Source organism: Achromobacter sp. FW305-C-30-7, assembly GCF_058783105.1.
In genome coordinates this window covers 526,924-640,804 of record NZ_JBYSYI010000004.1, presented here as the reverse complement: position 1 = coordinate 640,804, position 113,881 = coordinate 526,924, and the positions used below count along the sequence as shown (strand labels likewise).

Annotated in this window: 102 protein-coding genes (2 of these 102 running past the window's edge); 30 read left to right on the top strand and 72 right to left on the bottom strand. The window is 66.3% G+C overall.

From position 1 onward, the window contains the following. The 8 genes from AC3WOB_RS16810 to flgB form a co-directional block, all read right to left on the bottom strand. Positions 1–900, bottom strand: partial view of a flagellar basal body P-ring protein FlgI gene (locus tag AC3WOB_RS16810; protein ID WP_424238444.1) — the 5' portion only. The gene continues 237 nt to the left of window position 1, outside the view; the window shows 900 of its 1,137 coding nt (coding positions 1–900); it begins with the start codon at positions 898–900; its stop codon lies beyond the left edge, outside the window. Between the two features lie 2 nt (positions 901–902). Beyond that, positions 903–1,592 carry a flagellar basal body L-ring protein FlgH gene (locus AC3WOB_RS16805; protein ID WP_041653448.1) on the bottom strand — a complete coding sequence of 230 codons (690 nt, stop codon included), beginning with the start codon at positions 1,590–1,592 and terminating at the stop codon, positions 903–905. After that, on the bottom strand, positions 1,592–2,377 hold the full coding sequence (gene flgG / locus AC3WOB_RS16800) for a flagellar basal-body rod protein FlgG (RefSeq protein WP_013393393.1): 786 nt from the start codon (positions 2,375–2,377) through the stop codon (positions 1,592–1,594). Before flgG ends, AC3WOB_RS16805 begins: the two co-directional genes overlap by 1 nt. Before the next feature lie 65 nt (positions 2,378–2,442). After that, a complete protein-coding gene (locus AC3WOB_RS16795; RefSeq protein ID WP_013393392.1) occupies positions 2,443–3,207 on the bottom strand; it encodes a flagellar basal body rod protein FlgF in 765 nt (254 codons plus the stop codon). Positions 3,208–3,244: 37 nt separating this feature from the next. Next, positions 3,245–4,744 carry a flagellar hook-basal body complex protein gene (locus AC3WOB_RS16790; protein WP_492275660.1) on the bottom strand — a complete coding sequence of 500 codons (1,500 nt, stop codon included), beginning with the start codon at positions 4,742–4,744 and terminating at the stop codon, positions 3,245–3,247. Between the two features lie 70 nt (positions 4,745–4,814). After that, a complete protein-coding gene (locus tag AC3WOB_RS16785; RefSeq protein WP_013393390.1) occupies positions 4,815–5,513 on the bottom strand; it encodes a flagellar hook capping FlgD N-terminal domain-containing protein in 699 nt (232 codons plus the stop codon). A gap of 20 nt (positions 5,514–5,533) precedes the next feature. Next, on the bottom strand, positions 5,534–5,953 hold the full coding sequence (gene flgC / locus AC3WOB_RS16780; RefSeq protein ID WP_013393389.1) for a flagellar basal body rod protein FlgC: 420 nt from the start codon (positions 5,951–5,953) through the stop codon (positions 5,534–5,536). 22 nt (positions 5,954–5,975) lie between these two features. Next, a complete protein-coding gene (gene flgB / locus AC3WOB_RS16775; RefSeq protein WP_013393388.1) occupies positions 5,976–6,383 on the bottom strand; it encodes a flagellar basal body rod protein FlgB in 408 nt (135 codons plus the stop codon). Between the two features lie 177 nt (positions 6,384–6,560). Between flgB and flgA the strand changes: the two genes are divergently transcribed. The 3 genes from flgA to AC3WOB_RS16760 all read left to right on the top strand — a co-directional run bounded on the left by flgA (position 6,561) and on the right by AC3WOB_RS16760 (position 8,208). Beyond that, positions 6,561–7,274 (top strand): flagellar basal body P-ring formation chaperone FlgA, encoded by a 714-nt coding sequence (gene flgA, locus AC3WOB_RS16770; protein ID WP_013393387.1) that lies wholly within the window; start codon positions 6,561–6,563, stop codon positions 7,272–7,274. A gap of 129 nt (positions 7,275–7,403) precedes the next feature. Then, positions 7,404–7,697, top strand: coding sequence for a flagellar biosynthesis anti-sigma factor FlgM (gene flgM / locus AC3WOB_RS16765; RefSeq protein WP_013393386.1), 294 nt, complete (start codon positions 7,404–7,406; stop codon positions 7,695–7,697). 31 nt (positions 7,698–7,728) lie between these two features. Next, the gene (locus AC3WOB_RS16760) at positions 7,729–8,208 is read left to right on the top strand and encodes a flagella synthesis protein FlgN (RefSeq protein WP_041655503.1); all 480 of its coding nucleotides are present in this window, start codon (positions 7,729–7,731) and stop codon (positions 8,206–8,208) included. Positions 8,209–8,337: 129 nt separating this feature from the next. Here the strand turns inward: AC3WOB_RS16760 and flhF are convergent, their stop codons facing one another. From flhF to flhD, 16 genes are all read right to left on the bottom strand, one after another. After that, positions 8,338–11,070 carry a flagellar biosynthesis GTPase FlhF gene (flhF, locus tag AC3WOB_RS16755; RefSeq protein ID WP_492275659.1) on the bottom strand — a complete coding sequence of 911 codons (2,733 nt, stop codon included), beginning with the start codon at positions 11,068–11,070 and terminating at the stop codon, positions 8,338–8,340. Then, the gene (gene flhA / locus AC3WOB_RS16750) at positions 11,067–13,187 is read right to left on the bottom strand and encodes a flagellar biosynthesis protein FlhA (protein WP_013393383.1); all 2,121 of its coding nucleotides are present in this window, start codon (positions 13,185–13,187) and stop codon (positions 11,067–11,069) included. Before flhA ends, flhF begins: the two co-directional genes overlap by 4 nt. 3 nt (positions 13,188–13,190) lie before the next feature. Then, on the bottom strand, positions 13,191–14,345 hold the full coding sequence (gene flhB / locus AC3WOB_RS16745) for a flagellar biosynthesis protein FlhB (protein ID WP_492275658.1): 1,155 nt from the start codon (positions 14,343–14,345) through the stop codon (positions 13,191–13,193). A 186-nt stretch (positions 14,346–14,531) separates the two neighbouring features. Further along, positions 14,532–16,079, bottom strand: coding sequence for a methyl-accepting chemotaxis protein (locus AC3WOB_RS16740; RefSeq protein WP_492275657.1), 1,548 nt, complete (start codon positions 16,077–16,079; stop codon positions 14,532–14,534). A 220-nt stretch (positions 16,080–16,299) separates the two neighbouring features. Beyond that, positions 16,300–16,932: a protein phosphatase CheZ gene (cheZ, locus tag AC3WOB_RS16735; protein ID WP_013393380.1), complete on the bottom strand. Its 633-nt coding sequence runs from the start codon at positions 16,930–16,932 to the stop codon at positions 16,300–16,302. Between the two features lie 8 nt (positions 16,933–16,940). After that, on the bottom strand, positions 16,941–17,330 hold the full coding sequence (gene cheY, locus AC3WOB_RS16730; protein ID WP_013393379.1) for a chemotaxis response regulator CheY: 390 nt from the start codon (positions 17,328–17,330) through the stop codon (positions 16,941–16,943). Between the two features lie 50 nt (positions 17,331–17,380). Continuing rightward, the gene (locus AC3WOB_RS16725) at positions 17,381–18,439 is read right to left on the bottom strand and encodes a protein-glutamate methylesterase/protein-glutamine glutaminase (protein WP_013393378.1); all 1,059 of its coding nucleotides are present in this window, start codon (positions 18,437–18,439) and stop codon (positions 17,381–17,383) included. A 20-nt stretch (positions 18,440–18,459) separates the two neighbouring features. After that, complete coding sequence (locus tag AC3WOB_RS16720) at positions 18,460–19,317, bottom strand: CheR family methyltransferase (protein WP_492275656.1); 858 nt, start codon at positions 19,315–19,317, stop codon at positions 18,460–18,462. 8 nt (positions 19,318–19,325) lie between these two features. Next, positions 19,326–21,029, bottom strand: a complete 1,704-nt coding sequence (locus AC3WOB_RS16715; protein WP_013393376.1) for a methyl-accepting chemotaxis protein — start codon at positions 21,027–21,029, stop codon at positions 19,326–19,328. Between the two features lie 91 nt (positions 21,030–21,120). After that, the gene (gene cheW, locus AC3WOB_RS16710; protein WP_013393375.1) at positions 21,121–21,621 is read right to left on the bottom strand and encodes a chemotaxis protein CheW; all 501 of its coding nucleotides are present in this window, start codon (positions 21,619–21,621) and stop codon (positions 21,121–21,123) included. Positions 21,622–21,637: 16 nt separating this feature from the next. Then, positions 21,638–23,746, bottom strand: a complete 2,109-nt coding sequence (cheA, locus tag AC3WOB_RS16705) for a chemotaxis protein CheA (RefSeq protein ID WP_492275655.1) — start codon at positions 23,744–23,746, stop codon at positions 21,638–21,640. Between the two features lie 29 nt (positions 23,747–23,775). Then, positions 23,776–24,156 (bottom strand): response regulator, encoded by a 381-nt coding sequence (locus AC3WOB_RS16700; RefSeq protein WP_013393373.1) that lies wholly within the window; start codon positions 24,154–24,156, stop codon positions 23,776–23,778. Between the two features lie 2 nt (positions 24,157–24,158). Then, positions 24,159–25,151 (bottom strand): flagellar motor protein MotB, encoded by a 993-nt coding sequence (gene motB, locus AC3WOB_RS16695; protein WP_013393372.1) that lies wholly within the window; start codon positions 25,149–25,151, stop codon positions 24,159–24,161. An 11-nt stretch (positions 25,152–25,162) separates the two neighbouring features. After that, positions 25,163–26,038, bottom strand: a complete 876-nt coding sequence (motA, locus tag AC3WOB_RS16690; protein ID WP_013393371.1) for a flagellar motor stator protein MotA — start codon at positions 26,036–26,038, stop codon at positions 25,163–25,165. A gap of 118 nt (positions 26,039–26,156) precedes the next feature. Continuing rightward, positions 26,157–26,738 (bottom strand): flagellar transcriptional regulator FlhC, encoded by a 582-nt coding sequence (flhC, locus tag AC3WOB_RS16685; RefSeq protein ID WP_013393370.1) that lies wholly within the window; start codon positions 26,736–26,738, stop codon positions 26,157–26,159. Positions 26,739–26,770: 32 nt separating this feature from the next. Continuing rightward, a complete protein-coding gene (gene flhD, locus AC3WOB_RS16680) occupies positions 26,771–27,094 on the bottom strand; it encodes a flagellar transcriptional regulator FlhD (RefSeq protein ID WP_013393369.1) in 324 nt (107 codons plus the stop codon). 427 nt (positions 27,095–27,521) lie between these two features. Between flhD and AC3WOB_RS16675 the strand changes: the two genes are divergently transcribed. Next, complete coding sequence (locus tag AC3WOB_RS16675; protein WP_041655500.1) at positions 27,522–28,277, top strand: RNA polymerase sigma factor FliA; 756 nt, start codon at positions 27,522–27,524, stop codon at positions 28,275–28,277. A 415-nt stretch (positions 28,278–28,692) separates the two neighbouring features. After that, on the top strand, positions 28,693–29,886 hold the full coding sequence (locus AC3WOB_RS16670; RefSeq protein ID WP_492275654.1) for a FliC/FljB family flagellin: 1,194 nt from the start codon (positions 28,693–28,695) through the stop codon (positions 29,884–29,886). Positions 29,887–30,108: 222 nt separating this feature from the next. On the opposite strand, the gene AC3WOB_RS16665 is transcribed toward AC3WOB_RS16670, so the two are convergent. Genes AC3WOB_RS16665 through AC3WOB_RS16630 form a run of 8 tightly spaced genes read right to left on the bottom strand, consistent with a single transcriptional unit; the run spans position 30,109 to position 40,271 of the window. Continuing rightward, positions 30,109–31,656 carry an alpha/beta fold hydrolase gene (locus AC3WOB_RS16665; RefSeq protein ID WP_492275675.1) on the bottom strand — a complete coding sequence of 516 codons (1,548 nt, stop codon included), beginning with the start codon at positions 31,654–31,656 and terminating at the stop codon, positions 30,109–30,111. 18 nt (positions 31,657–31,674) lie between these two features. Continuing rightward, entirely contained in the window at positions 31,675–32,175 is a 501-nt protein-coding gene (locus tag AC3WOB_RS16660) for an acyltransferase (RefSeq protein WP_492275653.1), read from the bottom strand. Next, positions 32,172–33,080 carry an NAD-dependent epimerase/dehydratase family protein gene (locus AC3WOB_RS16655; RefSeq protein WP_492275652.1) on the bottom strand — a complete coding sequence of 303 codons (909 nt, stop codon included), beginning with the start codon at positions 33,078–33,080 and terminating at the stop codon, positions 32,172–32,174. The genes AC3WOB_RS16660 and AC3WOB_RS16655 overlap by 4 nt, the downstream gene beginning before the upstream one ends. Next, the gene (locus AC3WOB_RS16650) at positions 33,077–33,646 is read right to left on the bottom strand and encodes a dTDP-4-dehydrorhamnose 3,5-epimerase family protein (protein ID WP_492275651.1); all 570 of its coding nucleotides are present in this window, start codon (positions 33,644–33,646) and stop codon (positions 33,077–33,079) included. The genes AC3WOB_RS16655 and AC3WOB_RS16650 overlap by 4 nt, the downstream gene beginning before the upstream one ends. 1 nt (position 33,647) lies before the next feature. Next, entirely contained in the window at positions 33,648–34,964 is a 1,317-nt protein-coding gene (gene rfbH / locus AC3WOB_RS16645; protein ID WP_492275650.1) for a lipopolysaccharide biosynthesis protein RfbH, read from the bottom strand. 47 nt (positions 34,965–35,011) lie between these two features. Then, a complete protein-coding gene (gene rfbG, locus AC3WOB_RS16640) occupies positions 35,012–36,073 on the bottom strand; it encodes a CDP-glucose 4,6-dehydratase (RefSeq protein ID WP_492275649.1) in 1,062 nt (353 codons plus the stop codon). Next, on the bottom strand, positions 36,070–36,840 hold the full coding sequence (gene rfbF, locus AC3WOB_RS16635) for a glucose-1-phosphate cytidylyltransferase (RefSeq protein ID WP_492275648.1): 771 nt from the start codon (positions 36,838–36,840) through the stop codon (positions 36,070–36,072). Before rfbF ends, rfbG begins: the two co-directional genes overlap by 4 nt. Continuing rightward, positions 36,837–40,271 (bottom strand): O-linked N-acetylglucosamine transferase family protein, encoded by a 3,435-nt coding sequence (locus tag AC3WOB_RS16630; protein WP_492275647.1) that lies wholly within the window; start codon positions 40,269–40,271, stop codon positions 36,837–36,839. The genes rfbF and AC3WOB_RS16630 overlap by 4 nt, the downstream gene beginning before the upstream one ends. A gap of 286 nt (positions 40,272–40,557) precedes the next feature. Between AC3WOB_RS16630 and AC3WOB_RS16625 the strand changes: the two genes are divergently transcribed. The 4 genes from AC3WOB_RS16625 to AC3WOB_RS16610 all read left to right on the top strand — a co-directional run bounded on the left by AC3WOB_RS16625 (position 40,558) and on the right by AC3WOB_RS16610 (position 42,704). Next, positions 40,558–41,412 (top strand): hypothetical protein, encoded by an 855-nt coding sequence (locus tag AC3WOB_RS16625; RefSeq protein ID WP_492275646.1) that lies wholly within the window; start codon positions 40,558–40,560, stop codon positions 41,410–41,412. A gap of 320 nt (positions 41,413–41,732) precedes the next feature. Then, positions 41,733–42,092: a type II toxin-antitoxin system RelE/ParE family toxin gene (locus AC3WOB_RS16620; RefSeq protein ID WP_492275645.1), complete on the top strand. Its 360-nt coding sequence runs from the start codon at positions 41,733–41,735 to the stop codon at positions 42,090–42,092. Further along, positions 42,089–42,409 carry a helix-turn-helix domain-containing protein gene (locus AC3WOB_RS16615; protein WP_492275644.1) on the top strand — a complete coding sequence of 107 codons (321 nt, stop codon included), beginning with the start codon at positions 42,089–42,091 and terminating at the stop codon, positions 42,407–42,409. The genes AC3WOB_RS16620 and AC3WOB_RS16615 overlap by 4 nt, the downstream gene beginning before the upstream one ends. A gap of 100 nt (positions 42,410–42,509) precedes the next feature. Further along, positions 42,510–42,704: a YjfB family protein gene (locus AC3WOB_RS16610; protein ID WP_492275643.1), complete on the top strand. Its 195-nt coding sequence runs from the start codon at positions 42,510–42,512 to the stop codon at positions 42,702–42,704. Positions 42,705–42,797: 93 nt separating this feature from the next. On the opposite strand, the gene lpdA is transcribed toward AC3WOB_RS16610, so the two are convergent. The 3 genes from lpdA to aceE are packed head-to-tail and all read right to left on the bottom strand — an operon-like array spanning position 42,798 to position 48,995. Beyond that, on the bottom strand, positions 42,798–44,585 hold the full coding sequence (lpdA, locus tag AC3WOB_RS16605) for a dihydrolipoyl dehydrogenase (RefSeq protein ID WP_492275642.1): 1,788 nt from the start codon (positions 44,583–44,585) through the stop codon (positions 42,798–42,800). 12 nt (positions 44,586–44,597) lie between these two features. Next, the gene (aceF, locus tag AC3WOB_RS16600; protein WP_492275641.1) at positions 44,598–46,274 is read right to left on the bottom strand and encodes a dihydrolipoyllysine-residue acetyltransferase; all 1,677 of its coding nucleotides are present in this window, start codon (positions 46,272–46,274) and stop codon (positions 44,598–44,600) included. 12 nt (positions 46,275–46,286) lie between these two features. Further along, positions 46,287–48,995: a pyruvate dehydrogenase (acetyl-transferring), homodimeric type gene (gene aceE, locus AC3WOB_RS16595; RefSeq protein WP_207472510.1), complete on the bottom strand. Its 2,709-nt coding sequence runs from the start codon at positions 48,993–48,995 to the stop codon at positions 46,287–46,289. 350 nt (positions 48,996–49,345) lie between these two features. Between aceE and AC3WOB_RS16590 the strand changes: the two genes are divergently transcribed. The 4 genes from AC3WOB_RS16590 (at position 49,346) to AC3WOB_RS16575 (ending at position 54,810) form a co-directional block, all read left to right on the top strand. After that, positions 49,346–51,100, top strand: a complete 1,755-nt coding sequence (locus AC3WOB_RS16590) for a PAS domain-containing sensor histidine kinase (protein ID WP_013393358.1) — start codon at positions 49,346–49,348, stop codon at positions 51,098–51,100. Next, entirely contained in the window at positions 51,097–51,723 is a 627-nt protein-coding gene (locus AC3WOB_RS16585; protein ID WP_013393357.1) for a response regulator transcription factor, read from the top strand. Before AC3WOB_RS16590 ends, AC3WOB_RS16585 begins: the two co-directional genes overlap by 4 nt. Beyond that, the gene (gene folD / locus AC3WOB_RS16580) at positions 51,720–52,571 is read left to right on the top strand and encodes a bifunctional methylenetetrahydrofolate dehydrogenase/methenyltetrahydrofolate cyclohydrolase FolD (protein WP_492275640.1); all 852 of its coding nucleotides are present in this window, start codon (positions 51,720–51,722) and stop codon (positions 52,569–52,571) included. The genes AC3WOB_RS16585 and folD overlap by 4 nt, the downstream gene beginning before the upstream one ends. A 172-nt stretch (positions 52,572–52,743) precedes the next feature. Then, a complete protein-coding gene (locus AC3WOB_RS16575) occupies positions 52,744–54,810 on the top strand; it encodes a M3 family metallopeptidase (RefSeq protein WP_492275639.1) in 2,067 nt (688 codons plus the stop codon). 55 nt (positions 54,811–54,865) lie between these two features. Here AC3WOB_RS16575 and AC3WOB_RS16570 read toward each other — a convergent pair whose 3' ends face one another. Then, entirely contained in the window at positions 54,866–55,621 is a 756-nt protein-coding gene (locus tag AC3WOB_RS16570; RefSeq protein WP_492275638.1) for a class I SAM-dependent methyltransferase, read from the bottom strand. A 247-nt stretch (positions 55,622–55,868) separates the two neighbouring features. Between AC3WOB_RS16570 and AC3WOB_RS16565 the strand changes: the two genes are divergently transcribed. After that, entirely contained in the window at positions 55,869–56,483 is a 615-nt protein-coding gene (locus tag AC3WOB_RS16565; RefSeq protein ID WP_492275637.1) for an SCO family protein, read from the top strand. A 131-nt stretch (positions 56,484–56,614) separates the two neighbouring features. Continuing rightward, positions 56,615–56,866, top strand: coding sequence for a GlsB/YeaQ/YmgE family stress response membrane protein (locus AC3WOB_RS16560; protein WP_013393352.1), 252 nt, complete (start codon positions 56,615–56,617; stop codon positions 56,864–56,866). A gap of 65 nt (positions 56,867–56,931) precedes the next feature. Here the strand turns inward: AC3WOB_RS16560 and adeC are convergent, their stop codons facing one another. The 3 genes from adeC to AC3WOB_RS16545 are packed head-to-tail and all read right to left on the bottom strand — an operon-like array spanning position 56,932 to position 62,778. Further along, on the bottom strand, positions 56,932–58,401 hold the full coding sequence (gene adeC / locus AC3WOB_RS16555; protein WP_492275636.1) for an AdeC/AdeK/OprM family multidrug efflux complex outer membrane factor: 1,470 nt from the start codon (positions 58,399–58,401) through the stop codon (positions 56,932–56,934). Next, positions 58,398–61,580, bottom strand: a complete 3,183-nt coding sequence (locus AC3WOB_RS16550) for an efflux RND transporter permease subunit (RefSeq protein ID WP_492275635.1) — start codon at positions 61,578–61,580, stop codon at positions 58,398–58,400. Before AC3WOB_RS16550 ends, adeC begins: the two co-directional genes overlap by 4 nt. 13 nt (positions 61,581–61,593) lie before the next feature. After that, complete coding sequence (locus AC3WOB_RS16545; protein WP_492275674.1) at positions 61,594–62,778, bottom strand: efflux RND transporter periplasmic adaptor subunit; 1,185 nt, start codon at positions 62,776–62,778, stop codon at positions 61,594–61,596. A 272-nt stretch (positions 62,779–63,050) separates the two neighbouring features. Between AC3WOB_RS16545 and AC3WOB_RS16540 the strand changes: the two genes are divergently transcribed. After that, on the top strand, positions 63,051–63,956 hold the full coding sequence (locus tag AC3WOB_RS16540; protein WP_492275673.1) for a LysR family transcriptional regulator: 906 nt from the start codon (positions 63,051–63,053) through the stop codon (positions 63,954–63,956). An 84-nt stretch (positions 63,957–64,040) separates the two neighbouring features. Here AC3WOB_RS16540 and AC3WOB_RS16535 read toward each other — a convergent pair whose 3' ends face one another. The 9 genes from AC3WOB_RS16535 to AC3WOB_RS16495 form a co-directional block, all read right to left on the bottom strand. Next, positions 64,041–64,772, bottom strand: coding sequence for a pseudouridine synthase (locus tag AC3WOB_RS16535; protein ID WP_013393347.1), 732 nt, complete (start codon positions 64,770–64,772; stop codon positions 64,041–64,043). Positions 64,773–64,809: 37 nt separating this feature from the next. Further along, positions 64,810–66,309 carry a M81 family metallopeptidase gene (locus AC3WOB_RS16530; RefSeq protein ID WP_492275634.1) on the bottom strand — a complete coding sequence of 500 codons (1,500 nt, stop codon included), beginning with the start codon at positions 66,307–66,309 and terminating at the stop codon, positions 64,810–64,812. A 33-nt stretch (positions 66,310–66,342) separates the two neighbouring features. Further along, positions 66,343–66,978: an ANTAR domain-containing response regulator gene (locus tag AC3WOB_RS16525; protein ID WP_013393345.1), complete on the bottom strand. Its 636-nt coding sequence runs from the start codon at positions 66,976–66,978 to the stop codon at positions 66,343–66,345. A 2-nt stretch (positions 66,979–66,980) separates the two neighbouring features. Continuing rightward, the gene (locus AC3WOB_RS16520; RefSeq protein ID WP_013393344.1) at positions 66,981–68,144 is read right to left on the bottom strand and encodes a transporter substrate-binding domain-containing protein; all 1,164 of its coding nucleotides are present in this window, start codon (positions 68,142–68,144) and stop codon (positions 66,981–66,983) included. Positions 68,145–68,205: 61 nt separating this feature from the next. Continuing rightward, on the bottom strand, positions 68,206–68,922 hold the full coding sequence (locus tag AC3WOB_RS16515; RefSeq protein WP_492275633.1) for an ABC transporter ATP-binding protein: 717 nt from the start codon (positions 68,920–68,922) through the stop codon (positions 68,206–68,208). Then, positions 68,919–70,739: an ABC transporter permease subunit gene (locus tag AC3WOB_RS16510; RefSeq protein WP_492275632.1), complete on the bottom strand. Its 1,821-nt coding sequence runs from the start codon at positions 70,737–70,739 to the stop codon at positions 68,919–68,921. The genes AC3WOB_RS16515 and AC3WOB_RS16510 overlap by 4 nt, the downstream gene beginning before the upstream one ends. Then, a complete protein-coding gene (locus tag AC3WOB_RS16505) occupies positions 70,732–71,565 on the bottom strand; it encodes a branched-chain amino acid ABC transporter permease (protein WP_492275631.1) in 834 nt (277 codons plus the stop codon). The genes AC3WOB_RS16510 and AC3WOB_RS16505 overlap by 8 nt, the downstream gene beginning before the upstream one ends. Positions 71,566–71,618: 53 nt before the next feature. Next, the gene (locus tag AC3WOB_RS16500) at positions 71,619–72,785 is read right to left on the bottom strand and encodes a substrate-binding protein (protein ID WP_013393340.1); all 1,167 of its coding nucleotides are present in this window, start codon (positions 72,783–72,785) and stop codon (positions 71,619–71,621) included. Between the two features lie 40 nt (positions 72,786–72,825). Beyond that, positions 72,826–73,716: a nitrilase family protein gene (locus AC3WOB_RS16495; protein WP_013393339.1), complete on the bottom strand. Its 891-nt coding sequence runs from the start codon at positions 73,714–73,716 to the stop codon at positions 72,826–72,828. A gap of 289 nt (positions 73,717–74,005) precedes the next feature. On the opposite strand from AC3WOB_RS16495, the gene AC3WOB_RS16490 reads away from it, so the two are divergent. Next, entirely contained in the window at positions 74,006–74,626 is a 621-nt protein-coding gene (locus AC3WOB_RS16490; protein WP_013393338.1) for a chorismate--pyruvate lyase family protein, read from the top strand. 10 nt (positions 74,627–74,636) lie between these two features. On the opposite strand, the gene AC3WOB_RS16485 is transcribed toward AC3WOB_RS16490, so the two are convergent. The 14 genes from AC3WOB_RS16485 to AC3WOB_RS16420 form a co-directional block, all read right to left on the bottom strand. Beyond that, positions 74,637–75,497 (bottom strand): isocitrate lyase/PEP mutase family protein, encoded by an 861-nt coding sequence (locus AC3WOB_RS16485; protein ID WP_013393337.1) that lies wholly within the window; start codon positions 75,495–75,497, stop codon positions 74,637–74,639. A gap of 8 nt (positions 75,498–75,505) precedes the next feature. After that, on the bottom strand, positions 75,506–76,903 hold the full coding sequence (locus AC3WOB_RS16480) for an FAD-dependent oxidoreductase (protein ID WP_013393336.1): 1,398 nt from the start codon (positions 76,901–76,903) through the stop codon (positions 75,506–75,508). Beyond that, positions 76,900–77,508: a cysteine hydrolase family protein gene (locus AC3WOB_RS16475; RefSeq protein ID WP_492275630.1), complete on the bottom strand. Its 609-nt coding sequence runs from the start codon at positions 77,506–77,508 to the stop codon at positions 76,900–76,902. Before AC3WOB_RS16475 ends, AC3WOB_RS16480 begins: the two co-directional genes overlap by 4 nt. Before the next feature lie 9 nt (positions 77,509–77,517). Continuing rightward, a complete protein-coding gene (locus tag AC3WOB_RS16470; RefSeq protein WP_492275629.1) occupies positions 77,518–79,566 on the bottom strand; it encodes a hydantoinase/oxoprolinase family protein in 2,049 nt (682 codons plus the stop codon). Beyond that, positions 79,563–81,233 carry a hydantoinase B/oxoprolinase family protein gene (locus AC3WOB_RS16465; RefSeq protein ID WP_492275628.1) on the bottom strand — a complete coding sequence of 557 codons (1,671 nt, stop codon included), beginning with the start codon at positions 81,231–81,233 and terminating at the stop codon, positions 79,563–79,565. Before AC3WOB_RS16465 ends, AC3WOB_RS16470 begins: the two co-directional genes overlap by 4 nt. Positions 81,234–81,243: 10 nt before the next feature. Beyond that, positions 81,244–81,744 (bottom strand): LeuD/DmdB family oxidoreductase small subunit, encoded by a 501-nt coding sequence (locus tag AC3WOB_RS16460; RefSeq protein ID WP_013393332.1) that lies wholly within the window; start codon positions 81,742–81,744, stop codon positions 81,244–81,246. After that, complete coding sequence (locus AC3WOB_RS16455) at positions 81,741–83,009, bottom strand: 3-isopropylmalate dehydratase large subunit (RefSeq protein ID WP_492275627.1); 1,269 nt, start codon at positions 83,007–83,009, stop codon at positions 81,741–81,743. Before AC3WOB_RS16455 ends, AC3WOB_RS16460 begins: the two co-directional genes overlap by 4 nt. A 2-nt stretch (positions 83,010–83,011) precedes the next feature. Further along, on the bottom strand, positions 83,012–83,722 hold the full coding sequence (locus AC3WOB_RS16450; protein ID WP_492275626.1) for an ABC transporter ATP-binding protein: 711 nt from the start codon (positions 83,720–83,722) through the stop codon (positions 83,012–83,014). Then, a complete protein-coding gene (locus AC3WOB_RS16445) occupies positions 83,719–84,474 on the bottom strand; it encodes an ABC transporter ATP-binding protein (RefSeq protein ID WP_492275625.1) in 756 nt (251 codons plus the stop codon). Before AC3WOB_RS16445 ends, AC3WOB_RS16450 begins: the two co-directional genes overlap by 4 nt. Then, positions 84,467–85,438, bottom strand: coding sequence for a branched-chain amino acid ABC transporter permease (locus AC3WOB_RS16440; protein ID WP_207466563.1), 972 nt, complete (start codon positions 85,436–85,438; stop codon positions 84,467–84,469). The genes AC3WOB_RS16445 and AC3WOB_RS16440 overlap by 8 nt, the downstream gene beginning before the upstream one ends. A 2-nt stretch (positions 85,439–85,440) precedes the next feature. After that, the gene (locus AC3WOB_RS16435; RefSeq protein WP_013393327.1) at positions 85,441–86,313 is read right to left on the bottom strand and encodes a branched-chain amino acid ABC transporter permease; all 873 of its coding nucleotides are present in this window, start codon (positions 86,311–86,313) and stop codon (positions 85,441–85,443) included. Positions 86,314–86,315: 2 nt separating this feature from the next. Then, positions 86,316–87,521, bottom strand: coding sequence for an ABC transporter substrate-binding protein (locus tag AC3WOB_RS16430; protein WP_013393326.1), 1,206 nt, complete (start codon positions 87,519–87,521; stop codon positions 86,316–86,318). Between the two features lie 17 nt (positions 87,522–87,538). Further along, positions 87,539–88,336 (bottom strand): GntR family transcriptional regulator, encoded by a 798-nt coding sequence (locus tag AC3WOB_RS16425; protein WP_207466564.1) that lies wholly within the window; start codon positions 88,334–88,336, stop codon positions 87,539–87,541. 62 nt (positions 88,337–88,398) lie between these two features. Further along, on the bottom strand, positions 88,399–90,111 hold the full coding sequence (locus AC3WOB_RS16420) for a GGDEF domain-containing protein (RefSeq protein ID WP_492275624.1): 1,713 nt from the start codon (positions 90,109–90,111) through the stop codon (positions 88,399–88,401). A 117-nt stretch (positions 90,112–90,228) separates the two neighbouring features. On the opposite strand from AC3WOB_RS16420, the gene AC3WOB_RS16415 reads away from it, so the two are divergent. After that, a complete protein-coding gene (locus AC3WOB_RS16415; RefSeq protein WP_492275623.1) occupies positions 90,229–90,870 on the top strand; it encodes a hypothetical protein in 642 nt (213 codons plus the stop codon). After that, the gene (locus AC3WOB_RS16410) at positions 90,863–91,969 is read left to right on the top strand and encodes a hypothetical protein (RefSeq protein WP_492275622.1); all 1,107 of its coding nucleotides are present in this window, start codon (positions 90,863–90,865) and stop codon (positions 91,967–91,969) included. The genes AC3WOB_RS16415 and AC3WOB_RS16410 overlap by 8 nt, the downstream gene beginning before the upstream one ends. Before the next feature lie 13 nt (positions 91,970–91,982). On the opposite strand, the gene AC3WOB_RS16405 is transcribed toward AC3WOB_RS16410, so the two are convergent. Continuing rightward, positions 91,983–92,519, bottom strand: coding sequence for a YaeQ family protein (locus AC3WOB_RS16405; RefSeq protein WP_013393321.1), 537 nt, complete (start codon positions 92,517–92,519; stop codon positions 91,983–91,985). Positions 92,520–92,670: 151 nt separating this feature from the next. Here AC3WOB_RS16405 and AC3WOB_RS16400 point away from each other — a divergent pair, with 151 nt between their 5' ends. Then, positions 92,671–93,348: a LysE family translocator gene (locus AC3WOB_RS16400; protein ID WP_013393320.1), complete on the top strand. Its 678-nt coding sequence runs from the start codon at positions 92,671–92,673 to the stop codon at positions 93,346–93,348. 78 nt (positions 93,349–93,426) lie between these two features. Here the strand turns inward: AC3WOB_RS16400 and AC3WOB_RS16395 are convergent, their stop codons facing one another. The 5 genes from AC3WOB_RS16395 to ggt all read right to left on the bottom strand — a co-directional run bounded on the left by AC3WOB_RS16395 (position 93,427) and on the right by ggt (position 100,440). Next, positions 93,427–95,286 carry a dipeptide ABC transporter ATP-binding protein gene (locus AC3WOB_RS16395; protein ID WP_041653435.1) on the bottom strand — a complete coding sequence of 620 codons (1,860 nt, stop codon included), beginning with the start codon at positions 95,284–95,286 and terminating at the stop codon, positions 93,427–93,429. Positions 95,287–95,303: 17 nt separating this feature from the next. After that, positions 95,304–96,182, bottom strand: a complete 879-nt coding sequence (locus tag AC3WOB_RS16390) for an ABC transporter permease (RefSeq protein WP_013393318.1) — start codon at positions 96,180–96,182, stop codon at positions 95,304–95,306. Continuing rightward, complete coding sequence (locus AC3WOB_RS16385; protein ID WP_013393317.1) at positions 96,179–97,123, bottom strand: ABC transporter permease; 945 nt, start codon at positions 97,121–97,123, stop codon at positions 96,179–96,181. The genes AC3WOB_RS16390 and AC3WOB_RS16385 overlap by 4 nt, the downstream gene beginning before the upstream one ends. A gap of 140 nt (positions 97,124–97,263) precedes the next feature. After that, positions 97,264–98,775 (bottom strand): ABC transporter substrate-binding protein, encoded by a 1,512-nt coding sequence (locus tag AC3WOB_RS16380; protein WP_013393316.1) that lies wholly within the window; start codon positions 98,773–98,775, stop codon positions 97,264–97,266. Positions 98,776–98,811: 36 nt separating this feature from the next. Beyond that, a complete protein-coding gene (ggt, locus tag AC3WOB_RS16375; RefSeq protein ID WP_492275621.1) occupies positions 98,812–100,440 on the bottom strand; it encodes a gamma-glutamyltransferase in 1,629 nt (542 codons plus the stop codon). A gap of 93 nt (positions 100,441–100,533) precedes the next feature. On the opposite strand from ggt, the gene AC3WOB_RS16370 reads away from it, so the two are divergent. Beyond that, positions 100,534–101,436, top strand: a complete 903-nt coding sequence (locus AC3WOB_RS16370) for a LysR family transcriptional regulator (protein ID WP_013393314.1) — start codon at positions 100,534–100,536, stop codon at positions 101,434–101,436. A 3-nt stretch (positions 101,437–101,439) separates the two neighbouring features. On the opposite strand, the gene AC3WOB_RS16365 is transcribed toward AC3WOB_RS16370, so the two are convergent. From AC3WOB_RS16365 to AC3WOB_RS16350, 4 genes are all read right to left on the bottom strand, one after another. Beyond that, positions 101,440–103,611 carry a phosphocholine-specific phospholipase C gene (locus tag AC3WOB_RS16365; protein WP_492275620.1) on the bottom strand — a complete coding sequence of 724 codons (2,172 nt, stop codon included), beginning with the start codon at positions 103,609–103,611 and terminating at the stop codon, positions 101,440–101,442. A 35-nt stretch (positions 103,612–103,646) separates the two neighbouring features. Next, positions 103,647–103,829, bottom strand: coding sequence for a hypothetical protein (locus tag AC3WOB_RS16360; RefSeq protein WP_013393312.1), 183 nt, complete (start codon positions 103,827–103,829; stop codon positions 103,647–103,649). Between the two features lie 19 nt (positions 103,830–103,848). Beyond that, positions 103,849–105,855 carry an alkaline phosphatase family protein gene (locus AC3WOB_RS16355; protein WP_088140038.1) on the bottom strand — a complete coding sequence of 669 codons (2,007 nt, stop codon included), beginning with the start codon at positions 105,853–105,855 and terminating at the stop codon, positions 103,849–103,851. A gap of 186 nt (positions 105,856–106,041) precedes the next feature. Further along, positions 106,042–107,988 carry a PhoX family protein gene (locus AC3WOB_RS16350; RefSeq protein ID WP_207466579.1) on the bottom strand — a complete coding sequence of 649 codons (1,947 nt, stop codon included), beginning with the start codon at positions 107,986–107,988 and terminating at the stop codon, positions 106,042–106,044. A 199-nt stretch (positions 107,989–108,187) separates the two neighbouring features. Here AC3WOB_RS16350 and AC3WOB_RS16345 point away from each other — a divergent pair, with 199 nt between their 5' ends. From AC3WOB_RS16345 to gspN, 9 genes are all read left to right on the top strand, one after another. Then, a complete protein-coding gene (locus AC3WOB_RS16345; RefSeq protein ID WP_207466581.1) occupies positions 108,188–108,622 on the top strand; it encodes a general secretion pathway protein GspC in 435 nt (144 codons plus the stop codon). A 133-nt stretch (positions 108,623–108,755) separates the two neighbouring features. Then, the gene (gene gspG / locus AC3WOB_RS16340) at positions 108,756–109,184 is read left to right on the top strand and encodes a type II secretion system major pseudopilin GspG (RefSeq protein ID WP_013393308.1); all 429 of its coding nucleotides are present in this window, start codon (positions 108,756–108,758) and stop codon (positions 109,182–109,184) included. After that, positions 109,156–109,644: a type II secretion system minor pseudopilin GspH gene (gspH, locus tag AC3WOB_RS16335; RefSeq protein WP_492275619.1), complete on the top strand. Its 489-nt coding sequence runs from the start codon at positions 109,156–109,158 to the stop codon at positions 109,642–109,644. The genes gspG and gspH overlap by 29 nt, the downstream gene beginning before the upstream one ends. After that, positions 109,631–110,032 carry a type II secretion system minor pseudopilin GspI gene (gspI, locus tag AC3WOB_RS16330; RefSeq protein WP_492275618.1) on the top strand — a complete coding sequence of 134 codons (402 nt, stop codon included), beginning with the start codon at positions 109,631–109,633 and terminating at the stop codon, positions 110,030–110,032. The genes gspH and gspI overlap by 14 nt, the downstream gene beginning before the upstream one ends. A 2-nt stretch (positions 110,033–110,034) precedes the next feature. Then, entirely contained in the window at positions 110,035–110,640 is a 606-nt protein-coding gene (locus AC3WOB_RS16325; RefSeq protein WP_492275617.1) for a PulJ/GspJ family protein, read from the top strand. Further along, entirely contained in the window at positions 110,637–111,587 is a 951-nt protein-coding gene (gspK, locus tag AC3WOB_RS16320) for a type II secretion system minor pseudopilin GspK (RefSeq protein WP_207466588.1), read from the top strand. The genes AC3WOB_RS16325 and gspK overlap by 4 nt, the downstream gene beginning before the upstream one ends. Continuing rightward, the gene (gene gspL / locus AC3WOB_RS16315; protein WP_492275616.1) at positions 111,584–112,576 is read left to right on the top strand and encodes a type II secretion system protein GspL; all 993 of its coding nucleotides are present in this window, start codon (positions 111,584–111,586) and stop codon (positions 112,574–112,576) included. Before gspK ends, gspL begins: the two co-directional genes overlap by 4 nt. Next, positions 112,573–113,160, top strand: coding sequence for a type II secretion system protein M (locus tag AC3WOB_RS16310; RefSeq protein WP_207466590.1), 588 nt, complete (start codon positions 112,573–112,575; stop codon positions 113,158–113,160). Before gspL ends, AC3WOB_RS16310 begins: the two co-directional genes overlap by 4 nt. A gap of 1 nt (position 113,161) precedes the next feature. After that, a protein-coding gene (gene gspN, locus AC3WOB_RS16305; protein ID WP_492275615.1) for a type II secretion system protein N crosses the window boundary here: on the top strand, positions 113,162–113,881 show its 5' portion. 33 nt of this gene lie beyond the right edge of the window; the window shows 720 of its 753 coding nt (coding positions 1–720); its start codon is at positions 113,162–113,164; its stop codon lies beyond the right edge, outside the window.

The following is a 113,881-nucleotide window of genomic DNA, read 5'->3' as shown; positions in this document are numbered from 1 at the left end:
TTGACGGTTGATGATGACCGACAGGTTACCGTGCGCGACGGCGGCTTCTTCGATCATGACGGTGCGGTTCATGACGACCGAACCCGTGCGGGCATTGATGATGACCTTGGCCACCGTGGGCGCGCGCGCCACCTGCAGGTCTTCCACCTGCGACAGGAAGCGCGCCTGCGAGGCCTGCTCCATGGGCGTGCGCACCTGCACGACACGGCCGTCCAGCGCGGTGGCGGTGCCTTGTCCGAACTTGCGGTTCAGCGCCATGGCCACATTCTGCGCCGTACCGAAATCGGTATTGTTCAATTCCACATGAATGTAGCCGTCACGCGAAAACGTGGTGGGTACGCCCCGCTCGACGATGGCGCCCGCGCTGATGCGGCCGCCGTTCAACTGGTTGATCTGCACGCTCGAACCGCCGGCGGAAGCGCCCGCGCCACCCACCAGGATGTTGCCCTGGGCGATGGCGTAGACCTGGCTGTCGGCGCCCTTGAGCGGGGTCATCAGCAAGGTGCCGCCGCGCAGGCTCTTGGCGTTACCCATGGACGAAACCACCACGTCCAGGGTCTGGCCCGGCCGGGCGAATGCGGGCAAGGTGGTCGTGACCATGACGGCCGCCACGTTCTTGAGCTGCATATTGCTGCCGGCGGGCACCGTAATGCCTAGCTGGGACAGCATATTGGTCAGGCTTTGCTGGGTAAATGGCGTCTGGCGCACCTGGTCGCCGCTGCCATCCAGGCCCACCACCAGGCCATAGCCGATCAGCTGGTTGCCCCGCACGCCCTGGATCGAAGCCAGGTCCTTGAGCCGCTCGGCATGAGCCGCGCCTGCGCCGGCCACCAGCCCGACCGAAACGCAGACGCGCGCCAACAAGGACAACAAGGCGGATATCGGATTCGGTTGTTTCATGTTCAGAACGGCGAAGCGATCAGGAAGAAGCGTTGCAGCCAGCCCATGGTCTGGACTTCGTCCATGACGCCCTTGCTGCGGTACTCGATGCGAGCGTCGGCCACCTGGGTGGACGACACGGTGTTGGTGCCGGTGATGGAGCGCGGGTCGACCACCCCCGAGAAGCGCACGAATTCGCTGCCCCGGTTGATGGCGATCTGCTTTTCACCCGCGACCTGCAGGTTGCCGTTGGACATCACCCCCACCACCGTGGTGGTGATGGTGCCGGTGAAGGCATTGTTCGCGGTGCTGTCGCCCTTGCCCTGCGACACGTTGCCGCCCTTGGCGTCGGTGTTCAGGTTGGCGTTGGCCCAGCTGTCCATGAAGGACGGCGCCGCGGCGATGCCCAGGCTGGCACTGCCGCTGCGGTTGGTATTGGTGGCGACGTTCTTGGAGGCGTTGGTCTTCTCGTTCAGGACGATGGTGACGATGTCCCCCACGTTGCGCGGCCGACGGTCCTCGAACAAGGGATAGTTGCCGTAGGTGGTCGGCTGGTAGATCGAGCCCGTGGGCTGCGCCATCGGCGCGGCCGGCGGCGGCGGCGCGGCCGTGGTCGGCCCGGTCACGATAGGCTCGGGCGGGATCATGGCGCAACCGGCCACCAGCATAGCCAGTGCCGCACTCGATACCAGGCGCAGGACAGACATGGACATCACAGTTGGGTCAGGCGGGCCAGCATTTCGTCCGAGGTCTTGACGGCCTTGCTGTTCATTTCGTAGGCGCGCTGCGTGGTGATCATGTTGACCAGTTCTTCAGCGACGTTGACGTTGGAGGTTTCGACGTACTTCTGCATGATGGAACCCGCGCCGTCCACGCCCGGCTGCAGCAGGTTGGCGGGACCCGATGCGTCGGTTTCGAGGTACAGGTTTTCGCCGATGCTCTGCAGGCCGGTGGGGTTGATGAACGTCGCGATCTGCAACTGGCCGATCTGCACGTTGATGCCGGCAGCGCCAGGCTGCGTCACCGAGACGATGCCGTCGTTGCCGATCGAGATCGACAGCGCGTTGTCGGGGATGTTCATCGGCGGCTGGATCACATAGCCGCTGACGGTAGTAAGCTGGCCGTTCTGGTCGCGTTGCAGGGCGCCATCGCGGGTATAGGCCTGGGTGCCGTCGGGCAATTCGATCTGCAGAAAGCCGCGGCCGTTGATGGCGATGTCCATCTCGCTGCCGGTGTTGTTCAGGTTGCCTGCGGTGTGGATGCGCTCGGTCGCGGCCACGCGCGCGCCGGTACCCAGCTGAAGGCCGGACGGCAGCTGGGTAGCGTCGCCGACCTGGGCGCCGGGCTGGCGCAGCGTCTGGTACATCAGGTCCTGGAACACGGCGCGGCCGCGCTTGAAACCATTGGTGGAGACGTTGGCCAAGTTGTTCGAAATCACGTCCATGGAGGTCTGCTGACCTTCCAGGCCCGTCTTGGCGATCCACAGCGAACGCATCATGATGTAGTACTCCTGGTGGCGCGGCCCGGCCGCGCGCGAAAATTGTTTCTAGTTCAGTTGCCGTATCAGGCGCTTACCGACAGGATGCCGTTGGCGCGTTCGGCGTTGCGGTCCGACTGCTGGATCACCTGCATCTGCTGCTCGAAGCGGCGGGCGTTGGCGATCATGCCCACCATCGCCGCCATGGGATTGGTGTTGCTGCCTTCCAGCACGCCCGACAACAGCCGCAGACTGGGATCGGCCGGCACCGGAGGCGCAGGCTGGCCGTTGACGGGCGCCATGCGGAACACCCCGTCGTCGCCGTGCACCAGCTGATCGTTCTGCGGGCTGGCCAGCTTGATCCGGCCCAGGTTCAGGATGTTGTTCGGCGCATCGCCGGCGCCGATGGCGGTAATGGTGCCGTCGGCGGTGATGGTCAGGGCAGCCTGGTCGGGTATGTCGATGGGACCGCCCTGATCCGACAGCACAGGCTGGCCCAGCGAGGTCTGCAGCAGGCCGTTGATGCCGACCTGCAGGCCGCCGGCGCGGGTATAGGCTTCGCCTTGCGGCGTCTGCACGGCGATCCAGCCGCGCTCGCTGGACAAGGCCACATCCAGGTCCCGGCCCGTGGTCTGCATATTGCCCATCTGGAAGCTGTTGCGCGGCGTGGACGCCACCGTCGAAACGCGCGTGGGCAGACTCGTCCCGTCCGTGACCGGCACCGAGCGGTACAACGCGATCTGCTCGCGGAAACCCGCCGTGTTCACGTTGGCCATGTTGTTGGAAAGCGCGGCCTGATGCTCGGTGATGCGCGCCGCGCCATTCATGGCGGTGTAGATGATACGGTCCATTGCCTATTCCGTCGGTGTCGTCACTTGCCTGCCAGGCTTACTTCAGGTTCATCAGGACTTGCATGATTTCGTCCTGGGTCTTGATGGTTTGCGAGTTGGCCTGATAGGTGCGCTGGGCAATGATCATGTTGACCAGCTCCTTGCTCATGTCGACGTTGGACGACTCGGTGGCCTGGCCCACGACCTTGGACAGGCCGTTGCTGCCAGGCTGGCCCAGGATGGGCTGGCCGGAGGCGGAGGTTTCCGTCCAGGCGTTGTTGCCCACGGGCTGCAGGCCCTGCAGGTTGGAGAAGTCGGCCAGCACGATGGTGCCGACGATCTGGGTCTCGCCGTTGGTGTAGCTGGCCACGATGCTGCCGTCGCCGCTGATATTGATGCCGCTGAACTCGCCGGAAGCGTATCCATCCGGCTTGGCGACCAGCTTGTAGGCGCTGCCGAACTGGGTGGTGCCCGCGTAGTTCATCGCGATGTTGATCGGATCCGCTGGCGTGGTGCCGCCACCCGGGGTGGCGAAGGACAGGTTGACAACAGGCGCGCTGGTCATCACGCCGGCCTTGTTGAACGTGAACTTCTGCGGGTTGCCCCAGACGCCGGCCGCTTCGGTGGTCGGCGCCATGGCCTGGCCGTCGATCGTGTAGTAGACGTCATAGGTGCTGGTGTCCGCAGTGGCCGCCGGGCGCTTCACGAAATACTGCATGACCTGGTGGGAGTTGCCCAGCGAGTCAAACACAGTCATCGGCGAGGCGTTGGTATAGGTGTTGGACAGCTTCGGGTCGAATGGCTTGCCAGTTTCGACGACAGCCGCCGTGTACTCAGTGAACGCCCCCATCTTCGACAGATCACCGCCCGTGATAACGCCACCCGCGCCCACGGTTACCGTTTCCGTACCGACGGTGAAGGTGGAGCCTGCGGCGGGCAGCGCACCACCAGCCGGTACGGTATCCACCAGTGTCGCCGTTCCCGTGCCGTCACGCGTGAAGGTGTACACCGTGCCAGGCGCCGCGCCCAGCGTGACCGTCCCGGGGACAGCCGCCTTGGTTTGCGTATCCGTTTCGTAGATGACTTTCGCGTTGGCGTTCAGGTTGGCCACGGTGGTACCCGTGGATGTCGCTAGCGGAGCCACGTTCGCCGTGGGCAGCTGCAACTCAACCGGATTCGCGCCAACGGAGCCCGGCGGATAACCCGTCAGACGATACCCCTGGGCATTCACGATGAAGTTGTTCTTGTCGACCAGGAATTCGCCGTTGCGGGTGTACATCACCGCGCCGCTCTGGTCAGTGACGCGGAACATGCCCTTGGCGCCGTCGATCGCAATGTCGTATTCGCCGCCGCCGCCGTTCACCGTACCCACGGTAAAGCGCTGGTTGATGGCCGCGACCTTCACACCCAGGCCGACGCGCGAACTGGCGTAGACGTCGGCGAACGATGCAGTCGCCGACTTGAAGCCGACGGTGCCGGAGTTGGCGATGTTGTTGCCGATGACGTCCAGGTTCTGCGCCGCGGCGTTCAAGCCGCTCAATCCTTGTCCGAAACCCATGTTTTTTCTCGCTAATCTTTAACTAGGGAAGCCGCCGCCCATGCGCCGGCACCGATACATTGCGCCCGCTTCAGGCGCCGATTACCTTGCGCACATCCAGCATGCTGGTCTGGCCGTCCAGGCCCAGATCCAGACGCAGGCCTTCGGTGGAATACGCCACGCTCTTGACCTGGCCGTAGCTCAGCACTTCTGCATTCACCTTCTTGCCGTCGGCATCCGTGGCCATGACGGACACGGTGTACGCGCCCGGCTCCAGCACAACGCCGCTATCGTTCTTGCCATCCCAGGACAGCGTGTACACGCCGGGCTTCTGGTCCGTCGTTTCGATCGTACGCACCACCGCGCCGTTCGCGTCCGAAATGCGGATCTGCACTTTCTGGGCGTCGCCCTGCAGGTCCAGGCCATAGGGAGTAACAACACGGGCCTCGGGATTCGCCGCATCCACGCCGGACTTGATCTTGGAGCCGGGGATCAGCACACCCTTGCCTATCATGGCCACGGCATTCATCGACTGAGAAACATCGATCTGCCCGCTGATGGCGAGCATGGTGTTCTTCAGGTTGGTGATGCCTTCCACGGTGGAGATCTGGGCCAGCTGGGAGGTCAGCTCGGCGTTCTGCATCGGATTCAGGGGATCCTGGTTCTGCAGCTGGGTCACCAGCAGCTTCAGGAACTGGTCCTGCAGGCCTTGGGCCGTGCTGCTGCCGTTGGCGCCGGTTTGCGCCAGGCCCAGGCCGGTCTTGCTCGTCGATTGGTCGATAGTGGTCATGGATACACGGGTTCCGGAAATTAGGACTGGCCGATGGTCAGCGTCTTCTGCATCAGGGCCTTGGCGGTATTGAGCACTTCCACGTTCGCCTGGTACGAGCGCGAGGCCGCGATCATGTTCACGGTTTCAGCCACCGGGTCGACATTGGGCATGCTGACGTAGCCCTGCGCGTCGGCCAACGGGTGTTGCGGGTCGTAGACCTGCTTCAAGGGCGATTGATCCTCGATCACGCCAGCCACGCGCACGCCGCCGATCTCCTGGCCCAAGGCCTGGCCCGCCGGGGGATTCACCTGAAACACGACCTGGCGGGCGCGGTACGGTTTGCCATCGGGGCCGACCACGCTGTCGGCGTTGGCCATGTTGCTGGCCGCCACGTTCATGCGCTGCGATTGCGCGCTGAGCGCCGAACCGGCGATATCGAAAATGCTCAACAAGGACATTGCCTGCCGCTCCCTTTAAAAATCATTCCTGAATTGCGGCCATCATGGTCCGGATACGGCCAGACAGCATCTGCATCGTGCTTTGGTAATGCAGGGTGTTATCCGCGAACTGCACGCGCTCGATGTCCATGTCCACCGTATTGCCGTCCATGCTGGGCTGGTACGGCAGGCGGTACAGCAGTTCCGTCGGGCCCTGCGATACGGCCTTGGCCGGAATGTGGCGCGCGGACGTCAGCGTGAGCGAGGTATCGGGCAGGCGCTTGGTGCCTTCCATGGCGTTGGCCATTGCCGTCTTGAAGTCGAAATCACGCGCCTTGTAATTGGGCGTATCGGCGTTGGCGATGTTCGACGACAGCACTTCCTGGCGTTGCGCGCGCAGTCCCAGGGACTGCTGGAAGAAGCGGAAATCTTCATTAAGCCTGTCTAGCATCGGAGCGCCTTGGTGCGTTGCAATTCAGATAAAACGAGGGACGCCGGACAGACCGTTATCCCATTGGATGACGGCATCATAGGGGCCAGGGGCTCGACACAATCAGCCAAATAACCCGTCATTTCTCATCCAATTCACGTATTGCCGAATGCCGCGGACTTCTACAATTCATCCATCATGAAAATATCCGCAACCCGACTCCGCGCGCGCGCCGGCTGCCTGGCCGCCCTGCTGCTGCCCCTGGCTGCCGCGCAGGGACAGGAAGCGGCAACTCAGGCACCCGAGGCGATCGCCCTCGTGGCGCAGACCTATCTGCTGGATCAGCTGGCTGGCCTGCCCGGACAGCCGTCGGTCGCGATCGACCCGCCGCGCGCAGAACGCCTGGCGCCCTGCGACGCCATGTCCCCATTTATGCCGTCAGGCATGAAACTGCGTTCGCGCATGACGGTTGGGGTACGCTGCAACGCGCCCAAACCCTGGACGGCCTATGTCCAGGCAACGGTAAGCGTGCCGGGTCACTATTACGTCGCCGCGCGGCTGATTGCGGCAGGACAGGCGCTGACGCCGGACGACCTCGCGCCGCGGGACGGCGACCTGATCGCCCTGCCCCCAGGCGCAATTACGGATCCGCAAGCCGTGGCGGGGATGACGGCGGTGCACCGGATCAATGCCGGGCAAGCGGTGCGGAGTTCCGGGTTGCGCAACGCACAATCGGTGCTGCGCGGCGCCAATGTCCGCATCAACGCGCGCGGCAAAGGCTTCGTGGTCAGCAGCGAAGGGCAGGCACTCGACAACGCGGCGCCGGGCGCCACCGTGCAGGTGCGCACCGCGGGCGGCCAAGTCGTCAGCGGCGTGGTGCGCAACGCCAGCCTGGTCGAAATACAACTGTAATTGTTGTTACATGTCGCATCGCACCATACACCGCCCGTCCCCTAAAGTTCTTTCCGGCCCTGCCGTTACTGAGGCATAAGTAGGCGATTCCGTCGCACAACCGACCTTGGACGCCCCGCGGAGAAAATCTTGAAGATCAATTCCACCACCAACCGCCCCCTATCGGCTGACACCGTCGCGCCTCGCGCCGACTCGGCCGTTGCCCAGGCCTATGGCGCGGGCAGCGCCAGCGGCTCCAGCAGCTCGCAGGTGGCGCTGAGCTCAGCGTCGCGCAAGCTGTTGGCGCTGCAGGACGGCTCCAATGACATCAACGTCGAACGCGTGGCCGCCATCCGCGCCGCCATCGCCTCGGGTCAGTTGAAGATCGACACCGGCCGCATTGCGGACAGTCTGATCGCCAGCGCCCGCGATCTGCTGAAGTAACCCCGAACCTCTCGAGCCGAACAGCATGACCATGAGCACCGTCGAATCCCTTCAATCCTGCTTGCGGCAGGAAGATACCCTGATCACCGAGTTCTCCGCCATTCTGGAAGAAGAGACCGAAGTGCTAGTGGGCTTGGGAAGCGTCGGCACGCTGCAGGAAATCACTGAACGCAAGGGCGAGGTCGCCCGCAAGCTCGTGGACCTGAGCCAGGCCCGCGACTCCCTGCTCGCGGAAATCGGCCTGCCGGCAGGACACGCCGGCACGGAGCAGGCGGCCGTTCTGCACCCGCAGCTGTCAGGCGTGTGGCAGGCCCTGTTGAGCAAATCGGCATCCGCCAACGAAATCAATATGCGCAACGGCGCGCTCATCGACGTGCATCTGCGCTATACGCAGCAATCGCTGGACGCGCTGCGCAACATGGGCGCCGCTGGCGGCGCCCTGTCCACCTACGACGCCCGCGGTCGCGGCGCACGCACCGCCCCGGGCCGCAAGCCCATCGTGGCCGGCTGAACCACAACACGGTTGAACAGCAGCGCTTGCACAACGCGGCGCAATCCGCAGATTGCGTTGCAGCGCGCATGTTCTTGCGCAAGAGCGCCAGTTCTTTAACGCGCGCAACCCATCAAACAGCGGCTCTCTTCAGGCCGCAGTCATCTCCAGCATCGCGTACAACTTCAGCAACGCGACCGGCAACATGCGCCCGGACAGCTTGCGATCCGTTCCCATGATGCCCGACAGAGGCCCGCGCAGCACTTCCGCCGCCGGCGTATGCGCCAACTGCCAGCATGCCGCGCCCATCTGCCCGGCCATCAGCGATTGGCGTGCCAATGCATGCGCGCCGTCCACGGCCGGCAGAGCCTGCCATGCGTTCGCCATATAGCGGAATCCCGCCTTGGCCTCGTCTTGCAGCACCAGCCAGCGCGCCACTGTGGCGGCGTCCGCCTGGGACGCGGGCAGATTGGTCATGCCGAACAGCTGTCCGGCCACCTCGCCACTGACCGTGTCGATCAGGCGGGCGCAGACCAGCCGCACTGATACGCCGCCGCTGCGGCCCGGCAACGTCACTTCCGTACCGGAGGCCCACAATGCCAGGGGCACGCGCTTGCTACCCTGGACGCTATGCAGCCCGGGCATGTCACCGGGCTGGCCGACAGGCAGATAACCCACGCTCTTGCCCACGGCATTCAGATTGGTCGGGCAGTCATCCTGAACCACGCGCTGGCCGCCAGCGCTGCGCGCCACCCAGGCGACGCCTTGTTCGCTCAAGGTCTGCCACAAGGCGGAAGTGCCGGCCTCCAGCATGTGCACAACCGGCACGCGCGCCAGTTTTTCCGCCAACCAGCGCACGCGAGCCTGCAACGCCTGGGCCGCATCCGGCTGGGCCGGCGCGGTAGGCGCGAACGAAGACAGCATGCCGTGCGGCAGAACCAGTTGCTGCGCGGGCGCTGCCAGGGCCGTGCCGCGATCGCTCATCAGCAGCGTGCCCAGCAACGCTCCTCCCGGCAAACCCTCACCCTTCAAGGGAGCCTTGCCATGCATGGCAAGCAGATGCCGTCCACAGACCGAGGAAAATTCACGGCCGATCATCGCCAAGGGCTCGTCGCCCAGGGCGGTCAGACTGGCGCCCGAACCGTCTGCGACATAATCGCGCCAGGATGCACGGGCCTGCACGCAGGCCGGATCGCTTTCCAGCCAGACGATAGCGTCGTCCAGGTTTTGCGCAGCCTCGATGGAGCCCGCGCCGCCTTGCGGCCTCAGGATCGCGGAAGCCAGCAATTGCCGCTTGCGGGCAGGATCCGCGCTTTCGGGTTCGCGCGATGCGGACACCAGCGTCGCCAGGTCGGCCTCGCTCGGGGTGTATAGCGCGCGGGCGCGTTCGACCATGGAAAAGGCGCGGTCGATCAACACGTCGGCCCGGGCCAGTTCCATGTGTTCGGGTACTTTCTGCCCCACCGACATGTAGTGGATTGGCAGGCGATGGCGGATGGCCGTGTCCAGCGCCGCGCCCAGGCGGGTGGCCTCGTCCAGCTTGGTAATGATGCAGCCAGCTACGTCCTCGCCCACGCCATTGCGATAGGCGTGCGCCACTTCGTCCAGGGTGTCGCCCTGGCTGGCTGCATTGAGCACCAGCAGCCGGCGCACCGGCTTGCCCGCATTGCACAGCATTGCCGCTTGTTCCGCCACCTGTCGGTCTCGCTGGCTGATGCCAGTGGTGTCGATCAGCACGATCTTGCGGCTGCCCAGTTCAGCCAGGATGCGGCGCAGTTCGCCCGCATCACGCACCGAATGGGCGGGCACGCCCATCAGGCGTCCGTAGATCTGCAGCTGTTCCAGCGCGCCGATCCGAAAATTATCGGTGGTCAGCATCGCGACCTGCTCGCGGCCCTCGCGTGCCACGCAGCGCGCAGCCAGCTTGGCCAGCGTGGTGGTCTTGCCAACGCCGGTCGGCCCGACCAGGGCATACACGCCGCCGGCCAGGAACTCGTCTTCGGACCGCAGCACCGGCAAGTGGGTTACCAGTTCGTTGCGGGCCCAACTCAGCGCCGCTTCCTGCGTCATGCCCTGGGGCAGACGCTCGACCAGGGTGCGCACCAGTTTGGTACTGAAACCCGCGTCCAGCAGGCTGCGGAACAACGCGGCGCCTGCTGGCTCCCGGCCCGGCCCCTGGCGCCCGCCCCAGAGCAGCCCGTCCATGCGGCTTTCCAAGGCTCCGCGCAGCGCACTGATGGCGTCCTGCAAGCCGGCTGCGGCATCGGAAGGCAACGCGGCCGGCGGCGCCATCGGAGGCTGGCGCAGCGGCACATCGGGCATGCGGGCCATGGAAGACCCGGCTGCGGACTGAGGCGCTGCGGGCACGTAGGCCGCGGGAGCAGCGGTCGAGGCGGCGGCTCGCGCAACCGGCGTCTCGCGCAACGGCGGCAAGGATGGCAATTCGACACGGACGGGCGCAGCCGGAGCAGGCACCGCTGCCGGCGGCGCAACCGGCGGCGTCTCGTCTTCGGCCTGCGTCGAGGAAGCATAGGCTGCTTGGTAGGCAGCAATCGAACGCGACGGCGCCGGGTAGCCGGCGGGTGGCATGGCGGGCGCCGGCGTCAACGGGAGCGCCGCCGGATCCGGGACATCGAAACGCACGCCCGCCGGAACGCTGACAGGCGCCTGCGGAAGAACATCGGCCGGCCGGGATGGCGCGGCTTCCTGTCGTGCAGGAGACTCATGAGCCGTGTCATCGAAGGCGCCCTCGACAGTGGCCAGAACCTCCACGCCGCCATCGACGCTGCGGTTCGACACGATCAGTGCATCCGGGCCCAGCACCTGCCGGACCTGGCGCATCACATCGCGGCTGTTCGCCCCAAAAAATCGGCTTATCTTCATGCCCCATTACCTCCGCCGATCAGCGCGGTCACACGCACCATGCGCTCATCGGGTATTTCCGTATTCGACAACACGCCCAGCTGCGGCAGGTGGTGCCGCAAGAAGCGCGACAAAGGCGCGCGCAAGACCGGCGACACCAGCAGCACCGGCGCGTTGCCCTGCGATTCCTGGCGTTCGACCGCGGCCTGCGCTTCGCGCAGCAAGGTATCGGCCAGCCCCGGCTCCAGTCCGCCACTGGTCGTCATGGCCTGTGAAAGCACGCGCTCCAGCTTCACGTCCAGGCCGATCACGCGCAGCTCGCCCTCGCCCGGGAACCATTGCTGGGTGATGGCGCGACCCAGCGAACGGCGCGTCAAGGCGATCAGTTCGTTGATGTCGGGCTGGCTGCCCGTACCCGCGGCCAACGCCGCCAGGCGCGGGCCATGCTCGGACAAGGTGTCGATGATGGTGCGCATGTCGCGGATCGGCACCTCTTCCGACAGCAGGCCTTGCAACACCTTCTGCAGCGCCGTGAGCGACAAGGTCTTGGGCACCAGGTCTTCGACCAGCTTGGGCGCGTCGCGGCCGATACGGTCCAGCAATTGCTGCACTTCCTGGCGACCCAGCAGGTTGGAACCGTGGCGATGCATCAGGTGATTCAGGTGCGTCGCGACCACGGTGCCGGCATCCACCACCGTGTAGCCCGCCACCTGCGCCTGGTCGCGCAGGCTGCCGTCGATCCACAGCGCCGGCAAGCCAAAAGCGGGGTCGGTCGTGGGCGTGCCCTTGATCGGCATGGTCACGCCGCCCGGGTCGATCGCCAGCCATTGCCCCGGCATGGCTACGCCATGGCCGACTTCCACGCCAGACAGCAGGATGCGGTAATCATTGGGCTTGAGCTCGAGGTTGTCCCGGATATGCACCACCGGCGGCAGAAAGCCCACGTCCTGCGCGAACTTCTTGCGCAGGCTGCGGATGCGGTGCAGCAGTTCGCCGTTCTGGGCGTGATCCACCAGCGGAATCAGACGATAGCCGACCTCCAGACCCAGCTGGTCCACCATCGACACGTCGTCCCAACTGGCCTCGGCGGCGGCGGCCTGCGCCTGCGTGATCGCCTGCGGCGGCACCTCCGCGGCGGCCGCCGCTGCCGCAGTCTGCCGCTTGTACAGCACCCAGCCCCCCCAGCCCAGCACGCCGGCCAGGGTCAGGAAGGCGACGTGCGGCATGTTGGGAATCAGGCCCATGATGCCGACGATGCCGGCCGTCAGGAACAGCACGCTGGGGTTGGAGAACAGCTGGCTGATGATTTGCTGGCCGATGTCCTGGTCGGTCGACACCCGCGACACCACCACGCCCGCAGCGGTGGAAATCACCAACGCCGGAATCTGGGCCACCAGCCCGTCGCCGATGGTCAGCAGCGTATAAACGCGCGCCGAATCGCCCATCGACATGTCGTGCTGGGCAACGCCCACGATCAGGCCGCCGATGATGTTGATCGCCATGATCAACAGGCCGGCGATGGCATCGCCGCGCACGAACTTGCTGGCGCCGTCCATCGAGCCGAAGAAGTCGGATTCCTGCGAGACTTCCGCGCGGCGCTTGCGCGCCTCGTCTTCGCCGATCAGGCCGGCGTTCAGGTCCGCGTCGATCGCCATCTGCTTGCCCGGCATCGCGTCCAGGGTGAAACGCGCGCCCACTTCCGCAATACGGCCGGCACCCTTGGTGATGACGATGAAGTTGATGATGGTCAGGATCACGAAGACGATGATCCCCACGGCAAAGTTGCCGCCGACCAGGAAGTGGCCAAAGGCCTCGATGACCTTGCCCGCCGCGTCCGGACCGGTATGGCCGTTGAGCAGCACCACCCGGGTGGAGGCAACGTTCAGCGACAGGCGCAGCAGCGTGGCGAACAGCAGCACGGCCGGAAACGCGGCGAAGTCCAGCGGTTTGCGCGTGAACATCGCAACCAGCAGGATCATCACGGACAACGCAATGTTGAAGGTGAACAGCAGGTCGAGCAGGAACGTGGGCAGGGGCAGGACCATCATGCCCAGCACCATCACGATCAGGACAGGCCCGGCCAGCAGCCGCGCATGCGTGGCCCCGCTACTCTTCAACATGGTGAGCAAAGCGCTCATTCCTTAAGCTCCTTGTGCTGCGGTTTTGGCTTGCGGGTCCAGCTCGGCCGGCACGGCCAACCGGGTCGGGACCGTAGGTTCGGCGCCCCACCCAGCCCGCCAGGAGCGCAGCTGGAAGACCCACGCCAGCACTTCTGCCACCGCGGTGTAGAGTTCGGCCGGGATTTCCTGCCCGATCTCCACGTGTTGATGCAATGCGCGCGCCAGGGGCGGCGCTTCCAATGTCGGGATGCGGCTTTCGGCCGCCAGTTCGCGGATCTTGGCCGCGATCAGGCCGGTGCCCTTGGCCAGCACTCGCGGCGCGCCGCTCTTTTCCTCGTCGTACTTCAAGGCCACCGCATAATGCGTGGGGTTGGTCACCACTACGTCCGCCTTCGGCACTTCAGACATCATGCGGCGCCGCGCCGCCTGGCGCTGCTGCTGCCGGATGCGCGCCTTCACGTGCGGGTCGCCTTCGCTTTCCTTGTGCTCCTGGCGCACGTCTTCCTTGGACATGCGCAGCTTCTTCAGGTGGCTCCAGATCTGCCACGGCACATCCAGCATGACGATGACGATGAGCGAAGCCACGATAAAGGCGCAGCACATCGCCACCAGCGTCAGCGCCTTGACCAGCGCCGCCGACGGCGCCACGTGCATCAGGCTCAGCATGTCGTCGTGATAGCGCCAGATGACCCAGACCGCCACGCCGCCCACCAGCAGGGCCTTGGCCAGCGCCTTGATAAGCTCCACCACCGTCTGCGACGAAAACATCCGCTTCACCCCGGAAATGGGGCTGAGCTTGGAGAAATTGAACTGCAGGGGCTTGCCGGAGATGACGAGGCCGCCGAGCAGCACGCTGGACAGCACCGCGATGACCGCCAGCAGTCCAAAAATGGGCAGCAGCACCAGCAAGGCCTCGCCGAAACCCTCGACCGCCCGCTCGACCATCACGCCGGGATCGGCGACGATGCGCTGGTCGAAACCCAGGCCGTTGCGCAGCACACCGGTCAGGGTGCGGTAGAGCGAACTGCCGCCCGCCCAGATGGCGCCCACGCCCGCCGCCAGCATCATGAACGTCCCCAATTCCCGGGAACGCGCAATCTGCCCCTCCTCGCGCGCCTTTTCCAGGCGCCTGGGAGAGGCGGCTTCGGTCTTTTCGAGGTCGCTTTCTTCGGCCATGCTCTGCGGTATCGTTGCGGCTCGCGGATGCTGGAATGACGAGCTGCCCGCCGAGATTCTAGGAGGCCCCGGGCTTGGGCGATAAGCCAAGAAACGGGGGGAAAGCGGCGCTATTCCCGGATGCGTTCCAGGCGGCGCGTTCCAACCCGGCCTGGAACGCGCCCTGGCCCGTGAAGACCCGCCGCGTCAGGCCCCGGCGGCGACCGCCAGGCCGCCGGCCTCGCCCTCGCCCGCGACCGCCTGGAAGCGGGTGAAATCCAGGCCGATCCTTACCGCGCCCCAATGCTCCGACCCCAGATAGAGCGGAATGGATATGTCGTTGACGATTTCGCCCGTGTCGCGCGAGTAAGTCTGAAGCAGCATTCCGCCAGTGTTGGTCGCCAGGCGCAAACCCACCGGATCGTCAAAGATGCGCTTGTTCCGCACCCGCGCGATATCCTGTTTCGGATCCCCGGTCGGCGCCTGGGAAAAACGCAGATTGTGCGCCGGCGCGTAACCCCTGTTATCCACCAGAATCGTGTAGATCCCGCCCGGCACGCCATCCAGCACGCTGTCCAGCAACCGGGTCACGGATTCGTCGATCTGCCGGTCGTAGCTGGTGTGGTAGCGCGCCGGTTCGCTGCCCGGAATGCGCCGGTAATGCCGGTCGAACACATCGGCCCCGCGGCTCCTGGCGTCCTCCAGCAGGTTGGCCGCGGCGTCCCGGAAGGCTTCGACGGTTTCGGACAGGCCATCAAAAGCAGTATTGCCGGTGCGCATGTCGGCCAGGACCTCCTGCACACTCTCCGTCTGGCGGCGGATACGGTCGATTTCGCCGGACATGCTGCCGATACGCTCGAGCACGTTGGCGCTCAACGCCGCGATCCGCCCCACGTCCTCGCTCATGCCGTGATTGGTGGAGTCCACCTCGCCGATGGCCTGGACCACATCGCCGACCTGACGGTTCATGCTGTCGAAATCCCGCACGAAACGCTCGAAACCCGAGCATGTGCGGCCCAGCACCTCGCCTGAGGTGTCGACATCCTCGCGCAGCGTGCCGGTCTGACGCTCGGTCGTTTCCACCAGCTCCAGCATCTCGGTCGTATGCCGGCCGATATCGCTGGTGGCCGAGTTCACGCGCTCGGCCAGGCGCCCGACCTCGCTGGCGACGACGGCGAAGCCACGCCCCGCATCTCCCGCCCTGGCCGCCTCGACCCCGGCGTTCAAGGCCAGCAGCTGGGTCTGCAAGGCGATCTCCTTGATCAGCTTGCTGATGTCGCCAACCGAATGGGCGCGGCCAGTCAACTGCCCGACCACCTCGGTGAAGGCAGCCATCTCGCGCGTCATGCGCTCCACCCGCGCCTTGACGTCGGACAGCTCGGCCAACGCCTGCTGCGCCGCCTGCAGATTCTGCGCCGACACCTCGGCGATCTCGCGCGCATGGGTGGAAGTTGATGCCGACAGCGCGGCGATTTGCGCGCCGCTGGCCGCGAGCGCGTCGGCGGCGCGCGCCTGCTCCTGCGCCAGGAGCGAGCAATGGCCCGCCTGGAACTGCGTGCGCGCGGCATTCAGCGCGATTTCTATGCTGGATTGGCGGACGGTCATGATGCGGCCGCGTAGGCGCGCCATGAAGCCGTACAGCGGCCAAACGGCCGGACTAAAGGATAAAGTGCGCTCCGACAGCGTCGCGTCGCCGCGATTGAGCCGCCGCAACAAATTCCACATGCCTCCCAGACGGAATACGGATCTGGCCACGATCAACCTCCTTGTGCCGGCCCGGATCGCCTTCTATGGGCATCCGTTGCCTGGCGCGCACTGCGCGCCATGATTCACGCTGCACGGCCCCTATTTATTATTCTGGAGGGGAGTCTATCCATGAGGCGCTGTTTACGCCCCTAGGGAATACGTTCATGCGCCGCCGGCACCATCAGGAAGGGAGGCCGCCGGAGGGCATGTCCGGCGGCGCGATTCCTGGCTAGAAGCCCAGGCTCGCCAGCAGGTCGTCGACCTGGTCCTGGCTGGTCACTACGTCGGTCTTGCCTTGCGGGCTGATCTGCGGACCGTTGAGCAGGCTGTTGGCCTCGTCGCGGCGTTCTTGCGGGACGTTGTCCAGCAGCACCTGCAGCAGTTCGCGTTCGATCGCGCCCACCACGTCCATCATGCGCATGATGACCTGGCCCGTAAGGTCCTGGAAATCCTGCGCCATGATGATTTCCATCAGCTGGGACTGCGTCTGCTGCGCCTGCTTCGGCACGTCTTGCAAGTATGCGCGGGTGTCCTTCACCAGTTCGCGCGCCTCAGGCAGCTCCAGCGGCTGGTCGTACCATTGCTGCCAGCGCGCATCTAGCGCCTGCGCCGAGCGCGACAGACCGTCCTGGATGGGGCCGGCCTGCTCGGTGGCGTTCAGCACGCGATTGGCGGCCTGCTCCGTCATCTGCGCCACGTAGCGCAGACGGTCGCGAGCATCGGGTATGGCGTTGGCAGCGTCCTTGATGGCCTGATCCAGGCCCAGTTCGCGCATGCTGTCGCGCAGCATGCGCGTCAGGGACGCAATGCGGTGGATCAGATCGGGGGATTCGCCCGGGTTCTCATGTTCGGTCGTACTCATGGCTCACCTCAACCGGCGATTTTCTCGAAGATCTTGTTGAGCTTCTCTTCCAGCGTCGCCGCCGTGAAAGGCTTGACCACATAGCCGTTGGCGCCGGCCTGGGCCGCGGCAACAATGTTCTCCTTCTTGGCCTCGGCCGTCACCATCAGCACCGGCAGCGAGGCCAGCGCCGCGTCGGCGCGGATCTGCTTGAGCATCTCCAGACCATCGAGGTTGGGCATGTTCCAGTCCGACACCACGAACTGGAAGCCGCCGTTGCGCAGCTTTTCCAGGCCGATGGCGCCGTCTTCGGCCTCATCCACGTTCTCGAAACCCAGCTCTTTGAGCAGGTTGCGGATGATCCGCCGCATGGTGGGGAAGTCATCCACCACCAGAATCTTCAGGCCCTTGTCTACCATCTTCTACTCCAGAAAAAATTTGCCTTGGACCGATCGGGGAGCTTTGCGCGTCAGACGCGGTGCCCACGGTCGCCCAGGCGAGTCAGAATGCGTTCGCTTATCGCCGACAACGAAACCACTTCATCCGCAGCGCCCAAGGCGATCGCCTCGCGCGGCATGCCGAAGACGACGCAGCTGGCTTCGTCCTGCGCAATTGTGTGCGCGCCCGCGCGGTGCATGGCCAGCATGCCGGCGGCGCCGTCCTTGCCCATGCCGGTCAAGATGACGCCGATGGCGTTCTTGCCCGCGGCGACCGCTGCCGAATTGAACAATACGTCCACCGACGGGCGGTGGCGATTGACGGGTTCGCTGGCTTCGAGTTCGATCACGTAGTTGGCGCCGCTGCGCCCCAGGCGCATGTGCATGTCGCCGCCCGGCGCCAAATACACGTGCCCCGGCAGCACCCGGTCGCCGTGCACGGCTTCGCGCACGGTCACCGCGCACAGCGCATCCAGGCGCTGCGCGAAGGAGCGCGTAAAGCCCGCCGGCATATGCTGGGTGATCAGGATTGCCGGGCTGTCCGGCGGCAGCGGCTGCAGGACCTCGCGGATCGCCTCGGTGCCGCCCGTGGAGGCGCCGACGATGACCAGCTTTTCCGAGCTGGACAGCGGCCGACGCAGCATGGGCGCCGGCGCGGCGGGTGCGGCATGCGCTGCGGGTGCCCTCAACTTGGCGCGCGAGGCCGCGCGTATCTTGTCGGCGATGATCTCGGTGTACTCGAGCAGGCCGTCGCGTATGCCCAGCTTGGGCTTGGTAACGAAGTCGATGGCGCCGAGTTCCAGGGCCCGCAGCGTGATTTCACCGCCGCGCTCGGTCAGCGACGACACCATCACGACCGGCATGGGCCGCAGGCGCATGAGCTTTTCGAGGAAATCCAGCCCGTCCATGCGGGGCATTTCCACGTCCAGCGTCAGCACGTCCGGGTTGTGGCGCTTGATGAGTTCACGCGCCACCAGAGGATCGGGCGCGGTCGCGACCACTTCCATGTCCGGCTGGCTGTTGATGATCTCGGTCATCAGCCCGCGCACCAGCGCCGAATCGTCCACGCACAAAACGCTAATTTTCTTCATTTTTTGCTGCCTCGTCCCGCTCAGGACCTGCCCGCGCATTCATAGACGGTCTGCCCGCGCAGACGAAAATCCCGGCTGATATAGGTGAAGTTTTCGGAATGGCCAGCGAACAGCAAGCCGCCGGGCTTGAGCAGCGGCACAAACCGCTCCAGGATCCTGGCCTGGGTGGGTTTATCGAAATAAATCATGACGTTGCGGCAGAAGATGACGTCGAACTGTTCGTTGATCTGCCACGCCGGTGCCAACAGATTCAGGGGCTCGTAGCGGACCATGTCGGCAATCTCGGGGCGCACCCGGACCAGCCCCTCGTTGCCGCCGCGCCCTTTCAGGAAAAAGCGCCTCAGGCGCTCAGCGTCCATCTTGTCCACGCGCTCGGCGGGATAGACCCCGGCGCGCGCGCGCGTGAGCACATTGGTGTCGATATCGGTGGCCAATACCGAACAGGCACTTGCCCGCGGACCCAGCGCCTCCACCAGCGTCATGGCGATGGAATACGGCTCTTCGCCGGTGGAGGCCGCACAGCACCACACCGACACCGGGCCGCCGCGCCGCTTGGCGAAGTCGGCCAGGATGGGAAAGTGATGCGATTCGCGGAAGAAGGCAGTCAGGTTGGTCGTCAGCGCATTGACGAAATCTTCCCATTCAGACGCGTTCGGCTCGTTTTCAAGCTGGTCCAGATAGCTGCCGAAATCCTGCATGCCCAGCGCGCGCAGGCGCCGCGCCAGTCGGCTGTAGACCATCTCGCGCTTGTGCGTGCCCAGCGAAATGCCCGCGTGCGCATGGATCATCTTGCGCACGCGCGAAAAGTCCGCGTCGCGAAAATCGAATTGGCGTTCCACCGAGATGGAAGGCGCCTGGTTTGCCGCTGCTGTCGCCACTGCAGTCCTCAGTGCCCAAGCGCAAGCGCATCAGGCGCCTGCAAGCGTGCATCGTCACCCGACGCGCGTGCCGATGACAGGCGCTGGGCCGGAACTTCGATGACTTCGCCCGCGTTGATCTTGAACACGGCCACTGCTTCGGCCAGGCGTTGCGCCTGCTCCTGCAGCGAACCCGCGGCTGCGGCCGCCTCTTCCACCAGCGCCGCGTTCTGCTGCGTCACCTCGTCCATCTGCGACACCGCGCGGTTCACCTGGTCGATGCCGCTGGATTGCTCTTCCGACGCCGCCGAGATCTCGCCCATGATGTCGGTCACCCGCTTCACCGAGGCCACGATCTCCTGCATCGTCGCGCCAGCGCGTTCCACCTGCTGCGAACCCGCACCGACCTTGGTCACCGAATCCTCGATCAGACCCTTGATCTCCTTGGCCGCCTGGGCGCTGCGCTGCGCCAGCGAACGGACTTCGCCCGCCACCACCGCAAAGCCCTTGCCCTGCTCGCCTGCGCGCGCCGCTTCCACCGCGGCGTTCAGCGCCAGGATGTTGGTCTGGAAGGCGATGCCGTCGATCACCGACACGATCTCGGAAATCTTGCGCGAGCTGGCAGAAATGCCTTGCATCGTGCTGACCACTTCCGACACCGCCGAACCGCCGCGCTCGGCCACGTCCGAGGCGCTGGCCGCCAGCTGATTGGCCTGACGCGCATTGTCGGCGTTCTGCTTCACGGTCGAGGCCAATTGTTCCATCGAGGCTGCGGTCTCTTCCAACGAGGCCGCCTGCTGCTCGGTGCGGCTGGACAGGTCCGTATTACCCGCGGCAATCTCGTGCGAACCCACGTTGATCTCATCCACGCCGCGACGCACCGACGCCACCGTGCGGGTCAGGCTTTCCTGCATGCGCTTCAAGGCGGCAAACAGCTGGCCGATCTCGTTGGTATTGCGTACGTCCACGCGGGCGGTAAGGTCACCGCCGGCGATGCGGTCGAAGTGATGCCCTGCTTCCTTCAGCGGCAACAGCACGCGGCGGCGCAGGAACACATACGTGGCGAACACCAGCAACGCGGCGACCACGCCGCCGGCGCCGACGGCCATCAGGACGAACTGGTAGCGCACCTGCGCCACCTCATGGGCATCCAGCATCTTGCTGGCGCGCCAGAAATCAAAGCCTTCGATTGCGCGTGCGTAGCGCCCTTCCAGGGCGTCCTGCACCGTCTGAACCTGCTTCTGGTAGGCGGGCATGTCCGCCTTTTCCAGGGAGGCCACCAATGGCGTCAGCCCTTGCCCGACTAACGCCTCATAGGCTTGGTCGATCTCTTTCAGGGCGTCGGCCGCTTCGGCGGGCCGAGCCAGGCTCTTGTAGTACTCGAACTCGGCCTGCCCCTTGTTCATGGAGGCCTTGGCGCGTTCCAGCAGGCCGGCAGCCTCGGACGACAAACCTTGGGTCAGCAAGGTAGGCTGACCCACGTTCTTCACGATGTCCGCATAGTTGGACGCGGCCGCGCGGCCAAGGCCGGCCATGGAATCCTTGTAGCTGGAGACGACGCGGCCGACCGCATCGTCCAGCTCCTGCGATTGCTTTATCTCCGCCAGGGTGCCGTTGCTGATGCGCAGAGACAGCACGCCCAGCGCGGCCCCGATCACCAACATGAATGAGAAGAACGCCAGCACCCACAACAGGCTGCTGCGTATCGTCATGTTCGCGAGAAACTTGCGCATCACAAGGACCACTCCTAGACTGAAATCGTTAAAGGAAAGCGCCACATTGGATTCAATATGGCGCTTCTACCTCCCAAGCAGGCCGTTCCGATCAGGACGCGACCTTCTCCACCAGCGCCATTTCGTCGCTGGTCATCATTTTTTCGATATCCACCAGAATCAGCATGCGTTCGTCCACCGTACCCAAGCCCGTCAGGTACTCGGTGGACAAGGTGGCGCCGAACTCCGGCGCCGGACGGATCTGACCCGAATTGAGCATCAGCACGTCCGACACACCGTCCACCACGATCCCGACGACGCGGCGGTCGAGGTTCAGGATGATGACCACGGTCTGCTCGTTGTATTCGACGCGGCCCAGGTTGAACTTGATGCGCAGGTCGACGATGGGCACGATGATGCCGCGCAGGTTGGTCACGCCCTTGATGAACGGGGGAACATTCGCGATGCGGGTGACCGTGTCGGCGTCGTAGCCGCGGATCTCCTGCACCTTCAGGATGTCGATGCCGTACTCTTCGTCGCCCAGCGTGAACACCAGGAATTCGCTGCCGACATCTTCATTGCGCGCGGATTGCGCTTGCGGTTTGGCTGCCATGAGGTTTAGTTCTCCATCAATTCAGAATGGCTTCGGGCTGCGACCAACGCTCGCGGTTGGCGCGCGCAAGCGCAAATACGTCGACAATCAGGGCCACGCTGCCATCGCCCAGGATGGTGGCGGCGGAAATGCCCGGCACCTTGCGGTAATTCGATTCGAGATTCTTCACCACCACCTGGTGCTGGCCGATCAGGTGATCCACCAGCAACGCGAAACGGCGGTCCTCGGCCTGCATGATGACCGCGATGGCCTGCGTGGGATCGGTCTGGGCCTCGCCGACCGAGAACACCCGGTGCATCTCGACCAGCGGCAGGTATTCGCCGCGCACGTGCATCACGCGCTCGTTGCCGGCCACCGAATAGATCTGGTCATTCGTGGGCTGCAGCGATTCGGTCACGTGATTCAGCGGCAGGATGAAGGTTTCCTCGCCGACGCGCACCGACATGCCGTCCAGGATGGCCAGCGTCAGCGGCAGCACGATGCGTGTCGTGGTGCCGTTGCCCGGCTCGCACGACAGCTGCACATGGCCGCCCATGTCCTGGATGTTCCGGCGCACCACGTCCATGCCCACGCCACGGCCGGAAATGTCCGTGACCTTTTCGGCCGTGGAAAAGCCCGGCGCGAAGATCAGCTGCCAGATTTCGTCGTCCGGCGAATTCTCGTTGACCGCCAGGCCCTGGGCCATCGCCTTCTTCAGGATCTTGTCGCGGTTCAGGCCGCCACCGTCGTCACTGACTTCAATGACGATATTGCCGCCGTTATGCTGGGCGGACAGCACCAGTTGCCCGACCGGGTCCTTGCCTGCGGCAACGCGCTTTTCGGGCGTCTCGATGCCATGGTCCAGGCTGTTGCGCACCAGGTGGGTCAGCGGATCGATGATGCGTTCGATCAGGCTCTTGTCCAGTTCGGTAGCACGGCCATGGGTCTGCAGTTCGATCTGCTTGCCCATCTTGCTGGCGATGTCTCGCACCAGGCGCGGGAAACGGCTGAATACGTAGTCCATCGGCATCATCCGGATGGACATGACAGCTTCCTGCAGGTCGCGCGCGTTGCGCTCCAGTTGTTCCATGCCATTGAGCAGGCGGTCGTGCAGCACTGGATCCAGCGTGGACGCCGTCTGCGCCAGCATGGCTTGCGTAATGACCAGTTCGCCCACCAGGTTGATGACCTGGTCGACCTTTTCGACGCCGACGCGGATCGAGGTGGATTCCTTGTCCGCATGGGCCGGCGCCGCCGCGGCGGGCCGCGCCACGCGGGCGGACTGCGTGATGGCCTCGGCGGCCGCTGCCGACTCGGCTACGGCGGGGGCCACGGGAGCGGCAGGAGCCGGCGCCGCAGCGGGAGCTGCGGCAGCCTGGGTCGCGCCCGCCGGAGCGGCTTCGCGGCTGATTTCCAGCTGGTCGCCGTCAACAATGAAGCAGCAGACGGCCTCGATATCGTCCGGCGTGCAGGTGCTGTCCATCCACACGGTCAGGGCGCCGTCGGCGCGTTCACTGGCCTTGACGCTGCCCAGGTTGCCCATTTCCTCGAGCAGGGAAGCAGCGTCCTTGTCCGAAACCTTGGTGATTCGCACACGCAGAGGCAGGCTGCCGGCTTCCGCAGCCGGCGCTTGCGCTGCCGGCTGGGGGGCTGGCGCCGGAGCGGCGGCCACCGGTGCGGGGGCCGGAGCCGGAGCTGCCGCCGCTGCGGGGACCGCGGCCGGTGCAGAGGCCGCAGCGGGATCCTTATGCTCCAGCGCAAGCTGCCTCAGTACAGCGCAGATACGCTCAAACACGGCTTCATCGGGCTCTTCGGAGGCCCGATAGGCATCCAGTTGGCTTTTGAGCACGTCTTTCGTTTCCAAGAAAATATCGATCATGTCCGTGCGCAGCGCCATTTCGCCGCGACGGATCGCGTCCAGAAGGTTTTCCAGCAAATGGGTCGTGCCCGCCAGCTGCGTAAAACAGCCGAACGTCGCCGCCCCGCCCTTGATCGAGTGGGCCGCGCGGAAAATCGCGTTGAGCTGCTCGATGTCGGGCGCGCCCACATCGAGCTCGAGCAGCAGCTGCTCCATCTGCGCAAGCAGCTCGTCAGCCTCGTCGAAAAAGGTCTCGTAAAACTGACTGAGGTCCAAACCAGAACTCATGACCCGTACGCCTTCAAAAATGAACCTGCTTACGCGCCGGCCTGCTCGTCGAGCAGTTCAGACGCCAATTCCACCAGCACATCCGGGTCGACCGGCTTGGAAAGCCAGCCACAGACCCCCAGATCCCGGGCGGCCATCTTGCTGTCCACATCGTCCTCGGTGGTCAATACCAGCACCGGCACATCCAGGTACTGGTCTTCCTGGCGCAAACCCTGAATCAACTCCAGGCCGCCCATGACCGGCATGTTCCAGTCGCTGACCACCAGGTCGACCGGGTGGCGCTTGGCCATTTCCAGGGCCTCCTGGCCGTTGCCGGCCGTCAAGACCTGCCATCCCGCGCCCGTCAACGTCGCCTGGACGATCATCCGCATCGTCGCCGAATCGTCCGCCACAAGAATCGTTGCCGCCATTGCTATCGAACCCCTTCCGCGGGCGGGTTGCTCTCCGCCTCGCCTGGTTTGGTTGCCGTCGTGGCCTGGGCCGCGGCTTGCGCCGCCTCCACTGCCGTTCCCACCTCGCGGGCATCCTTGGCGCTGACGTCCGCGGCTGCGGCGTTCTCGTTTTCGATGCGCCGCTGGGTGCTCTGGTTGAGCACCACTAGGCTGATACGTCTATTAACGGCCGCATACGGGTCATCTTTAACCAGGCTCATGCTGGACGACAGCCCCTGGATGCGCAGGACCTTGCTTTCGTTCATGCCGCCGGCCACCAATTCCTGGCGCGACGCATTGGCGCGGTCGGCCGACAGCTCCCAGTTGCTGTAGGCCCGCTCCCCGCGCGCATACTGAGATGCGTCGGTGTGGCCGGAAATGCTGACCTTGTTGGGCAATTCGTTCAGGACCGGACCCAGTTCTCGCAGGATGTCGCGCATATAGGGCTGCACATCCGCGCGGCCAGTGGCGAACATCGGACGGTTCTGGTTGTCGATGATCTGGATGCGCAGGCCTTCGGTCGTCAAGTCGATCAGCAGCTGCGGCCTGAAGCTCTTCAGGACCGGGCTGGTCTCGATGACGTTCTCGAGCCGCTTTTTCAGGTTTTCCAGGCGATGCTGCTCGCGGCGCTCGGCGTCGCCCATGGGCTGGGCCTCGACACGGTTGCCCTGCGCGCGGCGCACATCGCCTTCGCTGCGCAGGGGGTCGCTACCGCCGCCCGGCACCGCGCTGGTCTCGGCCGAGCTACTGGGGCCGCCCGCGATGGCGACGCGCAGCGGCATGCGGAAGTACTCGGCGATGCCCTTGAGCTCTTCGCGCGGCACAATGCTGATCAGCCACATCACCAGGAAGAACGCCATCATCGCCGTGATGAAATCGGCGTAGGCGATCTTCCAGCTACCGCCGTGGTGCCCGCCGCCATGCCCGCCCTTCTTGCGGCGGATCACCACGCGGTGATTGTTTACCGTGCTCATGGCCCGCTCCGTCAGGCCTTGCCGGTGGCGGTGGACTTGGCTTGCCGGACGTGTTCTTCCAGTTCACCGAAGGTCGGGCGCACGGCCGAGAACAGCACCTTGCGGCCGAATTCCACCGCCAGTTGCGGCGGATAGCCGTTCATGCTGGCCAGCAGCGTGGTCTTGATGCATTCCAGCACCTTGGTCGCTTCGTCGCTGCGGCGGTCGATGCGCGAGGCCAGCGGGCCCACGAAGCCGTAAGCCAGCAGAATACCCAGGAAGGTGCCCACCATGGCCTTGGAGATCAGGTCGCCCAGAATCGCCGGAGGCTGGTCCACGGCGGCCAGCGCCTTGATCACGCCCAGCACTGCCGCCACGATGCCGAAGGCCGGCAGGCCGTCGGCCATCTGTTGTAAGGCGCGCACGGGGACTTCGCGCTCGTGGCGGTAGGTCTCGATTTCCTCGTCCATGAGCGTCTCGATTTCGAAGGAGCTCATGTTGCCGCTGATCATGATGCGCAGGTAGTCCGTGATGAACTCCATGAGCTTGGCGTCTTTGGCGATGCGGGGATATTCGCTGAAGATCGGACTGGATTCCGGGTCTTCGATATGCGATTCGATGGCCATGAGCCCCTCGCGGCGCGCCTTGTTCAGCAGTACGTACAGAAGCGCCATCAGCTCCATGTAGACGTCCTTGCCATAGCGCGAGCTTTTCAGCGAGTCGGGTAGCGCGGCCTTGACCAGCATCAGCGACTTTTTGCTGTTGCTGGCGAGGAAAGCCCCGAAAGCCGCCCCGAAGATCAGCGTGAGTTCAAACGGCTGGTACAGCGCGCCCAAATGGCCGCCCAGCGCTATGAAGCTGCCGACGACCGACACGGCCACCACGAGAAAACCGATAACAATCAACACATCAGGCCCCTGCCAACGAAGTCTAAAACCGGCGTCAATGATCCCCTGTTCCCCTCGACCCAAAAAGGCGGGTTACGGGGGGTTTTCCAGGGCTTTTGATGTATTTGGATGCCGCCGGTCAGAGCCGGGCGGTATTCGCAACAGGCGCGGGGCGGGTGCCGGCGCGCGCCTTGGCCGCGGCGCGCGTCTTGCCAGCGCGGGGGGGCGGCCGGCAGATCGCGCACACGAAATCCGACTGGGGATCGTGGGCGTGGGCAATGAAATGCCCACCGCATTGGCGGCAGGCGGACATTTGCAGCATGCCGCTATCGAAAAAGCGCACCAGCATCCAGGCGCGCGTGAAGCTCAGGACGGGCTCTGCGCCTTCAGCGGCATCCGTGCCGGCGTTTTCGAGATAGAGACGATAGGCGTCGATGGTGGCGCGTATGCCCTTGCTGCTGGTGCGCGCATTCAGGAACGAATACACGTTGTAGAAGAGCGAGGAATGGATGTTCGGCAGCCAGGTCATGAACCAGTCAACCGAAAAGGGCAGCATGCCCTTGGGTGGCGAGCAGCCGCGGATTTCGCGGTACAGGCGCGCCAGGCGGTCATGGCTGAGGCTGGTTTCAGCCTCCAGCACCTGCAGCCGGGCTCCCAAAGTGATCATGGAGCTGGCAAGCAGAATGTCATCCGCTTCCTGCGAAACGCTCTTGGTGGCCATTACACGTGTTTCCGGAGGGAATGATCAGGCCGTCAGGCCAATTCTTCGACAGGCTGCTTGGCCAGCAGGATGGTTGCATGCGCTTGCTGCAGCGCACCACCCAGAACGTCATGGGTCAGGGCGGAGAGCAGGCTGTAGTCATCGAAGCGGAAGCGGCACAGCAGCGAGCTGGAGCTTGCGAGCTTGACCAACTGCGCCGGCGAAAGGCGCATGAGGATGTCAGCAACCTCGTTGCTGAATCCCAGGCGGAACATCGACGCCGCGTAGTCGTCGCGCAGCATGCGCTGCGCCAGTAACAAATAAGACAGATTCACTTCGCGAATGTCTGTCAGCAATGAATTTTCGACTTGTTGCACGCCCAACTCCCTATTCCCTATCCCGCCGATGGGGGCTCATGTAAGCAAAAGCACCGGAATCCCGTTGCCTTCACGTCCGATACACCTTGCATTGATGCGAAATGTATCATTTGTTCGCAATTTAAGTAAAATTTACCACAGCTGATGTCATTTTCTATGACTTATATGACAAAACTTTGTTGATGTTGCGCAACTTACCTTTTCCGATACACCTTGACATATAAGTTTCGGACAAATTTACGTCAATTTGCCAAATAAGCATTCAAAACATTGCGTACTTTGAGGAATGAAACGGTGTTGTTTGCCGACAATGGCACCTTGCAGATCATTAAATCCACCTAGCTTTAGCTCAGCCGCGCGTTTGTCGACAATGTCGCAAATTGACAACAGCTTACGCGCCACGATGGACCCGCCCGACATTCCCGCAATGCCTCACGCAGATGACAGCCTGGTCGAATATGCCCCGCTAGTGCGGAAGCTGGCCCTGCAATTGCTCGCCCGGCTACCCGCCAGCGTAGAACTCGACGACCTGATACAAGCCGGCATGATTGGCCTGCTCGACGCCGTGCGCCGTTATCAGGAAACGGCCGACGCCCAGTTCGAGACCTATGCCACCACCCGCATCCGCGGCGCGATGCTGGACGAACTGCGCGGCCAAGACTGGCTGCCCCGTAGCGTCCGCGCCAAGGCGCGCAAGATCGAACAGGCCATCCAGCAGCTCGAACAGCGTTTGATGCGCGCGCCAAGCGAAGCCGAAATCGCGCAACAACTCGACATGCCGCTGGGCGACTACCAATCGCTGCTGCACGACGCCCAGGGCGTTCAGATCGTGCACTACGAGGACTTCGCCACCGAACCCGACTCGGCCAGCGGCCAATCCGACTGGGCTGCCACCCTGAACCACGGCGCGGCGGGCGGCAATCCGCTGGATTCGCTCCTGGCAGGCGACTTCCGGCAGGCGCTGGTCCACGCCATCGACTCCCTCCCCGAGCGTGAAAAACTGCTGTTGTCGCTTTGCTACGAACAGGGGCTGAACCTGAAGGAAATTGGCGCGATCCTCAATGTGACCGAGGCGCGGGTATGCCAGTTGCGGTCGCAGGCGACCGCGCGAATTCGGGTGAAGCTGAAGGAACAGGCTTGGCAGGAATTGCCCCAGGATGGGCAGATCGCCCAGGTGATCTAGGATCTGAATCAGCACCCCGCAGGAACGAGCCCAGGAGGGCAAAGGCTGTCGGCAACACGGACGCGTATCGCGTCCGTTTTCATTGCTGCCGTCTGGTCACCAGCGCTACCGGCACATTCGCTCCGGGCTTCTTTCCTGTAAGAGGTTGCCACGGCGCCCATCTCTACACAGAGACAACACGGCTTGTGTAGCGCCTGCCCGATACAGTGCGTCACGGCACCGGACACGCCCTCCTCCGGTGAATCCAAGAAAAATGTCGACTTTCGCGAAATAGCGCTAAAGATTGATTTTGGACTGCCGTAATCCTGGCAACGGAGAGATTCCTAGACACAAAGTCGACGAACTTTCCCGTTAACACCAGTGGGCGGCGTCGCTGCCCGGTTTGAAGAAGCCTTTCTCTCTTGGGAGCACCAACATGGCTGCCGTTATCAATACCAACTACCTCTCGATGGTTGCTCAAAACAACCTGAACAAGTCGCAATCGGCACTGGGCAGCGCCATCGAGCGCCTGTCCTCCGGCCTGCGCATCAACAGCGCCAAGGACGACGCCGCTGGCCAAGCCATCGCCAACCGCTTCACCGCGAACATCAAGGGCCTGACCCAAGCCGCCCGCAACGCCAACGACGGCATCTCGATCGCTCAAACGACCGAAGGCGCGCTGAACGAAATCAACAACAACCTGCAGCGCGTGCGTCAGCTGTCGGTCCAAGCCACCAGCGGCACGAACTCGCCGACCGACCTGGACTCGATCCAAGCTGAAATCAAGCAGCGCCTGGACGAAATCGACCGCGTGTCGGCCCAAACCCAGTTCAACGGCGTGAACGTCCTGGCCAAGGACAACAAGCTGACGATCCAAGTTGGCGCCAACGACGGCGAAACCATCACGATCGACCTGAAGGAAGTCACCGCCAAGACCCTGGGTCTGGACGGCTTCAACGTCTCCGGCCCGCGTGGCACTCAGGCCGCTCTGACCGGTACGGAATACAAGGCCGCTTACGGCTCGACCACCGCCGTCACCAGCAACACCGTTGCCGAAGCTGCCACCGGCACTCTGGCCGGCCGTCTGGGCGTCGCCGCCTCGAGCGTTTCCATTGGTACGGAAGCTCAAGCCGACGACAATGGCAACTGGTTCGTCAAGGTCGACATCACGGCCGCTGACGCTACCGAATCCGGCAACCTGAAGGCCAAGGGCTTCGACGTCGCTTCGGGCGCTAACGGCAGCTACTACATCGCCGTGAACCCGAAGGATGCCGACACCACGACGGCCAACACCACCGCAGCGTTCACGCTGAAGACCGACTCGATCCCGCTGACCAGCCTGAACAAGGGCGCAACGGCCAACCCGCTGGCCGGTCTGGACAAGGCTCTGCAGAACATCGACTCGCAGCGCAGCTCGCTGGGTGCGATTCAAAACCGCTTCGAATCGACCGTTGCCAACCTGAACAACACGATCAACAACCTGTCCGCCGCTCGTTCGCGCATCGAAGATGCCGACTACGCCACGGAAGTGTCGAACATGACCAAGGCTCAGATCCTGCAACAGGCTGGCACCTCGGTTCTGGCCCAGGCCAACCAAGTGCCGCAAACGGTTCTGTCGCTGCTGCGTTAATTCCAGCAGACAGTCCGCGGGGCAGCAGGGGAAGGCAAGTTGCTTCCCTTGTCCGCGCCGAAGCAGTACCAAAAACCAGCCTCCGGGCTGGTTTTTTTATGGCGGACTGCCCTCTTCCCTCGTGACGCAGAGACAAAAAAATGGGCGGAATCCAATTCCGCCCATTCTCGTTTCTTGCTTCATTCAGCGCCGCATCGCGTAGAGCTGGGTCTATCTCATCATTCAGGCAACAACCGTTTCTGCAGATCGCACCAGCGCCGCCACGGCGGCCGGATTGTCATTGATGAGATCGTGGCCGCCTTTCACCCGCTCGATCCGGCAACCCAGGCCGCGCAGTTGCGCCAGATCCGCCTCGTCCAGGCAGCACGGCACGGGCGGCATCTTGCGTTGCGGCAGCATCGGCACATCGCCGCTCACCACCAGCACCGGCACGGCGATGCCATCCAACAAATGCCAGTACTCGCGTTCCACGGCAGCCGTGGGCGTCACGCCATAAATCTCCAGCGCGAAGCTGCGCAGATAGCGGTCATCGGGCCGAGAGGCGATCGCGCCGCGCAGGAATGCATGGTTATGCCAGAGTTTTGCTGCGCTGAATGGCGTGTCCAATAGCACGACGGAAGTGCACCGCGACGAGCGGCGCGCAATGGCCAATGCGACGCTGCCACCAAAAGAGGCGCCCAGCACGCCGAATCCTCCGGGAACCGCGGCAAGCAGCGCAGGCAATAGTTCGTCGGCAAAGCCGTCCACGGACATATCCGCCGGCGCCGTGCTGCCGCCGCAACCCGGCAGGTCGACAAACAGCAGGTTCATGTCCGAAAGATGCTTTTCAATGCCTTGCACGGTCGCGATATTGCCCAGCGAACCGTGCAACACCACCCAGGTCGGACGACCTTCGCGCCAGTCGGATGAGCGGCGGGCGCGCAACAACCCTGACCTGCCTTGCAGCATTTCAAAAGGCGCCGTGACATCCTTGCGCAATCCCGCAAGCCAGGCATCGTGGCCCTGCGCCAACGCGTCGAGCGCTTCGGGCGTGCCGCGCATGATGTCGCGCGCATGGCGCTCGATGAGGTCCTTGGGCCAATCCCACCAGCGCAGCGCCATCAGGCGGTCCGCGACCTCCTGGTCAAACCGGCGGCGACGGAACTGCGCGGGATTGCCTGCCCAGATTTCATATGCGCCGACATCTCGCGTCACTATCGAGCCCGCGCCGATGACCGCGCCCGTGCCTATCGTCACGCCCGCCATGATCTTGCTGCCGGCGCCGATCCAGACGTCATGGCCTATCGATACCCCGCCCTTCGTGGTGGAGTAATCGGTGATCTGGCGGGTGGTGGAAAACAAGGTGCCGAAATGCGGGGCCGAAAACGGATAGATCGTATAGGTATCCTGGCGATGATATGCACCCAGGATGATTTCAACCTCGTGCCCGATCGTGCAGAAATTGCCGATGGACAAGCGCGCGGGCTCGTGTGGCTGATTGTGCGGAAACACCGACGGCGTGCCGTAGCTATAGTCTCCGATGCTGTAGAGCTCCGGGTCGGAGAGGCGCAGCGCGGTAAAGGCCAGGCCCTGCACGCCGTGCTCCAGCGTCATCTTCAGATGACGCGCCCCCTGATGTCCGGGACGGGCGCCGAGGATCTGCCCATTGATGTGGGCCGCTTCCGCGCGCTTGCCTTCCCGCCAATGGCGCACGGCCAATTCGAACGCTTCGTTCAAACCTATTTTTTGTCCGCCGGCGGCACCTTGGCCGCCCTTTGTCGACGATGTCATTGCCAAACTCCTAAACTCTTACTTCCCAGCGGATTCGCGATAGCGCATCACCGCTGCGGGACTGCCGCCGATCACCGCATACTCAGGCCATTCGCCACGCAAGACCGTGCCGGCCGCCACGACACAGCCGCGCCGCAGGATGCAGCCATCCAGCAATACGCAGTTGGCGCCGATCCAGCAATCGTCCTCGATGACTATGCCGCCCTTGCTGGGCATGAAACGCTGCTCGATGATCGTCTGGTCGCGGCTGCGGTATTCGTGGTTGGTGGGCGCCAGGGTCGTATTGGCGGCAATCAGCGTGCCGCGGCCGATACGGATGCCATTGCCCGAATAGATCACCACACCCGAATTCAGATAGACCTGGTCGTCGATATGCACGTCGCCGTCGCCGCCCGCGAATTTGATCTTCACGAAGCTGTCTATTGTGACGTGATCGCCGATCACCACGGCATTGCCGCGCACCGAGCGTTCGATATCGGCCAATGGGGAGATTTTTGCCAGCGTTGAAATCCGGTTCATGCCTTGCACTCCGTCAGATGCGCCAGCGTCCGGGTCAGAAAGGCGGCCATCGCGGCGCGTTCGTCGCCTTCGCGCGGAACCAATGTCCGGGAACGATAGCGATACGCAGGTGCCTGTATCTCCTGGGCTTCTCCCGTCTGCACCACCACGGACCTGCCCAGGCAGGCGCTGGCCTGAGCCGCGGCCAGCTCCGCAAGGTCGCGGATACGCCAGTCCTCGCCCGCCAAGTGCGTCAGGCCCGATCCCGGCCCTTGCAGGCGCTCGGCCACGACCTCGGCGACATGCGCGGCATCCAGATAATTACGTACGGCCCGTCCCTGGCCGTGCAGGACGATCCGGCCGTCCCGCGCCGCCTGCCGGCAAAAATCAAACGGCGCCAGCGTCCAGCGGTCGAAGCCGTCCCAGGAGGCAGGCGCGCCGTACAGATTGGCGGGCCGCAGGATATCGACCGAAGCGTTCATGCTGCCAGCCGCCATTTCGAATAGCTGTTCAGCCTGTAGATGCGTCAAACCGTAATCGTTGGCCGGTGTGGGTGGAGCGGACTCGTCCAAGTCGCCCTCCGGCCGGCCGTATACGTGAAACGTCGAGATGTATGCCAGACGGCGGATGCCTGCCCGTTCGCAGGCCTGCAACAAGGCGCGGGTGCCGGCAACATTGACCACGTAGGCGGCCTGCGGGTCTGCCCGGCAAGCCACCTCATGCATCGCGGCAGCGTGCACGCAAGCGTCGATGCCGGCGGGCAGGTCCAGGCCCGCTACGCCACGCGGATCGGCCAGATCCAGCCGCAGGTCATTGGCGCTGGCCCGGCCGGCCGTGATCACCGACATGCCCAGAGCGCGCAGGCGCGCGGCAATGACCCCGCCCGCATAGCCGCTTGCGCCCGTGACCAGTACGCACAGGCTCATGCCGATTCACCGTGGATAAAAGGCGACTCGAAGTCCTGGAACTGCGGCAGCGCGGCGTCGCGGGGCGACATGATGGGCACGCCCACATCGGCGGCGCCCGCCCACCAATCGATGCCCGCGCTGTCCGCGTGTACGCCCGCGTCACGCTCGGGATCATGGACAGTAGTCGTGTAGTACAGCAGCGCGGTGCCATCGCTGTGCGCGGCAAAGCCATGGGCCACGCCGCGAGGCACGTATAGGGCCTGCGGCACCGTGCCATCCAGCATCAGCGACAGCGATTGCCCGTAAGTCGGAGAGCCCCGGCGCAAGTCCAGCAGGCCGTCGCGCGCGCGCCCCGTCAGGCAGGAAACCAGTTTGGCGTGGTCGGACGGCGGCAGCTGAAAATGCAGGCCGCGCAGCACCCCGCGGTGCGAAACCGAGACGTAGGATTCGACGAATCCGGTCTCCAGCCCCAGCGCCGCCAGCGACGGCGCATGCAGCAGTTTGCGGAACTCGCCGCGCGCGTCCGGGAAGCATGGCAGGGTCAGCAGATAGCAGCCCGGGATCGCCAGGGCTTCGACTCGCATGTCAGAAACCCTGGCCGAAGAACAGTTCGATCCGGCTTGCCGCGTATTCCAGCATCTCGCGTGTGAGCGCGGGCTGAACGCCAATCCAGAAGGTGTTCTGCATGATGATTTCGGTGTTGGTGAGATCTCCCGATACGCGGTAGTTCTGGCCGACCATGGAAGGTTGACGCGTCAGGTTGCCGGCGAACAGCAGGCGCGTTCCGACCTTGTCCTGATCCAGGTAGGTCAGGAGGTCGACGCGGCGCGCATCGGCCTCGGGCCGCAAGGTAATCGGGAAACCGAACCACGACGGGTCCGATCCGGGGGTCGCTTCAGGCAGGATCAGGAATTCCTCGCACGACGCGAGCCGTTCCTTAAGGAAACGGAAGTTCTCCTTGCGCCGGGCCACGAACTCCTCCACCCGATCCAGTTGCGCCAGGCCGCAGGCGGCCTGCATGTCCGTGATCTTCAGGTTGTAGCCGATGTGCGAGTAGGTGTACTTGTGGTCGTAGCCTTCGGGCAGGCTGCCAAGCTTCTGGCAGAAGCGGCGGCCGCAGGTATTGTCCTTGCCCGGCGCACAGTAGCAGTCACGCCCCCAGTCGCGGAACGACTCGGCGATCAGCTTCAGATGCGGATCGTTGGTGAAGACTGCCCCTCCCTCACCCATCGTGATGTGATGCGCGGGATAGAAGCTGAGCGTGCCGATATCGCCGAACGTGCCGACCATGCGGCCGTTATAGGTCGAACCCAGGGCGTCGCAACAGTCCTCGATCAGCCACAGGCCATACTTCTTGCACAAGGCCGTGACCGCGTCCAAGTTGTACGGATTGCCCAGCGTATGGGCGAGCATGATGGCCTTGGTGCGCGGCGTGATCGCGGCCTCCAGGCGGCTAGCGTCCACGTTGTACGTGCCCAGCTCGACATCGACGAATACCGGAACCGCGCCAAATTGCAGGATGGGGTTCACAGTCGTGGGGAAGCCCGCCGCCACGCCTATTACCTCGTCGCCGCGGCGGATCGCGCGTTCGCCCAGCTTGGGCGAGGTCAGCGTCGAAAATGCCACCAGGTTGGCGGACGAACCGGAATTGACCGTGATCAGGTGTTTAACACCGAGGTACTGTGCCAGGCGCTGTTCAAATGCTTCGTTGAAGCGCCCGGTCGTCAGCCAGCCGTCCAGGGAGGCGTCGACCATCGCCTTGAGCTCGGCTGCGCCGATCAGCTTTCCGGACGGCGGCACCGCTGTCTTGCCCGGCTCATAGGGCGTGCGCTCTCGTTCCTGGGCCTCGTGATACTGATCGACCAACTGAGCGATCTGCGCACGGATTTCATTAGGGTTCATTGCTTATCTCTAAAACCGTTGTGTTCTTGAAGCGGCGGCCAGCCAGTTCAGACCGGCCCAAACGCCGCAATTTGGGCGTCGCACAGGACACGGGCGTTGGCCCCTTCCTGGTACGCGCGATACCAGCGCATCGTCTCGGCCACGCTCGCGGCCAGCGACCAGCGCGCCTGCACGCCCAGCACCGTCCGGGAACGCGCCGTATCCAGTGCCAGCAGGCCCGCTTCATGCGGACCGTTGCTGGACTGGCCATACGTCACGCCGCCTCGGCCATAGGCCTCGCGCGCCAGCTCGACCACTTCGCGCACTGTTGCCGTGTCTTGCGACGGCGGGCCGAAGTTGTACGGACCGGCCAGTTCCGACCGCGTCCACAGAGCCTCTGCCAGGCGCATGTAGCCCGCCAGCGGCTCCAGCACGTGCTGCCAGGGCCGCACCGAATCCGGACTGCGTATTTCCAACACCCCGCCGCCTTGCCAGGCGCGCACGGCATCGGGCAGCAGCCGGTCTTCGGACCAGTCCCCTCCCCCGATCACATTGCCCGCCCGCGCCGTGGCCAGCGCCACGCCCTGCTGGCGCAGGAAGGCGTCGCGGTAGCACGCGGCCACCAGCTCGGCCGCCGCCTTGCTGGCGCTGTAGGGATCATGTCCCCCCAAAGCATCCGTCTCGCGGTAGGGATACGGCCATTCTTCGTTGCGATAGACCTTGTCGGTGGTAATACACAGCGCCACGCGAACTTCCGACAGTCCGCGCAACGCGTCCAGCAGGTTCGCCGTGCCCATGACGTTGGTGTCGAAGGTCTGCAAGGGCTCGCGGTAGCTAGCCCGCACCAGCGGCTGCGCCGCCAGGTGCAGCACGATCTCGGGCCGGGCTTGGCGCACAATGGCAGCCAAGGCCTGGGCGTCCCGGATATCGCAGAAATGGCTCTGGACCACGCCGCCGATCGCTGCCGATTCGAACAGGCTGGGCCGGTCCGCGGCGGGCGGCAACGCCACGCCTACGACCTCCGCCCCGAGCTTGTGCAGCCAAAGGGCGAGCCAGCCGCCCTTGAAGCCGGTGTGTCCGGTGAGCAGGACGCGTTTGCCGTGCCAGAAGGCGCCGGACGCTACGTTCACCACATTCTCCACGGGGCCTTGCCCGCCTCCCACAGGGACTCGAGCATGCGTTTTTCGCGCAGCGTGTCCATCGGCTGCCAGAAGCCCGCGTGCTTGAATGCCATCAGGTCGCCGCCCTTGGCCAGCGATTCCAGGGGTTCCATTTCCCAGGAGATATGGTCGGCCTCGATCAGGGGCAGAACCTTGGGCGACAGCACGAAGAAGCCGCCGTTGATCAAACCGCCATCGCCGCGCGGCTTTTCCGTGAACCCGGCGACCAGGTCATCTTCCATCTTCAGCGCGCCATAACGGCCAGGCGGCTGGACCGCCGTCACCGTCGCCAGCTTGCCATGCTTGTGATGGAAGGCGATCAGCGCAGATATGTCCACATCCGCCACGCCGTCGCCATAGGTGAAGCAGAACGCCTCCTCTTCCTTGACGTAGCTGGCGACGCGTTTCAGGCGGCCGCCGGTCATGGTGTCGTCGCCGGTATCCACCAGCGTCACGCGCCACGGCTCCGCATGGCGTTGATGCACTTCCATCTGATTCTTGGCCATGTCGAACGTCACGTCCGACATGTGCAGGAAGTAATTGGCGAAGTATTCCTTGATGACGTAACCCTTGTAGCCGCAGCAAATGATGAAATCATTCACGCCGTGGGCGGAGTACATCTTCATGATGTGCCACAGTATCGGGCGACCGCCGATCTCGACCATCGGCTTGGGCTTGACGTGGGTTTCTTCGGAAATGCGGGTACCCAGCCCCCCCGCGAGAATGACGGCCTTCATACGGATCCTTCACACCACTTTTTGAACATGTCGCGATAGGCTTGCTCGACCTTGCGGGCGAAGCCGGTTTCATCCATCAAGGCGCTGGCCTGCATTTCCTGGCGCAAGCCGGCGCGTATGCGCGCCAGCTCGGGGATGTCGCTGGCCATTGCCACCACTTTTTCCACGTACTCGGCTTCCGTCTGCGCGATCCATTCGCGCCGCCCCAGGCCCGACAGCGTCGAAGCCCCGATCCGGCCGACGCCCAGGGGGCCGGCCAAGGTCACGTACGGCAGGCCCATGTAGAGGCTCTCGAACAGGGTCGTGCCCGAATTGTGCGGAAAGCAGTCCAGCGTGATGTCCGCGCCGCGCAGCACGTCCCAGGGCGGCGAATGGAACCCGATTTCCAGCCGGTCCGGGTCGATACCGTGCCGGCCGAAGGCCTGAAGCAGGTCGCTACGCATCCGCTCGGAGAAATAGCTGTTGCTGTCGACCACCAGGCACGAACCCGGCACCCGGCGCAAGATCTCCGCCCAGGCGCGCACGACCCGGTAGTTGAAGCGGATCGCTCGGGACAGCGTGACAAAGCGGACGTGGCCATTGCTCAACGCCGGCAGATCGGAAACCTCGCCCATGCCCACCTTCGGCCGGTACGCGAAGTTCGTCTTGTCCAGGCGCCACGGCTTTTCGACGAACAGATGGTCGGTTCCAGGTGGCGCCATCTCGTCATCCATCAGGATGTAGTCGATGGCGGACAGGCCGGTCGTGCAGCCGAAACCCAGCCAGGTCACCTGCACGGGCGCCGGCCTGCGCGCGAAAGTGGCCAAGCGGTTATGCGAAGTGTGGCCGGCCAGGTCCACCAGCACATCGATCTGGTCATCGCGTATGCGCTGCGCCAGCGCGTCATGCGACAGGCCATTGGTCCTCAACCAGTGATCGGCATAGTCCTTGAACTGTGCGGTGCCTTCGTCTTCCTGGTCCAGTTGGGCATACGCGTAAACTTCGAACGCCGACTTGTCGTGCTGGGCCATCAAAGGCGCCAGGAACAGGCGCACCGGGTGGTTGCGGAAATCCGGCGAGACATAGCCGATGCGCAATTTCCGGTCCGGATTCCGCATATTCCCATGGGGTTTCCAAAATGCCCGGTGCGGCGCGCATAGACGCTCGTCGTACGAACGGTAGATTTCGAAAATCTCTTCCGGGGTTCGATCCGGAAAATAGTTCATACCGAAAAAGTATGCGTTCTGCACGGTCGGGCTGTCGGGCTGGGCGGCCAGCACGCGCAGATACTGCTCTTCCGCGCCAGCGAAATCCCCCATGTCCGCCAGGGCCACACCCAGGTTTCCGCACGCTTCGATACTGTCCGGATTGAGCTCAAGGATGCGTCGGAACGTGGCAACGGCCTCATGGAACCGGGCGGCGCTGCGATAGCAATTCGCCAGTACGTTCAGGGCCTGGGGATGATCCGGGACCAGCTCCAGCGCGCGGCGGCAGGCGGCGTCCAGTTCCACCGGACGTCGCAATGCGCGCAGGGACATGGCCATTGCGACATAGCAATCCGCATCTTCGCCTCCTGCCCGCAGCGCGCCCAGGAAGGCGCCCAGCGATTCGTCCGCCTTGCCGGTTTCGCGCAACACCGTACCGAGCACTTCCCAGGCCGAGCCGTAATCCGGCGCGCGCTTGACCAGGTCGCGGGCCCGCGCCTCGAAATCGCCATCGCGCCTGGCGTTCAACTGCGTCGCCAAATCGTGCGCTTCCTTGAGCACCGACTTGCTGACCGCCTGGGCGCGGCCCGCCGTCGGCAGGCCGCCTGCCCGGCGCTGTTCAAAATTGCGCCGCGCCAGCGCGTCGATATAGAGACTCCAATATGGCCCCCGACCATCGGATTCGCGCAGCGCGTCTTCCAGATACGCGCACCAACTCTGCGCATCCGACACGATCAGGCCGAAATGCTTCAAATGGTCCAACAGGCCGTCGACGGCGGCCTTGAAGACGCCGGGCTCATCCTGCTGCGTCGGCGCCAGGAAGTCGCCGGCCGAACTGAACATCATGGGCATGGCTTCAATCTGCACCTGCTCGCGCAAGTCCTGCGCCGCAGCGCCGTCCGCCAGGCGCCTCAATGCCGGGATGTCGTTCGAGGCGAACGGCGCGGCCACCGTTTCATGCCACAAGTTGAACAGCGGCGCACTGCCGTCAACCGCCGCCAGCACGCCAGGGACGAGCCGCAAGGCGCCAGCCTGGTCGTAGGGCGTCTTGTCCACGCTGTAGCGACCGATGCCATTGTCGAACAAGGATTGCAGCGCTCGGCCCACGGCCTCTTCGGCCGGCATCGCCGTCGCCAGCTTCTTTTCCGCCACGTGTTGAACCAGCGCAGCGCCGGATACGGAAGCCGGCCAGACATGTCCAAGCACGTCCGCAATGGCTTCCTGCACGCGGTCATCCGTGCTGAGCGTCTGCCTGGCGTGCGTAACGAAATGGGCTTGCTTTGGATCGCGCAAGCCGGCGGCAATGCGGCGGAAACTTCCTGCCCAGCGCAGCTTGGCCAGGCGCGTCATGTCAGGACGAGGTAGCACTTCCTGCCCACGTTCGTGGTGCGTCAGCAGTGCGCGGCGATAGGCCCTGCCGACCGAGAAGTCCAGGTATTGCTGGCGCAGCACGGGCGGCTTGCCGAACCCGAGCAGGCTCTGGGTCAGCGACACGTTGGTGCCGTAGTTCGGCGCCATTTCGTGGCGCGGTTCGACATCGCCCACGCAGATCATGCCGAACTGCGCCGCCATGTCGGCGAATTCGGCGTAATAGTATGGCTGGCGTCCGAGCATGCTCAAACCCGCCGGCCCCTGTTCATCGAGCGCCTGGGCGAAACGGGTAGCGGCTTCGTGCAGGGCTCCTGCCAAGGGGTTGGCGGCGGAAACGCCGTCGGTAAACATGCCCAGCGCCGCGCGCGCCGCCGCCACCTGCTCTTCGGGGCTGCCTGCCGACTGCGCATGCATCAACACGGCTTCGCGCACGATCTCGGTTGCCTTGGCGCCGGGATAGGCGTCGAAACTGATGTGGCCGACGCCCTCGAACGCCAGGTTCAGGCGACAGATGCGCAGCAAGTCGCTGGCGCCATCCCGATCGAGCGTGCTGAAGACGTCGTGGGCGATGATGTAGTCAAACTCGCCGAATTCCTGGGTGATCTCGGCGAACGGCAGCGCATGCAGAGTCAGATTGTCCAGTCCGATAGACGCCGCAGCGCGGCGGCCGGCTTCGATTCGGCGCGCGTCGGGATCCACGCCGACCACCTGCGCCTGGGGGTAGGCAGCCGCAAAGGGCATGAGATTGCTGCCCGCGCCGCAACCGAGTTCCAGCACACGCGCCCGTTCCAGCGGCACGGTTTCCATTCCGTAGAGGAAAGCCGCAGCCCGCAGTTGGCCGGGCGAACATAGATAGCTGATGGCCGGATCGGTCACGGGAGGAGCCAAGTCTATGGCGAATGAGTCTTCAGGGACTCGGTCAGGCGCGTTCAATCCGTACTCCACGGGCAAGGTAATAGCGGGGGAGCATAGCAGCGGGTCTAAGGGCGGAAATGGGCGAAATGACGGGCTTTTTCGCCGGTTCTTGCGTAATGGCCGGGCAGCCGCTGCCCACTTACGCAACAAGACTGACGGCCTTTTGCATGCTTGTTCTTTTTTTTGCCTGGCCAGCCTCGCGGGCATAATTGGCGCCGCAGAGTTTGTATCATTTTTTTTCAGAATCATGACCGCCACGCCTCCAGATCCGCTCGCTACTCAGCATGACAGCTCCCCGGATCCACACGCTCAGGCGCCGGTGGACCCGACGTTCCAGTTACGTGAAGAAAACCGCGCCCTGCGCGAATTGCTGGCCGCCCAGGCAGAGGCCGCCCTCCCTTCTCGCAAGCCCGGACTGGTCCGGCGGCTCGGCTGGTCGCTGATTTCGGCCCCCGGCGCAGCGCTGATGGGTTGGCGCAGACTGCTGAGACGCGAAAGTTCGCGGCCGATCAGCGGGAAGCGGCTAGGCTGTGCCACCCTGACTGTGCTCTACACGCTTGCCATTTACGGCGCATTGGTGCTGCTGGTCGTGTCATGGACTTCGCCGAATACTCCGCGCTCGGGTTCGACCGCGGCCGGCCCGGTACGAATGCCACTAGCGCCGTTGCCCGCCCTGGAGGCCGCACCCGAGCCGGTTCCCTCGAATCCCGTGCCGGCCACGCTCGAACAAGCGCCCGCCCCATCGGAAACAGCGCCGGCAACTGCGCCGCCGGATTCCGCGACCGTAGCGGTCGTTGCCCCGGAGCACGCCCCCGGTCAATCTCAACCGGCCGCTCCCGCTGACCAGGAACACGCCACCGCGCCACGCCCTGTCGAGCAAACAGCGGAAGCACCAGCCTCCGCCCCCCTGTCCACTTTGCGAATCACCGAGATTCCCGCGCAGGATCCGCTGGCCTGGGTCGGCGAATTGAAGGGCGAATTGGCACGTTGCGCAACGCTGGGCTTTTTCGAACGTCCGGATTGCGCCTGGGCGGCACGCAAGCAATACTGCGAGCCGCATCGGGCTTGGGGCACGATCAAGGAATGCCCGCACCGGCCTTGAGGCCGCAGGCTTCATTTCAAGGCTGGGCGATTTGATGGCTATCCGGAACGAAGATGGAGCGCCATCGCATTGACGCCCTCGACCGCTGGCGGGCCTGTGCCGACCTGCACCCGCGTGCTGAAACGATCCCTCTATACAACCGCGCCAGTCCTCGCAGGCCTATCCTGCCTGCTGCCCAACCCCGTCCGCGCAGCCATGGCAACGCCCCTACCGATATTCGTCGCGCATCCACCACGACCTGACGCGGCGCGCCCACCCGGAATGCGCCGCCCGTAGCAAAGCTCTGAGGACTTGAGACATATATCCGAACGGATATAATCATGGAAAGAAAGCTGCTGTACTGGGAAGGATCCGCCAAGAAGGACTTCAAGAAATTTCCCATCGACGTCCAGAAGGATATGGGTGTCGCCCTGTTCGTCGTCCAGCTGGGTGGCATGCCGGTCACGGCCAAACCATGGAAGGGATTGGGCCCGCGAGTGTACGAGCTGGTCGATGACTACCTTGGCGATACCTTCCGGGCGGTCTATACCGTGCGAGTGGTTGACGCCGTCCACGTACTGCACGCTTTCCAGAAGAAGTCCAAGTCCGGCATCGCCACGCCACAGCCGGATATCACGCTTATCCAGAAGCGCTTGAAGGCAGTACTGGCCCGGTACGAATCCGGCGGGAGCAAGCCATGACACGTAAAGAACATTCTCCAGGCACCAACAACGTCTTGCTGGACCTGGGTTTCGAAGATGCCGCGGAACTGTCGGCCAAGGCGGCGTTGGCGCTCAAGCTCAATGAATTGATCGATCAGCGGGGGATCAGCCAGATCGAAGCCGCTGCGCTTACGGGCATGACCCAGCCCAAGGTTTCGCAGATTCGTCGCTACAAGCTGCAGAACATCTCGCTGGAGCGTTTGATGCGGGCCTTGGTGTCGCTGGATCAGCATGTAGAGATCGTGGTCGAACCCGCGCGGCGCACGCATGCGCCGGGGATTACGGTCGCTGCGTGAGCGCGGGCGTTTTCGGTCACGAAACTCGTGCATTACAGCGCCGTCCACGCGATAATCCGGTGTCGGTTTGAGCCGCCTTCCACACACTAGGACATCCAGCATGGACGCATCGATCAGCAGTACCGTCAATACCGCCCTGGCCATGCAGGACGCGAACCTCATGCAGGAAGTGCAGACCCGCGTGCTGAAAAAGGCCCTCAATGCCCAGGCGGACACGGCCCTGACGTTGATGCAGTCGCTACCCGTGCTGGCCGTGGACGCGACGCTGGGTTCGCGCATCGACACGCACGCCTGAACGTCCCGCGCCGTACGCGCACAAAAAAAGCGCCGGTCCCTATCCAGGGCCGGCGCTTTTGCATTGCGCGGGCGGCATGGCCGCCCTTGCGCCTTACTTCTTCTTCATCGGCGGCAAGTCGGTGCAGACGCCTTCGGCGACTTCCGCGGCCATGCCCACCGATTCACCCAGGGTCGGGTGCGGGTGGATGGTCTTGGCGATGTCGACGACGTCCGCGCCCATTTCCACGGCCAGGGCCAGTTCGCTGATCAGGTCGCCGGCGTGGGTGCCGACGATGCTGCCGCCCAGGATGCGATGCGTTTCCGCGTCGAAGATGAGCTTGGTGAAGCCTTCGTCGCGGCCATTGGCGATGGCGCGGCCGGAGGCGGCCCAGGGGAACACGCCCTTCTCGATCTTGATGCCCTGCTTCTTGGCTTCGTCCTCGGTCAGGCCGACCCAGGCCACTTCCGGATCGGTGTAGGCCACCGACGGAATGACGCGGGCGTCGAAGAAGGACTTCTGGCCTGCGGCGGCTTCGGCGGCAACGTGGCCTTCATGCACCGCCTTGTGGGCCAGCATCGGCTGGCCGACGATGTCGCCGATGGCGTAGATGTGCGGCACGTTGGTGCGCATCTGGCGATCGACCTCGATAAAACCGCGGTCGGTCACGGCGATGCCAGCCTTGTCGGCGCCGATCTTCTTGCCGTTGGGGCTGCGGCCCACGGCCTGCAGCACCAGATCGTAGCGTTGCGGCTCCTTGGGAGCGCCTTCGCCTTCGAAGCTGACGTAGATGCCGTCCTTCTTGGCTTCCGCGCCCACGGTCTTGGTCTTCAACATGATGTTGTCGAAGCGGTAGGCGTTCTTCTTCTGCCATACCTTGACCAGGTCGCGGTCGGCGCCCTGCATCAGGCCGTCCAGCATTTCCACCACGTCCAGGCGCGCGCCCAGCGTGGAGTACACCGTGCCCATTTCCAGGCCGATGATGCCGCCGCCGACGATGAGCATCTTCTTGGGCACTTCACGCAGCAGCAAGGCGCCGGTGGAGTCGACGATGCGGTCGTCCTGGGGCAGGAACGGCAGCTTCACCGACTGGCTGCCGGCGGCGATGATGGCTTGCTTGAAGCGCAGGGTCTGGGTCTTGCCGTCGGCGGCCTTGACGGTCAGGTGGTTGGGGTCGGCAAATTCGCCCACGCCATGCACCACGGTGACCTTGCGCGCCTTGGCCATGCCGGCGAGGCCGCCGGTCAGCTTGGCGACCACGCTGTCCTTGTAGCCGCGCAGCTTGTCCAGGTCGATCTTGGGCTCGCCGAAGCTGATGCCGTGGGCAGCCAGTTCGCGGGCTTCGTCGATGATGGCAGCGTTGTGCAGCAGCGCCTTGGACGGAATGCAGCCCACGTTCAGGCAGACGCCGCCCAGGGTGTCGTAGCGCTCCACCAGGACCACGGACAGGCCCAGGTCGGCGGCGCGGAAGGCGGCGGAGTAGCCGCCGGGGCCGGCGCCCAGCACCAGCATGTCGTACTCGCCGTCGGCCGAGCCCTTGAAGCTGGCCGCGGCGGGCGCGGCAGCAGGCGCGGCGGCCGGAGTCGCAGCGGCCTGCTTGGGCGCCTCGGCAGCCTTCGGGGCTTCCTTGGCGGTGGGCGCGGCGGCTGCGGCGGCACCCGCAGCAGCTTCCACTTCCAGCACGACCGTGCCTTCGGCAACCTTGTCGCCGACCTTCACGTTGATGGACTTCACCACGCCGCCCTGCGACGCGGGGATTTCCATCGAGGCCTTGTCGGACTCGACGGTGATCAGGCTCTGCTCGGGCTTGATCGTGTCGCCCACGGCGACCAGCACTTCGATGACTTCCACTTCCTTGAAGTCGCCGATGTCCGGCACTTTGATTTGAACGGTATTGCTCATAGGGCTCCCCGTTTACAGCGCGATGCGGCGGAAGTCGGCCAGCAAGGCGCCCAGATAGGCGTTGAAGCGCGCGGCGGAGGCGCCGTCGATGACGCGGTGGTCGTACGACAGCGACAGCGGCACGATCAGGCGCGGCACGAACTGCTTGCCGTCCCACACGGGCTTGTGCGCGGACCGCGACACGCCCAGGATCGCCACTTCAGGAGCGTTGATGATGGGGGTGAACGAGGTGCCGCCGATGCCGCCCAGGGACGAGATCGAGAAGCAGCCGCCCTGCATTTCGGAGGGCGAGATCTTGCCATCGCGCGCCTTCTTGGACAGGTCGGTCATTTCCTGGGCGATCTGCAGAATGCCCTTCTTGTCGGCATCGCGGATCACCGGCACCACCAGCCCGTTGGGCGTGTCGGCGGCAAAGCCGATGTGGTAGTACTGCTTGAGCACCAGGTTGTCGCCGTCCAGCGAGGCGTTGAACTCGGGGAATTTCTTCAGGGCCGCGACCACGGCCTTGATCAGGAAGGCCAGCATCGTGACCTTGATGCCCGACTTCTCGTTTTCCTTGTTCAGCGTGACGCGCAGCGCTTCCAGGTCGGTGATGTCCGCTTCGTCGTTGTTGGTGACGTGCGGGATCATGACCCAGTTGCGGTGCAGGTTCGCGCCGGAGATCTTCTTGATGCGCGACAGCGGCTTGGCTTCGATCGGGCCGAACTTGGTGAAGTCGACCTTGGGCCACGGCAGCAAGCCCAGCGCGGCGCCATCGGCCGAACCGCCCGCGGCGGCCGTCGGGCCGGCGGCCAGCGCCTGCTTGACGAAACCGCGCACGTCGTCGGCGGTGATGCGGTCCTTGGGACCGGAGCCCTTGACCTTGCTCAGGTTCACACCCAGTTCGCGCGCGAACTTGCGCACCGAGGGCGATGCGTGCGGCAATTGACCGGGCTTGAGGTTGGCGTCTTCGAGCGCGGCGGCGGGAGCCGGACGCTGCGCGGCGGCGGGAGCCGGACGCTGCGCGGCAGGCGCCGGCGCAACCTCGGCCTTGGCCGCGGGCGCGGCAGCAGCTTCGGCCTTGGCGGCCGGAGCCGGCGCGGCGGCAGCGGCGGCGGGCGCAGCGCCCTCCACCACGACCACGACCGAGCCCTTGGCGACCTTGTCGCCGACCTTGACCTTCACTTCCTTGACCACGCCGCCTTGCGAGGCGGGGATTTCCATCGAGGCCTTGTCGGACTCGACGGTAATCAGGCTTTGCTCGGCCTTGATGGTGTCGCCCACGGCGACCATGATTTCGATGACTTCGACTTCCTTGAAGTCGCCGATGTCAGGCACTTCGATGTTGACCGGACCGCTGGCGGCAGCCGGAGCAGCCGGAGCGGCGGCGGCCGGCTGCGGGGCAGCCTTGGCTTCGGCCTTGGGAGCCTCTGCCTTGGCCGGCGCAGCCGCGGGGGCCGCAGCCTCGCCCGCCGCTTCCACTTCCAGCACGACCGTGCCTTCGGCAACCTTGTCGCCCACCTTCACGCTGATCGACTTCACCACGCCGCCTTGCGACGCGGGGATTTCCATCGAGGCCTTGTCGGATTCGACGGTAATCAGGCTTTGTTCGGCCTTGATCGTGTCGCCCACCGCCACCAGCACTTCGATGACTTCCACTTCCTTGAAGTCGCCAATGTCGGGAACCTTGATTTGCACGATGTTGCTCATGTCTCTTTACCCTCAGGCGTATTGCGGGTTGGCTTTGTTCGGATTGATGCCGTACTTCTTGATGGCTTCGGCCACCTTGGCGACCGGCACCTTGCCTTCGTCGGCCAGCGCGCGCAGCGCGGCGACCACGACGAAGTGGCGGTCCACTTCGAAGTGCTCGCGCAGCTTCGAGCGGAAATCCGAGCGGCCGAAACCGTCGGTGCCCAGCACCTTGTATTCGCGGCCCTTGGGCACGAACGGACGGATCTGGTCGGCGAAGAGCTTCATGTAGTCGGTCGACGCGATGATCGGGCCTTCGGTCTTGGCCAGCTGTTCCGTGACGTAAGCCACCTGCGGCTTCTTCTCGTCGGGGTGCAGCATGTTGTGGCGTTCGGCGTCCAGGCCGTTGCGGCGCAGTTCCGTGAAGCTGGTGACGCTCCACAGGTCCGAGGCCACGCCCCAGTCGGCTTCCAGCAGTTCCTGCGCGGCCATGACTTCGCGCAGGATCGTGCCCGAGCCCATCAGCTGCACGCGGTTCTTGCCCTTGCCGTGCGACTTGAGCTTGTACATGCCCTTGATGATGCCTTCCTCGTCGCCCTGGGTCAGACCGGGCTGCGGGTAGTTTTCGTTCATCACCGTCAGGTAGTAGTAGACGTTTTCCTGGTCTTCCACCATGCGCTTCAAGCCATGCTGGATGATCACGGCCAGTTCATGGCCGAAGGTCGGGTCGTACGAGACGCAGTTCGGGATGGTCGACGCCAGGATGTGGCTGTGGCCGTCTTCGTGCTGCAGGCCTTCGCCGTTGAGCGTGGTGCGCCCGGCGGTGCCGCCCAGCAGGAAGCCGCGCGCCTGCATGTCGCCGGCGGCCCAGGCCAGATCGCCGATGCGCTGGAACCCGAACATCGAGTAATAGATGAAGAACGGGATCATGATGCGATTGTTCGAGGAGTACGACGTGGCCGCCGCAATCCAGGAGCTCATCGCGCCCGCTTCGTTGATGCCTTCCTGCAGGAGCTGGCCGTCGGCCGCTTCCTTGTAGTACATGACCTGGTCCTTGTCGACCGGGGTGTACTTCTGGCCTTCCGGCGCGTAAATGCCGATCTGGCGGAACAGGCCTTCCATGCCGAAGGTGCGCGATTCGTCGGCCAGGATCGGCACGACGCGCGGACCCAGTTCCTTGTCGCGCAGCACCTGGTTCAGGATGCGCACGAAGGCTTGGGTGGTGGAGATTTCACGGCCTTCGGCGGTGGGCTCCAGCACGGCCTTGAAGGCGTCCAGCGCCGGGGCCTTGAGGTGTTCGTCGGCCTTGGCGCGGCGGCGCGGCAGGTAGCCGCCCAGCGCGGCGCGGCGCTCGTGCAGGTACTTCATTTCGGGCGAGTCTTCGGCCGGCTTGAAGTACGGCAGGTCTTCCAGCTTGTCGTCCGGGATCGGGATGCCGAAACGGTCGCGGAATTCGCGGATCGAGTCCAGCTCCAGCTTCTTCTGCTGGTGGGTCGGGTTCTTGGCCTGGCCGACGTGGCCCATGCCGTAGCCCTTGATGGTCTTGGCCAGGATGACGGTGGGCTGGCCCTCGTGGGTGGCGGCGGCGTTGAACGCGGCGTACACCTTGTGGGGGTCATGGCCGCCGCGGTTCAGGCGCCAGATGTCTTCGTCGCTCATGCGCGACACGGCTTCCAGCAGCTTGGGGTGCTTGCCAAAGAAGTGTTCGCGCACGAACTTGCCGTCGTTGGCCTTGTACGCCTGGTACTCGCCGTCGACCGTGTCTTCCATGATCTGGCGCAGGATGCCTTCCTTGTCGTGCGCCAGCAGCGGATCCCAGTAGCCGCCCCAGATCAGCTTGATCACGTTCCAGCCCGAGCCGCGGAAGTCGCCTTCGAGTTCCTGGATGATCTTGCCATTGCCGCGCACCGGACCGTCCAGGCGCTGCAGGTTGCAGTTGATGACGAAAATCAGGTTGTCCAGTTTTTCGCGCGCGGCCAGGGCGATGGCGCCCAGCGATTCGGGCTCGTCCATTTCGCCGTCGCCGCAGAACACCCAGACCTTGCGATTGCTGGTGTCGGCGATGCCGCGGGCGTGCAGGTACTTCAGGAAACGGGCCTGGTAGATGGCCATCAGCGGGCCCAGGCCCATCGATACGGTCGGGAACTGCCAGAAGTCCGGCATCAGCTTCGGATGCGGGTACGAGGACAGGCCCTTGCCGTCCACTTCCTGGCGGAAGTGGTTCAGCTGGTCTTCGGTCAGGCGGCCTTCGAGGTAGGCGCGGCCGTACATGCCGGGCGAGGTGTGGCCCTGGAAGTACACCAGGTCGCCGCCGTGGTTTTCGTCTTCGGCGTGCCAGAAATGGTTCTGGCCGCAGCCGATCATGGTGGCCAGCGAGGCAAAGGAGGCGATGTGGCCGCCCAGGTCGCCGCCGTCCGGCGGGTTGTGCTTGTTGGCCTTGACCACCATGGCCATGGCGTTCCAGCGCACGTACGAGCGGATGCGCGATTCCAGTTCCAGGTTGCCCGGGTGGGCTGGCTCCAGGCCGGGAGGAATCGTGTTGACGTAGGCGGTGTTGGGCGAGAACGGGATATGGGCGCCGGAACGGCGCGCTTCGTCGATCAGGCGTTCGAGCAGATAGTGGGCGCGCTGCGGTCCTTCACGATCAAGGACTGCCGCCAGGGCTTCGAGCCACTCCTGGGTTTCAAGGGTGTCTTCGTCGTTGGCAGCCTGCACGGCGCCAGCCTGGGCGAAAGAGGACATCGTGTGTCTCCTATTGGGTTTGTTCGTGACCGCACCCGCTTATTTATCTACTCGCGGACCTTGCATGGTAGCCGGGATCATCCGGGCTACCATGCAAGGCATGGGTCGGGGTGTTCTAGAGACCTGCTACTGGGTCGGTTCCCTATCAGCGGGCATTCTAAGAAAGAAGGTTAACCGGTCGCAAGAAAAATTTCATGTTGCGGTACGGCATTTCATAATGCGGAAAATTTAAAGCCAGCTGAACGCTTTCGCGTCATACTTTTACGCAGGTACTCCAAAAGGACGAGTCGAATCCCGGCAAATCCCTGCCAACACGCACTAAAATGCGCGGTCTATCCGGCCCGAATTCCATGTCCAGCGCGCCCAAGTCCAATATTCCTACGCCGTTCCACGATCACGCCCGCACTCGCCGACGCGGGGTGTACTGGGTCACGCCAGCAATGGTGCTGATCCTCTATATCTGTGTGATGGCGGTGTTTTTCTGGCTGCAGCGCATCCATGACGACAGCGTCATGTTTGTCACCATCGACCAGGAGATGCGCCAGCAGCGCCTGATCTGGGTGGTGCTGGCCCTGTCCTGTGTGATCGTCATCAGCCTGCTGATGCTGTGGCGCTATACCCGTTTCCGTTCGGCGGCCGAAGCTGCCCTGATCGCCGAAACCGGCTTCCGCCGCGCCATGGAGAACTCCATGTCCACCGGCATGCGCGTGCTCGACATGGAGGGCCGCATCGCCTACGTGAATCCGGCGTTCTGCCGCATGATCGGCTGGAACGAGGCCGACCTGATCGGCCGCAGCCCGCCCTTCCCTTATTGGGTGCCGGGCCGCCACGAGCAGCACCAGCACACCCTGGACGTGCTGATGTCCGGCAAGACCCCCAGCAGCGGCCTCGAAGTCGAGGCGCAGCGCCGCGACGGCTCGCGCTTCACGGCGCGCATGTACGTGTCCCCGCTGCTGGACCCCAACGGCAACCAGATCGGCTGGATGACCTCCATGACCGACATCACCGAACCCAAGCGCATCCGCGAGGCCCTGACGGCCGCGCACGAGCGTTTCATGACGGTGCTGGAAGGCCTGGACGACGCGATTTCGGTCACTGCCGACACCCACGACGGCCTGGAGCTACTGTTCGCCAACCGCACCTACCGCCGCGTGTTCGGCGCCCAGACCGGCGGCCACGACGAGCTGCTGGCCGGACGCCGCGGCCGCTTCACCGACGAATCCGTGGAAGTCTTCGCGCCGTCCGTGCAACGCTGGTTCGAAGTGCACCACCGCATGCTGGCCTGGACCGACGGCCGCCGCGTGCGCATGCAGGTGGCGCGCGACATCACTGAACGCCGCGTCCATGAAGAAGCCTCGCGCGTGCAGCAGGAGAAGATCCAGCTCACCAGCCGCCTGACCACCATGGGCGAAATGGCCTCGTCGCTGGCGCACGAACTGAACCAGCCGCTGACCGCCATCGCCAACTACAGCATGGGCGCCGTCGCCCTGGTCAAGGCCGGCCACACCAGTCCCAACATGCTGCTGCCGGCCCTGGAAAAAGCCGCGTCGCAGGCCGAGCGCGCGGGCAAGATCATCAGCCGCATCCGCGAATTCGTGAAGCGCAGCGAGCCCCGCCGCCAGCGCGTCGCGATCAGCCGGATTGTCGACAACGCCATCGGCTTCGCCGAGATCGACGCCCGCAAGCGCCGCATCCGCATCGACCGATTCGTGCCGTCGAACGCGCCGGACGTGCTGGCCGATCCCATCCTGATCGAGCAGGTGTTGCTGAACCTGCTGAAGAACGGGCTGGAGGCCATGGAAAAGAGTGAATCCGACGAGCTCAAGGTCGCCGTGATCCTGCATGAACAGCACATCGAGGTCGCGGTGGTCGACCGCGGCCACGGCCTGGCCGAACCCGAGCGCCTGTTCGAACCCTTCTTCAGCACCAAGACCCAGGGCCTGGGCATGGGGCTGAATATCTGCCGTACCATTATTGAATCGCACCATGGTCGCCTGTGGGCGGATCCCAATCCCGCCGGCGGCACCATTTTCCGCTTTACCCTGCCCTGCGCTGCACCCCAGTCGCAGGCCCAGAACGATCAGTCCGAGGAGTTGCACGCATGAACACGCCCCACCTGTCGAGCACGGTTTTCATTGTTGACGACGACGAAGCGGTCCGCGATTCGCTGCGCTGGCTATTGGAGGCCAATGGCTATCGCGTTCGCGCCTACGCCAGCGGCGAATCCTTCCTTGAAGACTATGACGCCAGCCAGATCGGCGTGCTGATCGCCGACGTGCGCATGCCCGGCATGAGCGGCCTGGAACTGCAGGAACAGCTGCTCGCCCGCAATGCCCCGCTGCCCATCGTGTTCATCACCGGCCACGGCGACGTGCCGATGGCCGTATCGACCATGAAGAAAGGCGCGGTCGACTTCCTGGAAAAGCCGTTCAATGAATCCGATTTGCGCGAGATCGTGGCGCGCATGCTGGAGCAGGCCACGCAGCGCGTGAGCAAGCACCAGGCCCAGAAAGACCACGAAGCCATGCTGGCGCGCCTGACCGCGCGCGAGCAGCAGGTGCTGGAGCGCATCGTCGCGGGCCGCTTGAACAAGCAGATCGCCGACGACCTGGGCATCAGCATCAAGACCGTAGAGGCGCACCGCGCCAACATCATGGAAAAACTTGAAGTGACCACCGTAGCTGATTTGATGAAAGTGGCCTTGGCCAAACCCGAGGCGACGGCATGACGGCAAGGATTATCGACGGCGCGGCCCTGTCGGCGCGCATTCGCGAAGAAGCGGCCCAACGCGTTGCGGCCCTGGCCGCCAAGGGCACCCGCCCCGGCTTGGCCGTGGTGCTGGTGGGTGAAGACCCCGCCTCCCAGGTGTACGTCCGCAACAAGGTCGCCGCCTGCGAAAAGGCCGGCCTGCATTCCGTCAAGGAACAGTACCCCGCGGACATGACCGAGGCCGAACTGCTGGCCCGCATCGCCATCCTGAACCAGGACCCGACCATCCACGGCATCCTGGTGCAGCTGCCGCTGCCCAAGCACATGGACTCGCACAAGGTCATCGAGGCCATCGCGGCCGAGAAGGACGTGGACGGCTTCCACATCAGCAACGCCGGCCTGCTCATGACCGGCCAGCCCCTGTTCCGCCCCTGCACGCCCTATGGCGTGATGAAGATGCTGGAAGCGGAAGGCGTGACGCTGCGCGGCGCCGAAGCCGTGATCGTGGGCGCCAGCAATATCGTCGGCAAACCCATGGCGATGCTGCTGCTGCAAGCCGGCGCCACCATCACCATTTGCAATTCCAAGACGCGCGACCTGGCGGCCCAGACCCGCCGCGCCGACGTGCTGGTGGTCGCCACCGGCAAGCCCGGCATGATCGATGGCTCGATGATCAAGCCTGGCGCCGTCGTTATCGACGTGGGCATCAACCGCGGTGCCGACGGCAAGCTGTGCGGCGACGTGGACTTCGCCTCGGCCAAGGAAGTGGCCGGCGCGATCACGCCCGTCCCCGGCGGCGTGGGTCCCATGACCATCGCCATGCTGCTGGTCAACACCATCGAAGCCGCGGAACGCGCCGCCGGCTGAACCAGGATGGACGCAGCGCCGGGGAATCAGGTTCCGCGGCGCTGCCTGATCGGTCAGGCGCGCCAGGCAGCGACGTTTTTTGCACCTGCGCCGCCCTGGCCGCACCCCTCCCGCTTGCATTCCCCGGAATCGCCCTTATCTGATTCCTGTACTCATTCCTGCCGCTACCGCCATGTCCCAGAACCCCCTGCTCGCCCCTGTTTCCGACCTCGTCGACTATGCGGCCGTCAAGCCCGGACACATCGTGCCCGCGGTCGAGGAACTGCTGGGCATCGCCCGCCAGGCCGTGGACCGCGCCGCCGACGCGACGCTTGCACCCACCTGGGACGCCGTGGTGGAACCGCTGGATACCGCCTCGGAACGCCTGTGGCGCGCCTGGTCGGTGGCCGGCCACCTGAACGCCGTGGTCAATACGCCGGAGCTGCGCGAGGCCTATAACGCCGCCCTGCCCCTGGTGACCGAATTCTCGACCTGGGTCGGCCTGCACGAAGGCCTGTACAAGCAGTACCAGCGCCTGGCCGCCGCCCCCGATTTCGCGTCGTGGACGCCGGTGCGCCGCCGCATCGTGGAAATGGCCCTGCGCGACTTCCGCCTGAGCGGCGTGGAGCTGCAAGGCGCCGACCGCGAACGCTACGCCGCCATTTCCGACCGCGAGGCCCAGGCTTCGCAGAAGTTCTCCGAAAACGTGCTGGACTCGATCGACGCCTGGTCGCTGCTGGTCGACGATGAAGCCCGCCTGGCCGGCATCCCGGCCGACGTGCGCGCCGCGGCCCGCGCCGCCGCCGAGGAAGACGGCAAGCCGGGCTGGAAGCTCACGTTGAAGATGCCGTGCTACCTGCCCGTCATGCAGTACGCCCAGGACCGCACACTGCGCGAAGCGCTGTACCGCGGCTACGGCACCGTGGCGTCGGAACACGGCGACGGCAAGTTCGACAATTCGCCCCTGATCGAGGAACTGCTGGCCCTGCGCGCCGAAGAAGCCGGCCTGCTCGGCCTGGGCACCTTCGCCGCGCTGCGCCTGCAGACCCGCATGGCCCGCGACGCCCAGGAAGTCACCGTGTTCCTGCGCGACCTGGCCGCGCGCGCCAAGCCTTACGCCCAGCGCGACCTGGCGGAACTGAAGGCCTACGCCACCGGCGAACTGGGCCTGGACGACCTGCAGCCCTGGGACGTGGCCTACGCCTCCGAGCGCCTGCGCGAATCGCGCTACGCCTATTCCGAAGACGAGGTGAAGCAATACTTCACCGAACCGCGCGTACTGTCCGGCCTGTTCGAGGTCATCGAAACCTTGTTCGACGTGCGGCTGGCGGAAACGCCGGTGTCGTCCTGGCACGGCGACGTGCGCGGCGTGCGCGTGGAAAACCCCAAGGGCGAACTCATCGGCTATCTGTACCTGGACCTGTACGCCCGCGCCGGCAAGCAGAGCGGCGCCTGGGTCGACAGCGAACGCACGCGCCGCGTCGTGGCTGGCAAGGTGCAGACGCCCATCGCCTACCTGACCTGCAATTTCTCGCGCCCCAACGGCGACAAGGCAGCCGTCCTGACGCACGACGACGTCATCACGCTGTTCCATGAAACCGGCCATGCGCTGCACGCCCTGCTGTCCGAAGTGGACGAACCCGGCGCGGCGGCCTTCGCCAGCGTGGAATGGGACGCCATCGAACTGCCCTCGCAGTTCATGGAGAACTTCTGCTGGGAATGGGCAGTGGTGCAGAAGCTGTCCGCCCACGTCGACACGGGCGAGCCCCTGCCGCGCGCGCTCTACGACCGCCTGGTCGCCGCCCGCAACTACCAGAGCGGCATGCAGACCGTGCGCCAGATCGAGTTCGCGCTGTTCGACATGCTGATGCACGACCGCGCCCAGGGCGCCTCGATTGCCGAAGTGCTGGCCCTGCTGCAGGAAGTGCGCCAGGAAGTGGCCGTGCTGTTCCCGCCAGCCTGGCACCGCCTGCCGCATGCCTTCTCGCACCTGTTCGCGGGCGGTTACGGCGCGGGCTACTACAGCTACAAATGGGCGGAGGTGCTGTCGGCCGACGCCTACGAAGCCTTCGAGGAAGCGGCGGCGCGCCAGGCTGGCAACGCCCTGGGTACGCTGGATCCCGAAACCGGCGCGCGCTTCCGCCGCGAGGTGCTGGCCGTGGGCGGCTCGCGCGCGGCGGCTGAATCCTTTGCCGCCTTCCGCGGACGCGCCCCGCGCATCGACGCCCTGCTGCGCCACAGCGGCATGACGCCCGCCTGAGCGCCCGCGCGCATTGCACGACCCCAACGGCCCGCCCTGGCGGGCCGTTTTCTTTCTATCCGCCAGCGGTGTCGGCAACCGGCCGGCGCGCCGACATCACCAGCCAGCGGCCATGCACGGACTGGTCGGAGCCGGCCTGCTGCCAGTAGCGGCGGCTTTCCTCGTCTTGCGCCTGCCTGAGCCGGCGCCCGTAGTACAGCCGCGACGGCACGGCCAGCACATGCTCCACCATGCGCTTGGGCTTGTGCTCGTCCACATCGTGCAACGTGATGTCCGTAAAGCCGTAGTGCTTGAGCAGCAGGTGCAGCTGCGGAAAGCTCCAGGGGAAGTAGGTGATGTAGTCCTCGCCGCGCTGCCGCCCCACCATGGGCCGGAACCCGGAATGGAAGCCGCGCAGCAGGAACTGCAGGCGCGAACGGAAGTACCAGGTATTGGGCGTGGTGATGATCAGCGTGCCGCCCGGCCGCAGCGCGCGGTGGAAGCTCTGCATCAGCACGCCGGGATTGGTCAGCAGATGGATCGCTTCGCAGCAGACCACGGCGTCATAGGCAGTGGCCACCGTCAGCGGCGTTTCCAGGTCGTGCTCGCTTAGCTGGCGATAGCCGCCGCCAGCCTGCGGAAACTCCCACAGTCCCACGCCGTCGATATCGACCTGCCGGCCGCTGGCGGCGGGCAGCATGTCGCCCAGCCAGCCCAGTCCGCAGGGCGCGTCCAGCACCGAGTCCGCCAGGCGGCTGCGCAGGAGGTCGAGCACGACGGGGTAGTACGGGTAGTAGGGATAGCCCAAGGAATTCCTGACCGGCATGTCCATGTGTGGCGCCTCTGGATGCTGAAATCTGACACGGCCCTGAATGTAGCGGGAGCCAGACGTCGGATCAGGCGATTTCGCCACTTCCCAACAATAAACAGACAAAGCTTTACAAGTGGGCCAGGCGGTCGCGGCGCCATGGCTTGCGCCAGGACAAGGCGGTCCCAAATCCTCGCCCTCGCCACGCTCCGCCCCACCCGCGCCTTGCGGGTAGAATCAAAAGGTTTACCCCCTACCGGCCCTTGGACTCATGCGACACCTCATTTCCGGCCGCGCCCTGCGCAGCCTGCTGTTGACCCTGTGCGTGTTTCTCGCTGCCTGCGGCGACAGGAACGTCGACTGGACCCTGTACAACGTCAAGGGACACCTGCCCGACCTGAAGTTCTCGCTGCCCGGCGCGGGCGGCAAGACGATCAGCAGCGACGACCTGAAGGGCAAGACGGTGCTGCTGTTCTTCGGCTACGCCAGTTGCCCGGACGTCTGCCCCACCACCATGGCGCAGTTGACGGCCGTGCTGCAGAACCTGGGCGACAAGGCCCGCGATGTGCGCATCCTGTTCGTCAGCGTGGACCCGCACCGCGACACGCCGGACATCCTGCAGGCCTACGTCAACGCCTTCAACAACAACGCGATCGGCGTGACCGGCGATGAAAAGCAGATCGCGGACCTGGCGCGGCGCTACCGCGTGGCCTACCAGATCGAGAAGCCGCGTCCGGGCGACGACGCCGATATGTACGAAGTCACGCACAGCCGCGGCGTGTATATATTCGACAAAGATGGGAAGGCGCGATTGCTGGCTTCGGACACCGACAGCATAGAGGCCATGACCAAGGACGTGCGCCAACTGATCGATATGACGTCCTGAGCGTCGACGGGCATCGCGCGGCCGAATGTTGCCTGCGCGCGCCATACACCAGTTGTTACAGCCGCTGCGCGCGGGGCATGAGTATCATCTAGCCACACTGCCCCCTTTTACTTCCAGCAAGGAGTACGCGCATGAGCATCATCATCATGATCATCGTCGGGTTCGTCGTGGGCCTGATCGCCCGCGCCATCATGCCCGGAGACCAGAACATGGGGATCATCATGACCACCATCCTGGGTATCGTCGGCTCGGTCGTCGCCGGCTTCCTGGGCCAGTCCCTGGGCTGGTACGCCCCGGGCGAACCGGCAGGCTGGATCGGGTCGGTCGTCGGCGCGATCGTCGTGCTGTTCGTGGTGGGCCTGATCGCCAAGAAGCGCGCCTGACGCCCTGCTGGATCAGGAATGCAAACGGGCCGATCTTTCGATCGGCCCGTTTTTTTTGCCTGCCCTTACTGCTGCGGGGCTTGAGCGGTCACGGTGCGTTCTGTCCAGCCGCCGCCCAGCACCTTGTACAAGGTGACCAGGTTGGACAGCCTGGCCCGGCGCGTATCGACCAGGGCCTGCTGCGCGGTGTACAGCGAACGCTGCGAATCCAGCACGCTCAGGTAGTCGTCGATGCCTTGGCGGAAGCGCTGGTCCGAGGCGTCGTAGGCGCGCTGGTTGGCGGCCACCAGGAGCTGCTGTGCCTGGATCTGCTCGTCCAGCGTGCCGCGCCCGGCCAGGGCGTCGGCCACTTCACGGAAACCTGTCTGGATCGACTTCTCGTACTGCGCGACCTGGATGTTCTTCTGCACCTTGGCCAGATCCAGGCCGGCGAGCAGCGAGCCGCCCGCGAAGATCGGCACGGTGATCTGGGGCACGAAGCTCCAGGCGCCCGAACCGCCTTCGAACAGGCCGCCCAGGCTGGCGCTGGCGGTACCGGCCGAGCCCGTCAAGCTGATGGTCGGGAAGAACGCCGCGCGCGCCGCGCCGATGTTGGCGTTGGCGCCCTTCAACTGGTGCTCGGCCGCGCGGATGTCCGGGCGGCGGGCCAGCAAGTCCGACGGCAGGCCGGCGGGCAGCGTGGTCGGCAGCATGCCGTCGTCCAGCCTGACCGCGTTGTCCAGCGCCGCCGTCATCTCGGGCGACAGCGGCTGGCCCACCAGCAGGACCAGCGCATTGCGGTCCTGCGCGGCCTGGCGCGTGTACTGCGACAGGTTGCGCTCGGCGGTGCGCAGCGACACTTCCGCCTGGCTCAGGTCCAGCGACGTCGACAGGCCCTGGTCGTAGCTCTGCTGCGTGAGCTTGAAGGAATCTTGCTGGCTCTTGAGCGTCTCGCGCGTCAGGCTCAGCAGTTCCTGGTCGGCGCGCAGGGTCAGGTAGGCGTTGGCCACTTCGGCAATCAGCGTCAGCTGGGTCGCCGTGCGGGTTTCATCCAGCGCCAGATAGGATTCCAGCGCCTTGTCGCTCAGGCTGCGGATGCGCCCGAACAGGTCCAGTTCCCAGGCCGACATAGCGGCGCCGACCTGGTAGCTGTGGCTGGTGGTGGCGCGGCCGCTCGGGCTCAGGTCGGCCGGCGAACGCTGGGCCGATTCCTGGCCGGCGATGCCGACGCTGGGCATCAGGTCGGCGCGCTGGATGCGGTACTGGGCCCGCGCCGCTTCGACGTTCAAGGCCGCCACGCGCAGGTCGCGGTTGTTCGCCAGCGACTGTTCGATCAGCTGTTGCAGCAGCGGATCCGAACCGAAGAAATCGCGCCAGCCGATGTCGGCGGTCAGCAGGCCGCCCGCGTCGGCGGGCTGGGCCGCCTGGTAGGACGGACCCGTGGGATAGGCCGTGTCGACCGGCGCATCCGGCCGTTCGTAGGTGGGGGCCAGCGAGCAGCCCGCCAGGGCCGCCGCCAGGGAAACAGACAGCAAGGTTCTCATCGGGAATGTCATTGCGGTTGGCCCTCCGTCGAGACGCCCTGCGTGCCATGGGCACTGGTGTCGTGCTCGTCGACGTTTTCGCTCATGCGCTTGACCTTGAAGACGCGCAGCATGATTACGAAGAAGGCCGGAACGAAGAAGATGGCCAGGAAGGTGCCGGTCAGCATGCCGCCGATCACGCCCGTGCCGATGGCGTTCTGGCTGCCCGAACCCGCGCCCGACGAGATCGCCAGCGGCGTCACGCCCAGGATGAACGCCAGCGACGTCATCAGGATGGGGCGCAGGCGCTGCCGCGCGGCGTGGATGGCCGACTCCGTCAGGCTGGCGCCCTGCTCGTAGTGCTCCTTGGCGAACTCCACGATCAGGATGGCGTTCTTGGCCGCCAGGCCGATGGTAGTCAAGAGGCCCACCTGGAAGTACACGTCGTTGGACAGGCCCCGCATCATGGTGGCGAGCAAGGCCCCGATGATGCCCAGCGGCACCACCAGCATCACCGCCGACGGGATTGTCCAGCTTTCGTACAGCGCCGCCAGGCACAGGAACACCACGATCAGCGAAATGGCGTACAGCGCGGGCGCCTGGGCGCCGGACAGGCGCTCTTCGAACGACAGGCCGGTCCATTCAAAGCCCACACCCACCGGCAGCTTGGACGCCAGGTTCTCCATTTCCGCCATCGCCGCGCCCGAGCTGTAGCCCGGCGCCGCCTGGCCCTGGATGTTGTACGACGGCACGCCGTTGTAGCGGTTCAGCTTTTGCGGACCGTAGCTCCAGGTGGCCTTGGCGAACGCCGAGAACGGCACCATGTCGCCCGCCTTGTTGCGCACGTACCATTTGTTCAGGTCTTCCGGCAGCATGCGCGAGGAAGCCTCGCCTTGCGCGAACACCTTCTTCACGCGGCCGCGGTCGATGAAGTCGTTGACGTAGGACGAGCCCCAGGCCGTGGCCAGCGTGCTGTTGATGTCCGAGACCGCCACGCCCAGGGCGCGCGCCTTCTCGCGGTCGATGTCCAGCTGGTACTGCGGCGCGTCTTCGATGCCGTTGGGGCGCACGCCCTGCAGGACCGGGCTCTTGGCGGCTTCGCCCAGCAGCTGGTTGCGCGCGGCAAGCAGCTTCTCGTGGCCCACGCCGGCGCGGTCCATCAGTTGGAAGTCGAAGCCGGTGACGTTGCCCAGTTCCATCACGGACGGCGGCGGCACCACGAACAATTGCCCGCGGCGCTCCGTCTTGCGGAAGTGCGCGTTGGCGCGCTGCGCCACGGCGCCGGCCTTGAGGCGGGCGTCGCCGCGTTCTTCCCAGTCGCGCAGCTTGATGAACAGGATGGACGCGTTCTGGCCGCGGCCGCCGAAGTTGAAGCCGTTGACCGCGAACACCGAGGTGACGGCGTCCTTTTCCTCGGTCAGCAAGTACTTGGTGGCGTCGTCGATGACGGCCTTGGTGGCTTCCGCCGTGGCGCCGGCGGGCGTCTGGATCTGGGCGAACAGAATGCCCTGGTCCTCATCCGGCAGGAAGGCGGTCGGGATGCGGGTGAACATCCAGCCCATGGCAAGAACCAGCGCCAGATAGATCACCATCAGGCGCTTGCTGCGGTTCAGGCCGCGCGCGACGGTATTGGCGTAGCCGTTGCTGCTGCGCTCGAAGCTGCGGTTGAACCAGCCGAAAAAGCCCTTCTTGGCGCCATGATGGCCCTTGGGGATGGGCTTGAGCAGGGTCGCGCACAAGGCCGGCGTGAACACGATGGCCACGATCACGGACAGCACCATGGAGGACACGATGGTGATCGAGAACTGGCGATAGATCACGCCCGTGGACCCGCCGAAGAAGGCCATGGGAATGAACACGGCCGCCAGCACCATGGCGATGCCGATCAGGGCGCCGGTGATCTGCGACATGGACTTGCGGGTCGCCTGCTTGGGCGACAAGCCTTCTTCTGCCATCACCCGCTCGACGTTTTCCACCACCACGATGGCGTCGTCGACCAAGAGGCCGATGGCCAGCACCATGCCGAACATGGTCAGGGTATTGATGGAATAGCCGAACGCCGCGAGCACGCCAAACGTGCCCAGCAACACCACCGGCACGGCCAGCGTGGGAATGATGGTGGCGCGGAAGTTCTGCAGGAACAGGTACATCACCAGGAAGACCAGGATGATGGCCTCGATCAGCGTCTTGAACACTTCGTGGATCGACAGGCTGACGAACGGCGTGGTGTCGTACGGATAGACGACGTCCATGCCCGGCGGGAAGTACGGCTTCAAGTTGTTGATGGTGTCGCGCACCGCCTGCGCCGTGTCCAGCGCGTTGGCGCCCGGCGCCAGTTTGACCGCGAGGCCCGAGGCCGGCTTGCCGTTGTAGAAGCTGTCGATGGCGTAGGTCTGCCCGCCCAGCTCGATGGTGGACACATCGCCCAATCGCACTTGCGAACCGTCGGCGTTGACCTTGAGCAGGATGCGGCCGAAGTCTTCGGCCTTTTCCAGGCGCGACGGCCCGATGATGGTGGCGTTCAGTTGCTGGCCGCGCACGGACGGCAGGCCGCCGAGCTGGCCGGACGACACCTGCACGTTCTGTTCCTTGATCGCGGTCACCACGTCGACCGTGGTCAGGCCGTAGTTGACGAGCTTGGCCGGATCCAGCCAGATGCGCATCGCGTACTGCGAGCCGAACAGCTGGAAGTCGCCCACGCCCTGCGTGCGGCTGATGGGGTCCTGGACGTAGGAGGCGACGTAGTCGGCCAGGTCGTCCTTGGTCATCGAGCCGTCGGTGGACACGAAGCCCGCCACGATCAGGAAGTTCTTGGTGGCCTTGGTGACACGGATGCCCTGCTGCTGCACTTCCTGCGGCAAGAGCGGCTGGGCCAGCGCAAGCTTGTTCTGCACCTGGACCTGCGCGGTATCAGGGTTGGTGCCCTGGGAGAAAGTCAGGGTGATGGACATGCTGCCGTCGGAGTTGCTTTCCGACGAGATGTACTGCAGACCGTCCAGGCCGTTCATCTGCTGCTCGATCACCTGCACCACGGTGTCCTGCACGGTCTGCGCGGACGCGCCCGGGTAGGTCACCGCGATGCCGATGGCCGGCGGCGCGATGTTGGGATACTGGGAGACCGGCAGCTTCAGGATGGACAGCGCGCCGGCCATCATCAGCACAATCGCGATCACCCATGCGAAGACCGGTCTATCGATAAAAAACTTTGCCATGCAAGGCTCCTGACTACTGCTGCTTGGCCGCCGCGGCGGCTGCTTGCGGCTGCTGCGCCGGCTGTGCGGCGGCGCTGGCTTCGGTGGCGACCACTTCAGCCCCCGGGCGCACCATCTGCAAGCCTTCCACGATGACCTTTTCGCCGGCGGCCAGGCCGTCGGTGACCAACCACTTGTCGCCGATGGCGCGGTCGGTCTTCAGTTCACGCAATTCGACCTGGTTCTTGGCGTTGACCACCAGCGCCGTCGGAATGCCGCGCTGGTTGCGCGTCACGCCGCGTTGCGGCACCAGCAGACCGTCGGCGGCCACGCCGTCGGCCAGGCGGGCGCGCACGAACATGCCCGGCAGCAGGCGGCGGTCCGGGTTGGCGAACACCGCGCGCAAGGTCACCGAGCCCGTGCCCTGGTCCACCGTGACTTCCGAGAACTGCAGCTTGCCCGGCTGGCTGTACTGCGACCCGTCTTCCAGGGTCAGCGTCACCAGCGCGGCCTGCTCGCCATCGGCCTTCTTCAACTGGCCGCTGGCCAGCGCGTTCTGTAGGCGCAGCAGTTGGACAGTGGATTGGGTCACGTCGACGTAGATGGGATCGATCTGTTGCACCGCAGCCAAAGCCGTGGTCTGGTTGGCCGTCACCAGCGCGCCTTCGGTCACCGCGGAACGGCCGATGATGCCGTCGATGGGCGACAGCACCTTGGTGTAGACCAGGTTGATGCGCGCCGTGTCCAACGCCGCCTTGGCCGACAGCACGTCGGCAGCCGCCTGGTCGCGCGCGGCGACGGCGTTGTCGTAGGTTTGCTGGCTGACCGCGCGGGTGGCGACCAGCGGCTTGTAACGCTCGGCCAGCAGCGCAGCGGTCTTCTGCTGCGCCTGGGCGCGCGCCAAGGCTGCCTTCTGGCTGTCCAGGCTGGCCTGGTAGAGGGCGGGATCGATCTGGTAGAGCTGCTGGCCCGCCTTGACCTCGCCGCCTTCCGTAAAGAGGCGCTTCTGGACGATGCCGTTGACCTGGGGACGCACTTCGGCCACACGGAATGGCGAGGTGCGGCCGGGCAGTTCGGTGGTCAGCGAAACGGGCTGCGTGGCGAGCGTCACGACCGTTACCTGGGGTTTGCCCGCCTGGGGAGCGTCTTGCTTCTTGCCGCAAGCGGCCAGCGTGAGAGCCGATGCCGTCAGCGTGACGACCGCAGCGCTGCGCCACATAGCGCTTTTCTTATCCATAGATTGCATTCCCGATTTCAACAAAAAAAAAGCCCGCCCCGGATCGCATGTTTGCGTTCCGCGCGCATCGATTGGGTGGATTTGCCTCGAACACGCAGGCTGGGCTTTGTCGCATTGCTGCATTGCAGAACTCGCATTCTGCGTTATCCCGCCCCAGAAACAAAGAGGCATGTAGAGAAAACATCATTCCAATTATGGGACAATGGCTTCACCGTTGAATATGACAGAATTCCGCCATGAAACGATTGCAAGGCATGGAACTTTTCGTCGAAGTCGCCAAGACGCGCAGCTTCAGCCGCGCCGCCGCGGTGCTCGGCGTGCCGAAATCGACGCTGTCCCGCCAGGTGGCCGAACTGGAGCGCTCCGTTGGCCTGCGGCTGCTCAGCCGCACCACCCGCAAGGTCGAACTGACCGACGCCGGCCGGCTGTACTTCGATCGCTGCCAGCGCATCGTGGCCGAGGCGCAGATCGCCCATGAGGAACTGCAGAAGCTGGTCGATACGCCGGCCGGGCCGCTGCGGGTCAACATGCCCGCGGATTTCGGCACGGACTTCCTGGCTGAATCGTTCATGGAATTTTCCCGCCGCTACCCCGACGTCACGTTTTTCCTGGACCTGGCCAATCCGGACCACGCGCAGCGCGTGTTCCAAACCTGCGATATTTCGATCGAAATCGGCGAACTGCCCGATTCGTCACAGATTGCGAGGCTCCTGGGCATGCTGCCGGCCCATTTGTACGCCACGCGCGAATACCTGGAGAAGCACGGCGAACCGCGACACCCAAGCGACTTGACCCGCCACGAGTGCATAGAGTTCCGCGCCAAGGGCGCCGGACAGGTGACCCGCTGGCCCTTGACCGATGGCCACCAACACATCGACTTCACGCCAGGCAACCGCTTTTCCGTCAACGGCGTCGCCATGGCCCGCCGCTTGGCATTGCTGGGCGCCGGTATCGTGGTCCTGCTGGGCGGCCAGTCGGCCGAACAGCATTCCGGCCAGTTGCAGCGTGTGCTGCCCGACTGGCAACTGGGGCCGTTCCCGGTCTACGCGGTAACGGAGACGCGGCTGCTGCCCGCCAAGACCAGGATCTTCATCGAATTCCTGATGGAGCGCCTGGGGGATAGCGGGCAGGCGAAGAATACTCCTGCTTTCATGCAATAAGCCCGCGTCGGAAACAGACTGAAAAATTTAGGACCGCCGACAACACCTGTCGGCGAATCAGGACAATCAAACGCCGGAAAGCGCCTAGAAGCGCTCGTCCTCGCGCAGATAGCGCCACTGCCCCAGCGGCAGGTCGCCTAGCGACACCCGCCCGATGCGCACACGCTTCAGGCCTATCACCTTCAGGCCGACCAGCTCGCACATGCGGCGGATCTGGCGCTTCTTGCCTTCGCGCAGCACGAAACGCAGCTGGTCGCTGTTCTGCCAACGCACCTGGGCTGGCTTGAGCGCCTTGCCGTCCAGGGACAGGCCGTGGTTCAGCAGCGCCAGCCCGTTGTCGGACAGATTTCCCTGCACCCGCACCAGGTATTCCTTGTCCACGCTGGAGTCTTCGCCGATCAGGTGCTTGGCGATGCGGCCGTCCTGGGTCAGCACCAACAGGCCTTGCGAGTCGATGTCCAGGCGGCCGGCCACGGCCAGCCCGTCCAGGTGCGCCCGCTCGAAACGCTGCGGCGCGCGGTCGCCGGCATAGCGGGAGCGGGAGTCGATCAGGGCCACGGCGGGCGTGTAGCCTTTTTCGGCCTGGCCCGACACGTAGCCCACGGGCTTGTTGATCAGGATGGTGACGCGCGAGGTCTGGCGCGCCTGCGCGGCGCGCTCCAGGGTGATGACCTGGTCAGGGTAGGCCCGGGCGCCCAGTTCGGACACCACCACGCCGTCGACCCGCACCCAGCCGCGCTCGATATAGGTGTCGGCCTCGCGGCGCGAACACAGGCCACGCTCGGACATGAGCTTGGAGATACGTACTTTTTCCATGGCCGGTATTGTATGCGGACGCCATGCGGCCCCTGCCTCAGGCCGCGGGATCGTAATCCGAAGGCGCCATGGGCTCCAGCGGATGGAGCGGCCGGCCGCGCCGCTGGTAAGGAAACAGCGCGAAATCCGAGCTGGTGACGCCCGCGCTGGCGCATTCCACCAGCGCCTGGGAGATGGGTTCGAATACCGGCCGGCAATACATGCGCGACTTCACCAGCACAAAGCGGGCCTGGCGCGGATCCAGCCCCATGCTCTCGAACACGCCCAGGTCCCAGGGTTCGTGGGTTCTCTCGGTGATCACCAATTGCGCGGCGCCGATATCCAGCACCGCGCTGCGGCCCATGCATGCCGTCTGCCCCGTGTAGGTCGGGCCGGTAATGACATATTCGCCATCGGTCACGGCCCGAACCACCCCGCGCAGCAGCACGGGCGCCGCCGGGCGGCCAATGGCGGGAATCGGCCGCTTGTTGCCCACTGGCAGCTCGACTTCGCTGCCCTCTCCCGCCGCGGCCAGCGCCTGGACGGCTTCGGGATCGCAGTACAGCCCCGCGATGATGCCTGTCAGGCCCGCGGCGATTGCCGCCATCAGCGCCTCCATGGTGTCGCAGGTGCCGCCGGACATGCAATTGTCGCCATGGTCCAGCAGGAGCACGGGCTTATCGGCGCCACGGGCCAGTTCGGCTGCGCGGGCCAGTGACTCGCCCAGGGGCTCGCTGTCGTAGAAGTAACCGTCGCGCTCGGCCCAGATGGTCTCCGCCATCTCGCTTGCGACCCGTTCCGCCTGCTCTTGCCCTCCCGAGCCCACCACGACCACGCTCAGGCACGGATTGGGAATGTCGGCCAGGGCGAAGCCCGCCAGCACGGAGACGCCCAGCGCCCCGTCCGCTTCCGCCCGCCGGGCGGCCTGCACCGCATTGCGCATGGCTCCCTGGGCAGTGGCGCTGCGCAGCGTATGCGTCATCAGCGGCAACCGCCGCCACGCCATGACCGGGCGCGGGCCGCCGTTGAGCCAGTCATACAGGATGCGCCCGGCGTGCTCGCCGGTCTCGTACATGTCCACGTGCGGATAGGTCTTGAAGCTGACGATCACGTCGGCGTTGGCCATCATCTTGGCTGTGACGTTGCCGTGCAGGTCCAGCGCCACCGCGATGGGCACATCCGGCGTGCGCCGCCGCAGGCGTTCCAGCAGGTCGCCTTCCCCATCGTCGGTGGTCTCGGCCACCATCGCGCCATGCAGATCAAGCAGGATGGCGCCACAGCCCTGCGCGCCGGCGACGATGGCGTCGCACAGCTGGCTATAGGCCTCCGCCGACACCCGGCCGCTGGGATAAGCGGTGGCGGACACCGGCGTGACCACGGTCGCGCCGTTGGCCTCGGCGATATCGATGAAGGCCGACATGGCCGTGCGCTTGCCCTTGTTTTCCGCGTAGGCCTGGGCGCCGAAAGCGGGACCGTCATTGCCGAACGCGGACAGCGGCGTGGGCACCGGCGAGAACGTATTGGTTTCGTGGTTCAGGCGGGCGATCATGACCTTCATTGTCCGGCTCCTCGGCATGCGCATTCAGTGCGTTCAGTTGTTCTGGGGCGGTCCTGGGCGCAAGGCCCCCAGGCCGAGTTTTTCCATGGCCTCGCTGGCCTCGATGATCATCGCGGCCACTTCCGCCACGCTCACGCGCAGGCCCGTCGCCCGGGTCCGCATGTGCTCATAGGCCGCGCGCTCGTCCAGGCGCTGGTGGTCCATCAGCACGCGGATCGCCTTTTCGACGACGCGCCGCGCCTTGATCGTGTTTTCCAGCTTGTTGATCTTGGACTGCTGGCGGCCCTGGAACTGCTTGGCCGAGCGCGCCAGCACCAGCGTGCTGAGCACGCCCGCCGAGCGGAACGGCCGTGTCAGCACGCCATGCGCGTTGGTCTTGAGCAGCTGCTTCAAAGTGGTCGGGGTTTCGTACTCGGACAAGGCGATCAGCGTGGCCTCGACCTCGCTGGCGGTCCAGGCGGCGCTGTTGCGGCCGCACTGCGACACCTGGAAGAAGATGACGTCCACCCCGGCGGGCGGCCCATCCGGAAACGGCCAGTGCAAATGGATGCGGCAACCGATGCGCTTGAGTTGCTCGACCAGCAGGTCGCGGTCCTCGCCCGGCGGATACACCACGGCGACGGCCACACTGCGCAAGTCCTCATAGAGGCGGCGTAGGCTATGGTCCATGGCTATTTCAACCAAAACTCGTCCAGCCCGAATGCGGTGAGGTACGGGTCTGGCTTCACCGGCTCGTCGCTTTCCCAGACGATGTCAAAGCGCCCGTCCTCCCGGCACACGCCGATGCGCGGCGTCAGCACGCTGTGATTGTTCTCCGCCAGCACGGACATCTGCCCGTCTGGCGCGTCGAACTGCACCTGGTGCACCGCCTGCACCAGCTTGCGGGTGTCCATGCTGCCCACGCGCTGCAAGGCGCGCGCAAACAGGTGCATCTGGCTATAGCAGGTCTCTGCATAGACGCTGGCGGGATGGTCACCGAAGCGCTCGCGCCAGCGAGCCAGGAAATGCGCGTTGGCCGGCGTGTCCACCGTGTTGAAGTAAGTCGCCGCGGTGATATGGCCAACGCAGCGCTGCGGCCCGATCTCCGCCACCTCCGATTCCGCCATCGTCAGGCTGGCGATGGGGATATGCGAGGCTGCCGTGCCCTCTGCCTGGCAGGCCTCGTGGTAGCGCTGGTAGAAGCGCTGCGCATCGGCGCCGATCAGCGTGGAAAACACCACGTCGGGCTGGATGCGGCGGATGTCCGCAACCACATCGTTGATCTCGCTGTCATCGCAGCCCAACGGCAGATAGGTTTCGTCCAGGATCTCGCCGCCGTGTTCCTCGACGGTTTCGCGCATGATGCGGTTGGTCTCGCGCGGATAGATGTAGTCCGCGCCCACCAGGAAGATGCGCGAACCGCAGTTCTGGATCAGGTAGGCCGCCAACTGCATGCTGCCCTGGTTGGGCGCCGCGCCGGTGTAGATGACGTTGGGCGAGTATTCGAAGCCTTCGTACACCGAGCCGTACCACAGCAGGGAATTGCTGCGCTCCACCACCGGCAGCATGGCCTTGCGGCAGTGCGAAGTGCAGCCGCCGAAGATGACGCTGACTTCATCGTCCAGCAGCAGGCGCGCCGCCAGGCGGCGGTATTCCTCGGCGTCGCTGCGCGGGTCGTAGGCCACTGGCGCCAACGGCCGGCCTAGCACGCCGCCCAGTTCGTTGATTTCTTCCACCGCCAGCACCGTGCCGAAGAAATGCTGCGATTCCGTGGTGCCGGTGACGCCGCTGCGCGAATACAGCACGCCGATGCGCCAGCCCGGCCGCTCCGCGTCCTTGTCCTGGGGCGTAGTCATGATGGAATCCTTGTACGGATACTGCGCGCGTGCGTCATGGTGAATTCGGGCCGGATGGCGTTCATACTTTGAGATGAGCAATGATATTGCCCGCCGCCTCGGACGCGCCAGCCTCGCCTTCGTCGACGATGCTGCCCTGCTTGAGCACCAGGTAGCGGTCGGCCACGTCCAGGGCGAATGCCACGTTCTGCTCCACGATGAACATCGTCGTGCCGTGCCGTTCACGCTCCCAGTTCAGCGCGCGACCCAGGCGCTCGATCACCGAGGGCTGCAGCCCTTCCGTGATCTCGTCCAGCAGCAAGAGCGCGGGCCGCTGCATCAGCCCGCGCGCCACCAGCAGCATTTTCTGCTCTCCGCCCGACAGGGTGCCGGCGTGCTGGCGCAAGCGGGTCGTGAATACCGGAAACAGCTCGGCGATCTCGGCAAAGCGTTCATCGAAGAGCTGCTCGCGCGGCAGGCCCAGGCGCAGGTTGTCGCGGATGCTAAGGTCGGGAAACAGCGGCTGCTCCTGGGCCGCGTAGGCCACGCCGCAACGCGCCACTTCGTGCGGCCGCAGCCGGGTCGCGTCCACCCCGCCCACGCTGACGCGGCCCCGCTGCTTGGGCAAATAGCCCATGACCGTCTTGAGCAAGGTGCTCTTGCCCATGCCGTTCTTCCCCAGCAGGGCCACGCACGTGCCGCGCTCGACCGCAAGCGACACGTCGTGCAGCACCATGGCCCTTTTGTAGCCGCTGGACACCTCTTCCAGGCGCAACGCCGGCGCCGCGATGGTCGTCATTGCCCTGCTCCTTGCGCGGCCTGCGCGCTGCCGGCGTAGATGGTGCGCACCAGTTCGGATTCCACGACCTCGCGGAATCCGCCGTCCATGACGATGCGGCCCTGGTGCAGGACCACGATGCGTGTCGCGATTTCCTTGACGAAATCCAGGTCGTGCTCCACCAGCAGGCAGCACAGGCCGTAACGGTGCGCCAGCGACGACAGCACGTGGCCTATCTGCAGGCGCTCGGCCTTGCTCAGCCCGGCAGTGGGTTCGTCCAGCAGCACGATGCCCGGCTCCAGCGCCAGCACCATCGCCAGTTCCAGCGCCTGCTGCTGCCCGTGCGACAGGTCGCGCGCCACGCTGTCCAGGCACTGGTCCAGGCCCGTCACGCGCAGCGTTTCCAACGCATAGGGCGGCAGCTCCAGCGTGGGCGCGCGGCGCCACCACGACGGCGTCTCGCGCAGCGTGGTGGCGATGCGCAGGCTTTCGGCCACGGTCAGCGTGTCGAACACATTGGCATTCTGGAACTTGCGGCCCAGCCCATGGCGCACGCATTGCTCAGGGCCATCGCGTCGCACCTCGTGGCCATAGAGTTCCAGCCTGCCCTGGGACCGTTCGGCGCCGTCCGCGATGCAGCGCATCAGCGTGGTCTTGCCGGCGCCGTTGGGGCCGATCAGCCCGACCAGTTCGCCACCGCTGGCTTGCAGGTCTATGCCTTCCAGCACCTTGAGGCTGCCGAAGTGCTTGGACACACCCGTCAGACTCAAGGCGCGGGCCGAGCCGCCCGCTTGCCGGGGCGGCACGACCCGTTCGCCCAGTACGGGCGCGGCCGCCTTCGCTGCCCGTCCGCGCCAGGGCGCCGTCAGCAGGGGCAGGAGCCCGCGCGGCAACAACAGGATCACCAGGACGAAGGTCACGCCCAGCAGCAGTTGCCAGACGAACGGCATGTTGCCGCTGAGATAAGAACCCGCGACATTGATGAGGATGGCGCCCAGCACCGGCCCCCAGATGGTGCCGCGTCCGCCCAGCGCCACCCAGATGATCAGTTCCGTGCCGAAGACGAAGCCCGTGAGCTCGGGCGCTACCACGCCGCTGAACGCGCCGTAGCCAAAGCCCGCCAGGCCGGCCACCGCGCCGCAGGCCACCAGCAGTGCAATGCGCCAGTGCGCGGTGTTCAATCCCAGATAGCTGCAGCGCGCCTCGTTGTCGCGCAGCGCCACCAGAATACGGCCGCCATCGCTGCGCACCACCACCCAGGCCAGCAGCGCCACCACAGACAGGCCGCCCGCCGCGATCACATACCAGGCCTCCAGGGACAGGTCGAAGGTCTCGTAGCCGGTCAGGCCAGACGACGATCCGGTAAAGGTCCCGCCAGATAGCACCAACTGCATCAGCACGATAGGCAGCACCAGCGAGATCACCGTGGCGAAGAACGGCGAAGCGCCGCGGTAGAACGACAGCCAGCCGGTCACCAGCGCCAGCAGCGCCGCGGCACCCACGGCCGCCAGGGCGGCCAGCGCCGCTATCGCTGGCGAGAATCCGTAGTGCGTAAAGGCCAGACCCGCGGCATAGGCCCCCACGCCGAAAAAGGCGGATTGGCCGAAGGTCAGGTAGCCGGTGTAGCCCCACAACACGTCCACGGTCACCGCCGCCACGGCAAAGAACAGCGCCTTGATCAGCACGTTCAGCATGTAAGTATCGAACAGCCAGGGACCCGCCGCCGTCAGGACCAGGCACAGCCCGGCCAGGCCCAGCAGGCTGCGGCTGCGCGAGGTCCGCGCCGAATCGGCGGCGCCGCCGGCCAGCGTCTGTTGAGTCAATGCGCGATCAGTCATGGGCGAATCCTTGGGGACGCAGGCGCAGCGTCAGCGCGGCCAGCACGGCGATGGTGACGCCGCCCAGGATCGGGCTGACGTAGACGCTCACTAGCACCTGGCAAGCGCCATAGACCAGGCAGGTCAACAGCAGCGCGGTAATCGAATGACCCGACACCATCACCAGCATGAAGGCGCTGACCAGCCAGGGCAATCCCATGTTCGGATCGACGCTGGACAAGGGCGTGATCAGCGCGCCGGCCAGCGCGCCCAGCCCAGCGCCCAGGCCGAAAGTGGTGAAGCGGATGCGCTCGGCGTTGATGCCCAGGCCGCGCGCCAGGTCCTCGTTCATGATCACCGCCCGCGTCCGCACGCCGAAGCGCGTGCCGCTGAGCAGCAGCGTCATCGCGGCATATATCAGCAGCGCCGCCGGCAACAGGAATAGCCGGTACGCCGAGTACTCGATCCCCAGGAAGGACACGGCGCCATGGATGGGCGAATCCGCGAACTTCACTTCGCGCCCGAACGCCATGGTGATGAGCTGGCCGATCACGATGCCCAGCCCCCAGGTCGCCAGGATGGCATCCAGCGGCCGCTTGTACAGCGGCTGCACGATCAGGCGCTCCACGCCCATACCCACCAGCACGCCCACCGCCAGGGCGAACGGCAGCGCCAGCCAGGGATTCAGCCCCAGCTGCGTCACCACCAGGCTGGCATAACTGCCCAGGGTGAGAATCGCGCCATGCGCGAAGTTGACGATCTTCATCACGCCAAAGATGATCATCAGCCCGGCCGTCACGATGAACAGCATGGCGGCCGTGCTCAGGATGTCCAGCAGCAAACCCATATCGGTCTCCGGCGCCGCCGGCATGGCCGGCGGCGCGTGTCATGACGCAATCGTCACTTCAAGTCGGGGCATTGCGCGCCCGGATCGACTTTGTCGAAGGTCTGCAGGATCTTGATGGAGCCGTCCTGCTGCACCTGGCCCAGGCGCATGGTCAACGCCGCGTGGCGCTGGCGGTCCATCGTCACAGGGCCGCGCGGGCCGTCGAACGTGACCGCGCTCAGCGCCTGCACCACCTTGGGCGCATCGGTGCCGCCGGCCTTTTCGACCGCCGCCTTGTACAGGTAGAAGGCTTCATACTGCGGCGCGGAGAATTCGTTGGCGGTCTTGGCGTCGTTGCCGAACTTCGCCTTCAGGCCGTCCAGGAATTTTCGGTTCTGCGGCGTGTCGATGCTGGTCAGATACGAGGCCGACATGTACATGCCCACCGCCGTATCGCCCATGGTCTTGGCGGTACCCTCGTCGATCGCCAGGTTGCCGTAGGGCATGGACAGGCCCGCCGCCTTGACCTGCTTGGCCAGGCTGACATTGGGGCCGCCGCCGGCTGTCGAACTGATCAGCGCGTCCGGGTTGGCTGAGCGTATCTTGGACACCACCGGCGTCCAGTCGGAGCCGTCGATCGGCAGGTACTCCTCGCCCACCACGCGCCCGCCCTGCTTTTCGATGTATTCCCGCGTGAACTTGAGCATGCCGCGGCCGAAGGCATAGTCGCTGCCGACCAGGAAGAAGGTCTTGGCCTTGCGGTCCTGCATGAAGTGATCGACCACCGGCGCCACCTGCTGCTCGGGCACCCAGCCGTTCACGTGCAGCCAGCGGTTGCAGGAGCGCCCTTCGTAGAACGAGGTGTAGATATAGGGCACCTTGCCGCGCGACACGATGGGCAGCGCGGCATTGCGCGCCGCGCTGGTTTCCATGGCGATGATGGCGTCGACCTTCTTCTGGAACACCAGCGTGTCGTAGGCCTTCTGCGCGCCGACCGCGCCCGAGGCGTCGTCGGCAATCTCCAGCACGATCTGGCGGCCCAGGATGCCGCCAGCCGCGTTGATCTCGTCGGCGGCCAGTTGCGAGGCCTGCACCACGCCAGGCGCGACCACACTGTTGGCGCCGGACAGACCGACCGGCACGCCGATGCGCAGCGGTTCCGCGGCATGGACGCCGCCCGCGGCGGTAAGCAGTGCGATAAACGACAGGCGAATGCGGCAGCTATTGAATAGGCTCTTCATGGGTTTTCTCCTTGGGGGGGAAACGGCCGGGGACCGTCGCTTAGCGTTGCCGCGGATTTGCGGCGGCGCCCAACTGCTCGTCATAGATATCGCGGCGCCTGTCGCGCAGCACGTGGTTGAAATCGTTCAATTGGCGCGCCCGGCGCGAGGCCGGCACGTCTATGGGCGCCAGCAGCACCTCTTCCTGATCGATGCTGGCCGGTCCTGCCGCCATCCAGCCCTGCGAACCCACGATCAGGCTGCGACCCACGAAGGGCTGGCCGCGCTCGGTGCCGACACGGTCGGCGCAAACCACCGTCAGACCGTTGCTGTGGGCGCCGCTCATGGTCAGCGCGTGGGCCATGACGGGTCCGTCGCGCGTCTGTCCCGGCATCGGCACCCAATTGGTCGGCACCGCTACGATGTCCGCGCCGCGCACCGCCAGCAGCCGGTAGACCTCGGGAAACCAGCCGTCGTAGCAAATGGCCACGCCGATGCGGCCCAGCTCGGTGTCGAACAGCGGCAAGCCCAGGTCTCCGGCCTCGAAGTACAGGTTCTCATCGCCCCACAGATGCAGCTTGCGGTAGGTGCCCAGATAGCCCTCCGGCCCCGCGATCAGCGCGGAGTTGTAGAGTCGCCCGCCCGCGCGCTCGGCGATGCCCGCCACCAGATAGATGCCCAGACGCTGCGCCAACGCGATCCATGCCTGCGAGCTGGGGCCTTCCGGGACCGCTTCGGCCAAGGCATGGGCTTCCTCGCGGCTTTCGAACATGTAGCCCGTATTGGCCAGTTCCGGCAGTACCACCAGCCGCGCGCCCTGGGCCACGGCCAGCTCCACCAGTTCGACGGAACGGGCGATGTTGGCGGCGACTTCGCCAATCGCGGGCTCCATCTGCACGCTGGCCACCCAGGTCACGGAGGCGGGGGAACGTTGCGGATCCGACGCTTGCATGCGAACTCCATATTCAGAAATTGAAAACGAAAAAGCCCCCGACCACGCATTGCGTGCAAGTCGGGGGCTTCTATAGCCAAGACTGTATGTTCAGGCAGCAATCATTGCTGCGGGGTACTGCGAGCCGTTCTGGTCAATGTTGACCGTGTGCGAATGATAGGGAGACGCGGGTTCCTGGGACAATAAGTGCTTTCCCGGACGACGGACAGGCCCGCCGGCCCGCGCCACTTGGCGCTGCGTCATTGCGACGCATTGGGCCGTTCCGCCCGGCTTGGCATAATACGCAGCCATGAGCAAACCCGCAGCACACCATCCCCCTCTTGCCGCAGGCTGGCTGGCCAGCGCGCCGCCCATCCTGCCCCCTGCCCCGCGCCATTGGCTGTTCCGCCCTGGCGCGCTGACCGCCGGTTTGCGCCAGGTCGGCCAGGTGCGCCTGCGCGTGCTGGCCGAGTACGCGGATGGCGCGCCGCCGGACGAAGCCCGGGCGATGGGCATCGCGCCCGGCACGCCAGTATGGATCCGCGAGGTGCTGATGTCGGTGAACGGCGTGGACAGCGTGCCCGCCCGCAGCCTGACGCCGCTGCGCGCGTCGCACGGCGCCTGGCAAGGCATGCGCCGCCTGCTGACCCGCCCGCTGGCGGACATGCTATACCACGACAGCACGGTGGTGCGCTCGCCGTTCGCCTGCCGCCGGCTGGCCGCGCCGGTGCCGTTCCATGCCACAGCGCTGGGCGTGTTGCCCGCCGGGCAGCGCGATCCGGACGCCGGCCGCATCTGGGCGCGCCGCTCGGTGTTCTGGCGCCAGGGCCAGCCGCTGCTGGTGGCCGAATGCTTCCTGCCGGCGTTCTGGCAACTGGTCGCCGACCAGCCGGTGCCACCGCTGGTGCCGCACCAGCGCACGCCGCGCTGAGGCGGCGGCCTCAGCCCTCGTAACGGCGCCCGCGCTCCAGCAGCTCGGGCGTGCCGATCACGGCGTTCAAGCCGTCGAAATCCAGCATGCCCTCGCGCCACGGCGCGGTGGTGCCGTGCGCGCGCAGGCTGGCGTAGTAGCCCTGCAAGGTGTGCGCCACAGCGCGCGCCGTGCCGCCCGGGAAGATGACGATGCGGAACCCCAACGCGGTCAGGGCATCGGCGCTTTGCACCGGGGTCTTGCCCCCCTCCACCATATTGGCCAGCAGCGGCACGCGCTGCGCAAAGCGGCTGCATGCCGCCTGCATCTGTTCGGGCGTGCGCAGCGCCTCGATGAAGAGCGCATCGGCGCCGGCTTCCAGATACGATTCCGCCCGGTCCAGCGCAGCCTCCAGCCCTTCCACCGCCAGCGCATCCGTGCGTGCCAAGATCAGTGTCGACGCATCGGTCCTTGCATCCACCGCGGCGCGCAGCTTGCCGCGCATCTCGGCGGCGGGAATCACTGTTTTGCCGTCCAGGTGGCCGCAGCGCTTGGGAAAGGTCTGGTCCTCCAGCTGGATCATGGCGGCGCCGGCGCGCTCCAGGCCGCGCACCGTGCGCTGCGTGTTCAAGGCGTTGCCGAAGCCCGTGTCAGCGTCCACGATGACGGGCGTGGCGACCCGTTCGGTAATGCGGGCCAGCGTGTCCTCGACTTCGCTGTACGTGGTCAGGCCGATGTCCGAGCGGCCCAGCCGCGTGTATGCGATCGACGCGCCGGACAGGTACAGGGCGCCAAAACCCGCCTGTTCGGCGATCAGGGCGGACAAGGCGTCGTAGACGCCGGGAGCCAGCACGGCGCCGCCGGCCAGCTGTGTCTTCAGGGTTTGCTTCATATCGATTCCTAAGCGAGTTCGCGCCCGAGCAGGCTGGCGGCGGTCGCCGCCGCGATATGGCCTCCGGCCACCGCGCTGAGCAGACCATTGCCGGACAGGTAGCCGGCTACGTCATTGCCCGAAACGCCGCGCGCCGCGCCGCCCGCGGCCAGCAAGTTCGGCAAGGCGTTGCCCGCCTGGTCCAGCACGCGGCAATGCGCATCGATATCCAGGCCGCCTTGCGTATGGAACAGCGCGCCCGTCACTTTGATGGCGTGGAAAGGTGCTTGCAGCGCGCGCTCGAAGCGCCGCCCGTATGCGTCGGCGACGCCCGCCGCCACACCATCCAGCGTCTGGCTCAACGTCGCTTCGTCGCAGCCGATCAGGGCCGCCAGCGCCGCCAGGTCGGCGCAGGTCTTGAGCGCCTGGCCCGCCTCGGCCTGCATGAAGTCCGGGAAGCTGCGCGCCAGTGCCAGCGTGCGATCGTCGAATACGTTCCAGGCCACCGCGCCAGGCTGCGCCAGCACATGGACCGCAGCCTCGGAGTAGCCATGCGTCTCGTCGTGGAACCGCTGCCCCGCGCCATTGATCTGCACGCCGCCATCCATCATCACGGCCCAGGAAATCAGCGCGCCCTGGGGCGTGGCCCAAGAGCCGTGGCCCTGATAGCCGCCCAGGTCCGCCAGCCGCGCGCCCAGCTGCGCGCCCCACTCGATGGCGCTGCCGTCGTTGCCGGCGTGGCCGCCGTAGACGGCCCCGCGCATGGCCGGCAGATGCTCGGCCACCATCGCCGCATTGCCGCCAAAACCGTTGCAGGCCAGGATCAGCACGTCGCAGCCGATCACGTCGATGGTTCCGTCCGGCCGTTCGCAGCCGACCGCCGTGATGCGGTCGTCATCGTCCGTCCAGATTTTCCGCGCCAGGGCGCGGGTCAGCAGATAGGCGCCGGCCCCGGTGGCAGCACGCTCCAGCGCGGCGACCAGGGCTGCGCCGGTGCGCTCGGGCAAGGTGTGCATGCGACGAGCGGTATGGCCCGGGTACAGGAAGCCATCCAGCACCTCAAACGCGAGACCGTGGCGCGCCAGGTTGTCGACGGCGGCCGCGGACGCGCCCGCGTAGGCGGCGACCAGATGCGGCGCGGCTGTGCCGCCGGTCTTGGCCTGGATGTCCGTGGCGTAGCGTTGCGCGTCGTCCTCGATGCCGGCGGCCCGCTGCGCGGCCGATCCGGCCGCCGGGATGAAGCCGGAAGACAAGGCGGTGGAACCGCTGGGCGCGGCGTCGCGCTCGATCAGCACGGTTTCGATGCCGGCTTCGGCCAGCCGCAAGGCGGCGGTCAGGCCGCAGGCGCCGGCGCCGATGATGGCCACGGGCACATGCATCGCATCCGCGCCAGGCGCGGCGCCCCGCAGGACTTGCGGCGCGCTCACGAGCCCAGCCTGTCCAGGAAGTCCTGGCAGGACAGCACGTCGGCCACCGTGCGCAGATCCGCCAGCGCGGCATCGTGCATGACCGGCGTGGGCGCGGCGCAACCGTCGGCCAGCACCGCCACGTGGTAGTCGCGCATGTGAGCGTCGCGCGCCGTGCTGGCCACGCCGCCGTTGGTGACGATGCCGGCGATCACCACGCTGGAGATGCCCGCGCGCCGCAGCACCCAGTCCAGCTGGGTGTTGAAGAAAGCGGAGTACGCCACCTTCCAGACCGACACATCGACCAGGCCGTCCAGCTCGGCCACGTTGGCCTGCCCTTTGGAGCCGGCCACGAAATCGCCCTTGCGCAGGAACGGACGCAACTGCCTCAGGTGGGGCGAAATCATGGGTTCGCCATGCGCGTCCGGCCACAGCGTGAATTGGCTGGCCGCCACGAACCCGCCGCGCGTCTTGAGTGCGCGGGCCACCGGCGCCACGCGGGCGGGCAAGGCGCGCGCTTGCGGGCTGACCGCCCCGCCGCGGTCGTAGGCGCCGCCTGGCGCGAGGAAATCGTTCTGCAGGTCGACGACGACCAGCGCGGTACTGCGGGGATCAAAAGCGGTCATCGTGCGCTCCTATGCGGCCTGGCGGGCGATCAGCAGATTGCCCAGGGAATCGACCTGGCCGGCAAAGCCGGGCTCGATCCAGATCGTGGTATCCGGCTGTTCCAGAATGGCGGGCCCCGCCACTTCGGCGCCCACCGGCAGGTCCAGCCGCGCGTAGCGCACGGCGTCATGCCATTGCCCGCCGTGGAAGACGGCCTGCGTGCCCAGCGCGGCCGGCATCACGGTGCTGGTGGGCGCCAGCAGCGCCAGATCGAACTTGGGCCGCTGGCCGATGCGCGCATAGCGCAGGTTCAGGATACGTACCGCAATGCCTTCCAGACTGCGGCCGAAGGCAGCGCGGTAGGCGCGTTCGAAGGCGGCGCCTATGCCCGGGCGGTTCAATTCGTCGCGGCCGATTTCCACCCGCACGGTATGGCTCTGACCGACGTACAGCATGTCCAGCTCGATGCTCTCGCGTATGCCCTCGAAACCCACGCCGGCGGAATCCAGCCTTTCCTGGCAGGCCAGCGCCAGGCTGTCGATGCGCGCCAGCAGGTCGTCCGCGTCCAGGGCGGCCAGCGCCACGTTCAGGGTCTGCACGCCATCGTGGCGCATGTCGGCCATGACGCAGCCCAGGGCCGAAGTGACGCCGGGATAGCGCGGCACGATGCCGCGGGCCGCGTCGACCTCGTTCATCATGGCGCAAACGTGCAGCGCGCCGCCGCCGCCAAACGGCATGTAGGCGAACTTGCGCGGATCGTGGCCGCGCTCGATCGACACGACGCGGATCGCGCCCGCCATCTTGGCATTGGCCACGGTCAGGATCGCCTCGGCCGCGGCATGCACGTCCAACCCCAGCGGCCTGGCCACATGCTCTTCGATGGCGGCCCGCGCCAGCGCCACGTCCATGGTGGCAAGCAGCCCGCCGCCCAGCGGCCGCTCGGCGGCGATGCGGCCCAGCAGCACATTGGCGTCGGTCACAGTGGGCCGGGTGTTGCCCCGGCCGTAGCAGGCTGGGCCCGGCACGCTGCCGGCAGACTCGGGGCCCACTTGCAGCAGACCGCCCGCGTCCACGCTGGCGATCGAACCGCCGCCTGCGCCTATGGTTTCGATCTGGATCATGGGCGCGCGCACCACCATGCCGAAGTCGATGGCGGTCTGCGCCGACAACGAAGCCTCGCCGGCCGCCACCAGCGACACGTCGAACGAGGTGCCGCCCATGTCGCCGCTGACCACGTTGGGAAAGCCCGCGGCGCGCGCGATGGCGGCGCAGGCAATGACGCCCGCGGCCGGGCCTGACAGCGCGGTGCGCACCGGCACGTCGCAGGCCGTCTGGCGCGACATCACGCCGCCGTTGCTCTGCACCACCAGCAGCTCGCCGCCAAAGCCGTTGTCCTTCAGGTCCGATTCCAGCCGCGTCAGGTAACCGCCGACCACCGGCTGCAACGACGCGTTGAGCACGGCCGTGGAGCAGCGCTCGAATTCGCGGATCTCCGGCAGCACCTCGGTAGCCGCGGTGACATTGCCGTTGGGCCAGAGCGCACGCACGCAGGCCGCGGCCTGCGCCTCGTTGACCGGGTTGGCATAGGCATTGACGAAGAACAGGCAGACGGCGTCGCAGCCCTGCTCCAGCAGTTGCCGGGCCGCGGCCTCGACCTGGGCCAGGTTCACCGGGGTATGCACGGTGCCATCCGCCAGCACCCGCTCCTCGACTTCCAGGCGCAGGTCGCGCGGCACGATCGGTTCGTAATTGCCGCGCAGGCCCCAGGTCTGGGGCCGGTCGCGTCGGCGCATTTCCAGCACGTCGCGGAAACCCGCCGTGGTGATGATGCCGGTGCGCGCCACCTTGCGCTCCAGCAGCGCGTTGGTGCCTACCGTGGTGCCATGCACGATGGTGGCGATGGCGTTGGCGCCATCCGCCACGCGGGCGATGCCGTTCATGAAGCCGCGCGCTTCCTCGCCGCGCGTGGACGGCACCTTGACCACGCGGGCGCTGCCGCCCGCCTCGTCCAGCACGAATATATCGGTGAACGTGCCGCCCACGTCCACGCCTACGACCAAACCTTGTGCCGCGCTCATGCCGACTGCTCCTTCAGATTTCCACTTACGTAACCCATCTTGCGGTCGTGCTCGCGCGCCGCTTCGGATCGCGCGGCAGGCTCGCCGTAGCCGCCGCCGCCGGGCGTTTCCAGGCGCACCCGGTCGCCGCGTTTGAGTTGTATGCCCAGCATCTTCGAACTCATGGGCGGGGTCTGCCAGCCGCCGTCCTGTTGGTAGCGGAAGACATTCAACGCCGCCTCCTTGCCGCCGGCGATGCCCTTGGGCGCGCTCCTGCCGCGTTCACCGAAGATGAAGGCCTCGGCGCTGTCTTCCAGCAACTCGATTTCATAGATGGCGCCCAGGCCGCCGCGATGCGCCCCGTCGCCCGCCGAATCGGGACGCAGCGCCCATTGCGTGAAGCGCACCGGATAGGCCGCTTCCAGGATTTCCAGCGGCGGGATCGTCGCGGTGGAGATCGGCGCGTTGCCGTGGCTAAGCCCGTCGCCGTCCGAATGGCCGCCGTGGCCGCCGCCGAAGAAGCTGAACATCACCCAGCGCTGGCCGCGCCGCGCTTCATCGCTGCGGTGGCCGGCGATCGACAAGGCGTTGATGGTGCCGTAGGCCTGCGCCAGCGCGCGCGCGGGCTCGGCCTGGGCCATGGCGCAGAAGATCACGTCGATCATGCGCAGGATGGTCTCGGTATAGCCGCCGACCGGGCGCGGCCGGTCCGCCGAGATCACCAGGCCGTCCGGCAGCACCACGTCCACTGCGTCCAGCACGCCGGCGTTGGCCGGCACGTCCGGGAACAGGTGCTTCAAGGCCACGTAGCAGGCCGCGATCGCGGTGGCGCGCGAGATGTTCACCGGGCCGGCGCAGGCCGGCGAGGTGCCGGTGAAATCCAGCGTCAGGCTATCGCCCTGGATCCTGAGATTGAGCGCGATGCGCAGCGGCTGGTCGCGCACGCCATCGTTGTCCAGCATGTCCTCGAAGGCATATTCGCCGTCGGGCAGGCGCGAGATATGGTCGCGCATCAGGCGGCGGGCGCGTTCGCGCAGGGTGCCCAGGGACTCCAGCACGGTGGCGTCGCCGTATTCGTCGAGCAGGCTGTCCAGTCGGCCCGCGCCCAGTTCCAGCGCCGCGAGTTGGCCGTTCAGGTCGCCCCACAGGCTGTCGGGCAAACGGGTATTCGCCTGCAGGATGGCCAGCACGTCCATGTCCAACACGCCCGCGCGCACGATGCGCACCGGCGGAATCTGCACCGCCTCCTGCCAGCACTCGGTGGCGGCCGGGTTGTAGTTGCCCGGCACCGCGCCGCCCACGTCGTGCCAATGGGCGGCCGACGCCAGGAAGCAGAACAGCTTGCCGCCGCGGAACACCGGCCGCACCAGCTTGAAGTCGTTGGCGTGGGTGCCGCCCTCGTAGGGGTCGTTGAACAGCCAGACGTCGCCGTCAACCATGCCGCCGCGCCCCGCCGCCGCCTTGGCCGCGGCCTTGACGGCGAAGGCCATCGCGCCGACGAATACCGGCAGGCCGGACTTGCCCTGCACCAGCGTGGCGCCGGTGGCTGCGTCGTACATGCCGTGGCAGGCATCGTGGGCCTCGGCGATGATGGGATTGAACGCGCTGCGGTAGAGCGTGGCGTCCATCTCGTCGGCAATCTGTTCCAGGCGGCCCTTCAGGACCGCGAGTGTGACGGGATCAAGCATGATGTGATTCCTAATGAGTCTTGCGCTGTTTCAGCAGATTCAGCAGTCCGCCCGCCTGCACCATTTCCAGCAGGAAGGCGGGCACGGTGTCGCAATGCAGTTCGGCAGGTTCGCCCGCGGCGCGACGGATGCGGCCAGCGGCGGGATCCAGGGCGATGCGCTCGCCTTCTTGCAGGGTTTCGGCCTGTGCGCAGGTCAGCAGCAGCAGGCCCACGTTGAACGCGTTGCGGAAGTACAGGCCGTTGAAGGACGGCGCGACCACCGCGGCGATGCCCAGGCGCACCAGCGCAGCCGCAGCCTGCTCGCGCGAGGAGCCGATGCCGAAGTTGGGACCGGCCACCAGCACATCGCCCGGCTGCGCGTTGCCGGCGAACTCGGGCCGCACCCGCTGCAGGCAATGGCGCGCGATCTCGTCTATGCCGAATTTCATATAGGCGCCCGGCGCCAGCGCGTCGGTATCGATATCCGCGCCCACGCGCCAGACGCGGTGCATCACGGGCTGCTTGGTCATGCCATGAACTCCCGGGGATCGGCGATGCGGCCGGCGACGGCCGAGGCCGCTACCGTGTAGGGCGAAGCCAGATAGACCTGGGCCGTCTCGGAACCCATGCGCCCCTTGAAATTGCGCGCCGTGGTGGCAATGACGCTGGCGCCGTCGGGTATCGACCCGCCGTAGCCCGCGCAAGCGCCGCAGGAGGTCGCCAGCACCTGCGCGCCAGCATCGCGCAGTACTTGCATCACCCCTTCCTGTTCGGCCTGGCGCTGGTCCTGCTGGCTGGCCGGCGCCACCATCAGGCTCATGCCGGCGGCCAGACTGCGGCCGCGCAACACGCTGGCCGCGGCGCGCAGATCCTCCAGCTTGGCGCCGGTGCAGGCGCCGATGTAGGCCACCTGCACCGGCACGTCGCCATACTGGCCTACGTCGCGCGCATTGGCCGGGCTGTGCGGCGCGGCGACCTGCGGCGCCAGCGCCGCGGCATCGAAGTCGTGCCACTCCGCCGGCGCCCCTTGGTCGCTGCGCCAGCGCGCCAGATCGATTTCATCCGTAACGCCCGCCTCGCGCAGATAGGCCACGGTGGTCTCGTCCGGCGCGATCAGGCCGACCTGCGAACCCAGCTCGGCGCTCATGTTGGATAGGGTCATGCGTTCCTGCATCGACAAGGCGCGCACCGCCTCGCCGCAGAATTCCACCGCCTGGTAGCGCCCGCCGTTCATGCCGTAGCGGCCTATCATGCGCAGCATCATGTCCTTGGCGGTCACGCCCTGGGACAGTTGGCCGTTCCAGCGCATCATCAGGGTCTGCGGCACCTTCACCCAGATCTGGCCGGTGACGGCCACGCCCAGCATCTCGGTGCTGCCGATGCCGAACATATAGGCGCCGAACGCGCCGCCCGTGGGCGAATGCGAGTCGCCGCCGACGCAGAACATGCCGGGCCGGATATGGCCATGCTGCGGCACCACCACGTGACAGATGCCGAGCGAGTCGTAGACATTGGGCAATCGCTGTTCCGCCGCCCAATCGCGCGCGATGCGCACAATGCGGCGCGACTCGTCGTCGGATTCAGGCACGTAGTGGTCGATGACCAGCACGATCCTCGACGGATCCCACAGCGTGGCGCCCAGCTCCTGCAGCATGGGCTGCAGGCGGCGCGGGCCGCTGGAATCGTGGAACATGGCCAGGTCAACCGCACAGGTGACGATTTCGCCTTCGGCGACGGAAGCACGGCCGCAGGCCGCCGCGATCAGCTTCTGGGCCAGCGTTTGAGGCTTGGCCATGGCTACATCCCGAGATAGGCCCGGCGCACGTCGTCGCTGGCCAGCAGTTCCGGGCAAGCGCCGCTATAGCGCACCGCCCCGTTTTCCAGCACGTAGGCGCGCTGCCCCATTTCCAGGGACTGGCCCACGTTCTGCTCCACCAGCAGGATCGCCAGCCCCTCGCCATGCAGACGTCCGATCAGGCCGAACAGCTCTTCGACCATCAACGGCGACAAGCCCAGCGAGGGCTCGTCCAGGATCAGGAGGCGCGGCTCGGCCATCAGGCCGCGGCCGATCGCCAGCATCTGCTGTTCGCCGCCCGACATGGTGCCGGCCAGCTGCGCCAGGCGTTCGCGCAAGCGCGGGAAGATGTGCAGCACCTTCTCCAGGTTGGCCGCGCGACGCTCGCGTGCCCGGGTGAAGGAGCCCAGCTCCAAGTTTTCGCGCACGCTCAGGTTGGGAAACACGCGCCGACCCTCGGGCACCTGGATCAGCCCGGCCTTGACCACTTCGCGGTAATGGCGGCCGGTCAGGTCCTGTCCTTCGAAGCGCACCGCGCCGCCCCAGGGCCGGCACAGGCCGCAGACCGTGTTGTTCAGCGTGGACTTGCCGGCGCCGTTGCTGCCTAGCAGCACCACGATCTCGCCCTGGTCCACCCGCAGGTCGACGCCGCGCAGCACTTCCATGCGGCCATAGCCCGCACGCAATCCCTGGACTTCCAGCAGCGCGCTCATGCCGGCGCTCCTTGCGCGGCCAGCCTGGCCGCCGCGCCCTGGCCCAGATAGGCCTCGACCACCGCCGCATCGCGCGTGACCTCGCCCGGGGTGCCCGAGGCGATCAGACGGCCTTGCGCCAGCACCCACACGTGTTCGGCCAGGCTCATCACCGCGCGCATCACGTGTTCGATCATCAGCACGGTCACGCCGTCGTCGGCCAGCTTTTTCACCACCGGTATCATCTCGTCGATCTCGCTGGGGTTGAGCCCCGCCAGTACTTCGTCCAGCAACAGCAGGCGCGGCCGCGTGGCCAGCGCGCGCGCCAGTTCCAGGCGCTTGCGCCCCGCCACCGTCAGGTCCGCCGCGGGCCGGTCCAGCAAGGCTTGCAGGTTGACCCGGGCAGCCACTTGCTCCGCGGCTTCCAGCGCCTCGCGACGGTTGCCCAGGCGCAGGTGCGCGCCCACGGCGATGTTCTGGCGCACCGTCTGCGCGCCGAAGGGCTGCACGATCTGGAAGGTGCGGGTCAGCCCCAGCCGCGCCGATTCGTGCGGCGGATGGCCGGTGATGTCCGTCCCGGCAAAATGCACCGAGCCGGAACCCGGCTTGAGAAAGCCGGACAGCAGGCCGAACAGCGTGGTCTTGCCTGCGCCGTTAGGGCCGACCAGCGCGGTCAGCGAGCCCTGGCGCACGTCCAGGCTGACGTCCTGGACCGCCTTCAGGCCGCCAAAGGTGATGGACAGATTACGCGCTTGCAGCAGGATCTCAGACACGGGCGCGCTCCTTGGCACTGAACAGACGGCCCAGCGCCTGACCGCTGCCGGTGATGCCGCGCGGCAGGAACATGACGATCACGATGAGCACCACGCCGTAGATGACCATGCTGATGCCCGGCAATTCGCCAAACAGGTTGCGCGTCAGGTCGCTCAGGGCATGCAGGGTCACCGCGCCCAGCACCGGCCCCCACAGGGTGCCCAGGCCGCCGACGATGGCGCCGACCAGCGCCTCCACCGACACGGCCGAGCCAAACGCAATGCCCGGGTCGATGTACTGGAACACCTGCACGTAGAAGGCGCCCGCCGCGCTCATGAAGGCCGCCGACAGCGCGATGCCGCCGAGCTTGACCCGCAGCGGATTCACGCCGATGGCGCGCGCCGCGTCCTCGTTGTCACGCACGGCTTGCAGATAGGCGCCGAAGCGCGAATGGCGCAGCCATGCCGTGACCACCAGCGCCAGCAGCACGAAGCCCAGCAGCAGATAGATGTAGCCGCGGCGCGAGCCGAACTGCATGTTGGCCACGCCTTCCTGCAGCGGCACCATCAGCCCCACCCCGCCCCCGGTGAAGGACACCGACAGCGCCAGGATGCGGAACACCTCGGCGAAGGCCAGCGTCACCAGCGCGAAGTAGGAACCCTTCAGTCCGTAGCGGAACGTCAGCCCGCCCACCGCCAGGCCGACCAGCGCGCCCAGCGCGATGGCCATGGGCAAGACCAGCCAGGGATTGATGCCCAGGTTCAGCTGGCCCAGCGCCTGGGCGTAGGCGCCCACGCCGAAGAACAGCGCGTGGCCGAACGATAGCTGGCCGCCGTAGCCGCCCAGGATGTTCCAGGCCTGCGACAGCAGGGCCGCATACAGCGACATCATCACGAAGGTCAGCGCCACGCCCGAGTTCATCAGTGCGGCGGCGGCGGCCAGCGCCGCGCCGAATAGCGCGATAGTCAAAAGATCCTTGCCCATGCTCAGCCCCTCGCCCCGAACAGCCCCTGCGGGCGAAACAGCAGCACCGCGATGAAGATCGCGAATATGCCCATCTGGCCCAGCGAGTCGCCCAGGAACAGGCCCCCGATGGACTCCACCACCCCGATCAACAGGCCGCCGACCAGCGCACCGACGAAACTGCCCATGCCGCCCAGCACCACGATGGTGAAGGCCACCAGCACGAAGCCGCCACCCACTTGCGGATTGACGTAGTAAGCCGGCAGCAGGAAGCAGGCCGCCGCGCCCAGGCAGGCCATGCCGATGCCGAACGACAGCGCGTAGACTTTCTCCACGTCTATGCCCATCAGCTTGGCGCCCTGCTTTTCCTTGGCCACCGCGCGGATCGCCCTGCCCAGGTCGGTGCTGCGGATGATCCAGAACAGCACCGCCGCCACCGCCAGCGCGCCGCAGAAGGCGATGACCTTGGGCAAGGCAATCATGGCCGGCCCGATCTCCACGGTGGACAGCGTGTAGGCGGTGTCGATGGTGCGCGTGTCCGACTTGAACCACACCAGCGCCAGGTTCTCCAGCACGATGGCCAGCCCCAGCGTCACCAGCAGGATGTTCTCGTCCTTGCCATGGCTGGCGCGGTTGATCACGTAGCGCTGCAAGGCATAGCCCAGCGCGAACATGCCGGCGACCACCAGCGGCAAGGCGGCGTAGGGATCGATGCCGAGGCGGTCCTTCAGCAGGTACACGGCGTACAGCGCCACCATCAGCGCCGCGCCGTGCGCGAAGTTGATGATGTGCAGCACACCGTAGATCAAGGTCAGGCCCAGGGCGATCAGCGCGTACACCGCGCCCGTGGTCAGACCGTTGAGCACCGAGGAAAAGAGGATGGCGGGATCGAGCACGCTCAGGCCTTCAGCGGGAAGATGGCGTCCGCCTGGCGGTAGTCGGCCGGGATGACGACCTTGATGTCGCCGCCGATCACCTGCGTCAGCAAGGGCTGCGCGCCGGTGTTCTGGCCGTTCACGAACTGGGTCGGGCCGTAAGGCATGATGTGGTTCGAGAAGGTGCTGGAGGCCAGCGCGTCGATGATGGCGGCGCGGTCGGCCGACTTGGCGCGTTCCAGCGCATCGGCCAGCAGCAGCACCGAGGTATAGGTCATGAAGACCTCGTAACTGAAGTAGGCGCCCTTCTCCTCGACACGCGCCTTCAGCGGAGCGACGCGCGCGTCCTTGGGGTTGAACCAATGGTTGCAATCGAGAATGCCATTGGCGATGTCCGGAAATTCCTTCAGGAACTTGTAGCTGGAGGCCGCGCCGCCCAGCACCGAGTAGATCGCCTTGGGCTGCACCTTCTGCTGCTTCATGGCGCGCAGCAGCAAGGCGTATTCGTTGTAGTAGTTGGCCGGGATCACGATGTCCGGATTGAGCGACTTCATGCGCAGCACGATGTTGTTGAAGTCGCGGGTCGGGTTCGGGTGCTTGACCACATCCTTGACCTCGAAGCCGTGCTGCGGCAGCGCCTTGGAGAGCAACGCCGCGGTGCCGGTGCCGAACAGCGAATCCTCGTGCACGATCATCACGGTCTTGGCCGGCTTGCCCGCCGCGTCGTTGAGCGCCGCCAGGTCGGTAATGGCGCGTTCGCTACAGGCGCGGTAGCCCGGACCGAAGCGGAAGGTGTTCTTCAGGCCGCGCTCGACGATCTGGTCGGCCACGCCCACGTCCACCACGTGCGGCAGGTTGTACTTGGCGGCGGTCTGGGTGGTGGCCAGGCAGATCGCCGAGGCGTAGGCGCCGACGATCGCGGACACGCCCGCTTCGTTCATCTTTTCGACTTCGGCCGACCCCGCCTCGGGCCGCGACTGCGCATCGCCCAGCATGGCTTCCAGCGGCGCACCGCCCAGCGACTTGATGCCGCCGGCCTTGTTGATGTCCTCGATCGCCAGCAAGGCGCCCAGGCGGCACTGCTGGCCCGAATAGGCCAGCGCGCCCGTCACCGGATGCAGGATCCCGACCTTCACCGGCTTGGCGCCCTGGGCGCGGACCACCCACGGGGCCGACACCATGGCGGCGGCAGCGGCGGATTGATAGAGGAAAGTGCGGCGCGAATTCATGGGCGATCTCCGAGGGTTCAATGGAATTGGGCGGACAGCTCTTCGCTGACCCATACCTTGGCGTCGATGCTGCCGACGCGTGACAGCTGCAACTGATACTGATAACGGTCCGGCCGGTACAGGCCCTGCAAGAGCTGCACGGGCCGTTCGTTCACGTCGCGCACGATGCGCGTCACGGCCAGCAGCGCGGAGCCCACGGCCACGTCCAGATGACGGGCCACCTGGGCGTCGGCCAGGCGCGCCGAAATGGTCTGGGTGGCGCCGCCGAACTCCACGCCGGCCGCTTCCAGCAGCATGAGCAAGGGTTCGCGCTCCAGGTCTGCGCGGGTGAAGTCGGCCACGGCCTGCGGCACGTACGTGGTGATGTGGGACAGCGGCCCGGTCTCGGTGCTGCGCACCCGCAGGCTCTTGTGCACCGGCGCGCCGGGCGCGAGCTCCAGCGCCTCGGCCACCACGGGCGGCGCCGACACCAGGGTGCTGTCCAGCACCTGCACCGAAGTGCGCAGGCCCATGTTGACGATGTTTTCCAGCAGGCCGGTCAGATGCGCCTTCTGCGGCGGATTGGCCTTGGACCCGCTGACGGGATTCGGCGGCGCGCGCAGCGGCCAGGTGCCCAAACCCGGCCGGCGCGACACCAGCCCGTCGGCCACCAGCATCTCCATGGCCTTGCGGATGGTGATGCGGGCCACGTCGAACTGGTCGGCCAGCGCATGTTCGCCGGGTACTCCGTCCTGATCGAAACGCCCCTCCTGCACCTGCTCGCGCAGGACGAGGTAGATCTGGTGGTACTTCGGCAGAGGTAGTGAGGTTCCCATGACGGGAACTCTAGGAGTGTCCTAATGTACCGTCAATGGAACAAATGGCTTTGGCGGTTGTTCTATCGGGAAAACACTGAGGGCGCGGACTCGATGCGGTTGCGCCCGCGCTGCTTGGCGTAATAGAGGGCACGGTCGCTGCGGCTGAGCGCCAGTTCGGCGTCGGCGTCCAGGGTGTGCATGGTGGAGATGCCGATGCTGACCGTCAGCGGAATATGGCGGTCGTCGCCCAGCGAAAACGGCGCGGCCGCGATGCGCTGCTGCACCCGTGTGGCGAAGGCGTGGGCGCGCTCGATGTCGGTGTCCGGCAGCACCACGGCGAACTCCTCGCCGCCGATGCGCCCCACCAGGTCGACCGCCCGCAGCTGGGCCCGCAGCGTGTTGGCGAAGTGTTGCAGCACGCCGTCGCCGATGGCGTGGCCCCAGGTGTCGTTGATGCGCTTGAAATGGTCCAGGTCGCACATCAGCACGGCGGCGCAATCGCTGCCCTGCCTCTTGATCCTGGCCAGTTCTGCCGCAATGCGGGACATGAAGTGGCGGCGGTTCGGCAGCGTGGTCAGGGCGTCGGTGGCGGCGAGTTCGCGCAGCTCGAAGTCGGCGCGCTTGCGGTCCGTGATGTCGGTCACGAAGCCGTGCCACACCACGGTGCCGTCGGCCCCCATGCGCGGGCTGGCCTCGCCCTGGCGCCAGCGCAGGCCCTGCTGCGGCAGGCAGACGCGGAACTCCATATGCCAGGGCGTCTGCGCCGCGGCCGCGGCCTGCAGCGAGGCGTGGTAGGTGGCCAGGTCCTCGGGGTGGACGCGCTGCTCGATGGCCGCTGGGCTGGTGCGGACATCGTAGGGCGTCAGTTCGAACATGTCCCAGATGCCGGCGCTGACATACAGGAAGCGCGACCCGCCCCCCGGCCGCTGGCCGCACTGGAACACCATGCCGGGCACGGCGTCGGTCAGGTTGACCAGCAGGTCCGCCGTGCGCCGCAGGCGCTCCGACATCGCGCGCATGGCGCTGATGTCGGTGGTGGTGCCCATCATGCGCAAGGCCCGTCCCTGCGCATCGCGGCTGACGACCTTGCCGCGGCTGCAGATCCACTTGTAGCTGCCGTCCTTGCACAGGATGCGGTGCTCGACCTCGTAGCTTTCGGTCTTGCCCTCGAAATGCGCCTGCATGGCGGCGCGCACGTAGTCGGCGTCGTCCGGGTGCAGACGCTTGTAGGAGTCTTCTATGCGGTTGGTGACCTCGGACTCGGCGTAACCCAACAAGGCCTTCCAGCCCTGCGAATAGGTGATTTCACCGGTGACGACATTGCGGTCCCAGACGCCCGTGCCGCTGCCGGCGATGGCCAGGGACAGATTGCGCGCCTCGGTGCGCCAGCTGTCTTCCGCCGCCCGCTCCGCCGCCAGGGCCTGGCGCTTCTCGACGGCGGCGACGGCCAGTTCGGCAAAATCATGCAGGGCGTCGAGGTCCTCATGGCTGAAGTCCCGCGGCTGGCCGTGCAGCAAGCGGAACGTACCCAGCCGGCGCCCATCGGCGGCGCGCAGTGGACAGTCCACGGAGAAAGGAAGGGATCCGGCCTCGGTTGCGGCCGCGGGCAAAGCGCCTGCCTGGGCCTGCCAGACGCCGTCGGCGTCGCTGCAGGCCACCAGCACCATGTCCACGCCGAAATGCCGCTGGGCGAGACGGGCGAGCCGATCCAGGGGACCGTCGAGCCCGGTTTGCACATGTTCCGCGCCGCCGGCGGGCGCGCATGCAGGGGGAACGTCACCTGTTGCTGGCATGTCTGGACCTGACTCAACACTGGGTTCATCGACATGGCCATGCCGGTGGCCATGACTGACATTTTGTCACGCTCTGCACCAAAATAGCAGCATTTTGAACGATATGATCACCGGCCTATGGAACACCCTATCCCCGTGCGCTCCGGCTGGCTGCAAGGCGCCTGGCTCCTGCTGCTGGCCTTCCTGATTACCCTCTACTGCGGCGCGGCCAGCGCCCAGGCGTTCGACCGCCAGGCGGAGAATGCGCGCTACCGGCAGTGGCTGGAGGACTTCCGCGCCGACCTGCAGCGCTTGCGGCAATCGCCCGATCCGGCCAAGGCCGACATCGACACCCTGTTCGCGCAGACCATCGTGCCGGCTTCCCGCGCCACCCAACTGGTCAAGACGCTGGCCGAGGCGCCCGGCGATTCCACCAGCGGCGAGATCCACTACGCCGGCTTCCAGCGCATCTTCCTGGCCGCCCTGGCCGACGCCGTGGTGGCGGGCGATGGCGGCGCATACCCGGAAGCGCAGGCCAAGTATCAGAAACAAGTACTACGCGTGCGTTACATGCATGTGGACGGCGGCGGCCGGCTGGAGCCTTTCTTCAAGGACCCGGAAGTCTTCAAGCCCTACCGCCTGCCCGCTCCCGGCACCCTGGAGCGCGACGCCTACCCCTTCCTGCTGTTCGAGGACCATGACGGCAAGCTGCGGCTGGGCGGCGTGTCCAAGGAATTCTGGGATCTGCTGAAGTTCATGGACATGCTGCAATATGCATAAGCGACTGGTCCTGATACTGGCGGCCATCGCGCATGCCGGCCCCGCGCTGGCGGCCTGCGGCCCCGCATCCGTCGATTTCACCGCGCCGGTGGCGCTGAAGGCCGTGCCCGTCGCGGTCGGCCTGGGCGGCGACCGCGTGCTGTTGGGCCGCCAGGGCGAACGCGTTGCCGCCCGCAACCAGCCCGTCTGGGTCGAGGAAACCGGCGATCCGCTGCCCCGGACCTGGATGGACCAGGTCGATTGGTCCGCCTACCGGCTGGACAGCGTCCAACGGGCGCCCGCCAGGCTCTACTTCGACGGCGACGGCCGGCTGTGCCGCGCGGAGTCCTACGACATCCCCCGGCGCGGCGACGGCGCGCCCTTCCTTTCGGGCGGTTACACGCTGGAATACGACGGCGCCGGCGCCCTGACGCGCGTGGTCGAGTACGAACAGACCTCGGTCCGCCGGCCCGCCGCCTACGAGGCGAGCCGCCAGACGTGCCTGAAGCGTGACACCAGCGGCGCGCTCACCGCTTTCATCAACGAGGCTTGCGACGACAAGCAGGAACCAGCCGCCGGCCGCTTCTACGCGCGCGACGCCGCGGGCCGCCTGCTGCGCGCCATCGATACCATCTCGCAGGGCGGCGCGTTCCAGGTCCAGACCTATGATGACCAAGGCCGGCCGCAGCAGCGTTATGTGCGCCGCTATTCCCCTGGCGATGGCGGCAAATCCTACGCTGATGTCGCGCACGCCTCCCGCGACTCCCGCCCTTATCTGCTACGCCGGGAAGAGTTGAACGAGCTGTCCACCGAGGTTCCCGGCAATGACTGGCGCATCGTCAGCATCGCCGACGAGGTGCCGCTGGACGACCCGGACATGCAGTCCTGGAATCCGGATACGCAGACCGTCCTGGCCCAGGGCGTGACCGACGCGCAAGGCCGCTCAGTGCTCGCAGCTGACGCCCAGGAACGCGTCTGGCAGGCCATGCGCGACCGGCCTGGCAGGATCTTCTGGTATTCCGATCCGATGAGCCGCGTGCTGCTGTTGCCTGCGATGGACGAGGCCCGCTGGCGCGCCTGCGCCGATCCCGCGAATCAGGCCGCCGACGCCTGCGGCTGAGGCGGCCGCTGGCCTAGCGCCAGGTTTCCGGCTCGACGCTGACCTCGCCCTTGTCGGCCGAGAAATACACCACGCCGTCGGAGATGTTGGCGTTCAGGCGCATGGTGCGCTCGGCCAGCTGCGCCAGGGCCCTGGTCTGCTCCGACGGCAGGTTGACGATCTTCAGGTTGCGCGTGCGTTCCAGCTTGTTCTTGACGCCGTCCCACCAGATCTTGCTGGCGGAGCCGCCGTAGCAGTACACGATGACCTCGTCGGCACGGCCGCAGGCGCGCAGGATGCGGCGTTCCTCGGGCTGGCCGACTTCGATCCAGAGTTTGACCGCGCCGGTCAGGTCCTTGATCCACAGGTCGGGCTCGTCGGTGTCGCTCAGGCCCTTGGTGAAGGCCAGTTCCTCGTGCGCATGCAGGGCGTAGGCGACCAGCCGCACCATCATGCGCTCGTCGGTTTCCGAGGGATGGCGGGCGACCGTCAGCGAGTGGCTGCCGTAGTAGTGGCGGTCGGTGTCGGCGACGTTGAGCTCGGCCTTGTAGATGGTGGCGCGCAGGGCCATGGCGTAAATCCGTTGAATGTGGCGAATTGCTGAAGGCCGCCATGATAACGCCTGCGGCGCTGCGGCACGGGGACAGGCGGCTGCGCGCGCCGCCCCGGCGGCGCTACACTGGCCGCCTGCGCCCTGCCGCGCCCGCCACCGGACCCCGCCCATGACCGCCACCGCCGCCCTGCTCGCCTTTACCCTGGCCGCTGCCATCCTGACCGTCACGCCCGGCATGGACAGCGCCCTGGTGCTGCGCACCGCCGCCGTCGAAGGCAGCCGCCGCGCCCTCATGGCCGGCCTGGGCGTGGCCACGGGCTGCCTGGTCTGGGGCGCCGTGGCGGCGTTCGGCCTGGGATCGCTGCTGCTGGTGTCGACCCTGGCCTACGACGCGCTGCGCCTCTGCGCGGCGCTGTACTTGTTCTATCTGGGCGTGAAACTGCTGTGGGGCACCTGGGCCGGGAAGCAGACCGGCAAACAGGCCGACAAGCAGACCTACAAGCAGGCCGCGCCCGATGCCGCCCGGCCCGCGCCGGCCGCGGCCGCCAGCGCCGGCAACTGGTTCGTGCGTGGCTGCCTGACCAACGCCCTCAATCCCAAGATCGGGATCTTCTACATCACCTTCCTGCCGCAGTTCATCCCCGCGGGTGAGAATGTGCTGCGCTTCAGCCTGCTGCTGGCAGGCATCCACGCGGTGCTGGGCATACTGTGGTTTGCAGTGCTGGTGGCCGCGACGCGGCCGCTGGCGCGCTGGCTGTCGCGCCCTGCCGTGATGCGCGGCCTGGACCGCATGACGGGCGCGGTATTCATCGCCTTCGGGCTGAAGCTGGCACTGGAGAAGCGCTAGCTTCAGCTCCCCGGGGACGCCCCCGCGCAGCGGCGCGGATGTTTCCGGTCGCCGACTGGCCGCCAGCGACCTTGTGCCTCAGTAGACCCCGATAGGATGGCGGGCCACGAAATGGCCCTCGCCCACCGCGACCAAAGGCTCGACCAGCGGATCGTCGCCCAGCTTGCGCATGGGGCTGGGGATCTCGTCGACCAGTAGCGAGCGCTCGCGGTGGCGGCGCTGCGGATCGGCGATGGGCACCGCCGCCATCAGCTTCTTGGTATAGGGATGCTGCGGATTCTCGAAGATGGCCCGGCGCGGGCCGATCTCGACGATCTGGCCCAGGTACATCACCGCCACCCGGTGGCTGACGCGCTCGACCACCGCCATGTCGTGCGAGATGAACAGGAACGACACGCCCAGCTCGCGCTGCAGGTCCAGCAACAGGTTGACGATCTGCGCCTGGATCGAGACGTCCAGCGCCGACACCGATTCATCGGCGATCACCACCTTGGGATTCAGCGCCAGGGCGCGCGCGATGCAGATGCGCTGGCGCTGGCCGCCGGAGAACTCGTGCGGATAGCGGTCGATCATTTCCGGCAGCAGGCCGCACTTGTCCATCAGCCAACGCACCCGGTCCTGCGCCGCCTTGCCGCGCGCCACGCCGTGGATCAGCAAAGGTTCCATGATGGAATAGCCCACCGTCATGCGCGGGTCCAGCGAGGCGAACGGATCCTGGAAGATGAACTGGATGTGCTGGCGCAGCGTCTGCATGGCGCTGCCGCGCAGCGCGCCGATGTTCTTGCCGTCGAATTCGATGCTGCCGGCCTTGCTCTTGACCAGTTGCAGCAGCGAGCGCCCGGTGGTGGTCTTGCCGCAGCCGGACTCGCCCACCAGCGACAGCGTCTCGCCGGGATACAGGTCGAAGCTGACCTTTTCCACGGCGTGCACGCGCTTCTGCACCCGGCCCAGGATGCCACCGGTGATGTCGAAGCTGGTGGTCAGGTCGCGGACCTTCAGCACCGGGCCGTTTTCGCGCCGCACGGTGGACGGCGCCGCGACCGGCGCGGAGGCCGCCTGCGGCGGAGCCTTGGCGTCGTCCACGCGCAGCAGCGGGAACGGCGCGGGCTCGTCCGTGCCATGCATGGCGCCCAGGCGCGGCACCGCCGACAGCAGCGCGCGCGTGTAGGCGTGTTGCGGACGGGCGAAGACCTGGTCCGAGCCGCCCTCTTCCACCTTGTCGCCGCGGTACATGACCAGCACGCGGTCGGCCACCTCGGCCACCACGCCCATGTCGTGGGTGATGAAGATCACGCCCATGTCCATCTCTTCCTGCAATTGGCGGATCAATTGCAGGATCTGGGCCTGGATGGTCACGTCCAGGGCCGTGGTCGGCTCGTCGGCGATCAACAGCTGGGGCTTGCACGACAGCGCCATGGCGATCATGACGCGCTGGCGCATGCCGCCCGACAATTGATGCGGGTAGCGGTCCAGGATGGCGCGGGCCTCCGGGATGCGCACGCGCTCCAGCATGCGCAGGGTCTCGGCGCGGGCCGCGGCTGCGTCCAGCCCCTGGTGCAGCTGCAAGGCTTCGGCAATCTGGTTGCCGGCCGTGAAGCTGGGGTTCAGGGACGTCATGGGCTCCTGGAAGATCATGGCCACGTCCGCGCCGCGCACGCGTTGCAGCGTGCTGTCGGGCGCGTTGAGCAGGTCCAGCACGTCGCCATTGCGCCGGCGCAGCAGCATGCCGCCGTTGACGATCCGGCCGCCGCCGTATTCGACCAGGCGCATCAGCGCCAGCGAGGTCACCGATTTGCCGGAGCCGGATTCGCCCACGATGGCCAGGGTCTCGCCGCGGTCGACGTGAAAGGAGACTTTGCGCACCGCTTCCACGGTGCGCTCGGGGGTCTTGAAGCGCACGGTCAGGTCATTGACCTGGACGACGCGCTTGGGGTCCATTGTTGTTGCCATGGTGATTACTTTTCCTGACGCGGATCGAGCGCGTCGCGCAGGCCGTCGCCCAGCAGATTGAAGCCCAGCACCACCAGGAAAATGGCCGATCCGGGGAAGATCGACATCCAGGGCGCCTGGGTCATGAAGTTCTTGGCGGTGTTCAGCATCGAGCCCCAGGACGGGTTCGGCGGCTGCAGCCCCAGGCCCAGGAACGACAGGCTGGCCTCGGCGATGATGGCCGTGGCGATGGTGATCGTGGCCTGCACGATCAGCGGCGGCATGACGTTGGGGAACACGTGCCGGCCGATGATGCGCAGGTCGGACGCGCCCAGGGCGCGCGCGCTCTGCACGTAGTCCTCGTTCTTGACCGCCAGCACCTGTCCGCGCGTAAGCCGGATGAACTTGGGCGCGGCCGAGACGCCGATGGCGATCATGGCGTTGGTCAGGCTGGGTCCGAGGAAGGCGGCCAGCGCGATGGCCAGGATCAGAAAGGGAATCGCCAACAGCGCTTCGGTGGCGCGCGAGATGATGCTGTCAGTCCAGCCGCCGAAGTAGCCGGCGGCAAGACCAAAAGGCACGCCCACCGCCAGCGCGATCAGGACCGACACCAGGCCCGCCATCAGCGAGGCGCGGGCGCCGTAGACCATGCGGCTGAATATGTCCCGGCCCAGCTCGTCCGTGCCCAGCCAGTAGGACGCCGAAGGCGCCTTGCGGATGGTGGTGAAGCTGGTCTGGAACGGATCGTGGCTGGCAATCAGCGGCGCCAGGATGGCCAGCAGAACGAAGAACAGCACGATCCCCAGGCCCAGCATGGCGATGTGGTTGCGCTTGAATTTGCCCCAGGCGCGGTTGCGGCTGCGGGGCGGCGTGACGGCTGCGGCCGTTGCAGGAATTGCGCTCATGAGTGCCTCAGGCGGGGATTGACCAGGATGTACAGGATGTCGGCCAGCAGGTTCATGATGATGAAACCCACCGCCACGCAGAGCACCACGCCCTGCACCACCGCGTAATCGCGCGTGAAGACCGCGTCGACCACCAGCTTGCCGAAGCCCGGAATCGTGAACACCTGCTCGGTCAGCACGGCGCCGGCCAGCAGTTCGCCGAACAGCAGCGTCACCAGCGTGACGATGGGCATCAGCGCATTGCGCAAGGCGTGCCGCAGCACCACGCTGCGCGGCGACACGCCCTTGGCGCGCGCGGTGCGCACGTAATCGGCCGACAGCGCTTCCAGCATGGCCGAACGGGTATGGCGCATCAGATAGGCGGCGATGGCCGTGGACAGCACCAGGGACGGCATCAGCATGGTCTTGATCGACAGCCAGAAATCCTCGGACGGCGACACGTAGCCCGAGGCCGGCAGCAGCTTCCACTGCACCGACACCACCATGATGAGGATGATGCCAAGCCAGAAGTTGGGGATGGACATGCCGGACAGCGCGGCGATGTTGGCGCCCATTTCGATCGGTTTGCCCTTGCGCACCGCGGCCAGTATCCCCATGGGGATGCCGATGATCAGCGCGAAGAACATGGCCATGGCGGCCAGTTGCAGCGTGACCGGCAGCTTCTGTCCGATCAGCGTGGTGACGGGGACGTCGGTGCGCAGCGATTTGCCCAGATCGCCCTGCACCACCTGCGCGGCCCAGGCGGCGTACTGCACGGGCAGCGGATCGTTGAGGCGGTATTTGTCCCGCAGGTAGTCCAGGACGGCCGGATCGCGTTCTTCGCCGGCCAGGGTCAGCACCGGATCGCCGGGCAGGATTTTCTGCAGCATGAAGACGATCATCGACACCAGTATCAGTGTCGGTATCGCGACGAGCACGCGGCGCAAGATGAGTTTAAGCATATGAGAAACCGTAAGACAGGAACGGCGGACGGGGCGCGCGGATCAAACCGCGGGACCCTGCCGCCGCAAACAACAACCGGACGCCAAGGCCTGTAGGCACTGGCGTCCGGCTGGCGCGGCGCGTGACTGCCGCGCCGCGATCACTTCTGCGCGTACGTCACGCCTTTCAGGCGGATCATGCCGTCAGGATACGGAGTGAAGCCCTTGACCTTCTTGGCCATGGCGAAGGGCCAGGGCTGGTAGTAGTTATACACCCCGGGCAATTCGTCCTGGATGATGGTCTGCGCCTGGTCGTAGATCGCCTTGCGCTTGGTTTCGTCCGGCACGGTGCGGGCTTCGTTCAGCAACTTGTCGACTTCCGGGTTGCAATAGTGGCCGTCGTTCAGCGCGCCCTTGCAGGTGACGAAAGCGTGGATGTTGCCGTCCGGATCGACCCGGCCCGACCAGCCCAGCATCACGACCTGGAAGTTACCGCCGGCGGATTCCTTCTGCAGGGCCGCGTACTCGGTCGGGCGCAGCGACAGGTCGAAGCCCGCCTCGGACGCCATGGCCTGCACGATCTCGGCGATCGACGACGTCGTGGTGTTGTTGCCGAACATGACCTCGGCCTTCACGCGGTCGAAGCCCGCCTGCTTGAGCAGCGCCTTCGCCTTGGCAACGTCGCGCTGGGTCGGCGGGAACTTGTCGCTGTGGTAGGGGCTGGCGGGCGGGAACGGCTGCTGCGCGGGATCGAAGATGCCGCCGCCGGCCACTTCGCTGATGGCCTTGCGGTCGATGGCGTACTGGAACGCCTGGCGCACCAGCTTGTTCTTGAACGGGTTGTCTTCGGCGCGCTTGCCGTTGGCCACGTTGAACATGAACTGCTGGAAGCCCAGGCCGGCAATCGGCGCGAACGTCAGGCTGGCGTCGCTCTTGACCTGCGGCACGTCGGAAGGATTCAGGCGTTCCAGCATGTCCAGGTCGCCGGCGCGCAGGTTGGACAGGCGCACGGTGGTGTCCGGAATCGGCAGGAAGGTCACGCGCTTGAAGGCGAAGTCCTTGGCGTCGTAGTACTGGTCGAATTTCTCCAGCACGATGCGGTCGTTCTGGATGCGCTCGACGAACTTGTAGGGACCGGAGCAGACCGGCTTGCGGCCCACGGCGGCGACGTCGTCGCTGAAGGTCTTGGGCGACAGCATCATGCCGGCGCGGTCCGACAGTTGCGCCAGCAAGGTGGCGTCGGGTTTCTTGAGCGTCAGCACCAGCGTGGTGGCGTCAGGCGCATCGACCTTCTCCACCGAGGCCAGCTCGCCCTTGCGCAAGCTGTCCGGCAGGGACATGGCGCGTTCCAGGTTGGCCTTGGCCGCGGCGGCGTCGAACTTGGAGCCGTCGTGGAACAGCGCGTCCGCGCGCAGCTTGAAGGTCAGCACCTTGTTGTCGGGGCTGAACGACCACGAGGTGGCCAGTTGCGGCACGAAGTGAAGCTTGGGATCGATGTCGACCAGCTTGTCGCACAGCGAGGTGAAGACGATGCGGCCCACATAGGTGCGCGCGCGGTGCGGGTCCAGCACGTCCGGATCTTCCTGCAGGCCGATCCGGATGTTCTGGGCGCTAGCCGCGCCGGCGGCCAGTGCCAGCAAGCTGGCGCCGAAGGTCAAGGTCAAGCGTTTCATTGTGTTTTTTCCCCTTGAGGCTGCAATACTGGGTGTTTAGAAGCCGACCGCCTGACCGTCGCGCCGGCTGTCGCTGGCGGCGACGTAGCCAAGCTCGTTGTCGTTCTCGGACATGCGCCAGATGAACTGGCCCGCGCCGAAATCCATGTACGGATCGTCGACCGACTTCAAAGCATGTCCGAGGTCTTTCAGGCCCGCAATGGTAGAAGCCCTCATATTGGTCTCGATGTCCAGCGTGAAATCGCGGTTGACCTTCCAGCGCGGGGCGCAGCAGGCGGCCTGCGGGTTCTGGTGGTAGTCCAGCATGCGCACCACGGTCTGCATGTGGCCTTGCGGCTGCATGTCGCCACCCATCACGCCAAAGCTCATGACCGGCTTGCCGCCGCGGGTCAGGAAGCCCGGGATGATGGTGTGGAAGGGACGCTTGCCGCCTTCGACCACGTTGGCCGACTTCGGATCCATCGAGAAGCCCACGCCGCGGTTCTGCATGCTGATGCCGGTGCCCGGCACCACCACGCCCGAACCGAAGCCCATATAGTTGGACTGGATGAACGAGATCATCATGCCGTTCTCGTCGGCGGCCGTCAGGTAGATGGTGCCGCCGGCGTGCGGACGGCCCGCCTCGAAATGGGTGGCGCGGTCCAGGCGGATCAGCTTGGCGCGGCTGTCCAGGTAGGCGTCGGACAGCATCTGCTCCGGCGTCACCTGCATGGAACGCGGGTCGGCCACATACTTGTACAGGTCAGCGAAGGCCAGCTTCATGGCTTCGATCTGGATGTGCTGCGACTGCACCGAGTCCACCGGGATGTCGGCCATGTCGAAGCGTTCGACGATGCCCAGCGCGATCAGCGCGGCGATGCCCTGCCCGTTCGGCGGGATCTCGTGCAGCTCGTAGCCGCGGTAGGACTTGGAGATGGGCTTGACCCATTCCGGGCGGTAGTTGCGCAGGTCTTCCAGCGTCATGGCGCCGCCGCATTCCTGGCTGAAGGCGGCGATGCGCTCTGCCAGTTCGCCTTCGTAGAAGTCGCGGCCCTTGGAGGCGGCGATGCGGCGCAGCGTGTTGGCGGCGTCCGGGAAGCGGAAGTGCTCGCCGACCTTGGGCGCGCGGCCTTCGGGCAGGAAGGCCTGGGCATAGCCCGGCTGCGATTTCAGTTCCTCGGCCGCGGCGGCCCACTTGTGCGCCACCACCGGCGGCACGGCGTAGCCGCGCTCGGCGATTTCGATGGCGGGTTCGAACAGCTGCTCGAACGGCAGCTTGCCCAGCTTTTCATGCAGCGCGGCCCAGCCGGCCACCACGCCCGGCACCGTCACCGCGTCCCAGCCGCGCTTGGGCTGGATCGCCAGGCCGTTGGGGCCCACGCCGTGCTTGCGCTTGAAGTATTCGGTGCTCCAGGCCGCCGGGGCCACGCCCGACGAGTTCAGGCCGTGCAATTCCTTGCCGTCCCAGACGATGGCGAAACAGTCGCCGCCCAGGCCGCAGGACACGGGTTCGACCAGGACGATGGTGGCGGCCGCGGCGATGGCGGCGTCCACGGCGTTACCGCCCTTGAGCAACATGCGCAGCCCCGCCTGCGCCGCCAGCGGGTGCGACGTGGACACCACATTGCGGGCGAACAGCGGAATGCGGACGGAAGGATACGGGTTGCCCCAGTCGAAGGATTTCATGGCGCTAGTCTCATAACGGGTAAGCGGCCGAAGTTACTCCCGTGCTTTAATTAAATCAATTTGAAATTTTGTTCCGTCATAAAAGAGATTTTTGTGAGTACCATCCGCTTTCTGCGCACTTTCCTGGCGGTCGCGCACCACGGTTCCTTCTCGGAAGCGGCCGAACAGGTGGCGCTGACCCAGGCCGCCGTCAGCTTCCAGATGCGTTCCCTCGAAGCGGAACTGGGCCGCGAGCTCTTCGACCGTAGCGGCCGGCTCGCCATCCTGAACGCCGCCGGCCGGGAATTGCTGCCGGAAATCAAGCACTTGCTGGATCTTTACGACCGCATGCGGCTGCCGCGCACGGTGCCCGGCGAACTGGCCGGATCGGTCTCCGTGGGCAGCATCGTGTCCTGCATGGGCACCCTGTCCAAGGTGGTGTCCGGCATGAAGAAGCAGCACCCCAAGCTGGACGTGCGCATCCTGTCGGGCAAGGCCAGCGAGCTGGCGGGCAAGGTCGAGGACGGCGAGCTGGACGCGGCCTTCCTGGTGGAAGCCGGACGCAAAATGGCCAGCACGCGCTGGACCGCACTATATGAAGAGCAGTTGGTGGTGATCGCGCCGCGCTCGGCGCCCGGCGCGGACGCGCGCCAGGTGCTGGCGCAGAATCCCTTCCTGCGTTTTGACCGCACCCAGCGCACCGGCCTGCAGATAGACCGGCTGCTGCGGCGGCTGGGCGTGCCGCTGAACGAATTCCTGGAACTCAACGCCATCGAGACGCTGGTCGAGCTGGTGCGCCAGGAGGTCGGCGTGACGCTGCTGCCGTTGATCAACGGCTCCAATTGGCAGCACAGCCCGGAACTGCGGATTCTCACCCTGCCGCAGGACCTGGGGCCGATGTCGCGCGCCATCGGCATGCTGGAGCGGCGCGAGCATGCGCGCCAGGGCATCACGGCGGCGATCTGCGAAGCGTGCGCCCAGGCCTTCCAGGCGCGCGAACCGCAGACCGCCGCCTGAGGCTTACTGCGCCATCGCCGGGTCCGTCACCGAGGCGCGGCCGGTTTCGACGCGGCCGGCAAAGCGGCGCAGGTAGGCCGGGTCTTCGGCCAGGCGCACGGTGAAGTCGTACCAGCCCTGGCTGCCTTCCAGCGCCCAGTGCTGCTCGACCTGGCCGCCCGCAGGCACCGTGAACTTCCAGCGCTCGTGGTTGGCGTAGTAGGCGTTGGGCGCGACTTCGAAGGTGCAGGCGTCCTTGCCGCCGTTGATGAAGCTGACGTAGACGTCGCCCTTGGCGATTTCGTAGCAGACGCGGATCTCCGGCGCCAGCGCCGACGTGCGGGCCAGGGCCAGGTCGCCCGCGAAATGGCGGTGGTAGCCGTTGGGACCCAGCACCCACAGGTCGTACTTGCCGCCGTCGGCCGCTGTGTCCCAGCTGCCTTCCAGCTGCTTGTCCGGCTCCACCGTGTAGCGGCGCGGCAAGCGGTCCAGATGCAGGCGGTCATAGACGTGGAACACCGCCGCCTGCTTACCCGTGTTGGAAAACACCAGGCGCATGGCGCCCGTGTCGGGCTGGGCGCGGCCGCTGGTGTGCAGTTCGTAGGGCAAGGCGCGGGAATAGCGCACGCCCTGCTCCTGCACCGGCTTGGCCTGGGTGCTGGGATCCGGCAGCGGCACGGCTTTCAGCGCTTCCTGCGCGCTGCGCTCGCTGTCCGAGCCCGCGCGGGTCAGCAGATTCAGGTCGGGCAGCTTCTCGTTGTTGGGCGTGGCGAAGTTGAAGGCCGAGGTCAGGTCGCCCAGCACCGCGCGGCGCCAGGGGCTGATGTTGTCTTCGGCCACGCCGAAGCGGGCTTCCAGGAAACGCAGCACCGAGGTGTGATCGAAGGCCTGGGAATTGACCCAGCCGCCGCGGCTCCACGGCGACACCACATACATGGGTACGCGCGGGCCGGGACCGTAGACGCGGTCGTCGGCGGCGTCCTGGGCGGAGGCGTGGGTATGGCGCTCCAGATCGGTGTTGACGGTGGAGGCGCCGGCCATGGAACCGTCCGCATTCAGCGAGGGCGCGGCGGGCGGCGGCAGGTGGTCGAAGTAGCCGTCGTTCTCGTCGAAGTTGATGAGGAGCACGGTCTTGCTCCAGACCTCGGGGTTGGCCGTCAGCGCGTCCAGCGTTTCCTGGATGTACCAGGCGCCCTGGATCGGGCTGGACGGGCCGGGGTGCTCCGAATACGTGGCGGGAGCCACGATCCACGACACCTGCGGCAGCGTGCCGTTGACCGCGTCTTCGCGCAGCGCCTTCAGGAAGCCGCCGTCGGGCATGGTGTTGGCCGTGCCCTTGTACAGCGGGTTGGCGCCGTCCATCGAAGGCGTCCAGGCCGGGTACGGCGCGCCGTTGGCGCCGTTGCCGGCCAGTTCGTTGGCGCGGCGGTACTGCTTGAAGCCGGCCAGCGGGTTGTCGCCGAAGTTCTCGGGCAGGTTCTGATAGACCTTCCAGCTGACGCCCGCTTCCTGCAGGCGCTCCGGATAGGTTTTCCAGGTCCAGCCGGTGGACGAGGCGCCCAGGCTGTCCCACTGGTTGCGGGTCGAGGGACCGTTGCCCAAGGACAGCGGATCATTGGTGCCGGTCCAGTGGAACAGGCGGTTGGTGTTGGTGCCGCCGTGGGTCGAACAATGGTAGGCATCGCACAGCGTGAAGGCTTCGGCCAGCGCGAACTGGAACTCGACCTCCTTCTTCTTGTAGTAGCCCATGGACTGGTTCTGCTTGTAGCGCGGCCAGTGGTCCATGCGGCCGCCGTCCCAGGCCATCTGCGCGTCCACGTAGTCGTGCGGCGTGCCGGCCACGCGCTGGGCGTTGCCCTGGGTGCTGTCCAGGTGATACGGCATCACCACGCGGGTGCCGTTGCTCTGCTCCCAGACCGAGCGCTTTTCGGGCAGAGGGATGGTGATGCGGTCGCCGAAACCGCGCACGCCCTTGAACGTGCCGAAGTACATGTCGAAGGAGCGGTTTTCCTGCATCAGGATGACCACGTGCTCGACGTCGTTGATGGTGCCGGTGCGGTTGTTGGCGGGAATGGCCAGCGCGCGGCGGATGGCCGGCGGGAACATCGACAGCGCGGTCAGGCCTGCGGTCGAGGCGGCCGCGTTGCGCAAGAAGCGGCGCTTGCCGGCGTGGACCTGGTCTTTATCGAACGTCACGGATTCTATTCCTATGGATCGGGTGGGCGCGCGGCTCAGGGCGCGCAACGCAATTCGGGTTTGGTCGGCTCGGGCTTCGGCGTTTCGGGCTGGCCGGTGCCGGGGTCTTTGCCGCCGTCGCTGTCGCCGTCATCGCCGCCGCAGGCGGCCAGCGTGGCGCTCAGCATCAGCACCGCGCCCAGGCGCAGGAAACCGCGCAAGATCATGGACATGCTCATTTTTTTTATCCTCGGGACATCAGGGAAACAGTTCGGAAACGGACTTGCCAGACAGGGCGAGCGACTTCACTTCAGCTTCGGTGAGCGCGCGCGACCAGTAGGCCAGGTCGTCGAAATACATCGTGTAGGGACCCTTGGTGCCGGCGCAGCAGACGCCATAGGTGCCGCGTCCGTCTTCATTCAGGCCGATGTGCGGCCCGTAGACGCCGGCGATCTTGGTCAGATCGACCGAGCCTGTGCCGATGGTGCGTTGCGAGAAGCCCAGCTCGCTGTCGTAGACGGAAGCCGTCAGGGTCTTGGCCGTCTTGTTCACGGTCATCGCGACATACACGGGCTTGTTCGGCGTGAACTTGACGTTGTTGATGTCGACCCGCGAGCCGCCGCCGGCCAGGTTGAAGTACAGCACCGGGCCCGCCCATTGCGCGATGGTGATGCCGGGGTTGCCACCTGAGTTGTAGTCCTTGTTGCCCAGGATGGAACGGTCATTGGCGGTGCCGTCGGACTGGTACCAGAAGCCGATGGTGAAGGCCTGGGCCGCGTCCAGCATGCCTGCCGGGTAGTCCAGCTTGAAGCCGCCCAGGGCTGCCGCGCTGCGGTCGTTCTTGAACATCTTGCCGAACACGCCCGCATCGGCGTAGGCCGGCGCCTGCGTGCCGTCGAACGGCGTGATGGCCCCGCCGCCCGCGGCGACGTCGGTCATATTGCCTTCGAACGGGAACAGCATCGTCAGGCCGGTGCGCAGCGAAGCCAGCAGCGGCAGCGGCTTGGTGTAGGCCACGGTGGTGCGCGCCGCGCTGACCGCGTTGCCGACGGCGACGCTGTAGTTCAGCGTGTGCACGCCTTCGGTCTCGAACTTGAAGCCCTTATCGACGTACTCGGCGGCCGTGCCGGGCACGCGCGCGATTTCCGCGCCGTCGCGGCTGATCACGATGTCGCCGGCGGGTTCGCCCACGCGCACCCAGCTCAAGGTCACGCTCTTATTGTCGGTCGAGGTACGGGCGGCGGTGTGGCGCAGCGCCAGCTTGCCGGCCAGCGAGGTGCCCGCCATGTCGTACTTGGCGGCGGCCGGCAGCGCTTTCAGATGATCCAGCACCGTCGGCGCCACGTCGGCCGCGCTGGGCAGCGCGTACCAGTTGTTGTCCCACAGACCGTCGAACGAAGCGTCGTCGGCGCTGCCGCCCAGCAGCGCGGGCTGGTTCGCGGCCAGCAGGATGGTCTTGTTCGAGGACATGGGACGGCCATCGCTGGCGCCGGTCTTGCCCAGGCCGTGGCTGGAAGCCACGATCACCAGCCACTTCTCGCCCGGGTGCTCCGCCTTGCGGTCGGCGATCTGCTTGGCCAGCGCGCCGATGGCCGTGTCGGCCTGGCGGATCGCGCCGTCATAGGCCGAGCCGAAGCCGTTCTCCGAGGCCACGCGTTCCGGCGCGCCGAACTGCGCCACCACCACGTCATAGCCTTCGGTAATGCGGTCGCGCGCCTGGGCGGCGACGCAATCGTCCGCGCCGGCACAGTCGGTCAGCGATTGCAGATAGCCTGCGTCGCGCTGGCCCGCGATAAGCCCGGCCAGTACCGTCGAATTGAAGGCGGCAGCGCTGCGCGCCTCGGGACGCGCCTGCTTGACGCGCTGGAACAGGGTCGGCGTTTGCAGCGTCTCGCCCTGCACGCTGTAGCGCACGCCGTGCTGGTCGGCCCATTGGCCGGTCAACAAGGTCGCCCAGCCCGGCGCCAGCAGCGTCGGCTGCTGCGTGGGCGCGTCCGTCACGCCGCCGGTCCAGGCGCGCGTGGCGTTGAGTTGCGCCATGTTCGGCAGGGACTTGTCGGCAACACCCCGACGCATGGCGTCGTAGGTCAGGCCGTCGACGCCGATGAACAGCACCTTGTCGGCGGGCGTCGGATCCGGCTGGGTTACCGGCGGCTGGGTCGGCGGGGCTTCGGTGTCGTCGTCATCGTCGCTGCCGCCGCAGCCCGCGAGGGCGCTGGTCGCCAGCAAGGCCGCGCACCATCTTCTCCAATTCAATGCTTGCATGCTTCTCTTCTCTTGTCATGAACAGGGTTTTACGCTGGGGCACATGATGGCCAGCAAAGGTGAAAGCCCCGTGAAGCGAAGAGAAGAAAGCCTGATCGACGGATCAGGATTCTTTTGCGCGGAATGCGCAAAAAAATAGCGGCTGCCCGAAGGAAGCCGCCCCGCGGCGAGAGGCAGGCCGCGAACCTAGGCGCCGATCTTGACGCCGGTCAGATAGCCCACCGACGCGCCGAAGCCGTCCTTGTAGTTGGCCTTGACCAAGGGCTCCAGCGTCGGCCGCACCACCGAGTGCACGCTTTGCCAGTCGGCCGCGTGCTGGAAGTTGCTGGTGATGTAGGTCCAGCCGTTGATCTCGTCCACCGCCTGCAAGCCGGTCGATTCCGCGGCCACCGGGCAGGACAGCAGGCGCGACAGCTGCTTGGTGTCGACGTTGTAGGCCCACAGGAAGTTGTTGACGTGGCCGCCGCTGTCCTCGCCCACGAACAGCGTGCGCAGCTTCTCCGAGAACTTGAGGTTGTCGGGGTTGGAGATCTTGTCGGCGGCGTGGGTGTTGCCCAGCGCGTCGCGCGCCGCCAGCACTACGCCTACCAGTTCCGGCACCGCCGCCATGTCCACCGGCACCCAGGCGCTGTCGATCGCCTTGCCCTCGGTATCGACCTGGCCTTCCTTCATGTGCAGCTGGTAGACCGCGCCGGCCGCCGGGCCTTCGACCTTGAAGCCGGGCGACAAGCCGTCGGTCATCGAGCTGTCCACGCGCGACATCGCGCTGTAGGCGATCTTATCCTTGACGTTGACGGTGGTGCCCTCCATCTTGGAGAAGGCCAGCGTGCCGCCGACCATGGCGGCGTAGCGGTGGGTTTCAAGGAAGGCCCCTGCCACGTTGCGGCCGGGCTGCAGCTTGACCCAATTGTCCTTGCCAGAATAGCGGATCTTGGTGAAAGCGGCATCCAGCGGATCGGCGGTGCGCACGTCCATGATGTCGGCGGCACTCAACTGGTCGGCCAGCGCCTGCACTTCGGCGCTGGTGGCGTGGCCCAGCTTGATCCAGCTCAGCGTGCCAGCGCCCGGGCCGGCACCCGAAGTCTGCGTCCATTTGGCGACATACAGCGTGCCGGAAGAAAGATCGGCCTTGCGGTCGGCCACGAACATGAACAGGCCGCCGTTGGTGGCGTCGTCGCCCATCAGCGCGGTGCGCTGGTCGGGCATGACCTGCACCAGTTCATGCGAGATGCGGCCCATGCAATAGTGCTTCTTGATGGTGCCGGTGCCATCCGGGTTGACGGTGACTTCGGGCATGTGGCCGTAGTGGTACGGATTGGCCTTGGCCGGATCGCCGTAGAGATTCTGGCTATAGGCCTGGAACGAGGTCGAAGCCTTGGCCGTGGTGGCGTCGGGCTCGTACTCTTCGCTGGACAGGTGGGTGTTCCAGGGCGACAGGCTGGCGCCACAGGTGATCCACAGGCCGTGCACCGACGAGGTATCCACGGTGTGGTACTTGACCAGGCTGAGCTTGCCCGTATTGGGGTCCTGCGACAGCGTCAGCACCGCGATCTGCGACGGCAGCAGGCCGTACATGTCCTTGCCGGCCTGGTCCATGGACTGGTATTCGAACTGCACCACCGCGTACAACGCATTGCCGGCCACGCCTGCCACCTTGGTCGGCTCCGACAGGGACAGCAGCGACATGCCGTCCGGACAGTTCGAGAAGAACTGCCGCGCCTTGGCGGGCACCGAGTTGTCGACGATGGGCGCGCCCGCCAGGTTGTAGTAGCCGCCGGCGATGACGTTGCCGCCCTTGCCGTCCGGAACGGGGTCGCCCGTCATGAAGAAAGGCTCGTAGCCCAATTCGACGCTGCGTTTGGAGCCGTCGCTGAAGGTCAGTTCCAGCGCCGAGGCGACCGTGGTGCGCGCCATCAATTCCGGCTGGGACAGCGAAGGCGCGGCCATGGAAGTGAAGGCGGCGGACTTGAAAGTGACCGGCGTGACGGGCGGCGCGCTGTCGTCATCGTCATCATCGCTGGAATTACAGCCGGCCAGCAGCGCGGCCAGGCTGACGCCGCCGATCGGCAGCATCGGCGCGCCTCCCAGCATTTTCAGGAGTCGGCGGCGATTGGCTTGGTTCAGGTCTTGCATGCGGGTGTTCCCTGTTGGAGAGGAGGTCTGCCCGGCTTGGGCATCCGGACTTGAGGGCATGCTAGACACGGGGCATGTACGAACGATGACAGGCAGCCGCGGCTGCCGAGGCCTGCGCGGATGCCGCAGGCCATCGCAAGCCTGTCATGTAGCAACGCTATAGTCGGCCGCGTCGCAACCCGCCCTGCCCACTCGTTCCATGCCCCTGTCCCTGCGCCCGACCCTGCCCGCCGCGTTCCGCGTACTTGCCGTGTTGGCCTTGGCCGCCGGCCTGGGCGTGTGGGCGTCGATCCTGCTCGCGCCGAAGGCTGGCGCCTTGCCTCCCGCGGTCTCGGCAGCTGCGCCGCGCGCCGCGGACAACACGCCGGTCGCGTTGTGGTTCGGCAAGGACGAGGCCATGCGCACGCAGATCACCGTGCTGGGCGTGATCGCCGCAGGCGCCGACGGCGCCGCCGTGCTCAGCATCGACGGCGGCCCGCCGCTGGCCTGGCGCACGGGCGGCGAAGTGGCCCCCGGCATCGTGCTGCGCGAGGTCGCCGCGGACGCGGTGACGGTGGAACAGGCCGGGCGCGCCAGCCGCCTGCCCGCCCCGGCCGCCCTGCCCGCGCCTGCCGGCATATCGCGCGAAAAATAGGCATCGCCGCGCTCGCGGCAATGCCTGCCCTGCGCGCGGCACGCGCCTGCGCGGATTTGGCCGCGCCGTGAGTATTGCTGTCATATTTCATGTCCACAATCCTCCGCTTCTACTGAAAGACCGGAGTCATCAAGTGCGTCAGCTACCGCGCGGGCTTGCCCGCCAGCAAGGTTTCACCCTGATCGAGATCATGGTGGTGATTGTGATCATGGGCATACTTGCGGCGCTGATCGTGCCCCGCGTGCTGGACCGCCCCGACCAGGCCCGCCAGGTCGCCGCGCGCCAGGACATCGCCGGCATCATGCAGGCGCTGAAGCTGTATCGCCTGGACAACGGCCGCTACCCCAACACCGCGCAGGGCTTGCGCGCGCTGGTGCAGAAACCCGACGGCGCGACCAACTGGCGCGGCTACCTGGACAAGTTGCCCAACGATCCCTGGGGCCATCCCTATCAATACCTGAGCCCTGGCGTCAAAGGCGATATCGATGTGTTCTCGTTCGGCGCCGACAACAAGCCCGGCGGAGAAAGCGGCGATGCCGACATCGGTTCCTGGGAACTCTGAGCGCGGCTTCACGCTGGTCGAAGTCCTGGTGGTGCTGGTGATCGTGGCGATCGCGGCCAGCATGGTGAGCCTGTCGGTGGGCCGCGGCGAAAACAGGCTGCGCGGCGACGCCCAGCGCCTGGCCGACGCCTTCACCGTGGCCCAGAGCGAAGCGCGCAGCGACGGCCGCGCCATCCGCTGGCTGGCCAACGGCCAAGGCTGGTCCTTCGAACGCCAGGGACGGCTGCCGGGCCTGAGCGCCGAGGAAGACCGACCCCTGCCGCCGGACCGGCTGGAACGCGACGAGGTGCTGCGTCCGCAAGCGTGGTCGGCTGCGCCGGTAGCGCTGCGGCTCGATCCGGACCGGCCGCTGGTGTTCAACACGGAATGGGTCGCCGCGCCCATCACGCTGACGTTGAGCGCGGGCGATGCCCGCGTCACTTTGCAGCGCGACGCCGCGGGCCGCTATGAAATTCAATAGGCCGCCCCGCCCGCCTGATCGACAGCGCGGATTCACGCTGATCGAAGTGCTGGTGGCCCTGGCCATCATCGCCGTCGCCATGGGCGCCGCCCTGCGCGCGACCGGAATCATGGCGGAAAACAACCGCGCCCTGCAGGACAAGACGCTGGCGCTGCTGGCCGCGCAGAACGCGCTGACCCAGCTGCGGCTGGAGCAGACCCTGCCGCGCGCGGGCACGCGCAGCGCGCCCTGTCCGCAAGGCGGCCGGGCCCTGCAATGCGAGATGGAGTTTACGAATTCGATGAACCGCAGCTTCCGCCAGGTATCGGTCAAGGTGCGCCATGCCGCCGGTCCGCAGGCGGACACCGTGCTGCTGCAGCTCGACGGCCTGCTGTCCAGCCTGCGATAGCCATGCGCCGCCCTCCCCGATCCCAAGCCGGCTTCACGCTGATCGAAGTGCTGGTGGCCCTGGCGCTGATGGCGCTGGTCAGCCTGATGGCCTGGCGCGGCCTGGCCAGCGTGTCCGGCGCCCGCGACCGCATCGAGCAACAGGCCGATGACATCGATGCCATCGTCCGCACGCTGGGCCAGATGGCGCGCGATGTCGAACTGTCCTACAGCGGCCCCGGCTTCGACCCGGCGGGCCTGGATGCGCAGGCCTACACCAGCGGCCTGCGCCTGCTGCGGCGCGCCAGCGGCGGCCCGGTGTTCGAGATCCTGCGCCCCGATCCCGACGGCAACGGCCTGTGGCAGCGCGTGCAATGGCAGGTGCGCAAGGACGGCCTGTGGCGCGCCAGCGGGCCGTCGGCGGCGCGCAGTCCGCTGCCGGCCGCGGGCGACGGCGTCCTGCTGCTGCCCGGCACGCAGGCCCTGAAACTGCGCGCCTGGGTGCCGGGGACCGGCTGGGTGGATGGCGAAGCCAGCCTGGCCGCCTCTCCCACCGGCCTGGAGATCGCGCTGGAGCGCGGCGCGCCCGCCGCTCCAGAGCGCTACACCCGCATGCTGGAGCTGCCATGAGCCCGGCTCGCCCGACCGGACGCGAACGCGGCGCCGCCGTGGTTAGCGCGCTCATCATCGTCGCCATCGTCGCGGCCTTGACCACCGGCCTGTTCCAGCGCCAGACCGCCAGCACGCGGCGCGTGGAAAACGAGATGGCGCGGGTCCAGGCGCGCGCCATGCTGGCGGGCGGCATAGACTGGGCCCGCCTGATCGTGCGCGACCACGGCAAGCGCGAATCGACCACCCGCGGCGACCAGATCTGGGCCACCCCGGTGCTGGACACCCGCATCGAGCGGCCCGGCGACGAGCGCGTCGCCGTGTTCTCCGGCCGCGTGCAGGACGAGCAAGGCAAGTACAACCTCTACAACCTGGCGAACAATGGCGTGCCGCAGCCCGAGCAGGAACTGGTGCTGCGCCGCCTGCTGAGCACCTTGCAGCTGCCGGACACGCTGGCCGCGCGCATGGTCGAGATCATGGCGGCCGCGCAGCCCGTGGCGCCCCCGGCGGATGCGCCCTCGGCGCCGCCGGGACGGCCGGCGCCCGACGCCCGCGCGCCCTTGCCGCGCGGCGTCGATGAAGTGGCGGCCCTGCTGGCGCTGGACCCGGCAGTGCGCAGCGAGCTGCGCCGCACGATGACGGTGCTGCCCGTCGCCACCAGCGTCAACGTCAACACCGCTCCCGCCGAAGTGCTTGCGGCGCTGGCGCCCGGCCTGTCGCTCAGCCAGGCCCGCTCGCTGGCGGGCGAGCGCGACCGCGGCAACTGGTTCAACAATGCCGGCGATTTCGCCAACCGCCTGGCCGGCGCGGGCGTCAAGACGCCCCCGCCCACGGTGGTCACCACCAGCGGCTGGTTCCTGGCCAGCGGCATCGTGGCCTACGAGCGCGCGCGCATCTCCATGCAGGCGCTGCTGCGCAGCTCGCCGCCCGCCGCTCCCGACACCCTATGGACTAGAGAAATTCCTTGAAAAACCTACTGCGCATCGCGCTGCCGCCGCTGGCCGAGTTCGGCGCCGGCTCTCTCCTACCGTATGCCTGGTTTGACCGGCGCGGCCGCTGCGCGCGCCAGGGCGAACTGACGCTCGAGGCCATTGGCCATGCCTATCCCCATGCCGCCTGCGAAGCCGTGCTGCATCCCGCCGACGTGATCGCGGCCAGCGTACAAATCCCCGCGGTGGCACGCGCCCGCTATGCGGCCGCGGTGCACAGCGCGCTGGAGCCGCTGGTGCTCAGCGACCTGGATACGCTGGCCATCGGCCATGGCCCGCGCGCCGCGGACGGCACCGTCGCGCTGGCCTGGGCCGCGCGCGAACCCGTGCGCCGCGCCTGGAGCCTGTTGAATGCCCAGGGCTTGCGCGCGCACGCGCTGATCGCGCCGCAAGCCCTGGGCGCCGACAGCACGGCGCCGCTGCGCGACCCTGCCGACCCGCGCTGGCAGGCTCCCACGCCGTCATGGTCGCTGGCCATGCCCCAACTGGCGCCGGCCCGCGTCTCGGCCTGGCGCCCCGTCTGGCGCTGGGGCGCGGCCGCCGCGCTGGTGTGGATAGGCGGGCTGAACCTGTACGCCTCGCAACTGCAATCGGAAGCCGACGCCTTGCGCGACGGCATGCGCGCGCAGGTGCTGGCCGCCTTTCCCGACCTGCCGGTGGTGCTGGACCCGCCGCGCCAGGCGCAGCAGGGCCTGGACGCGCTGCAGGCCAACCGGGGCGCGGCCAACGCCGCCGACTTCCTGCCCCTGGCGCGCGCCGCAGCCCAGGCCCTGCCCTTCGCCGCCGACAAGGTGGCCCGCCTGGGCTACGCCGAGCAGGCGCTGACGCTGCAGCTGGCCGACGCCGGCGAGCAATCGCAACGCGTGGCGGAAACGCCCGCGCTGATCCAGCAAGCCGCCGCACTGGGGCTGAAGCTCGAACGCGGCGATAACGACAACACCTGGCGCATCGTGCGCGCGCAACCATGAAACTCCCGCAAGCCCTGCATGCCGCCAGACAGTCGCTGGCCAAGACCCTCGCGCCCGCCCTGGCACACGCCGGCCGGCGCTACCAGGCGCTGGCGCCGCGCGAACGCCGGCTGGTCACTGCCGCCGGGCTGCTGCTGGGGTCGGCGCTGGTGTTCGTCACGCTGATCGAACCGCCCTTGAACACGCTGCGCAAGCTGCAAGCCGAACTGCCCGCGCTGCGCGGCCAGGCGGCCACGGTTGCCGACCTGACCGCGCAGGCCACGGCCTTGCGGCGCAAGTCCGCCGCCCCGGCGGGCGCCATGCCCAGCGCCGCCGAACTCGCCGCCTCGCTGGAACGCGCCGGGCTGTCGCCGGAACTATGGGCGCTGGGCCAGCCCGAGGGCGGTCCCGGCGTGCTGCTGACCCTGAAGCAGGCGCCGTCCTCGACCTTGCTGCGATGGCTGGATGGGGCGGCGCGCGACTGGGGCCTGGCGGTCAAAGAGGTGGAGCTCAGCCGCGCCACCAATGTCAACGGGCGGCCGCTGCCCGGCCTCGTCAATGGCAAAGTGAGCTTGATGGCGCCGCAAGCGCCGGAGCGCGGCTGAGATGCCTGGCTTCCGGCTTTCCAAACGTTCCGCCGCGCTGCTCCTGGCCGGCGCCGTCTGCGCCGCCGCGGCAGCCGTCACGGTCTTGCCCGCGCGTTGGCTGCTGGCCGTGCTGCCGGACAAGGCGCCGGTCGCGCTGGCCGACGCCAGCGGCACCTTGTGGCGCGGCAGCGCCTGGATCGCGCTGGGTCCGCCCGGCGCGCGCCGCATGCTGCCGCAGCCGGTGCAATGGCAATGGCGCTGGGACGCGCTCGCCCTGGAGATCTCGCATCCCTGGCTGCAAGGCCCCTTGCGCGCCACGCCCGGCTGGAACGGCGTATCCGTGCCGGCCCAGTCCCTGCGTGCGCCCGCCTCCATCCTGTCGGCGCTGGGCGCGCCCTGGAACACCATCGCGCCCCAAGGCACGCTGGAAATCCGCTGGCAGCCGCTGCGGCTGGGCGCGGCCTTGCCCGCCGGCCCGGTGGCCGAACTGCGCTGGCGCAACGCCAGCACCGCGCTGACACCGGTGGCGCCCGTAGGGTCGTATCTGCTGCGGGTGCAAGGCGGCAAGTCCGGCGCCACGCTGGCCTTGAGCACCGAAAGCGGCCTGCTGGACGTCACCGGCCAGGGCAGCGCGGGCGGGCGCGGCGGCCTGAAGTTCCAAGGGCAGGCAACCTACGCCGGCTCCGCGCGCGAAGCGGACCGGGCGGCGCTGGATGGACTGTTGTCGGCGCTGGGCAGG

Bases quoted from the DNA above. Each gene is read 5' to 3' on its own strand.
- AC3WOB_RS16355 (WP_088140038.1), bottom strand. From the start codon at position 105,855: ATGCAAGCATTGAATTGGAGAAGATGGTGCGCGGCCTTGCTGGCGACC.
- AC3WOB_RS16490 (WP_013393338.1), top strand. From the start codon at position 74,006: ATGAGCAAACCCGCAGCACACCATCCCCCTCTTGCCGCAGGCTGGCTG.
- AC3WOB_RS16540 (WP_492275673.1), top strand. From the start codon at position 63,051: ATGGAACTTTTCGTCGAAGTCGCCAAGACGCGCAGCTTCAGCCGCGCC.
- AC3WOB_RS16725 (WP_013393378.1), bottom strand. From the start codon at position 18,439: ATGAAGAAAATTAGCGTTTTGTGCGTGGACGATTCGGCGCTGGTGCGC.
- AC3WOB_RS16495 (WP_013393339.1), bottom strand. From the start codon at position 73,716: ATGCAAGCGTCGGATCCGCAACGTTCCCCCGCCTCCGTGACCTGGGTG.
- AC3WOB_RS16650 (WP_492275651.1), bottom strand. From the start codon at position 33,646: ATGCGAGTCGAAGCCCTGGCGATCCCGGGCTGCTATCTGCTGACCCTG.
- AC3WOB_RS16460 (WP_013393332.1), bottom strand. From the start codon at position 81,744: ATGACCAAGCAGCCCGTGATGCACCGCGTCTGGCGCGTGGGCGCGGAT.
- AC3WOB_RS16310 (WP_207466590.1), top strand. From the start codon at position 112,573: ATGAAACTCCCGCAAGCCCTGCATGCCGCCAGACAGTCGCTGGCCAAG.
- AC3WOB_RS16620 (WP_492275645.1), top strand. From the start codon at position 41,733: ATGGAAAGAAAGCTGCTGTACTGGGAAGGATCCGCCAAGAAGGACTTC.
- AC3WOB_RS16390 (WP_013393318.1), bottom strand. From the start codon at position 96,182: ATGAGCGCAATTCCTGCAACGGCCGCAGCCGTCACGCCGCCCCGCAGC.
- gspK (WP_207466588.1), top strand. From the start codon at position 110,637: ATGAGCCCGGCTCGCCCGACCGGACGCGAACGCGGCGCCGCCGTGGTT.
- AC3WOB_RS16455 (WP_492275627.1), bottom strand. From the start codon at position 83,009: ATGGCCAAGCCTCAAACGCTGGCCCAGAAGCTGATCGCGGCGGCCTGC.
- motB (WP_013393372.1), bottom strand. From the start codon at position 25,151: ATGAGCACGGTAAACAATCACCGCGTGGTGATCCGCCGCAAGAAGGGC.
- AC3WOB_RS16500 (WP_013393340.1), bottom strand. From the start codon at position 72,785: ATGAAGAGCCTATTCAATAGCTGCCGCATTCGCCTGTCGTTTATCGCA.
- AC3WOB_RS16510 (WP_492275632.1), bottom strand. From the start codon at position 70,739: ATGACTGATCGCGCATTGACTCAACAGACGCTGGCCGGCGGCGCCGCC.
- flgG (WP_013393393.1), bottom strand. From the start codon at position 2,377: ATGATGCGTTCGCTGTGGATCGCCAAGACGGGCCTGGAAGGTCAGCAG.
- AC3WOB_RS16670 (WP_492275654.1), top strand. From the start codon at position 28,693: ATGGCTGCCGTTATCAATACCAACTACCTCTCGATGGTTGCTCAAAAC.
- AC3WOB_RS16625 (WP_492275646.1), top strand. From the start codon at position 40,558: ATGACCGCCACGCCTCCAGATCCGCTCGCTACTCAGCATGACAGCTCC.
- AC3WOB_RS16380 (WP_013393316.1), bottom strand. From the start codon at position 98,775: ATGAAACGCTTGACCTTGACCTTCGGCGCCAGCTTGCTGGCACTGGCC.
- AC3WOB_RS16785 (WP_013393390.1), bottom strand. From the start codon at position 5,513: ATGACCACTATCGACCAATCGACGAGCAAGACCGGCCTGGGCCTGGCG.
- AC3WOB_RS16590 (WP_013393358.1), top strand. From the start codon at position 49,346: ATGTCCAGCGCGCCCAAGTCCAATATTCCTACGCCGTTCCACGATCAC.
- AC3WOB_RS16325 (WP_492275617.1), top strand. From the start codon at position 110,035: ATGCGCCGCCCTCCCCGATCCCAAGCCGGCTTCACGCTGATCGAAGTG.
- aceF (WP_492275641.1), bottom strand. From the start codon at position 46,274: ATGAGCAACATCGTGCAAATCAAGGTTCCCGACATTGGCGACTTCAAG.
- AC3WOB_RS16545 (WP_492275674.1), bottom strand. From the start codon at position 62,778: ATGTGGCGCAGCGCTGCGGTCGTCACGCTGACGGCATCGGCTCTCACG.
- lpdA (WP_492275642.1), bottom strand. From the start codon at position 44,585: ATGAGCAATACCGTTCAAATCAAAGTGCCGGACATCGGCGACTTCAAG.
- AC3WOB_RS16415 (WP_492275623.1), top strand. From the start codon at position 90,229: ATGGAACACCCTATCCCCGTGCGCTCCGGCTGGCTGCAAGGCGCCTGG.
- AC3WOB_RS16665 (WP_492275675.1), bottom strand. From the start codon at position 31,656: ATGACATCGTCGACAAAGGGCGGCCAAGGTGCCGCCGGCGGACAAAAA.
- gspI (WP_492275618.1), top strand. From the start codon at position 109,631: ATGAAATTCAATAGGCCGCCCCGCCCGCCTGATCGACAGCGCGGATTC.
- AC3WOB_RS16410 (WP_492275622.1), top strand. From the start codon at position 90,863: ATGCATAAGCGACTGGTCCTGATACTGGCGGCCATCGCGCATGCCGGC.
- AC3WOB_RS16465 (WP_492275628.1), bottom strand. From the start codon at position 81,233: ATGCTTGATCCCGTCACACTCGCGGTCCTGAAGGGCCGCCTGGAACAG.
- adeC (WP_492275636.1), bottom strand. From the start codon at position 58,401: ATGACATTCCCGATGAGAACCTTGCTGTCTGTTTCCCTGGCGGCGGCC.
- folD (WP_492275640.1), top strand. From the start codon at position 51,720: ATGACGGCAAGGATTATCGACGGCGCGGCCCTGTCGGCGCGCATTCGC.
- AC3WOB_RS16575 (WP_492275639.1), top strand. From the start codon at position 52,744: ATGTCCCAGAACCCCCTGCTCGCCCCTGTTTCCGACCTCGTCGACTAT.
- AC3WOB_RS16405 (WP_013393321.1), bottom strand. From the start codon at position 92,519: ATGGCCCTGCGCGCCACCATCTACAAGGCCGAGCTCAACGTCGCCGAC.
- rfbF (WP_492275648.1), bottom strand. From the start codon at position 36,840: ATGAAGGCCGTCATTCTCGCGGGGGGGCTGGGTACCCGCATTTCCGAA.
- AC3WOB_RS16475 (WP_492275630.1), bottom strand. From the start codon at position 77,508: ATGACCGCTTTTGATCCCCGCAGTACCGCGCTGGTCGTCGTCGACCTG.
- aceE (WP_207472510.1), bottom strand. From the start codon at position 48,995: ATGTCCTCTTTCGCCCAGGCTGGCGCCGTGCAGGCTGCCAACGACGAA.
- ggt (WP_492275621.1), bottom strand. From the start codon at position 100,440: ATGAAATCCTTCGACTGGGGCAACCCGTATCCTTCCGTCCGCATTCCG.
- AC3WOB_RS16470 (WP_492275629.1), bottom strand. From the start codon at position 79,566: ATGAGCGCGGCACAAGGTTTGGTCGTAGGCGTGGACGTGGGCGGCACG.
- AC3WOB_RS16615 (WP_492275644.1), top strand. From the start codon at position 42,089: ATGACACGTAAAGAACATTCTCCAGGCACCAACAACGTCTTGCTGGAC.
- AC3WOB_RS16795 (WP_013393392.1), bottom strand. From the start codon at position 3,207: ATGGACCGTATCATCTACACCGCCATGAATGGCGCGGCGCGCATCACC.
- AC3WOB_RS16805 (WP_041653448.1), bottom strand. From the start codon at position 1,592: ATGTCCATGTCTGTCCTGCGCCTGGTATCGAGTGCGGCACTGGCTATG.
- flgA (WP_013393387.1), top strand. From the start codon at position 6,561: ATGAAAATATCCGCAACCCGACTCCGCGCGCGCGCCGGCTGCCTGGCC.
- AC3WOB_RS16715 (WP_013393376.1), bottom strand. From the start codon at position 21,029: ATGCGCAAGTTTCTCGCGAACATGACGATACGCAGCAGCCTGTTGTGG.
- AC3WOB_RS16440 (WP_207466563.1), bottom strand. From the start codon at position 85,438: ATGGGCAAGGATCTTTTGACTATCGCGCTATTCGGCGCGGCGCTGGCC.
- AC3WOB_RS16560 (WP_013393352.1), top strand. From the start codon at position 56,615: ATGAGCATCATCATCATGATCATCGTCGGGTTCGTCGTGGGCCTGATC.
- AC3WOB_RS16610 (WP_492275643.1), top strand. From the start codon at position 42,510: ATGGACGCATCGATCAGCAGTACCGTCAATACCGCCCTGGCCATGCAG.
- cheZ (WP_013393380.1), bottom strand. From the start codon at position 16,932: ATGAGTACGACCGAACATGAGAACCCGGGCGAATCCCCCGATCTGATC.
- AC3WOB_RS16505 (WP_492275631.1), bottom strand. From the start codon at position 71,565: ATGGGTTTGCTGCTGGACATCCTGAGCACGGCCGCCATGCTGTTCATC.
- cheW (WP_013393375.1), bottom strand. From the start codon at position 21,621: ATGGCAGCCAAACCGCAAGCGCAATCCGCGCGCAATGAAGATGTCGGC.
- AC3WOB_RS16515 (WP_492275633.1), bottom strand. From the start codon at position 68,922: ATGACGACCATCGCGGCGCCGGCGTTGCGCCTGGAAGAGGTGTCCAGC.
- AC3WOB_RS16700 (WP_013393373.1), bottom strand. From the start codon at position 24,156: ATGGCGGCAACGATTCTTGTGGCGGACGATTCGGCGACGATGCGGATG.
- AC3WOB_RS16585 (WP_013393357.1), top strand. From the start codon at position 51,097: ATGAACACGCCCCACCTGTCGAGCACGGTTTTCATTGTTGACGACGAC.
- AC3WOB_RS16535 (WP_013393347.1), bottom strand. From the start codon at position 64,772: ATGGAAAAAGTACGTATCTCCAAGCTCATGTCCGAGCGTGGCCTGTGT.
- AC3WOB_RS16570 (WP_492275638.1), bottom strand. From the start codon at position 55,621: ATGGACATGCCGGTCAGGAATTCCTTGGGCTATCCCTACTACCCGTAC.
- flhC (WP_013393370.1), bottom strand. From the start codon at position 26,738: ATGGCCACCAAGAGCGTTTCGCAGGAAGCGGATGACATTCTGCTTGCC.
- flgC (WP_013393389.1), bottom strand. From the start codon at position 5,953: ATGTCCTTGTTGAGCATTTTCGATATCGCCGGTTCGGCGCTCAGCGCG.
- AC3WOB_RS16450 (WP_492275626.1), bottom strand. From the start codon at position 83,722: ATGAGCGCGCTGCTGGAAGTCCAGGGATTGCGTGCGGGCTATGGCCGC.
- AC3WOB_RS16675 (WP_041655500.1), top strand. From the start codon at position 27,522: ATGCCTCACGCAGATGACAGCCTGGTCGAATATGCCCCGCTAGTGCGG.
- AC3WOB_RS16520 (WP_013393344.1), bottom strand. From the start codon at position 68,144: ATGACTACGCCCCAGGACAAGGACGCGGAGCGGCCGGGCTGGCGCATC.
- rfbH (WP_492275650.1), bottom strand. From the start codon at position 34,964: ATGAACCCTAATGAAATCCGTGCGCAGATCGCTCAGTTGGTCGATCAG.
- AC3WOB_RS16395 (WP_041653435.1), bottom strand. From the start codon at position 95,286: ATGGACCCCAAGCGCGTCGTCCAGGTCAATGACCTGACCGTGCGCTTC.
- flhA (WP_013393383.1), bottom strand. From the start codon at position 13,187: ATGAGCGCTTTGCTCACCATGTTGAAGAGTAGCGGGGCCACGCATGCG.
- AC3WOB_RS16655 (WP_492275652.1), bottom strand. From the start codon at position 33,080: ATGAGCCTGTGCGTACTGGTCACGGGCGCAAGCGGCTATGCGGGCGGG.
- AC3WOB_RS16345 (WP_207466581.1), top strand. From the start codon at position 108,188: ATGCCCCTGTCCCTGCGCCCGACCCTGCCCGCCGCGTTCCGCGTACTT.
- AC3WOB_RS16530 (WP_492275634.1), bottom strand. From the start codon at position 66,309: ATGAAGGTCATGATCGCCCGCCTGAACCACGAAACCAATACGTTCTCG.
- flgB (WP_013393388.1), bottom strand. From the start codon at position 6,383: ATGCTAGACAGGCTTAATGAAGATTTCCGCTTCTTCCAGCAGTCCCTG.
- AC3WOB_RS16360 (WP_013393312.1), bottom strand. From the start codon at position 103,829: ATGAGCATGTCCATGATCTTGCGCGGTTTCCTGCGCCTGGGCGCGGTG.
- gspH (WP_492275619.1), top strand. From the start codon at position 109,156: ATGCCGACATCGGTTCCTGGGAACTCTGAGCGCGGCTTCACGCTGGTC.
- AC3WOB_RS16385 (WP_013393317.1), bottom strand. From the start codon at position 97,123: ATGCTTAAACTCATCTTGCGCCGCGTGCTCGTCGCGATACCGACACTG.
- flhF (WP_492275659.1), bottom strand. From the start codon at position 11,070: ATGAAGATAAGCCGATTTTTTGGGGCGAACAGCCGCGATGTGATGCGC.
- AC3WOB_RS16790 (WP_492275660.1), bottom strand. From the start codon at position 4,744: ATGGGTTTCGGACAAGGATTGAGCGGCTTGAACGCCGCGGCGCAGAAC.
- AC3WOB_RS16430 (WP_013393326.1), bottom strand. From the start codon at position 87,521: ATGAATTCGCGCCGCACTTTCCTCTATCAATCCGCCGCTGCCGCCGCC.
- AC3WOB_RS16425 (WP_207466564.1), bottom strand. From the start codon at position 88,336: ATGGGAACCTCACTACCTCTGCCGAAGTACCACCAGATCTACCTCGTC.
- AC3WOB_RS16420 (WP_492275624.1), bottom strand. From the start codon at position 90,111: ATGCCAGCAACAGGTGACGTTCCCCCTGCATGCGCGCCCGCCGGCGGC.
- AC3WOB_RS16400 (WP_013393320.1), top strand. From the start codon at position 92,671: ATGACCGCCACCGCCGCCCTGCTCGCCTTTACCCTGGCCGCTGCCATC.
- AC3WOB_RS16485 (WP_013393337.1), bottom strand. From the start codon at position 75,497: ATGAAGCAAACCCTGAAGACACAGCTGGCCGGCGGCGCCGTGCTGGCT.
- flhB (WP_492275658.1), bottom strand. From the start codon at position 14,345: ATGGCCGAAGAAAGCGACCTCGAAAAGACCGAAGCCGCCTCTCCCAGG.
- AC3WOB_RS16565 (WP_492275637.1), top strand. From the start codon at position 55,869: ATGCGACACCTCATTTCCGGCCGCGCCCTGCGCAGCCTGCTGTTGACC.
- AC3WOB_RS16760 (WP_041655503.1), top strand. From the start codon at position 7,729: ATGAGCACCGTCGAATCCCTTCAATCCTGCTTGCGGCAGGAAGATACC.
- cheY (WP_013393379.1), bottom strand. From the start codon at position 17,330: ATGGTAGACAAGGGCCTGAAGATTCTGGTGGTGGATGACTTCCCCACC.
- AC3WOB_RS16660 (WP_492275653.1), bottom strand. From the start codon at position 32,175: ATGAACCGGATTTCAACGCTGGCAAAAATCTCCCCATTGGCCGATATC.
- cheA (WP_492275655.1), bottom strand. From the start codon at position 23,746: ATGAGTTCTGGTTTGGACCTCAGTCAGTTTTACGAGACCTTTTTCGAC.
- AC3WOB_RS16350 (WP_207466579.1), bottom strand. From the start codon at position 107,988: ATGCAAGACCTGAACCAAGCCAATCGCCGCCGACTCCTGAAAATGCTG.
- AC3WOB_RS16550 (WP_492275635.1), bottom strand. From the start codon at position 61,580: ATGGCAAAGTTTTTTATCGATAGACCGGTCTTCGCATGGGTGATCGCG.
- AC3WOB_RS16525 (WP_013393345.1), bottom strand. From the start codon at position 66,978: ATGGACCATAGCCTACGCCGCCTCTATGAGGACTTGCGCAGTGTGGCC.